Below are 115,343 nucleotides of genomic sequence, written 5' to 3'. Positions count from 1 at the left end.
TCTCAGGAAGAAGGCCTTAGAAGCGCTTCAAAGAAAATTGATGTGATGATAAAGCAGTTTGAAGAAAATTATGCTGTACGTGATAAGCAAGATGTATTAGCCATGTGCGCTTTACAATTTGCATCACAATCAGAACAAAAACAAATTGACAATTCAATTGATGGCGAAGCAACCATTGAAAGAATTAAAAAAATCAATGCGATTTTAGATCAATATCTCGACAATTAAACGTTCTTTACAAAGACTAAGATACTGCCTACATTAGTTCACATTTGGTAAACTCAACACTAACATTTTAGAATGAGCAAATCATCACTTCTAAAGCATGCCACGCTTCGGCGAGGAAACTTGAACAGTGAGTTAGCTCAAAACTTGTCATTCAGAGTTTATTCAATCTCACTAATGTAGGCTTTTTTTATATATAAATTTTAACAAACATGGACATAGTAACGATCATCATTTCAGGAATTATAGGTATTGTAGGAGGTTTTGGAATAGCCAAAATAATTGAAAAAAGCAATATTTCTAATTTAATCAAAAACGCTAAAAAAGAAGCTTCATCAATTTTAAAAGATGCTAATCTTGAAGCAGAAAACATAAAAAAAGATAAAATACTGCAAGCAAAAGAAAAATTTATTGAATTAAAATCAGAGCACGAGCAAGTTATATTGTCTCGTGATAAGAAAGTAGCTGAAATCGAAAAAAGAATTAGAGACAAAGAATCTCAAATTTCTAATGAATTATCAAAAGCTAAAAAAGTCAATGATGATTTCGAATCAAAAACTTTAGAATACAACTCTAAAATAGAAATTCTTGACAAAAGACAAACAGAGGTTGATAAACTACACAAAAGTCAATTGCAACAACTGGAAGTTATCTCTGGTTTGTCTGCTGAAGAAGCTAAAAATCAACTGGTAGAAGGTTTAAAAGCAGAAGCAAAGACCAAAGCGATGTCGCATATTCAAGATACTATTGAAGAAGCGAAATTAACAGCACAACAAGAAGCGAAGAAAATCATCATCAATACTATTCAAAGAGTTGGAACTGAAGAAGCAGTTGAAAACTGTGTTTCGGTGTTCAACATTGAATCAGATGATGTTAAAGGTAGAATTATTGGTCGTGAAGGTAGAAATATTAGAGCATTAGAAGCTGCAACTGGAGTAGAAATCATTGTAGATGATACACCTGAAGCAATTATTCTTTCTTGTTTTGACCCAGTTCGTAGAGAAATTGCACGTTTGGCACTACATAAACTAGTAACAGACGGACGTATCCACCCAGCACGTATTGAAGAGGTTGTTGCTAAAACAGCTAAACAAATTGACGATGAAATTATAGAAGTTGGTAAACGTACCGTTATCGATTTAGGAATTCATGGATTGCATCCTGAATTGATTAAAGTCGTAGGTCGTATGAAATACCGTTCTTCTTATGGACAAAATTTATTGCAACACTCCCGTGAAGTTTCTAAACTTTGTGGAATCATGGCAGCAGAATTAGGTCTTAATGTAAAATTAGCCAAGAGAGCTGGTTTATTGCACGATATAGGTAAAGTTCCAGATGCTGAAAGTGATTTACCTCACGCTTTACTAGGAATGCAATGGGCTGAAAAATATGGTGAAAAAGAGGAAGTTTGTAATGCTATTGGAGCTCACCATGATGAGATAGAGATGAAATCTTTATTATCACCGATTATTCAGGTTTGTGATGCGATTTCAGGTGCAAGACCAGGCGCAAGAAGACAAGTCTTAGATTCTTACATCCAACGTTTAAAAGACTTAGAAGAAGTAGCCTACGGATTTAGCGGTGTAAAAAATGCTTATGCTATTCAAGCTGGTAGAGAACTTCGCGTAATCGTTGAAAGCGAAAAAGTTTCTGATGACAATGCTGCTACTTTATCTTTTGAAATATCTCAAAAAATACAAACTGAAATGACTTATCCAGGTCAAGTGAAGGTAACTGTAATTAGAGAAACAAGAGCAGTTAATATTGCTAAGTAATCCCATACTAACCTTCCCCGAAGGAGACGATTCATACTTTAAAAAAAAATGATTAGCGGTAAGGCTAATCATTTTTTTTTTGCTTTACCCCCTACCCTTTGGGGAGACTGCGAGGGGATTCTTTCTGGGATGAAAAGTGTTAATTACATCTGTCAAAAATTTTCTATCAAGATGAACATAAATCTCGGTAGTCGTTATTGACTCGTGTCCAAGCATTAACTGAATGGAACGCAAATCAGCTCCATTTTCCAGCAGATGAGTAGCGAACGAATGTCGTAAAGTGTGTGGGCTTATATTTTTATTCAAATTTATTTTGACCGCTAAATCTTTAATGATTGTAAAAATCATTGCTCTAGTCAACTGTTTCCCCCTTCTATTCAAAAACAATGTATCTTCAAATCCTTTTTGAATACTAAGATGTGTTCTATTATTATTTCTATAAATTTGGATGTATTTTTGCGTCAAATCCCCAATAGGTACAAAACGTTGCTTATTTCCTTTTCCTGTAATTTTAACAAATCCCTCTTCAAAAAACAAATCTGAAATTTTTAACGCCGCTAATTCCGAAACTCGAAGCCCACAACCGTAAAGTGTTTCCAGCATAGCGCGATTACGTTCTCCTTCATTTGATGTTAAGTCAATTGCAGCGATCAGTGCATCAATTTCTTCCGTAGACAATACATCCGGCAGCTTTCGTCCTGTTTTTGGTGTTTCAATCAATTCTAAAGGATTATTGGTCCGATAATCTTCAAATATTAAATAGCTGAAAAAACTTTTTAATCCGGAAATAATTCTGGCTTGTGAACGCGGGTTTACCTGTTTTGAAACGCTATAAATAAATTGCTGCAACGTCTCTTCACCTATTTCTATAGGCGAAACAATAATTCCATTTTCATCAAGAAATTGACACAATCGGTCAATATCGAAGGTATAATTTTCGATAGTATTCTTTGACAAACCACGTTCGATTTTCAAGTACGACTGATAGCTTTTAATGTATAAATTCCAATTCATGTAGACAAAGTAAAGACTTTTTTAGACATAAAAAAACCTCCTAAATAAGCTACCGTGTGAACACAAAAATTGGATAGGATATTAAACACGAATTTCACAAATTTGCACGAATCAATTTGTGCAAATTTGTGAAATTCGTGTTTAACTTTTTAATATCAACTTAAAAATCAGTATAAATCTCCTTAATCGGTGTTATCCGTGTCCTATTTTAAATTTCTGTACAGACGTTAGCCTAAATAAGATGTTTTAAAATATTTTATAATTGAATTCAAAAATAAGAGATAAATAGTCCTAAGAATAAATTTTATTTACCCCATTTTCCACCACCAATGTAAAAACCTACATGAATACCAAGATAGGAGTTAGGTACTGTTCCTTTATTATTACCATTTATATCTTGCAAAGTAGATTCGGGAACGATATTATATTCTAAACCCATTCTAAATTTTCCCAACTCAAAACCACCTCTCACTAATACTCCCATTTTACCGCTTGCAGCTATTGCAGTATTATCTGCGCTATTTGCGGTATCAAACTCAACATTTGCTATACTATAATAGCCCAAACCACCTCCAAAATAAGGTACGAAAGATTTTTCAGATCTATTAAAGTAGTAATCATAAGTAGCAACATAAGAACCATTAGCAGAAACCTTAGCACTTGTAGTACTACCCGAATCATATACATCTCTAACTATCGCGGCAGCTCCTATTCGCAAACCCACATTCATGTTGTCTTTTATATTATATTTTGGCTCAATAGAGAACAATAATCCAGCTCCTCCATTTGATGGAACAAATCCAAAATCTAAACCAACTCTGAATCCACCTTCCTTTTGAGAATATCCATTTGTAAAAACTAAAAATGCAACTACTGCTAAAATTATTTTTTTCATTTTGATTATAATTAAAATTTAAAATTTTTACTACAAAAATAATAATAAATGTTAAAAATCAAAATCTATTAAAAAATTGTTTTACCCATAAAAAAACCTTCCGTTGTGACAGAAGGTTTAAAATAATATTTTACTTGATCGTTAGAATTTGTAACCCAAAGAAATTTGAAAAACAGAATTTTTCCACTCTGATTCTCCTGGAAACACATCTTTTTGTAATCGTGTTAAACCTAAATTATAACGAGCACCAAGCATAAATTTTTCAGCGAAATCATAATTGGCACCAAAACCCAATCCTACATCCGTAGATTCAAAATCATTCTTAACATCCTCAGATACTCCACCGGATTTTGCTTCGGCCGATACTAGAAATCCAATTTGAGGTCCAAATTCAAGACTAAAAGTATCTGCTACATAATATTTGGCCATTACCGGAATAACTATATAGTCTAATTTCAAATCCCCATCGTCACCAAAAGAGTCTAATTTAACTCCTTGAGCAGAATAAAGTAATTCAGGTTGCAGTGCGAAATTGTCACTTATCATAAATTCAGCAAAAAATCCTGCATGAAACCCTATTAAAGATTTTGAATTAACACCGTCTTGGTCAATATTAGAAATTGAAGCAATATTTAAGCCTCCTTTAATTCCAAAAGACATTTCCGATTTTTGTTGTGCATTTACATAACCAAATAGAAATATCGTAACAATTGTTAAAGTAATTTTTTTCATGATCTTTTATTTAAAATGTAGGGTCAAATGTAAAAAATTTTACTTCTAAAATATGTTATATAAAACACAAACTAGTTAATTATCAAACTATTAAGTTCAAATACACCTTTAACATTAAATAGTAAGATTTAATCATTGTTTTTTGGCACGAAAAATGTATTAACATAAAAAAACAATCCTAAAAATTGGTATTTTTACATAGTATTAATAAAAAAAATACTACTCAGGACTCTACCGAAATCTTTATTTTTGTTCTTTTTATAAATTTATAACAACAATTTGTTTAATAATAATAATGAGCAATAATTGTTCAAATACCGAGTTTTAAGTTTAAATAATTAATAAAAATTAAAATACCATTTTATGAAAAAGACAATCTTAGTTGCCATTGTACTCGTAGCCGCTTCATTTCAAATGCAGGCACAGTTAGTTAAATTTGGAATTAAAGGGGGAGTGAATTACGCGAATCAAACAGGATCTGATATCACAGTAAATAGCACTAATTACAATACTTCAGCAATCACAAGTTATCATGCCGGTTTAATTGCAGAAATAAAACTTGTAGACAGTTTCGCTATACAACCTGAATTATTATATTCTACTCAAGGAGCGACTTACAAAAATGCAGTTGAAGAATTTAGAAATGAATTAGGCTATTTATCGATTCCGGTTTTAGCAAAAATCAATCTGAATAAATTCGTCAGCCTTGAAGTAGGTCCACAAGCTTCATTTTTATTGAGCGAAAGAAACAATTTTGACGTAAAAGATGCAAACACTTTTGATTTTGCGGTAGTTGGAGGTTTAGGCCTAAATATTACTAAGAATCTTTTTATTCAAGGACGATACGGTTTAGGATTAACGGATGCTTCAAAAGATGCTGAAGTAAAAAACTCTGTTGTTCAAATTTCCGCAGGTATTAAGTTCTAAGAAATAAAATATTTATTTCTAAAACCGTTCCAATATATGGAACGGTTTTTTTATTTTTACAAAAAACACTACAATGAAAATCAGTATCATTAACGGACCAAATCTTAATCTTTTAGGGAAACGTGAACCAGAGGTATATGGAAATCAAACTTTTGAAGAGTATTTTACTACTTTACAAATAAAATTTCCAACCATTGAATTTACATATTACCAAAGCAATATAGAAGGGGAGTTAATTGATAAAATTCAGGAATTTGGTTTTTCATTTGATGGGATAATCCTTAATGCTGGCGCTTATACACATACATCTGTAGGTATTGGCGATGCCATAAAAGCCATTACCACACCGGTTGTTGAAGTTCATATCTCAAATACTTTTTCGCGTGAAAGTTTCAGACATCAATCGTATATCTCCGGAAATGCAAAAGGTGTTATTCTAGGTTTCGGATTAAAAAGTTATGAATTGGCCATACAGTCTTTTTTATAGTTTCAACAGAACAATCATGTAACATTACCTACAATTAAGCGTCTTACTAAGAAAATATTTTTTATGAAGAATGCTTACTTGTTCCTATTATTATTCTTATCTCTTTATTCCAATGCCCAAATCAAAGGAATCATCACTGACGATAAAGGAAATCCATTACCCTTTGTCAGTGTATTTGAAGAAAATACCTATAATGGTACCACCTCTAATGAGCAAGGAAACTACCAACTAAATATAAAATCAGTTGGTAAAAACAAGATAGTCTTTCAGTATTTGGGATTTAAAACCCAAAAACGAGCCATTACAGGAGGAACTTTACCTTATACTTTGGACGTAAAAATGCTAGAGGAAAGTTTCTCGCTAAACGAAGTTGTAATTAACACCAAAAATAATCTTGCTAATGCCATCATAAAAAATGCGATTGCCGGCAAAAAAGAAAATACGGAAAATACAGCTCGTTTTACAGCCGATTTTTATTCCAGAGGAATCTTCAAATTAAAAAATGCCCCTAAAAAAATATTTGGTCAAAAAATTGGCGATTTAGATGGCGCTTTAGATTCAACTGGAACAGGAATTATTTCATTGTCGGAAACATTTTCTAAAATCACTTTTGAAAAACCAAATAATTTAAAAGAAGTAGTTACCGCTTCAAAAGTAAGCGGAAATGATAAAGGTTACAGTTATAATACTGCACGTTCGTCGTTCTATGACTTTTATGAAAACAACATAAAGTTTGGTATTAATATGATTTCCCCCATTGCTGATAATGCTTTTAACTATTACAAATTTAAATTAGAAGGAACGTTTGTTGATGAAAATACCCAAATTATAAATAAAATAAAAGTAAGTCCCAAACGTGATAACGAACCGGTTTTTGAAGGCTACATTTACATAGTTGACGATTCCTGGGCTATTTACGCGGTAGATTTGGATATAAAAGGGTATCGAATGCATCAAGAGTTCATTGATGTTATGAACCTGAAACAAAATTTCAGTTACAATAAAAACAGTAGAATTTGGGCAAAAAATACGCAAAGTCTCGATTTTACTGCAGGTGCTTTTGGTATAAAATTTAATGGAAAATTCAATTATGTATATAGTAATTATGAATTTATAAATTCTTTTGCTAAAAAAACTTTTACAAATGAAATTACACGCATCGAAATAAATGCCAATAAAAAAGACAGCCTTTTCTGGAATACCAACAGACCCATTCCATTAACAATCGAAGAAAGTACGGATTATATTAGAAAAGACAGTATTTACAAGGTTAGACATTCTGAAAAATATCTAGATTCAATAGATGCAAAAGAGAATAAGTTTAAACTAATGAAATTACTCAGCGGTTATACTTATAAGAACAGTACAGACAAATACAGTCTTAGTTATGAGGGTTTATTAAACATAGGGTCACTAAGTTTTAATACCGTACAAGGTTATAATTTTGATTCTGGGTTTCGATATACCAACTGGAAAAACCAAGAATACCAAGGAAAATACACCTCAATAAGTACTAAACTAAATTACGGTTTTGCGGAAGATCGCTTGCGTATAACGGGACAATTCATTCATCGATTCAACAAAATGAATTACGCAACTTTCGATTTGACAGGCGGAAGTTCCATCAAGCAATTCAATCCGAATGCTCCCATCAGCAAAGCTATAAACACAATAAGTTCATTAGCATTCAAAAATAATTATATGAAATTGTATAATTTAGAATCTGTAGGATTAGGGTACAGTCAAGACATTGCAAATGGAGTGAACCTAGGAGGAAAAATAGAATATCAGCAACGCAAACCTTTATTTAACAATACTGATTTTTCTTATTTTAACAAGTCTGATTTATATACTTCGAATAACCCTTTAGCTCCGAATGATTTTACTAGTCCGGCTTTTGAAAAACACCATTTAACGAAAGCTAATTTACTTGCAAAAATCAATTTTGGAAACAAGTATTCTTCTCGTCCAGACGGAAAATTTAATATTAGAAATGAAAAATATCCTACCCTTTATTTAGGGTATGAAAAAGCATTTGCAGCTAATGACAAGAAATACGAGTTTGACCATTTCAACACACGATTAACCTATGATTTCACATTGGGAAATAAAGGAGTTTTAGGGTTGAATCTTAAAGCAGGAAAGTTTCTGAATGCGGATAATATTGCTTTTATAGACTACAAACATTTCAACGGAAACCAAACGCACATAGGTCAAACCGAACGTTATTTGAATGTTTTCAACTTACTGCCTTATTATTCAAACAGTACCAATGACAGCTATTTTGAAGCGCATGGCGAATACAACGACAAAGGGTATATCATGAATAAAATCCCTTTGTTGAATAAGCTAAAATCCACTTTGATTCTGGGTGCTCATGCACTTTCTACCCCAAATAACAAACCATACACGGAAGTAACTGTTGGATTGGACAATCTAGGTTTTGGAAAATTCAAACTGTTTAGAGTTGATTATGTTCGTTCTTACCAAAACGGTTATAAAGGCGATGGAGTAGTTTTTGGTCTTAAATTTTTAAATATTTTGGAGTAGTTTTTGGTTAAGTTTTAATAAAAAAAGGAGCAGATTTTAAAAATCTGCTCCTTTTTTTACGAAACACAGCCTCTATTAACTTTCCTTTCTAGGTCTACTTTAATGTTCTTCACTAGGTTCCACATGAATCAAAACGTGGCCCAATTCAGGTAATTTTTCTCTCAAAGTATCTTTTAGTTGATGAGCTAAATCATGCCCTTCTTTTACAGTAATATTTCCATTGACAATTGCGTGTAAATCAACATGATATTGCATACCAGCTTTTCTGATGAAACATTTTTCGGTATCAATAATCCCTTCCACTTGGAGCGACACTTGTCTTATCTTTTCAATGAGATCATCATACAAATGCTCGTCCATGATTTCTCCCAGGGCAGGTCTAAAAATTAAATAGGCATTGAATAGTATAAATCCAGACGCAAAAAGTGCAGCCCAATCATCAGCAGATTCGTACCCTTTGCCCATAATTAGAGCAATAGAAATTCCAATAAATGCAGCTACAGATGTTATAGCATCGCTTCTATGATGCCAAGCATCAGCTTTAAGCGAAGAACTATTGGTCTCAATACTTCTTTTAATAACCACGCGAAAAGAATACTCTTTCCATATGATTATCGCCGCAAGTACATAAAGTGTCCACGAATGTGGCAAATCATGTGGCGTTCTAATATTGCCAATACTTTCATAAGCAATGATTGTAGCTGAAGTAATTAAAAAACCTACCACCAAAAAAGTGATTAACGGTTCTGCTCGACCATGTCCATAAGGATGATTTTTATCCGCTGGTCTATTTGAATACTTAATTCCAAATAAGACCAAAAATGATGCAAAAATATCAGTCGTAGATTCGATTGCATCTGCAACGAGAGCATACGAATTTCCGAAAAAACCAGCTAAGCCCTTTATGATTGCCAAACTTATATTTCCAACGATACTAAAATAAGTGGCCTGTATTGCAGTTTGTTCGTTTGACATGATTCTTTTTAAAAATTAAAAAAAAATAAAATCGTTTAAATAAACCTAATTGAATCTATGTATTCAAAATCTATTAGGATTACTTAAACGACCTTAGTATAATAATGAGTTTATGCTCGAATAATATTGGCTCCAATAGCTCTCAATCGTTCGTCAATACGCTCGTATCCTCTATCTATTTGTTCAATATTTTGAATAGTGCTAGTTCCTTTTGCCGAAAGCGCTGCAATCAATAATGAAATTCCCGCACGAATATCTGGTGAAGACATTGTGGTTGCTTTCAATTGTGATTTGAAATCATGTCCCATAACAACCGCTCTATGCGGATCACACAACATGATTTTTGCTCCCATGTCGATTAACTTATCGACAAAGAATAATCTGCTTTCAAACATTTTTTGATGAATCAATACATCTCCTCTGGCTTGTGTGGCAACTACTAAAACGATACTCAATAAATCCGGAGTAAATCCAGGCCAAGGTGCATCTGATATAGTAAGAATAGAACCATCAATATCGGTTTTCACTTCGTAACCATCAACATGAGCAGGGATATAAATATCATCTCCTCTGCGTTCTAGCGTAATCCCTAATTTTCTGAATGTATTTGGAATAACACCAAGATTTTCCCAACTTACATTTTTAATTGTTATTTCACTTCTAGTCATGGCAGCTAATCCAATCCATGAACCAATTTCAATCATATCAGGAAGAATTCTATGCTCACAACCGCCCAAACTATCCACTCCTTCAATAGTCAATAAATTAGACCCAACACCAGTAATATTAGCTCCCATGGAGTTTAACATTTTACACAATTGTTGTAAATAAGGTTCGCATGCTGCATTATAAATTGTTGTTTTTCCTTTTGCCAAAACGGCAGCCATCACAATATTAGCTGTTCCGGTTACAGATGCTTCATCTAGCAGCATATCAGCTCCTGTCAATCCATCTGCAGCTTCAACGCCATAAAAATGATCTTCTCTATTGTAACGAAATTTCGCTCCCAGATTAATAAAACCTTCAAAATGGGTATCTAATCTTCGACGACCTATTTTATCTCCTCCAGGTTTTGGAATATATCCTCTGCCAAAACGAGCTAAAAGTGGCCCAACAATCATAATGGATCCACGAAGAGATCCACCTTCTTGCTTAAAAGCTTCGGTTTCTAAATATTGAACATTTACATCGTCGGCTTGAAAAGTATATGATCCTGATCCATTTTTCTGAATTTTTACTCCTAAATTTCCTAAAAGCGTAATCAATTTGTTGATATCAATAATATCAGGAATATTGTTGATTGTTACTTTTTCAGAAGTCAAAAGAACAGCACACAAAATTTGTAATGCTTCATTTTTAGCTCCTTGTGGTGTGATTTCTCCTTTAAGATGAATGCCACCTTCTATTTTAAAAATTCCCATTTTTTACAGTTATGAGTTATAAATTATTAGTTATGAGTTAAAAAGTTACGAGCTAAAAGTTAATGCAAAAAAAATTCATAACTTATAACTCCTAATTTAAAACTGACTTACAAAGGTTTTCTGTTTTGGTTTTTGTGTACCGGATTGGTCTTTCCAGTTTTTAAATTCTTGTTACTAAGAATTTTTGGTTGTCCAACAGGCAAAATTTTGTTTGACACCCGTTTATTTGTTCGTAATAAATCAGTAGTGTTCAATAGTTCCTCAGTACTCTGAATTAAATTCAATTTCCCATCGGATAGCTCATACAAATGTTCGAAAATAACATCATCTTTTACCGTGTCTTTGTTCCAACTCAAATAGGATTTTTTCATATGATTAGCGATAACTTTCACTAATGCATTTTTCATTTCACCATCTTCCCATTTATTGGCTACATCAATCATATATTTTATGTTGTTGCCGTAATATCTGTATTTTGGGAAATTTTGAGGATATTTTAATACATCTGGTTTTAGTTGTAACACTTCACGAGATGGTATTGGATATGGAGAATCGGCAACCAATTTAAAATCAGACATGATAAAAATTTGATCCCATAACTTGTGCTGAAAATCAGGAACATCCCGTAAATGAGGATTCAAACTTCCCATTACTTGAATAATGTATTTTGCCGCCTTGTTTCGCTCGACATCATCTTTAATTTTAGTTGCCTGATCAATTAGTTTTTGCAAATGACGTCCGTATTCTGGAATAATTAAATGCGATCGTTCCGCATTATATTCCAAATGGTGAACAACATCGTTCGAGTTTTCCTTAATATATTTTGAATTCATATTCGAATGTATATTTTTTTGATTTTGCATGACACTTAGCTCCAAAGATTAACAATCATTCGAATGTATCATCTAAAAACTATCTTGTATTTAAAGGGAAACAATACCTTTAATTATAGAAACTTCCAGGTATTTATCAACTATTTCTTGTGAGTCTTTCACAGTAACATCAACAGATATACTGGTAAATTTACCAGTCTTGGACCTTGTTGTTTTAATAACTGCACCCATACAATCAAAAGCTGATTCAACACGTTCCACGTTATCATTTTCAGTAGGCACAATAAATTTAAATAAGTACAAAGCCGGCCAAGTATTAGCTAAATCCAACTCCACTTTTAATCTATCGTAAAATTCTTCAGTCTCTTTATCCATTTTCTTTTAAAAATAAAGGCAAATATACGGTTTCAAAAGTAAATTATGAATTATGAATTATGATTTTTTGTCTAATATCATTTTAACACGAATCATTTTTTTAAATCCCAATAAGTTTAAGTAAATTTGCGCCTTATTTTTTAAAAGTGCAGAAAGAAATCATAGTTATCATTGGCGGTCCTGGAACAGGCAAAAGTACTATCATAGACGGATTAATTGCGAACGGACATTGTTGTTATCCCGAAATCTCTCGGGAAGTAACTTTGGAAGCAAAAAAACAAGGAATCGAACAATTATTTCTTGAACAACCGCTACTATTCAGCGAACTACTGCTTGAAGGAAGAAAAAAGCAATTTCAAAATGCTTCAAAAGAACCTCACGACGTTGTATTTATCGACCGGGGAATTCCAGATGTTTTGGCTTATATGCACTACATCGGCGATACCTATCCTGATTTTTTTGATGATGCCTGCAAAGAACATATCTATTCAAAAATTTTCATTCTTCCGCCTTGGGAAGACATATACATTAGCGATGGTGAACGTTATGAGAACTTCGAACAAGCTAAAATCATCTATTCTCATCTTGCTGAAACCTATCAAAATTACGGCTACGAACTCATAGAAGTGCCAAAAGATACCGTAGATAACAGAATTCTGTTTATCTTAGATGAAATTTCCAGATAATTTTTAAATTTTGGATTTTTAAATTTGGAATGTTTTCGACGAAACGAAACCCGTAATCTATGCAAGAAGCAGTAGCTATTCTTCAAAAATATTGGAAACATGATAAATTTAGGTCGCTGCAAAACGAAATTATTAATTCCGTTTTAAGTGGCCAAGATACTTTTGCTTTAATGCCAACTGGTGGCGGAAAATCAGTCTGTTTTCAGATTCCTGCGATGATGAACGACGGAATTTGCTTAGTTATTTCACCTTTGGTTGCCCTAATGAAAGACCAAGTCGCCAATTTGCAAAAGCGGGATATAAAAGCCATAGCGCTTACTGGCGGTATAAAATCGGAGGAAATGATTGACCTTTTGGACAATTGCCAATTCGGAAATTATAAATTTCTTTATTTATCACCGGAACGATTACAATCGGATTGGATATTGGAACGAATAAAAAACCTTCCTATCAACTTAATTACAATCGATGAAGCACATTGTGTTTCACAATGGGGACACGATTTTAGACCTGCTTATCTGAAGATTTCCTCGCTAAAAAAACATTTCCCAAAAGTCCCTTTTTTGGCTTTGACCGCAACAGCTACGCCAAAAGTTAAAGAAGACATCATCAACGAATTAGGATTACATGATCCTCAAGTTTTCCAAAAATCATTTGCAAGGGAAAATATCGCTTATATGGTTTTTGAAGTAGAGGACAAACTTTTCAGAATAGAACAAATACTGAAGAAAAATCCGGAACCTTCTATAATTTATGTACGAAACAGGAAATCATGTTTGGACATTTCATCCCAATTACAGTCTTTAGGATTCAAGTCCACTTACTATCACGGCGGACTTACGTCCAAAGAAAAAGATAAAAATATGCAGTTGTGGATGAACGATGAAGTACAGGTCATTGTTGCCACAAATGCATTTGGAATGGGAATTGACAAAGCCAATGTAAAAACGGTGATTCATATTCAACTGCCCGAAAATTTAGAAAATTATTACCAAGAAGCGGGACGAGCGGGAAGAAATGGTGAAAAAGCATATGCTATTTTATTAACAAGTCCTTCGGATATCTTGCAAACTGAAAATCAATTTATAAATATTCTGCCTGACAAACAGTTTTTGAATCAAATGTATGTCAAGCTCTGTAATTATTTCCAAATCGCATATGGAGAAGGAATCAATGAACAGTTCACTTTCAATTTGAATCATTTTTGTTTAAAATATGGCTTTCCTACGTTGAAAACATACAATGCTATGCAATTTCTGGACAGGCAAGGCATTGTTAGTCTATCTCAAGAATTTTCTGAAAAAATTACGCTTCAGTTTCTAATTCCGTCCAAAGAAGTAATTAGGTACATGAGTTTGAATCCTAATGACGAAGAAATAATTTTGGCAATATTGCGAACCTATCCCGGAATTTATGAGATGCAGACGGCATTTAATTTAGATTTGATTGCAAAAAAATCGAATCATGCTGTTGCAGAAATACAAGCGGTTTTAAAAAAATTAAAGGAAAAAGACATTATAGAATATCATTCGAAAAATAATGATGCCACTTTAATTTTCAACGAAGTTCGCGAAGATGAAAGAACCATTAATAGAGTTTCTAAATATTTAGAAAATCAAAACCTATTAAAAAAGGAACAACTCAAGGCTGTACTCCATTATATCAATGAGAAAAAAGTTTGCAAAAGTAAATTGATTTTGAATTATTTTGGCGAAAAAGTAACTACGGATTGTGGTATTTGTTCCTATTGTATAACAAAAAAACAACGCAAACCAGATATTAATTCGCTTTCTGCAGCAATAATAACTTTATTACAAACTGAAAATTTAAATTCCAGAGAAATACAAGATAAAACTAAAAATAAGCCGGACGATATTATCTTTGTATTGCAACATTTATTAGATAATAACACCATACTTGTAAAACCAAACAATAAATATACTTTAAGATCATAATGGAAAAATTACGAATTGTTTTCATGGGAACACCTGAATTTGCAGTTGGAATTCTGGATACCATAATCAAAAACAACTATGAAGTTGTTGGCGTTATCACAGCGGCAGACAAACCTGCCGGTCGTGGACAAAAAATAAAATACTCTGCTGTAAAAGAATATGCATTAGCAAACAACTTGGCTTTACTGCAACCTACAAATCTTAAAGACGAAACTTTTTTAGCCGAATTAAAAGCTTTGAATGCCAATTTACAAATAGTAGTTGCTTTTAGAATGTTACCAAAAGTAGTTTGGGAAATGCCTTCACTGGGGACTTTCAATCTTCACGCTTCACTCCTACCCAATTATCGCGGTGCCGCACCCATCAATTGGGCAATTATAAATGGAGAAACAAAAACTGGCGTGACCACTTTTTTCATTGACGATAAAATTGATACGGGAGCCATGATTCTAAGTTCGGAAATTGAAATTGGGGAAAGTGAAAATGCTGGAGAATTGCATGACCGATTAATGAATCTAGGAAGCAAAACCGTTATCGAAACTTTGGAAATGATTGAAAAAGGAAATGTAACGACCATTATTCAGAAAGACGATTCCGATATAAAAACCGCATACAAACTAAATAAGGAAAACTGCAAAATAGATTGGACAAAATCAGCTTCCGAAATTAATAATTTAATAAGAGGTTTGAGTCCATATCCGGCTGCCTGGTGTTTCTTTGGCGATAAAAATGAAGAGTGGAATGTGAAAATATATGAAGCAAAAATAATTTCAGAAGATCATTCCTATGACGTAGGCCATATAATTTGTACCAAAAAAGAAATGAAAGTTGCTGTAAAAAACGGATTCATCCAAGTGTTAAATTTGCAATTTCCTGGAAAAAAAAGGATGACAACTGCCGAATTACTAAACGGAATCGCTTTTACCGAAAATGCAAAAGCCTATTAACGTCAGTAAAATGGGAGTTTATCGATGATTTAAGCACTAATAATGTTGCTTTATGAACAAAAAAAATAAGTTATCAACAAAACGAACTAAAAATAGAGAAAACACTTGCAAGGAACGTATTTCCTACTAAATTTGTGTATTAACAATTTTTTTTAACCAACAATTAATAACTATTTATTATGAACAAATCAGAATTAATCGATGCTATGGCTGCTGAAGCAGGAATTACAAAAGCTGCTGCAAAATTAGCTTTAGAGTCATTTTTAGGAAATGTAGGTGGTACCTTGAAAAAAGGTGGAAGAGTATCTTTAGTAGGTTTCGGATCTTGGTCAGTTTCAGCTAGAGCTGCTAGAGACGGTAGAAATCCTCAAACAGGAAAAACTATTCAAATCGCTGCTAAAAATGTGGTGAAATTTAAAGCTGGTGCAGAATTAGAAGGAGCAGTAAACTAGTTTAAGTTTTCCAATATAATAAAACCTTCCTATGGAAGGTTTTTTTATGCACTTTATCGAGTTTATTTGGTAATTTCACAATATTATTCTTAAATTTAATATAGTAAAAGACAACGTCATGATCTCAGAAAAATTAAGAAAAGGAAATCTCCTTATAGCAGAGCCTTCCATAGTTGGCGATCTATCATTTAATAGATCCGTAATTTTATTAGCAGATCATAATAAAGAAGGATCTGTTGGTTTTATTATCAATAAGCCATTGAAATATACAATTAATGATTTAATCCCCGAAATTTACGCGAGGTTTAAAATCTATAATGGTGGTCCGGTAGAACAAGACAATCTATATTTCATACACAATATTCCAGATTTGATTCCAAACAGTATTGAAATTTCAAATGGAATCTATTGGGGCGGTGATTTTGAATCTACAAAAAAACTGATTAACAACGGTCAGGTCACTAAAGATAACATTCGCTTTTTCCTTGGTTACACAGGTTGGGATGAAAACCAACTAGAATCTGAAATGCAAGAAAATTCATGGATCATTGCTGAAAATAACTATGAAAATAAAATCATTGGTAAATCAGCCACTCATTTTTGGAAAGAACAAATAAGAGAATTAGGAGGAGAATACCTTATTTGGTCAAATGCTCCCGAAAACCCTTATTTGAATTAATTTACACTGATTGCTTCATTAAGCAATTGCAGTAATTGATTTGCTACTTTCGTAGTAAAGTTTTTCTTGCGATATTTAGTGATAGGCTGTATCCCTTTTATCACATTAGTAATAAATAATTCATCCGCTTTTTGAAGGTCAAATGGAGAAATTACCTCTTCAACGACTACTATGTAATCTATTTTTTTGGCCAATCCTAAAATCTGTTTTCTCATTACGCCGTTCAGACAACCCTCTGAAACCGGCGGGGTAATTAGTTTATTTCCAATCAGCATAAAAATATTTCCTTGTAATGCCTCAATGACATTCTTACTGTCATTCAATAGAATACAATTATCCAAGCCATTCTCACTAGCATAAATACTTCCCGTTATGTTAATGATTTTATTGGTTGTTTTTATAGAAGAGAGTAATTGCTTGGTCACGTAAAAATCTTTGTACAGATCTACTTCATATTCCTTATCTTCAATTGAATAATAGGTGTTTTCTAAAGCTACTGCATGAATCAAAAAAGAAACACTATTACTGAGCGGTAAATAATACCCTCCATCATTTCTATAAACAGTTATTCTGGCACGTGACGAATCCAATAATGAATTATTCTTTGCCAAGGATAGAATTTGCTCCTCGAAATATTCCATCGTGAAATTCATCGGTATTTCCATTCGGATCACTCGCATAGAAGACATCAGTCTAAAATAATGATCTTCTAAGAATAGAATTTTATTATCTATTATTTTAACCGTTTCGAAAACAGCATCACCATATAAGAAAGCGCGGTTTTGTGTTAATATATTAGCATCTTGTGACACTATAATTCCATTAAAATTAATCATAAAAAAAGCCCTAAATTTTGTTTAGGGCAAATATAAGTTATAAAATAGGATTATACTACACAGAACCTATTAGATGTTTAAGGTCTGAAACTTGATTTTCCCATAGTTGAGTAGCTTCGTCCACCTCATCTTTTTCAGCAAAGTCAACCACCATTAAGGAAACATCTTTAGTTAACTCATCTACCAAAATATGCAACTCAAAAAAGTATTCCGTATCCTTATTATTTTCATCGACCCATTTGAATTTTACTTTCTCACCTGATTTCTTAGAAGCAAGTCTAGCTTTTTCTTCGGAGTCATTCCAAATAAAAGTAAAAAATTCACCACGCGAATTCACATTATCAGCAAACCATTCAGACAAACCAGACGGTGTTGAAATATACTGATATAACAATTGGGGTGACGAATTTATGGGGAACTCGATTTCGTAACGTACTTTTTGATCCATGAGCTACATTTAATTTTTCTGAAATATATAGAATATAAATTCGAAAAAAAAGCGTTTTTAAAAATATTTTTTTTTCTTTGATTTATGCTTGTATGCTCTAATATTATTTTTATATTTGCACCCGCGTTCAGGGATGGTTATTCTTTGAACATTTGGCGAGGTAGCTCAGTCGGTTAGAGCGCAGGATTCATAACCCTGAGGTCACGGGTTCAAATCCCGTCCTCGCTACGAAAACAAACCCTTAAACAGCAATTGTTTAAGGGTTTTTTCATTTAAATAAATTCGTCACTCCATGACGAATTGGAGTGACGAATTTAAAAAAAAGAACGAGTTATCACGTTAATAACGTGAACAATACACCTTTCATACGTCAGGAATATTACTATTCAGCCTTTTTAAGAGTATTATGTTTTTTAAACTCAGACCCTTTTTTGAAAGAAAGGATTTATTATTTGGATAGACTTACTTGAACTTAATATTTTACATAAATAAAACAGTTTTGATAAAATTATTTCATTCAAACTAAACAAGACTATTTCCAAATCTGAATTGTATCAAGAATAATTCAATTTTACAATTAAGATTTTTACAGTTTTTTATATAATTTATCATTCAGAACTGAATCGCAATTATCTAAACGGTTGCTAAAATTTTAGTTATATTCATTTCACATAATTAAATCCATAACAATAAGTGTTTTTTCTCTAAATTGATAAAAAAAAAGTTCTTTTCACCGGATATAAGTATTTTTCACTTATTTTTGAATAATCAATTTTCACCAATACACATGATTACTAATCAATTTTCACTAAAAATAAGTGTTTTTCACGGTCGTAAAGCACCTGAAGAAGGAATACTGGTAGGTTATGGTGCCTTAATAGAGGCTTTAACTCTGGCTGTGCCATTCCCAAATCGTTTATCATTAATTAGTCCTAAAAAACGTCAATACACAACTAATCATTGGCAGGTGCTTACTTCACGTCACGAACCGGAAGACTCACTGTATAAACAATTGATATTTGCTTTAAAATACGAAGGAATAAATTTATTGTTTTTTAAAAAACTATTTGAACAACTATCAGAAGAAACAATAACTTCATTGGTACAAATAGAACCGCAAGGACAATACAGCCGTAAAGTCTGGTTCTTATACGAATGGCTTATGGGGAAGTCACTTCCAATTCCAGATTTAAATAAAGGAAATTTCGTTATCCTAATTGATGAGGATAAACAATTTGCTTTGCCTATAAGTACAAATTCCAGCCGACATCGTATAAAAAACAACTTACCTGGTACTGTTGATTTTTGTCCGCTAATATTTAAAACTCCAAAATTGAATGATTATATAGCTGATGATCTTTCCAATAAAAAAAATAGTTATTTAAACGCAATTCACAAAGACGTACTACAACGAGCATCAGCATTTTTGTTGCTAAAAGATTCCAAAGCATCTTTTACCATAGAAGGAGAAACCCCCTCTAATAATAGAGCAATTAGGTGGGGAAAAGCCATAGGTCAAGCAGGTTCAAAACCATTAGAGAAAGAAGAACTATTGCGATTACAACAAATAGTGATAGAAAATAGTCGTTTCCTAAAAATGGGTTATAGGGACGAAGGGGGCTTTGTGGGGGAACATGACCGAGTTAGTGGAGAACCAATGCCAGAACATATTTCAGCAAAATGGCAAGATATTGAAAAATTGATGGACGGATTAATTGCAACCTATAAAAACATTGAAGAAACTGGCTTTAATGCTGTTTTGGCAGCTGCAAAAATAGCTTTTGGATTTGTTTTTATTCATCCTTTTGTAGATGGCAACGGAAGAATACACCGATATATAATACATCATATTTTAACCAAAATGCAATTTGCACAACAAGGAATAATCTTCCCGGTGTCTGCTTCTATTTTAAATCATATTGACGATTATAGAATAGTATTAGAATCTTATTCACATCCATTATTGGACTTTATAGAATGGAGAACGACAGAATCTAATAATGTAGCCGTTTTGAACGAAACAATTGATTATTACCGTTATTTTGACGCAACTAAACAAGCAGAATTCTTATTTGATTGTGTTAATGATACTATTGTAAATGTAATTCCTAATGAGGTAAACTATCTACAGAAATACGATGCTATGAAAAAATATTTGGATGATATCTTTCAAATGCCAGACAAAACAGTTGCATTACTCATTCGATCTTTAGAACAAAATAATGGGATACTTTCAAAAAGAGCTCTAGAAAAAGAGTTTAATGTCCTATCTGAAATTGAGATAAAAGAAATTGAAGAAAATTATATTTCAATTTTTAATAATTAATTTTCATCACAACTCTAGCTAAAACTTGTTTTAACAAACTTTTTAGCCTTACTATTTCCACAAATAAAGGAGTGACGAAAAAGAGTGACGAAATGATCTTAAGACTAGTCAAAACAAGATTACCAATAAAACTAATATTTAATTACCAACGTTTTATATATTTAAAAAATCACAAATCTGGGATTTATAACCCTGAGGTCACGGGTGCAAATCCCGTTCTGCTACTTACAAACCCTTAAACAACAATTGTTTAAGGGTTTTTTCATTTGAAATAGTTATAACATCACTGTTCAAGAATAAGGAATTAGAGTTAAGATAAACACCCTAATGCCTTGCCCTGCGTTTCAGTATACCTCCCGCTGCTTCTTTTATGATGCTGGTAAATATAAAAGCTTTGGGATCAATGCCATGAACCATGTTTTTTAATCGCCTTAATTCCATTCTGGTGACAACGGTAAATACAATGTCAACGGGATGGCTTTGGCTAAAATTTTCTTTTAAAAATCCTCGTTCTCCTTTGTAAATAGTTATTCCTCGCCCTAGACCCATCACCAATTTTTCCTTTATTATTTCACTATTTCCTGAAATTATAGTAACCCCTGTATACTCTTCAATTCCCTCAACAACAAAATTTATGGTACGAGAGGCTGTGTAATAGGTCAATATAGAATAGAGCGCTACAGGAAGTCCGAGTTTTATGGCAGCGACTAAGAAAATAATAATGTTTATTCCAAGTATAATCTCGCTTATGGTAAAACTGATTCGTTTTACCGTGTATAAAGCCAAAACTTCGATTCCATCCAAAGCACATCCCCCTCTCATTGCCAAACCCACGCCAAGGCCCATAAATATACCTCCAAAAATAGATACAAGCAATTTATCTGAGGTAACTTGAGGATAGGGAAGAAAGTGCAAACAAAGTGCCAAGCCAATAACTGCCGCAAATGTTCGAATAGCAAACTTTTTGTTGATCTGAAAAGCCCCCAAAATGATAAGCGGAATATTAGCAAGTACAATAATATACCCAATATTCCAATGGTATAATTCGTGAAGTAACAATGATATACCAGTTATTCCTCCATCGAAGAACTGATTTGGTACCAAAAAACCTTTTAGTGCAAAACCACAAAAAAGAATACCGGTAACCGTATATAGCATATCAGAGATATCATTGTGGGAAACTATTTTTTTCATCAATACTAGTTTTTTGAATTAAAATATTCAGATTTTTATCTTTTATAGTTTGTCTTAAACTAATGGATGTTGATGTAAAAAAATGATGCTGCTGAAGGAAATTAACCTGAATCGTATTCCATTCGTTCCGAGTAAATATTTTCCCTAATTCTAAAAATTCAAGATAAAGCTTTTCTCCTATTGTAAAAAAATCATCTCTGCCCAGATAATCCAAATCGGCATCACAAATTATTTCTTCCAAATGTGTCTTAGGCTTATGTGGAATTTTTGTTGCCATAATAAGAGTACAGATTCTCTCAATGTCATCAACACTGTAACTAAATTGTGGTAAATATTCTCTCACCATTTGACATGAAATCAGCTCATGATCTTCGTTTTGTTTTAGATATCCGGCATCATGGTAAATAGCAGCGATAAGGAGTAATTTTATATCCGAGTGAGAAACACCTTCCTCTTTTGCAATAAATTGGGCACGGTCATATACATCCATAGTATGTTCAATGGTATGATAGTGAATATGCGGTGGCAAATCTTTTTTTAATTTGGCCATTATAAGTTGACATTCAGGTAGATGCTGCATGATTTTTATATCTATAGCTAATATATTACAAAAGATTTAAATAATTGTGATATGCAATTATTTTATAATGAGCAGGCCATACTTTTATTTATTTCTGAATCCTTTTGACCTATTTATTTCGTTTTCCTTCGTTTGCTCTTGCGATTGCTTTTGCCTTTTGCTCTCCTTAATACTTTTAATTAATTCAGGAGTAACAATTTTTTGATTCACATTTAAAGCTTCATTATTTATATGAAATTTTCTATTAATGATTAATGAAGTTGAATCATTCTTAGGTAATGAGGTATAATATTTGTTCAATTTTTCAATGTTTTCTCTTTGAACTGAAAAATAGGCAGTACCAATTTCTATTCTAAAAATGACTTGTTGTTCCTTCATACCAATTAAATTGATTATTTCATTATGTGTATTCACAATGAAATATTCTATATCGGGATTCCTATAGTCAGTAAAAATCTGGTATTTATCCATTTCTATTTTATCAATAGTCGCTCCAACCAATGGATGCAGAATAACTGTTATTTCCTGTGCTTTTAACTGAAATTGTATGGCAAAGAATAATAAAATCGCAACTAGTAAACCTCTTCTCATCTTTAGTTGAATTTCGTAAACGGTTTATAATATTTTTTTGCATGATGATTATCAAGCACTATGTTTCAAATGTAACACTTTAATTGTAAGAATCTTACAAATAAATGTAAATAAAAATCTATGTCAATACTTTTCTAAAATTGAATTTTTTTTATGAATTTTGGCATCTAAATTTAATTTTTAAATGAATTCAAAAACTATATTTATTCCGAAGTACTAAAGGTTCATAATTCAGATGTTGTTCTTACTGCAACAAAAAAAAACTTTGAGAATTTAACTCAAAGCCTTCTTTTAATATTAATCCAATTTTCGAGTCTATATAAAAACTAGGCAATAGAAATTTCTTTGGCCAAGTATATTTCCTGTACCGCATTTATCAGTTCCACCCCTTCACTAAAAGGTCGTTGGAACGCTTTTCGTCCCATAATCATACCTGCTCCACCAGCACGTTTGTTTATTACCGCTGTTTTTATGGCTTCCGCCAAATCGCTTTCTCCTTTTGACTCTCCTCCTGAGTTAATTAGGCTAATACGCCCAGAATAACAGTTCAGTACTTGATATCGGCATAAATCTATAGGATGATCGCTAGCTAATTGAGTATACATCGCAGGATTTGTTTTGGCAAATTTTACTGCCGTAAATCCACCATTATTTGTTGGCATTTTTTGTTTGATAATATCTGCTTGAATGGAAACGCCTAAATAATTGGCTTGTCCGGTAATATCAGCAGCCGTACTGTAATCGATTCCATCTTTGGTAAAGCCGTCATTTCTGGTGTAGCACCAAAGAATTGTCACCATTCCTAAATTATGTGCCTCTTCAAAAGCTTTTGCAATTTCGATGATTTGTCTGTCGGATTCGGCAGAGCCAAAATAAACGGTCGCCCCCACAGCAATTGCCCCCATATTCCAAGCATCTTTAACGCTACCAAACATAATTTGATCATATTTATTGGGGTAAGTCATTAATTCGTTGTGATTTAATTTGACCACAAATGGAATTTTGTGCGCATATTTTCTAGACAACATTGCTAGTCCTCCCATGGTAGAAGCCACGGCATTGCAGCCCGCTTCAATGGCTAATTTTACAATGTTTTCCGGATCAAAATAAATGGGGTTTGGAGAAAAAGAACTTCCGGCAGTATGTTCCACACCTTGATCTACGGGCAAAATTGAAAGATAACCTGTATTTGAAAGCCTTCCGTGTTGATACAGTTGCGCTAAACTTCGGATTGTTTGCCCATTGCGATTACTCTGCAAAAAATTAGCATCTACGTGTGCCGGATTAGGCAAATGAATCTGGTCTTTTAAAACTGTTTTACACACATGATTCAATAAGAACTCTTTGTCCTTACCTAATAAATTTAACAATTGGGTGATGTCTTTCATTTCAACTTTTATCTGAAGGTTTCTATATCTATTTTTTAAAAAAGTAAACGTGCTATTTAATCAATTTTATAAAATGGATAATCAGTATATCCTTTTTCATCGGCTGTGTAAAATAAATCCATGTTGAGATCCTGCGATAAAGGCCAATTGTTTTTAAATCTTTCAACAAGATCTGGATTATTAATAAATGGTCGCCCAAAAGCTACCAGGTCTGCAAGCCCACTTTCAATAACCGTTTCCGCACTTTCTTTATCGTAGCCGCCACAATGGATAATTGTGTTTTTAAAATTGTTTCGAATCAATTTTTTTATTTCCAAAGGAACAGCTGGAGCACCCATAGCGGAGTGATCTACAAGATGAATATAGGCAATATCTAATTTGTTTAACTCTTTAGACAAATAATCATAAGTAGCATCAATTTCAGGATAATGCGGCATATCACTAGCCGCTCCATAGGGAGATAAACGAATGCCTGTTTTTTCTTTTCCAATGGCATTTGCAACGGCAGCAACCACTTCAAGTACAAAACGACACCTGTTTTCGATACTTCCACCGTAATTGTCTTGACGAATATTACTGATAGGCGACAGGAATTCTTCTAAAAGATAGCCATTCGCTCCATGTAATTCTACGCCGTCAAAGCCAGCAAATAGCCCATTTTCGGCAGCGGCAACATATTCAGTTCTGGCATGGAGAATCTCTTGAACTGTCATTTCCTTTGGAGTGACAAAGTCCTGTAATCCTTTTAAATCGGTCCACATTTGTCCAGCTGCTTTTACTGCAGAGGGAGCAAGTATCTGGGTATCTTTATGCATATTAAGCGGATGACTGATTCGTCCAGAATGCATGAGTTGAACAATTATTTTTCCGCCGTTTTTATGGACACTCTTTGTCGTTTTTTTCCAACCTTCCACCTGTTTCTCACTAAAAACACCCGGAATCCTTGCATATCCAAGACCGTTGGGTGATGGAGATGTTCCTTCCGTTATTATCAATCCTGCATTTGAACGTTGTGTATAATATTCTGCCATCAGTTCGTTAGGAATATTGTCAATTGCTCTGCATCGCGTCATAGGTGCCATTACAATTCTGTTTTTCAAACTGACGGAACCCAATGTTTTTGGCGAAAATAATTCGTATGTTTTCATGTTTTTTATCTTAAATATTTAGTATAAAGATATTTAAAAATATTTTTAAAAATGCAATATCGTTTTGTTTATTAGTAGAATTCGTTGATTGAATTATCAATTTGAAATCAATAATCAAAAAAGGAAATTTTAAAAACAATTTCTAAATCTTACCTTCTTATCTATTTTTTATAGCAAATTTCGTTTTGAACATCCCAAATTATATTTTTTTATTATTTGCTTACGTTACTAAAAATTGACCTTGTTTACCACAAAGTATATGTAATTAAATTAAAAAACACCCACGTTAAAGTATTCACAAAATAATTATCATTATATATTATTAAACTTACATAATTTTATTTTTTATGCATTTCATCGATTTTTTACGTTTTTAATCTATTAAAAAAAACAAAACATTTAAATTTAAACCTGTTAAAAGAATATTTTATTTTTTGATATTAAAGAAAACACAACATTAAACAGAAGAAAATCATGAAGAAAATTACTTTAAGAAATCGAAAATTAATTATATTATTCACATTAATTTTGATGTTGCTTGTACCCAATGTTGTAATTAATGCACAAACCCTAACATCTCCTCAAGTTAATTTTTCCCAAAGAACTTCTGCTGCCACACCTGCCAAAACTATTTATAATGTCAAGGGTGATTTTACCATGGTAGGCAACACCAACTTAACTCTTGTTACTTACGGAACGAATACTGATAACGAAGGCAAGTCAATGAAATATGTTGATATTGATGGTAATTCTTCTACTTTAAATTCTTCTATGGCTACTCTTGAAATATCTAATTCAGGAGAAAATAGCGCTAACCAATCTTGTTCAACCATCCTTTATGCAGGATTATATTGGACTGGAAAATCAGATGATGCAAATGAGACGTTTTCAGTGACAAAAAACTCCGTCACGAAAAATTATGACAAAAAAGTAATTTCTATAAAGGGACCAGGCGCTGCCGCTTATACAACTATAACGGCAAAGCCTAATGGAGTTAATTCGGATATCCGATTTCCTGGAGCTTCTCAAAGCGGAATTTTTATCGGTTACCAAGAAATAACTGACTATGTAAAAACATATGGTCCTGGAGCTTATACTGTTGCCGACATCGCGTTAACAGAAGGAACGAATGCTAATCCAGGATTATCAGGAGGTTGGGTAATGGTTGTTATTTATGAAAATCCGTTAATGAAGAGCCGAGCTGTAACTGTTTTTGACGGATACGCCTTTGTAAACGGACAACTTTCAGGTGGGGGTGAATATGGAAACATTCCTGTTTCGGGATTTACCACAGTAGGGTCCGGACCGGTAAATATGAAATTGGGTGTTATGGCTGCTGAAGGAGATATTGCATTAACCGGTGATTATCTAGCCGTACAAAAACTTACCGCTGATCCCAACAAAACATATAATAATACTAATTACTTAACGTTAAATCACTCAGGAAATTCAACTAACAACTTCTTCAATTCGTCTATATTCCCAGTACCGGTTGTAGGAAAAAGCAATCCAATTTTACAAAACAATACAGGAGTTGACTTTAGTATGTTTACAATCCCAAACTCTCTAAATTCAGTGATTGCTAATAACCAAACCGCCACTACTTTTAGATTCGGATCCTCTTCTGACGTATTTACCATATTTGGATTTGCAATGTCAGTAGATGCCTATATCCCCGAGCCAAAAGGGCTAATAAGTGTAAATTCGATTAACAATGTTACAAACCCTCCTATTTTAAATGCATTACCTGGCCAAACCATTAACTATTCTCTCAATATTACAAATGAAGGAACCGAAGCCACGAATAATACCATAATCACAATTCCCATTCCAACAACCGCAATTTTCAATACAGGAGGAACTATTACTTACCACACCTTTCACGGTTTTAGCCCAGGTACAGCTCCCTATTATGATTCAGCAACAAACAAAATTATTTGGAATTTAGGTACATTACCTATCACATCTGGTCATCCAGAATATGTCTATGCCGATTTAAGCTTTACCCTCAATGTTACAAATGACTGCAGTGTTTTAATAAATGCTGGTTGCAATCCGTTGGTTTCTTTAGAAAAAGGAACAATAATTGGGACAGGTGCAATATCCGGTTCTTCATTTACAAAATATTTTTTCCAAGGATATGATAACTCCTCTTGCCATTTACCAATTGACGGATCAATAAAAGTAGCGATAAATACAAGCTCTTGCACGTCAACACTTGCAGGTGCGGATTTAACTCCTTCTTGTGGATTGGAATCAGTAAAATTAGCTGCTACAAGTGGAACAAGCGGAAGCTGGTCAATTGTTAGCGGCCCTTCTGGTGGTGGAGAAATTTTCTCCAACTCAACAAGCCCCGCATCGGAATTTTACAGTCCAAATACTGGAGTTTATACGCTCCGATGGACAATCTCAAGTAGTGGAGGATGCCCTGAGGTTACTGACGATGTGCAGATTAGCATTGGTCTTTGCAATAAATTGGATTTTGATGGAATAGATGATAACGTTAATTTCAGTAACAATTTTAATTTAAACAGTGGAGCATTTAGTATCGAAACATGGATTAAACCAGGAGCTACAAATGGAAATATTCAAACTATTTTTTCTAAGAGAAATTCGATCACTTTAATGGACGGTTATGATTTAAGGTTGGTTAATAACACGATTTCATTTAATTGGAACAATGGTAATTCTATACCGTCTACTTTTCCTGTCACTACAGGAAGATGGTATCATGTAGCCGTTACATTTGACGGAACATCTTATAAACTTTATATTGATGGCGTGATTGTTCATGCTGCTGTAACTGGATCTAATCCAACTGCAAATTCAAGTTCAAAATGTATTTTGGGCGCAATGATTCAAGGTACCACTTATCCCTATCTTCCAACTAATTATTTTACTGGCTGGATGCAAGAACTTCGAGTTTGGAATGTGGCTTTGACAGAAGCGCAAACGCATCAGATGATGAATCAAAAAATTGAAAATAATAGCACCAATGTTTTTGGATCAACTGTACCACTAACCGTTTCAGGATTAACTTGGGGAAATCTAGCTGGATATTATCAAATGATTCAACAAAGTGACCTTATCGGGGGATATTTAATAGACAAAACAGCCAACACACGCAACGGTAGATTAATTGGTATTGGTACAGCACAGCCTGAAACAGCTCCGCTACCTTACACTTCTTCAACAAATAATGCATGGGAAAACACTAGTACATGGACATATGGCAATGTATGGAGTATTCCGAATACAAAGGGCGTTGATAACTCCACTTTTGTTGATTGGAATATTGTTAAAACTGATAATAATATTACCACTATTGGCAACAAAACTGTATTAGGATTAATAGTTGGGAGTAACACCCTAGGAGCAAATAATGATAATAAGATAGAAATATCACACTATTTAAAATTAAATGGTAAAATAGATTTAGTCGGAAAATCACAATTAGTACAAACCGACGGCAGTATTCTAGATGTTTTAAGTGCTGGATCAATAGAGAGAGACCAACAAGGACAATCAAACAAATACAACTATAATTATTGGAGTTCTCCAGTGAGTCCGATAAACACAAGTGCCAACAATATTGATTATACGGTTACAAGTGTTATGAAAGACGGAAGTACTACAACCCCACAAACTATAAATTGGATTGGTGGTTATGATGGTTCCGCGAGCTCCCCTATTAGCCTAGCTAGATATTGGATTTATAAATTTGACAATTCCGCCAATGCTTATGCTAACTGGTCACAAATTGGGGAAACAGGTTTGCTTCGAGTAGGGCAAGGATTTACGTTAAAAGGAAGTGGATCGCTATCCGGTACCCAAAACTATACTTTCGTAGGAAAACCAAATAATGGAACAATTGCTTCAAATAGTGTAAGTGCTGATCAGTTGCTTTTAACCGGAAATCCCTATCCTTCGGCCATGGATGCTAATGCATTCATAAATGATAATTTAAGTTCTATGGATGGTACTTTATATTTTTGGGAACAGTATACCACTAACGACACCCATATTCTAAGAGATTATCAAGGTGGTTATGCGGAAAGAAATTTAACAGGTGGAGTTCCTTCAACCTCAGTAGGGGTCGATTTCATAAGTGGCTTAGGGTCTAGTACTCGAGGTATTCCAAATCAATTTATTCCCGTTGGACAAAGCTTTTTTGTATATGGAAATATTGGTTCAGGAGGCCCTATTACTTATAAAAATAGCCAAAGAGGATTTCATAAAGAAGATGAAGTGGGTGTCTCTAATATGATGTTTAAATCTACTGCTACGAAAGACAAAATTTGGAATAACAATAATAATGATATAATACAAAAAGACACTTACAAAAGAATTCGTTTGGGTTATAATTCCAATAATAATTATCACCGCCAAGTATTATTAGGATTCATGGATGAGAAAGCAACTTCAGAAATTGATAATGGCTATGACGGATATAATTTCGATTACTTTCCTAACGACATGTATTTTTTGAATGGTGAGGATCAATTAGTAATTCAAGGAGAAGGCTTCTTTGATAGAAACAGCTCCTATCCTATTGGTGTGAAAGCTGATACTGACGGAAAAGTAAAATTCATGCTTGATGGTTTAGAAAACTTTGACAAAAATGAAAAAATATTTATTTATGATTCGGAAAACAACACCTATAACGACATTCGAAAAAAACAATATGAAGTTTTGATTTTAAGTGGTGAGAATAATGATCGTTTTTCATTATGTTTTAAAGAAAAAATTAAAAAAGAAAAAGACACAAAAGACACAGAGGAAGACAAAGAAACGGATGATGTAAAAATGACACATCTTCAGAAAAAAAATGTTTTAGAGATCAGTAATAAATCATTAATCACAAGTGTTCAAAAAGTAACTTTATATAATATGAATGGGCAGTCAATTGCCACATGGGAAATTGAAAATCAAAATGAGCAAAATATTCAACTACCTATTTTAAATTTAAGTTCAGGTATATACATTGCCAAAGTTCAAACGTCACAAGGAGGTTTTAGCAAGAAAATAATTATCCCATAAGTATTAAAACAAACCTTTTACAAGTAAAAAACTGCCCTTAAGGCAGTTTTTTTGTTATACATATTTAGCGTAAATAAAATGTCCGAAAAAAGAAACTAATTATTCTTAAAAAAAGTATTTCATCGATAGAAAAAATACTTTAATCGAAAATAGATTTTAAAAATCTAAAATTAAATTTTAATCACCTAACTTTAAGGTAGATAAGCCCAAATCTATATTTTACATTAGAAAAATAATTTTAACGAATTAAACCATAAAATTATTAAATCCGCTTCTATTCTTTTTAATGGAAATAATGCACCTACTATAAATATTATTTTATTTATAAAATTGACTTAGTATCAACTTAGTGAATTTTATAGATCATTAATTGTTTGATTCTAAATCGTAGGTGTCATGAAAAAAAAATACTTTCTTATAATTTTATTGTTTCTAAGTAGTCTTTATTGTTTTGGGCAAGATTGCGCTGAAAGAAACGTATCGGATGATCTAATTTGTAGCGGACAAAGTGCTTCAATAATTTTGACTGGTAGTGTAAACTTGCAAGATTATCAATTAAGAATTGGCACTTCTATTATTGCAACTAAAACAGGAAATGGAGCGGATGTTACTTTTATCGTCACTCCATCTTCAACAACCACTTACAATATCATAGCGGTAGGATGTCCTTCCCCTTATATTGATACCTCAACTGTTACGGTTAATCCAATTTTAGTTCCAGCAGTCTCAATCGCAGCCAACACTGGAAGCACTATTTGTGCAGGAACTTCCGTTACCTTTACAGCAACCCCAGTTAATGGCGGTACAACTCCCTCCTATCAATGGTACGTTGGTGCAACTCCAGTTGGAACTAATAGCGCAACTTATATAACTTCTGCCTTAACAAATGGAAATCAGGTAAAAGTGGTTATGACTTCCACTTCGAATTGTCCCTCACCTCCTACCGCCACAAGCAATATATTAACGATGACTGTAAATACTTTGCTTGTTCCATCGGTTACTATCTCAGCTACACAAACAACATTTTGTATTGGAACTGCTGTCACATTTAATGTTGACAATTTAAATAATGGAGGGCTAAACCCCACCTATCAATGGCGTATAAATGGAATCCCAGTTGGAGCAAACAGCGCCTCATTTACTTCAAACGCACTTTCGAATAATGATAACATTACTTTGGACGTTACTTCTTCTGCCACATGCCCCTCACCTTCGATGGTAACTAGTAACGCTATTCAAGTAACAGTCAATCCAAATGCTGCAATCAGTTTAACGTCTGGAGTCGGCAGCAACAGTCAAACCTTATGCGCTAATTCGCTACTTTCGTCTATTACATTTACAATTAGCGGTGGAGGAACTGGAGCAGTCGTGACTGGTCTGCCCGCAGGTTTAACAGGCAGTTTTAGTGGAGGAGTAGTTATAATTAGCGGCACACCCACAACAAGTGGCTCTTTTACATACACAGTTACAACAACTGGTACCTGCGTCCAAACAACAGCAACTGGTGTAATAACGGTCAATCCTATAGCAACAATTAGTTTGACATCAGGAGCAGGTACTAATAATCAAACCAGATGTATAAACGTTCCGCTAAGTACTATTTCATTTGCGATAAGTGGTGGAGGAACTGGAGCAATTGTAACAGGACTACCTGCAGGAGTAAATGGTACTTTTAGTGGAGGAAACTTTAACATAAGTGGATTACCTACAGCAATTGGATCTTTTGGTTATACTGTGACCACTACAGGCACCTGTACGCAGACAACAGCTACAGGAACAATTACGATAAATCCAGATGCAGCCATCAGCTTGACTTCAGGAGCTAACACAAATAATCAGACCTTATGTGCCAATACTGCACTAACAAATATTAGCTATAATATAAGTGGTGGAGGAACCGGAGCTACTGTATCAGGACTCCCTGCCGGACTATCAGGAAGCTTTAGTGCAAGCACCTTCACAATTGCCGGAACTCCTACAGTTAGTGGAACTTTTCCTTATACAGTGACAACCACAGGATCTTGTGTTCAAGCAACATCAAGCGGAACACTTACAGTCAGTCCAGATGCAGCAATCGCTTTAACTTCCGCCGCAGGCACGAATAATCAAACGAGATGCATTAATACAGCAATAACTACCATCACATTTGCCGTAAGTGGTGGAGGAACTGGGGCTGGAGTAACGGGCTTACCGGCAGGTATAATAGGTGTATTTAATAGCGGTACATTTACAATAAGCGGTACACCCACAGCAAGCGGATCTTTTCCTTATACAATAACAACTACTGGGACTTGCGCCCAAAAAACAGCCACGGGAACCATTATTGTTACTCCTAATGCAGCAATCAATTTAACATCTGGAGCAGGTTCAAATGACCAAACAAAATGTATTAACGTCGCGATTACCAATATCACATTTGCAGTTAGCGGTGGAGCAACTGGTGCAACCGTTACTGGCTTACCTGCAGGACTGACAACTAATTATAGTGGGGGGATATTTACAATAAATGGTACACCCACAGCGAGTGGCTCTTTTCCCTATACGGTAACGACCGCAGGTGCTTGTGTTCAAGCAACAGCAACTGGAACAATTACAGTAAGTCCAAATGCAGCAATCGCTCTTTCCTCAGCAGGAGGCTCAAACAATCAAACCCGGTGTATTAATACCACAATCAGTACGATTACTTATGCTATCACTGGTGGGGGAACTGGAGCAACCGTAACAGGCTTACCAACCGGAGTAAATGGCAATTATAGTGGCGGAACATACACAATAAACGGAACACCTACAGTTAGTGGCTCCTTTCCTTACACGGTGACAACTACAGGAACTTGCAATCAGACCACAGCGACTGGAACGATCAATGTTAACACCGTTATAGTACCCTCTGTGACTATTACATCTACATCCACATCAATTTGTTCAACCGCTGCAGCAAGCGTTACATTTACGGCAACGCCAGTAAATGGTGGGCCAACTCCCGTATATCAGTGGAAAAATAATGGATCCGTTATAACAGGGGCTACAAGTTCAACTTATACCACTAGCTCTCTGGCTGCAGGCTCAGTGATAACTGTGTTTATGACTTCAAGTGCTACTTGCGGATCAACAGCGACAAGTAATAGTATTACTATGACAGTATATACTGCGGCTCCAACTGTGGGAAATGGAAATAATAAGGACAATAAACCTTCTGGCCCCATTGCAATCTGTCCTCCAGCCACTGGATTAGTATATAACATACCAGTTAATATGTCAGGTGGAGAAACATATGTATGGAATTTACCAACAGGGTTTTCAATAACGTCGGGCGCAGGAACTTCTCAAATAACGGTCAGTGTGGCTACAAATGCTACATTAGGAAATAATAATATTACTGTAACAGCTTATAATCCCTGTGGAAATAGTGGACCTTCAAGTAATCTAGTTGTTAATGTCAATAGCTTCAATGGAGTGACTGTGCCGTCAGCTACACAATCTGTCTGTTCAGATGGTTCAATTTCGGTTGTTGGAACCTTAACGGGAAATGCAACCTCCGGAACTTGGACTGCTCAAAATGGGACTTTTTCAAATATTGTTACTTCTACAACCAATCCGATTTTAGTAAGTGCAACTTACACTCCTGCTATAACAATTGGTAGTGACATTTTAACGATTACTACTAATACGCCTACCGGTGGTGGATGCCCCAATGTAGCTGGAACGGCTACAATTAATCTAACCGTAAACCAAAAGGTCACCATAACTTCTCAACCAGTAACAGCCCAAACCTTATGTTCGGGAAGTACAGCTACTTTTAGTGTTAGCGCAACTGGCTCCGGCTTAACCTATCAATGGAAAAAAGGAGGAACAAATTTAGGAAACATAGGCAACGTATCTGGAGCAACCTCATCAACATTAACTTTAACAAATATAACAGCAGCAGATTCGGCAGATTATACAGTAATAGTTAGTGGCGCTGCTCCCTGCTCGGCAGTTACTTCAAATATTTCGACCCTTTTGGTAAACCAAATAATTGCCATTGGGACTCAACCTGCAACAACTCAATCCGTTTGTTCGGGAACATCAGCAAGTTTGAATGTAGTAGCAACAGGAGCTGGTTTAACGTATCAATGGAGAAAAGGAACTACTAATTTATCAAATGGAGGGACCATTACAGGAGCTACTTCGGCAACTTTAACTATCAATCCAACAGTTACTGCAGACGCAGCTTCTGATTATAATGTAGTCATTACAGGAACGGCTCCATGTAACCCTTTGACTTCAAATAATGCAGCACTGGTCGTTAACCAAGTTGTCGCGATAACTGCCCAACCAGCAATAACGCAAACTTTATGTTCAGGAAGTACGGCCACCTTTAGCATAACTGCAACAGGTACTGGTTTAACTTACCAATGGAAAAAAGGGGCAACTAATCTAGTAGATAATGGTACAGTTTCTGGTGCAACTTCATCAACTTTAACTTTGACAAATATTGCCACTTCTGATGCGGCAAACTATACTGTAGTTGTCAGCGGAGCAGCTCCTTGTTCAGCAATTACTTCAGATGTATCGGCCATCTCAGTAAACCAAATAGTAGCCATTGGGACTCAACCAGCCGCAACACAAACCGTTTGTTCAGGGACATCAGCAAGTTTTAATGTAGTAGCGACAGGAACAGGTATATCGTATCAATGGAGAAAAGGAACTACTCCCCTATCAAATGGAGGTTCCATTACAGGTGCTAATTCGGCTACTTTAACGATAAATCCAACGGTTAGCGGTGATGCCGCTTCTGATTATAATGTAGTCATTACCGGAACAGCTCCTTGTAATCCTTTGACCTCAAATAATGCAGCATTGGTGATAAACCAAGCAGTCGCAATAACAAACGAACCTTCATCAACACAAACTTTATGTTCAGGTAGTACAGCCACTTTTAGCGTGATCGCAACCGGAACAGGTTTAAATTACCAATGGAAAAAAGGCACATCTAATCTAGTAGATGGAGGCACAATAACTGGTGCAACCTCATCGACATTAACGATTACAAATGTTACCATCGCTGATGCTGCAAACTATACTGTGGTGGTAAGTGGTGCGGCACCTTGCTCGGCAGTTACTTCAAATATTTCGGCCCTTTTGGTAAATCAAATTGTGGCCATTGGTACTCAACCTACAACAACACAAATCGTTTGTTCAGGAACAGCAGCAAGTCTTAATGTACTTGCCACAGGAACAGGTTTAACGTATCAATGGAGAAAAGGAACTACTAATTTAACTGATGGAGGTACTATTTCAGGTGCTACAACAGCTACATTAACTATAAATCCAATAGTTAGCGGTGATGCGGCTTCTGATTACAACGTGATAATTACGGGAACTGCACCATGCACACCATTGACTTCAAATAATGCAACAGTGGTCGTTAACCAAGCGGTCTCAATTATAACCCAACCTGCAGCAACCCAAAATTTATGTTCAGGTGGTACAGCCGCTTTAAGCGTAAATGCAACAGGTGCAGGCTTAGCATACCAATGGAGAAAAGGCAGCACTAATTTGGTAAACGGAGCCAACATAGCTGGTGCAACCTCACCTACTTTAACCCTATCTAATTTACAAACTACTGATGCTGCCAATAATTATAATGTAGTAATTACGGGAACGAGTCCTTGTACTCCGGTAACATCAAACAATTCGATTCTGATTATAAACCGACAAGTAACTATCAATACTCAGCCATCTAATGTAGGTGTTTGTGTTTCCAACCCTGCAACCTTTGGCATAGTAGCTAGCGGAGACGGATTAACTTTTCAATGGTATAAAGGAACTGTAGGTAGCGGAGTAGCCGTTGCAAATTCGGCTAATATAACTGGCGCTACAACTAATATTTTAAATTTTGCACAAGCTGCTTTAACTGATGACGGGCCTTATTATGCAATTGTTAGCGGGATCGCACCTTGCGCAGCTATTACTTCTAACCAAGTGACGTTGAATGTTGATCAATCCATTATCATAACCTCTCAGCCTATTTCAAAAACGGTTTGTGAAGACACTCCTAATGTCAGTTTCTCAGTAACTGCAAATGCTGGCGGTGACCCTTTAACTTATCAATGGAGAAAAAATGGAGGAATCATAGCAGGTGCAACAGCACCTACTTTTACGGTTTCAACTGCAACAGTGGCCACAGCTGGCAATTATGATGTGGTGATTTATGGGCCTTCAGGTTATACTTGCACGTCGATACAATCTGCAGCAGTAACATTAACAATCAATCCAAAACCAATAGGATCTGCCACGACACAAACTATATGTAGTGGTTCTGCAACAAATGTGGCGTTAAACTCAACTGTTATAGGCACAACATTTACTTGGACAGCAGCTATTCAAACTCCTCCAACGGGTGGTACGATTACTGGATTTAGCGATAGTTCGGGAAATATTATTGCCCAATCTTTAACCAATACAGGAACAGCTACAGGAACTATCCGCTATACGATTACTCCTACTGCAAACTCCTGTGTAGGAACAGCTTTTACAGTTGACGTAACAGTAGATCCCGCGCCGGTAGGTTCTACCACTGCTCAAACCATTTGCAGTGGTTCAACAACAAGTGTAGCGCTAACCTCGACTGTTACTGGCACAACGTATGCTTGGATAGCAGCCATTCAAACTGCTCCAACGGGCGGCTCGATATCTGGAGTTAGCAATGGTACTCAAAATACAATTGCGCAAACTTTAAGCAATACTGGCACAACGGCAGGAATTATTAGATATACTGTTATTCCTACTGCAAACTCTTGTTCAGGCGCAGCCTTCATCGTTGATGTTACCGTTAATCCCAATTCAACCATTGTGTTATCATCGGCTTCAGGTTCAGGCAATCCAACAAATTGTGTCAATACTGTACTCAATATTAGTTACGCTATTGGAGGTGGTGGAACTAATGCTTCCATTACGGCTGGTGCACTACCAGCTGGTGTTACCGGTTCATACAATTCCGGAACTAGAGTTTTTACAATCAGTGGTACTCCTTCTGCAGTTGGAACTTTTAGTTATACGATAACAACACAAGGACTTTGTAGTAACGCTTCTGCAAGTGGAACCATCACAGTTAATGCAGATGCAACGATCAGCCTGAACTTAGGTACTGGATCAGATAATCAAACAAAATGTATAAATTCTCCAATTATTCCAATCAAATATACCATAAGTAATGGAGGCTCCACTCCTACCATTGCATGGAATCCAGGACCGGCTAATTTTAGTGGGTCATACGATGCTGCTGCTAGCGTTTACACAATTAGTGGTTTTTCCGCGGTAGCTGGAACATTTAATTATACCATATCAACGGCCGGTAGTTGTGTTAATAGTTCATTGACTGGAAGCATAACTGTTAATCCTAATCCTATGGGCTCTGCAACTGCTCAAACAATTTGTAGTGGTTCAACAACCGATGTAATATTAAACCCAAGTACGGGAGGCACAACATTTACTTGGACCGCTGCAAGTCAAACTACCCCAACTGGTGGATCAATAAGCGGGTTTGGTAGCGGTTCAGGAGCTTCAATTGCACAGACTTTAACAAATAGCGGAACAACTGCAGGAAGTATTCGCTATACAGTTACTCCTACGGCGAACTCCTGCCCAGGATCACCCTTTATAGTTGATGTTACCGTCAACCCAAAACCAACAGGCTCTGCGATAGCTCAAACGATTTGTAGTGGTTCAGCAACTAATGTACCACTAAACTCAAATGTTAGCGGTACAACATATACCTGGACCTCAGCTATTATTTCTACGCCAAATGGTGGAACGATTACCGGATTTAGTAATAGTTCGGGAAATACAATTGCCCAATCTTTAACTAATACAGGGACAACAGCAGGAATTATTCGTTATACTGTTACTCCTACTGCAAACACTTGTACAGCAGCAGCTTTTACGGTTGACGTAACAGTGAATGCGTTGACTATAGGTGGTACAACCACTATCGCTTCAACCTCAAACTCTAGTAATGTGGGCAATGGAACCACAAGACTAACTGATTGTCATTTTTCTAATGGAGTCATTACCTTGAATGGAAAGGTAGGTACTGTCGTGCGATGGGAAACCTCTACCAATGCAGGAGGCACTTGGACTCCACAAGGTAATGCAGGAAGTTTAACCTATACTTATACTGGAATAACTGCGACCACCATCTTTAGGGCAGTAATTCAAAATAGCTCTTGTACAATTGTAAACTCTGGAATCTCTACTTTATTTATTATTCCAAATATTAAACCATCACCAGTAAGTGCAATTCCTTCTACAATATGTGAAGGAGAATCCACACTATTAACCTCTAGCAGCGGCTTTTCAAGCAGTCAAAATCTAGCTTCTGGAGGTTTATTCAATCAAGCTAACCCACCAGGTTGGCTAGTAGATGATAAAATTTTTCCTGCCAGCGGTGATAATGGTGTCAACAATGAATTTAGTGAAACAAATGGTAATGCGGGGGATGAATATGATTCTGGCGATGGGAAATTTGCTATTACAAGGGGTAATAGGACTTCAGTAATGCAGACACCAGCATTTGATCTTATTGGATTAACATCAGCAAATTTAACATTCGATCAGGCTTATAAATTAGATGATGTGAATGACTATGCTCAGGTAAAAATTTCTTTAGATGGTGGATTAACATATGCCGTAACCTTGGCCACTTTTAATGGGAACACAAGTATTAAAAATCCGTTTAAGAATTCAAATCCTGCTAACTCCATATCTCTTGATTTGAACGCTTATATGGGCTATTCGAACATTAAGATAGGATTTTTCTTTTTTGGAACAGTAAATGCCGGAGGTACTAAAATACCTAATATCGGCAGCACATGGGCTATCGACAACGTTAAAATCCCACAAGCACCGGATCCGCAGTTAACCTCCCAATGGTTAAACCAAAATACAGGAGCAATTATAAGCGTTAGCAATACAACTAATGTTACCGTTACTCCGCCTGTAACAACTACTTATGCGGTGACCTCCTTTCTTAATGGCTGCACCAGTTATGGCGATGAAGGAACAACTTTAGTAACGGTAATTGTTAATAAACGTCCAACAGCAAATATATTTCCTGACCAAACTATTTGTTATGATGGAACTGCTACATTTAGCGTTGCTTTGACAGGTGTGGCTCCTTGGACCGTAACATACAGTAACGGATCAATCACAACAACCGTAACTGGAATAATGACAAGTCCTTACAACTTTACTGTCGCTAATGTTAAAGCAAATGCTACCTACACAATTACGGCCTTAAATGATAAAAATTGTACACCATTCGCTGGAGGAATAACCGGCGCGGCAAATGTACAAGTTATTACGGGTAGAGCCGGCTGGTGGACAGGACTTGCGAGCACTGACTGGTTTGATTGCAAAAACTGGGAACAGGGATTACCATCATTTACCGTAGACGCTAACATTCTTCCAACTGCAGCCAATGGTAATAGATTGCCTGTCATTGATAAAACTTCTCCGTATGCGGGATTATACGGTGGGATTGCAAGTGCCAGAGACATGATAATAAATAGTAATGGTTCAGTTACTGTGGTTTCCACCAATAATTCTGAATTACAAATTAGTCGTGACTGGAGAAACAGCGGAACTTTCACTCCTGGAACTGGAACTGTTACCTTTAATGGCGCGACTGCTAGTCAAATACAAAACATAAATAGTAGTATAAAAAACAATGAAACGTTTTATAATTTAACCACCAATAACACTGGCGGGGCTAAAGGAATTAGCGTAATTGATGGATTTGAATTAACCGTTAAAAATCTTGTCACACTGACAAGTGGTGATTTGCGTTTAACCGGAGAAGCTCAATTAGTTCAAGAAGCAATAACAGCAAATCCTATCGCCGGTTCAGGAGTACTTTTGCGAGATCAACAAGGTCAAAGAAATAGTTTTAATTACAATTATTGGTCTTCTCCTGTGAGTTCTGGTGCTGATGCAACTCACTATTCTATCGGTGGTATTTTAAGGGATGGTACAGATATAACAAATGTTATCTCTATCTCAAATTTTAATCAAGAAATTATTGCTTTTGGAGATGGTGTGAGTTATGCAGATGGAATCTTATCAAATCCTATAAAAATAAGCAACCGCTGGATATGGTCATACAGTTCCTTAACTCCTGGTGCAAATTCAAATTTAGATAATTATAATCTATGGAAATATTTAGCTAATACCGGAACCTTAAATATCGGAGAAGGATTTACGATGAAAGGAACAGGTGGAACTGCCGCCATCACCGATTTACAAAACTATGTTTTTGCAGGCAAACCTAACTCAGGAACAATCACATTAGGATTAACTGTAGAACAAACTTATTTAGTAGGAAATCCATATCCTTCAGCACTTGATGCCAATGAATTTATAAAAGACAATTTAAAAGATTGTATAGGCTGCAGAAGAACAGATGGCAATGCTTTTAGCGGGGCACTCTATTTTTGGGATCATTTCGGTTTAACAAATAATCATTTACTTGCTGAATATCAAGGAGGTTATGCAACTTACAGCTTAATGGGAGGTGTTAAAGGTATTGCGAACGATCCGCTTACAGTAAATAATGGATCGACTGGTTCAAAAATACCTCAACAATATGTACCGGTCGCACAAGGTTTCTTTATTGACGGCTATATCGATTCAGATATTGCAACGGGAAATGGAATTCCCACTACTGTTCAAGGGGGCCCCATAATCTTTAAAAATAGCCAACGTGCATTTATGAAGGAAAGTACCGGAAACTCACTTTTTATGAAAACAAGTACAGCAACTAAAACAAAAGATTCAGATACAAGAGCAAAAATTAGATTAGGCTTTGATTCTTCAAAAGGTGCACACAGACAACTATTAGTTGGAGCAGATCCAAATACTACCAATCAATTTGATATTGGTTATGATGCGCCAATGTTTGATTTAGATGGAGATGACATGTTTTGGGAAATTAGCAATAGTCAATATGTTATTCAAGGGGTTCCAAATTTTGACGATACTCAAATAATTCCATTAGGACTTATAATTGCTAATGAAGGAAAGGTTATTGTGAAAATTGATGCTCTCGAAAATGTATCTTCCGATATTGAAATTTATTTATATGACAACCTAACTGGAACGTATCACAACATTAGAGAAAATAGTTTTACAATTGCTCTTGCCATTGGTGATTACAGCAACAGGTTCTCTCTGCGATTTACAAATAAATCACTTAAAGTTGACGATAACGCATTGACTGGAGGAATTATGGCTTACTATACAAACAATAATAAAATTTTAAACATCAAGAACAATTTTATAGACGCAACAATAAGCACCGTTTATCTTTTCAATATTTTGGGGCAATCGATTACCAATTGGAATGTGGCAGATCAAAAACAAAATAACATTCAAATTCCAATTAAAAATATGCCTGCAGGAGTTTATATTGTAAAAATCAAAACGACGAAAGGAGTGTTCAACAAAAAAATACTCATAAAGTAAAAAACTAAGTCCATTGATAAAAGCGTACACTTTGACGAAATATTAGTCATAATTTTAAAATGGATATCAGTTATTCTATTTATATTTGATGAAAGAATCTCAATAAAAATAAACAATTCTAACTTTAATAAAGATGAAAAAAATAGGACTAATTTTAGCAATGGCTTTATTCACAAGTATTGTTAGTGCTCAAGATACCAAACCGGTGGTCAAAGAAAAAGCAAAAAAAGAATCATGTTGTGTTAAAACAGATTCAAAAGCTAACAAAATGACCGCCATAGAAATCGAAAAATGCCAAGCCAAATGTAAATCGGATGGAAAAAAATGTGCTTCTAAAGCATAATCCGTTAAACCTTATGTAAGCAAAACGCCTCTAAATTTAGAGGCGTTTTTTATAATATATATCCAGTATAATTGCTTTTTTTATTTTGCTCTAACGCTCCATTCAAAATCCATTTCAGAAACTTGGATTCCTTTTTCATCGGTGCCAATAGATTTCATCCAGAAGGTTTGTCCTTCTCCAGTAGCAATCGTTTCTTGAATCGCTTTCTCAATAAGGTGCCCATCATTACACGTAAAAGTAATTCTTCCTGTAGCCTTTTTGGTAAAATTCCCTTTATTATTGGCTACCAACATCGAGATTTTCTTACCGCTTTTTTGAATTTGAAACATCACCAAAGCCCCTGTAGATAATTCTGCGGCCATGGCTTGTACCGCAAAATAAATGGAATTGAATGGGTTTTGATTAATCCAGCGATGCTTTACGGATACTACACATTTATTTTGATCTATTTCTTTTACTCTCACGCCGCATATAAATGCGGATGGTAATTTGAACAATAGAAATTTATTAAGTTTAGAAGCTGTAAGTCTCATCAGTAGTGGTTTTTTTGCTAAAATACGAAAAAATACTATGCGTACATATAAAAATATTTTGTTAAATATTTGTTAATATTTGGTACTATGCGAAACAAGATACTGTCTTTTAGACATATATTTGTATAAGAAATTACTAGGTGACCTAAATTATTAAGAACCTGGAATTTTCAATCATCACAAGAGTCTAAAAGACGAACTGGCAAATCAATCAAAATCAACAATTAAAAAAAATGGAAACAACTACCGAAAAGAACACCGCTACATTTACACATTTGAGTGCCTTAACTCAATATTTTTTCCCATTTGGAAATTATATTTTTCCAATTTTGATTTGGACTTCAAAAAAAGACAAATCGGAATTTATAGATTTTCACGGAAAACAAGTTCTTAATTTTCAATTGAGTTTGTTATTGTATTCTTTGCTTCTTATCATGGTAGCCGTTCCCATTTTTATATTTACGGTCTTCAGTAACATTCCTTTTAATGCAATTGCAAATGATAATGATTACATTATCAACAATTTTAATATAGGAGATAATATCGGAATTATTACGGTAGGTCTAGTGGCTGTTTTTCTTTTTCTTCTATTGAAAGTAGCTGAATTTTTCTTAATTATTTACGCGGCTATTAAAACATCAAATGGAGAAAAATATAAATATCCAATAACGATTCCTTTTATTAAATAATTTTAAGAATTTAAAAAATGAAAAAAATATCTAACATACTGATTTTAATAGTTCTAATTAACATAAATTCTCGTGTATGGGCTCAGGAGACAATAAAAATCGAACATAAGCCTGCTGTTCCGCTAAAAGAGTTTGTAGACAGCCAAACTGTGATTAATTTTGATTTCGTCATTGAAAACAAAACAGCCGACACCTTGAAACTAACTAAAGTCCTTTTGCGCATTTACGATAAAAACAACCAGTTGCTGAAAGAAAAATTTTTAGACAATAATGGTACAGCGCCAAGCATTAACATGATTCCTAATAAAGAATTAAACGGAGTTGGAATAATTAACATCTTTAATCCTTTTCCCGTAATTCCTAATGACATTACAGAAAAACTGGTATATACTTTTACGTTTAATAATAGCATTTCAATTGAACACACTGTAATTCCGAAAAATTATAAACAAGCAGTTGACTTTATCCTTCCTGTGAAAAATACAACTTTGGTTTATGACGGCCATGATTATAACGCGCATCATCGCAGGTTTGATTATGAATTTGCACCAATTAAGAACTTTGGGTTTTCGACAAATTTCATGCGGTATGCTTATGATTTCGTAAAAGTGGATGCTAACGGAAAAATGTTTAAGACTGATGGCCTTCAGGATAATGACTGGTTTTCATTTGGAACTGATATACTAGCTGTTGCCAATGGAACAATCGTAGCGGTAGAGAAATCAAAACTTGATAATAAACAATTTGATATGGGCGAATTAAAAAATAATCAAATGGAATTATTTGGAAATTATGTAATCATTCAACATGGAGATAAATTATTTACTGTTTACGGACACATGAAACAAAACAGTTCCACATTAAAAACAGGAGACAAAGTGAAGCAAGGCCAAAAAATTGGTGAAATTGGAACTTCCGGAAGTGCCTTTATGCCACACCTGCATTTTGAAGTACGCAACACAAGCGGAGCCAATGCCGAAGGTTTACCTTCTTATTTCTCAGATTTCAGCATACTTTTAGGAAATACTAAGCAAAATATAAAATACGGAACGGTAAATACCGGAGATATTTTTATTTCAAATACAAAAAAATAAATCATCAATCAAAAAATGAATAGTTTAATCAACACAAAAATCAAAAAAAACGAATTATGAACATTGAAAACACAAAAGCCCAGATGCGCAAAGGTGTTCTCGAGTTTTGCATCTTATCCGTATTAAAAGAAAAAGAGGCATACACATCGGAAATATTAGACACTTTGAAAAACGCAAAATTATTAGTCGTGGAAGGAACAATTTATCCGCTACTTACCCGCTTGAAAAATGACGGATTACTCAACTATCGTTGGGAAGAATCGGTATCCGGTCCCCCAAGGAAATATTATGGACTGACCGAAATAGGACAAACATTTTTAAACGAACTTAATGGCACTTGGACCGAACTCTCAGATGCTGTAAACCTAATAACAAACCAAAAATAATAGCCATGAACAAGACTGTAAATATTAACTTAGGCGGAATGTTCTTTCATATAGATGAAGATGCATACCTGAAAATGACGCGTTATTTTGACGCAATAAAACGTTCTTTATCTAAATCATCAGGACAAGAGGAAATCATTAAAGATATTGAAATGCGTGTTTCGGAATTATTGACCGAAAAACAAAAAAGCGACAAACATGTAATAGGCTTGAAAGATCTAGATGAAGTTATTGCTGTGATGGGGCAACCTGAAGATTACATTATTGAAGAAGAAAATCAAAATACTTCCACATACGGTAATGACACTCGTCAAACAAAAAAACTATATAGAGATAAAGAAAAAGGAATGATTGGTGGCGTTGCAGCCGGATTAGGTCATTATTTTGGAATCGAAACGGTGTGGATTCGTATTGCATTGATTTTGTTAGTTTGGGGATTTGGTACTGGAATTCTTGCTTACATCATCCTTTGGATTGTAGTTCCTGAAGCAGTAACCACATCTGAAAAACTGGAAATGAATGGAGAGCCAGTTACAATTTCGAACATCGAAAAAAAAGTGAGAGAAGAATTTGAAAATGTTTCTGACAAATTCAAAAATGCCGATTACGATAAATTTGGAAATCAGATAAAAACTGGAGCTGGAAAATTTGGGAGTTCTTTAGGAGATTTTATCTTGGGTGTTTTCAAAGTTTTCGCAAAATTTCTTGGTGTGATTTTAATCATAACTGGATTTACAGTACTTATTTTATTGCTAATTGGAGTTTTTACATTGGGATCTAACGCTTTTATTGACTTCCCTTGGCAGGGATTTATTGAAGCTGGAAACTTTACGGATTATCCTATTTGGGCTTTTGGATTATTGATGTTCTTTGCAGTGGGAATTCCATTCTTTTTCCTAACATTATTAGGTTTCAAATTATTAGCACCAATCATGAAATCTATTGGTAACATTGCGAAATATACGTTGCTAGCGCTTTGGTTAATATCAATTGCATTGTCGATTTCTATTGGTGTAAAACAAGCCTCCGCTTTTGCGATTGACGGGAGAGTTGTTCAGAAACAAAACATTAATTTGCAGCCAAATGACACCCTTTCCATTAAATTTAAATATAATGATTATTATGCGAAAAACCTTGATGATCGTAATGAATTTACGATAACTCAAGATTCAACAAATTTAGATGTAATCTATTCTAATCAAGTAAGTTTCAAGATAGAAAAGACGGATGAAAAAATTCCTTACATTCAAATTGAAAAAGAAGCGAAAGGAAAATCATTATTCGAAGCCAAAAAACGAGCAGAAGAAATTAAATATGGCTACAAAATAGTAGGAAACCAATTAATTTTAGATAATTATCTATTAAGCGATTTAAAGAATAAATATCGTGATCAAGAAGTAGAAATCACTTTGTTTTTACCTACAGGTACTTTATTGAAAGTGGATTCAAGTGTTCAAAATTACGATCGCTCAGATGATGATTACTTTAATTTACATTATAGTTCTGACAATTATATTTACAAAGTGGAAGATTCTAAAGTAAAATGCTTGAATTGTCCAGCAGAAGAAAATGAACACAATGATGTTGCTGAAGAAAGTGATAGTACCCAAACATCAATTATCATTAACGAAAACGGTGTTTCTGTAAATGGTGATACTATTAACGATTCAAAAAAAAGATTTAAGGAATTAAAAATAAACAAAGACGGTATCATCATTAAAACCAAATAGTCATGATAAAAATAATCACGTTAATCACCAAATTCATAATTGTAACCTTAACTGCTTTGCTATTTGCATCGTGTAACTTCAATCATTCAATCCATATAGGAGACGGAATCGATGGAAACGGAAATGTTACTACAGAAACCCGAAGTGCCAATGGAAATTTTACCAGTGTTAAAGCCAGTAATGGTCTTGATGTTGTTTTGGTACAGTCTGAAACAAAATCAATTACCGTAGAAGCTGATGAAAATTTACAGAAACATATTATAACCAAGGTCGAAAACGGGGTTTTAATTGTTGAAACAGATGAAAATATCGATGAATCTAAATCGAAAAAAATTACTGTAAAACTTCCTGAAATCAAAGAATTGCAATCCTCTAGTGGCGCTAACATAAAATCACTAAACGTTTTAAAAGGCGAGACTATCAAAATAAAAGCCAGTAGCGGAAGTGAAATTGAAGTGTCGCTGGAAGTGGATTCTATTATTTGCGAATCATCAAGCGGAAGTTCCATTAACATTAATGGAAAAGCATTAAGTCTAGAGACGGCAGCTTCCAGCGGAAGCGAGATAGATGCTGCCAAATTATTTGCAAATGATATTACGGCCCAGGCTTCAAGCGGAAGTTCTACAAACGTGCATCCAATAGTGAGCCTGAACGCAAAAGCATCAAGCGGAAGTTCGATTGATTACAATCATGTTCCAAAAAAAATCACGAAAGCAGAAAGTTCTGGCGGAAGTGTTTCTCAAGAATAGACCTATATTTTAACAGAAACAAGATAAATCATCCATCAAAAGTGGATGATTTTTTTATATTTGTACAATACTAATAAAAATCCAAATGAAAAAACACCTAGCTATATTCCTACTCGTGTTGTCTACCACTTTAACTTTGGCACAAAAGAAAGATAAATTAAAAGGTTCAAAAACGGTAACTGTCGAAAATAAAGACGTTGGTAATTTCGACGAACTAGAAATAGACGATAATATTGAAGTATATCTCGAGCGCGGTGAAAAAAATACTATAAAAATTGAAGCCGATGAAAATCTTCACGAAATTATTGCTCTTGATTTAAAAGACAATACACTCCGTATTTATACCACCAAAGAAGCTGTAGGTTATAAGAAGTTAATGGTAAGAGTAACGTATACCAAGGATTTGAATCTAATTACTTCAAAAAATGAAGCAATAATAAACGCAATAGAAGAAATTCAATTGGACGACGTTACCTTTAAAGCCTATGATTATTCGAAACTTTTTTTGAATGTCAATACTAAGAATTTTCTTTTACAGGCAGATGACAAAACCAAAATGGAACTCAATCTAAAATCAGAAAAAGCAACAATCGAATTAAGTAAAAATGCGGCTTTGAAATCTTTAATCACTACTGTTGATTTGAAAATTGATTTGTACCAAAAATCAAATGCGGCAATTGAAGGTAATGCAATTAATGCAACAGTTCGATTGGACAATAATTCAACCTTGAAGGGAAGTAAACTTTTCGTAAAAAATGCTGAAGTGACAACAGAAAGTTATTCCTCTGGTAGTTTGTTTGTAGAAACTAACGTAATTATAGATGCTTCCGGAAATTCCGAAATTCAACTTTTGGGTACTCCCAAAATAGAAATGCGACAATTTAGTGGCGAAGCCAAATTGCTCAAGAAAGCAAAATAATACAACAAAAAAAGTCCCAATTTTATGAATTGGGACTTTTTTTTACGCTATACTTTTATACTTTATTTACTCTTTAGCAGCTAAATATCTTTCCGCGTCTAATGCAGCCATACAACCTGTTCCTGCCGCAGTTATTGCTTGTCGATATACATGATCCGCAGCATCACCGGCAACAAAAACACCATCAACATTAGTTTTTGAAGATCCTGGCGTGTTAACAATGTATCCCGTTTCGTCTAATGTAATAAAAGGTACAAATATATCTGTGTTGGGTTTGTGACCAATAGCAACAAAGAAACCAGTAGCTTCGATATCGAACGTTTCACCAGTAGATTTATTTAGTGCTTTTACACCCGTAACGACTTGTTCATCTCCTAAAACTTCTACAGTATCATGATTCATCAGGATCGTAATATTTTCTGTTTTGCGAACGCGTTCTTCCATGATTTTTGAAGCTCTGAATTTTTCGCTTCGAACAAGCATTGTTACTTTTTTACATAGTTTTGACAAATAATGTGCTTCCTCACAAGCTGAATCACCTGCTCCAACAATTACTACGTCTTGATTTCTGTAGAAAAATCCATCACAAATAGCACAAGCAGAAACACCACCACCCATTTTTAAGTAATGTTGTTCAGAAGGCAAACCTAAATATTTAGCAGTAGCACCAGTAGAAATGATTACTGTTTCACAATGCAATTCTTTAGTACCATTGATCCATACCTTATGAACATCACCTGAAAAATCAACTTTGGTGGCCCAACCATCACGCACATCCGTACCAAAACGTTGCGCTTGCGCTTGTAATTGCACCATCATTTCCGGACCAGTTATTCCTTCAGGATTACCAGGCCAATTTTCCACTTCGTTAGTTGTTGTTAGTTGGCCTCCAGGCTGCATTCCTTGGTATAAAACAGGATTCATATTTGCTCTAGCGGCATATATTGCAGCAGTATAACCTGCAGGACCAGAACCTATAATAAGACATTTAATTTTTTCGATTGTATCAGACATACTATGATTTTATGATTTTAAACAGTACAAAAATAAGTGATAATTACTGGATTACAGAACCCAAATAATCAGTTTTTGTTATTCTACAATAAAAAAATCCCTTCTGTGGAGACAGAAAGGATTTTTTAGTCGGGGTGGCAGGATTCGAACCTGCGGCCTCCTGCTCCCAAAGCAGGCGCGATAACCGAGCTACGCTACACCCCGAAAGCGAGTGCAAATATACAACTATTTTTTGCTTATTCAAAGACTATTTATGAAATAAGAAATAAAAATAATTTGGTGAAAAAATAATCAAAAAAAATAACTCTCTTGAGCTTTTCCCTCGATGTAATTTATGCATCGACTCCCCTATTCTAGATTACAGTGAAAAGCTTCGCTGAGCTTCTCCAGATTTTTTCTTGACACAAAAGAGCGACCAAAGGAAGCTCCTTTTATGGCTTTATAAAAAAAGGAGAAGGTCAAGCCTCAATGCGAAGGATTGAAACGAACAGCTGGAATAGCTCCGGAAAATCGTATCTATTTATAAAAAGGTAATCTGTCAAATAGCGACTAATCAAGCTTTAACAAATGTTAACAAAATAGATTTTTAGAAACCATATTTAATTGTATTTTTACGGTTCAAAATTTAGAAAAATAAATGGGCAAAATCATTGCGATTGCTAATCAAAAAGGGGGAGTTGGGAAGACTACAACGTCTGTAAATCTTGCTGCTTCATTAGGCGTTTTAGAAAAAAAAGTACTATTAATTGACGCTGATCCTCAAGCAAATGCCAGTTCCGGTTTGGGAATTGATGTAGAATCTGTTGAGATTGGTACGTATCAAATTTTAGAACACAGTAATACCCCAAAAGAGGCCATTATAAAATGTTCGGCTCCAAATGTAGATATCATACCCTCTCATATTGATCTTGTTGCCATCGAAATCGAATTGGTTGACAAAGAGAACAGGGAATATATGCTTAAAAAAGCATTGGAAAGTGTTAAAGATGACTACGATTTTATTATAATCGATTGTGCTCCATCCTTAGGATTGCTTACATTAAATGCCTTGACGGCTGCTGATTCCGTGATTATTCCAATTCAGTGTGAATATTTTGCATTGGAAGGTTTAGGGAAATTATTGAATACCATAAAAAGTATCCAAAAAATTCATAACCCAGATTTAGACATTGAAGGATTATTATTGACGATGTTTGACTCCAGATTGCGTTTATCAAACCAAGTTGTTGAAGAGGTTCAAAAACATTTTAACGATATGGTTTTTGACACTATTATACAGCGAAATGTTAAGTTGAGCGAAGCACCAAGTTTTGGCGAAAGCATTATAAACTACGATGCTACAAGTAAAGGAGCTACAAATTATCTACATCTTGCTCAAGAAGTTATAAAGAAAAACAGTAAATAGTTTTATGGCAAAAGCAATAAAAAAACAAGCATTAGGAAGAGGATTATCAGCATTATTAAAAGATCCGGAAAACGATATAAAATCTGTAGACGATAAAAATGCAGATAAAGTTGTAGGGAATATTATTGAGCTTGAAATAGATGCTATCGAAATCAATCCGTTTCAGCCTCGAAGTAATTTCAATGAAGAATCATTGAGAGAATTAGCTACTTCTATTAAAGAATTAGGCGTTATTCAACCTATAACTGTTCGGAAATTAGACTTTAACAAATACCAGTTAATATCAGGTGAACGTCGTCTTCGCGCTTCCACTTTGGTTGGTTTGACTACTGTTCCCGCATATATTCGAATTGCAAATGACAATGAATCACTGGTTATGGCCTTGGTTGAAAACATTCAACGCCATGATTTAGATCCAATAGAAATTGCGCTTTCGTACCAGCGTTTGATTGACGAAATTCAATTGACTCAAGAACAAATGAGTGAACGAGTGGGTAAAAAACGTTCTACGATTGCCAATTACCTCAGACTTTTGAAATTAGATCCAATTATTCAAACTGGGATTCGTGATGGATTTATCAGTATGGGTCATGGTCGTGCGATAATCAATATCGAAGACCAAGATATTCAGACTGATATTTATCAAAAAATCGTAAGTCAGAATCTTTCAGTTAGAGACACAGAAACTTTGGTAAAAAACTACCAGGAAAGTTTAAAACCAAAACCTGCAGGTAAAACTAAAGCCGCCACATTTGAAATTGGCGAGACTCAAAAAAACACTTTTACCAATTATTTTGGTACAAAAGTCGATGTCAAAGTAGCGGGTAACGGAAAAGGGAAAATTACAATTCCATTTCATTCCGAAGAAGATTTCAACAGAATAATTAAACTAATAAACGAGTAGTGCATAAAATCATTTTCATAGTTCTATTCTTTTTTACTGTAGGAACTGCAACTGTTTTTGCCCAAACAAAAACTGATGCAGTTCTTGTGGCTAAAGACACTTTGAAATCAAATGAAATAGATCCTTTGACACCAGCTAAAGCGGCCTTTTACTCGGCTATATTACCAGGTTTAGGACAAGCTTACAATAAAAAATACTGGAAGATTCCTATTGTTTATGGAGCTATTGGAACCAGTTTGTATTTTTACATCGATAACAATAAAAAATACCATCAATACAGAGACGCTTACAAAAGAAGACTGGAAGGATACACGGATGATAATTTTAGTTATTTAGATAAAACCCGATTGATTGCCGGCCAGAAATTTTATCAAAGAAATCGAGATTTATCAGCTCTAGTAACCTTGGCATTTTACGCATTAAATATTGTGGATGCCAATGTGGACGCCGCCCTACTACAATTCAATGTTGATGAAAACTTATCTGTTAGACCTATTATTTATCCCAATGATGTAACATTTAAAACTAATGTTGGACTAACACTTAACTACCATTTTTAAAAAGTAAAATAGTTGCTAACTCTCTACTTTTTTTAATCACAAATAACACACAAATGAAAATTGCGCTTTTAGGATACGGTAAAATGGGTCAGGTAATCGAAAGAATTGCCACAGAAAGAGGACATGAAATCGTTTTGAAAAAAGACGAAAATAATACTTTTGAAGGTCTTTCTAATGCAGATGTCGCTATCGATTTTAGTGTTCCTTCGGCTGCAGTCAATAATATATCAAATTGTTTTCACGCAAATGTTCCAGTTGTTTCAGGAACTACGGGTTGGTTAGAACACTATGATGAAATGGTTGCACTTTGTGCAGCAAAAAACGGAGGATTTATCTCCAGTTCGAACTTTAGTCTAGGAGTCAATATTTTCTTTGAACTCAACGAATATTTGGCAAAAATAATGTCAAAATTTGATTCGTATTCAGTAGAGATGGAAGAAATTCATCATACTCAAAAACTGGATGCTCCCAGTGGAACTGCGATATCATTAGCAAAAGGCGTGATAGAAAACAGTTCATACACGAACTGGACCTTAGAAAACCCTGAAGCTAACCAGATTCATATCGACGCCAAAAGAATTGGAAATTTTCCTGGAACACATACTGTAACCTATAACTCAGCTGTAGACGCCATAGAAATAAAACACACAGCGCACAATAGAGAAGGTTTTGCACTTGGCGCTGTCATCGCAGCTGAATGGCTCGTGGGAAAACACGGCATTTTTACAATGAAAGACGTCTTAAACTTAAAATAAACACTAATTAAAAGAGCGTAAGCATATTCAAGCAATTAAAATTAAAAATCTAAAATTATGACATTATATCAATGGTTTGTCTTTTTCCTATTTGTACAAATAGTTCACTTTTTAGGGACATGGAAATTATATGAAAGTGCCGGCAGAAAACGATGGGAAGCTGCCATTCCTGTATATAATGCTATTGTTTTAATGAAAATTATCGGTCGTCCAACCTGGTGGACAGTTTTGCTTTTTATTCCTATCATAAATCTGATTATGTTTCCTATTATTTGGGTAGAGACATTAAGAAGTTTTGGGAAAAAATCTACTTTAGATAGTTTTTTAGGAATAATTACTTTTGGATTCTACATTTATTACATTAATTATACCCAAAAATTAGAGTATAACGCAGACAGAAGTTTACATCCTGAGAATAAAACAGCAGACACCGTTAGTTCTTTACTTTTTGCGGTGATAGTAGCTACTTTAGTTCACACGTATTTTATTCAACCTTACACCATCCCTACTGCTTCATTAGAAAAATCGTTGTTGATTGGTGACTTTCTTTTTGTCAGCAAAATGAATTACGGAGCTAGAGTTCCTATGACCACTGTTGCTTTACCAATGGTACATGACTCTATTCCATTAACTAAAAGAAAATCTTATTTAAACTGGCCACAATTACCTTACTTGAGATTACCTGGTTTTCAAACGATAGAAAGAACAGATATCGTAGTGTTCAATTGGCCTGTTGATACCGTTTATAAATTTTTTGACACATCAAGACGACATGCATTCAAACCTGTAGATAAAAAATCGAATTATGTTAAACGATGTGTGGGAGTTCCTGGCGATAGTTTGTCTATAAAAGATGGAATTGTTTATATCAATAATAAATTAATGGTTATGCCCGAAAGAGCAAGACCACAATATTCTTATGCCGTAGCTTTGGATAAAAAAACACCTATTGATTTTGAATATCTATTGAAAGATATGGATGTTGCTACGGATCAAGCTGGTTTTAAAAGTGAACTAAGAGATACCTTATTTTTAAATGCACTTACCGCAGCGGGAGCTGAACGATTGAAAAATGTACCCGGAATAGTATCTGTCACAAGACAAATTTCAAAAGGTATCGAAGAAGGAATATTTCCTCATATACATAAATGGAATCGTGATAATTTTGGTCCAATTTACATTCCTCAAAAAGGAAAGACAGTCGCCTTGACTGCAGAAAGCTTACCATTTTACAAAAGAATAATTACGGAGTATGAGAAGAATGACAATGGTGACAAAAATGACTTGAAAGTTACTGGTGACGAAATAAGACTGAATGGAGCAATCATTAAAAACTACACCTTCAAACAAAATTATTACTGGATGATGGGAGACAATCGCCATAATTCAGAAGACAGCCGTTATTGGGGATATGTGCCCGAGGATCACATTGTAGGAAAACCTATTTTTATCTGGATGAGCTGGGACACTAATGGTAAAGGTTTAAATAAAATTCGTTGGGACAGAGTTTTTACAACTGTTAGCGGTGAAGGACAACCACAATCTTATTTTAAATTATTCTTGTTTGGTTTAGTCGCTTTCTTTATAGGAGAATATTTCTGGAAAAAGAGAAAAGAGAAAAAAGCAAACATTTAAAATTTCTAGTATAAAGGCTAAGGTTTAAAGTTGTATTCGTAACTTTAAACCTTAAACTTTATGTATCAATCTGATTTCATGAAAACCATACTTTTCCCCACCTATTTCCCTTCGATAAGCCATTTTGCTGCTCTAGCGCAAGCGGAGATTGTAGTGTTTGAGGTAGAGGATAACTTTCAAAAACAAACCAATCGCAACAGAACGTATATCTATAGTCCAAATGGTATTCAACTATTGAATATCCCTGTGAAGCATTCCAAAGAAAGCCATCAAAAAACAAAAGATATTCAAATAGAACCTGATTTTGATTGGCAAAAACAACATTTTAAATCATTAGAAGCGGCCTACAGAAGTTCGCCCTTCTTTGAGTTTTTTGAAGATGACTTGCGTCCAATTTTCGAAAAAAAGCATACCTTTTTATTGGATTTGAATTTTCAAATTTTAGAAATAGTATCGAAATGTTTACGAATGAAACTGGATTATTCAACAACCACAGAATACTTTCACGAAGTGGATCCAAATGAGTTTAAAGACTTCAGAACCTTAGTAAATGGGAAAAAAGATTCTTCACTGTTTGAAAGCTACACCCAGGTTTTTGACGACAAACATGGGTTTATTAACAATCTTAGCGTACTTGATTTGTTATTTAATGAGGGAAAATATGCTTTAGATTATTTAAAAAAACAGGAGTTAATTATAAAATAGCTTTAAAAATTACTCTCCTTCAAATGACATTCTTGCCATCACTGGAAAATGATCCGAATTTATAAATTCAGGAAAGCTTTCAAACTTCTTAATTTTCATCCTATCATCTGCAAAAATATAATCAATTCTGGCTGGGTAATATTTAAATTTATAGGTAACACCCAAACCTTTTCCAGCTTCTTCAAAGCTATCTTGTAATTTCCCTTTTATGCTTCTGTATACATAGGAAAAAGCACTATTATTCATATCTCCACAAATTATAATAGGATATTCACAATTATTTTTATGCTCCATGAACTTCTCGGCTTGTTCCTGTTGCTGTTTGAAAGCCACACTAATTCTTTTGAACATTATTTCAGATTTATCCTGATTAATTACCTCAATATTTTCATTGATTTCACTAACATCCGGAGATATTTTCAAGGACTGTAAATGCATATTATACACTCGGATGATATCCTTTCCTTTTTTAATATCAGCAAAAATGATATCATTAGTGGTGTTGGGAAAAACAATGCTCCCTTGGTCAATAATGGGAAATTTTGAAAAAATAGCTTGACCGGTTTTGACATTATTCCCATCCGTAAAAATATATCGATGCGGATACACCTTAAAATCAATATTAGCCGAAGAAGAATATTCCTGTATACATAAAATATCAGGGTTCTTCTCATTGACAAACTCCAGAATCTCTGTGGGAACATTATCTCTATCAATCCATTTGAATACGTTAAATAGATGAACGTTATAGCTCATGACAGTGAAATCCTTGTCTAGTACAGGGAAATCAGTAGAAGAAAATTTATAAAATTTATTAATAAAGGTAATTCCAATCAAAAGTACTAGTCCCGACAAAATCATTCGTTTTTTGAATTGCAGCAGCCAATAAACAAAAAACAACCCATTCGCAATAAAAAAGAAAGGCATAAATAGCGTTAAAACAGAGAGTATTGGGAACGATTTAGGTGCCAAAAAAGGCAAAGCATAGGCTATAAATGTTAATATTATTAGCACTATATTCAAAAAAAACATTAGTTTATTGAACCACGAGAGGTTTTTCATTTATTTTTATTTATGTCTGTATTCTAAAGTTACTGCAACATTAAAATTCAAACAATATTACTTTCCTGCTTTGAATAAAAACTCTTTTTCTTCCTTAGTCAAACTATCGTAACCCGACTGACTTATTTTGTCCAAAATCTCATCGATTTGTTGCTGTGCCTTGTCTTTTGTTACGATTTTAGAGCCACTTCTTTCCATTGGCCTGCTATAATTTTTGTGCACCTTTTTGAATGGAGTTGACGAAGATTTGCTAAACAAATTTGCAAAAAAGTCAAAAATACGGGTCACTATTTTACTTAAATCAATTCCATTTTCAAGCAATTTAATAAAAATAAAACCAAATAAAGCGCCAGAGAGGTGAGAAATATGTCCGCCAGTATTTTCTAGTCTAAATTGCATTAAATCCAACAAGACAATAACAAAAGTAATATGCCATAATTTCACATTACCTATAAGCAATAATCGAACATTCATCAAAGGATGATAAGTAGTCGCAGCCACTAAAATAGCCATAATTGCTGCTGAAGCACCTACAATCGAAGCACTTGTATTTAGAAAGTAATACCCTAAAACAAAAGCAATTCCAGAAAATATAGCACTCAAGAGATACAATCCTAGAAATTGTTTAGGCGAAAAAAAAGTTAAAAATAAAGTGCTCGAAAAATTTAAAACCATCATATTAAAAAACAAATGCCAAAATCCATCATGCAAAAAAGCATAGGTTAGAAAAGTCCATGGTGCCATAATAAAATTAGATGGCTCTGACGAAAGTGCAATCCAACTAGGGAAATAGAATGCACCAACCTTAAATTGATAGAAAAAGATTAATGAAATAAGAAAACAAGACACGTTCCAATAGATTAACCGCTGGGCTATTCCACCTAATTTATACTGCAATTTCAAATCATCAATAATACTCATTACCTGTTTTTTCTATTAGGAATTATGTTTCGTAACTCTATATTTATTTTTAAGCTTAATTATGTCCTCACCTACTTTCTAAATTAATTCCAACGATTTTGATTGAATTGATTTTTCTTCCAATACCACATTATGATAAATCCAAATAATGCACCACCAACATGGGCAAAATGAGCAATTCCACCACCGCCAAAAATTGATTTTCCAGATATTCCTAAATACAAATCTACTAAAACTATACCTGGTACAAAATACTTTGCTTTAATTGGAACAGGAATAAACATTAACGCCAATTCCGCATTTGGAAACATAAAAGCAAATGCGACAATAGTTCCATAAATAGCACCAGATGCTCCAACCGCAGTACCAACATAAGCGCTAACAAAATTTAGCAAATCAGCACCATTCAAAAGAGCGATAATTTGTTGGTTATTTTTACCGTTCAAAACGGCTAAAATTTCAGCTTTAGAAAAACCTTGTGCCATCAAAGTATTTAAACCATCTTGAAAATAGTAATAATTCACTGCCGTATGCAGCAAAGCTGCTCCCAAACCACAAGAAACATAAAAAAACAAGAATTTTTTACTTCCCCAAACACTTTCCAATGCCGATCCAAACGAATATAAGGCAAACATATTAAAGAAAATATGCATCAATCCTCCATGCATAAACATGTGAGTAATAGGTTGCCAATATTGAAAACTTGGGTTTTCAGGAAAATATAATGCCAAATATTTATAAGCGATATCACCTAAAGCGAGGGTTCCAACAAAGAATAAAATATTAATAATGATTAATTGCTTAACCGTTTCTGTAACGTTTCTCATATTGCAAATTTTTTGTCTAAATCTTCCACACGCATCGTGATGAAAGTGGGTTTATGAAATGGGGAAACATTGGGTTCTTTACAGGCAAAAAGCCCATTTACCAAGTTTTCTTGTTCTTTTTCTGTAAGATGGGTTCCTGTTTTAACCGCTAAACTTTTAGCCATTGATTTAGCAATCGTATCGTTCTGACTAAAACTGCTTTCTGGAATTCCATCCTGTAAATCACTTAATAATTGTTCCAAAACAATGGATACTTCGCTCTCCGTAACATTAACGGGAATTCCTGAAATGACAACATGATCTGTATTATTTTCTTCGAAAACAAAACCTGTGTTCATTAATGAAAATTGTAATTCTGTAATAAGTTCCATTTCGATTGACGAGAAAAACAAGTTCAAAGGAAATAACAACTGCTGACTTGATGCTTGAAGAACGGTCATGTTTACTAAAAACTGTTCATATAAAACACGTTGATGTGCCCGCTGTTGATCCACAATTACCATCCCGGATTTAATAGAAGTAACAATATATTTTTTATGAATTTGATAGGTTTTGTGAACAGCATGTTCTACCTCTTCATCATTAAATAAAGAAGAAGTTACTTCTTCATTTTCAAAAGTGACATGTCCTATTTCATCACTATCTTGCTTTAAACCTACATACAAACTTTCCCAATTTGCAGTCGATTCCGGCTTTTTATAATTAGAAAAATGTTTGTTAGGCTTATCATCAGAAAACGGATTAAAATTACCATCGACTTGAATAGTTGGCGTTGCGCCCTCTAAATCTTTGTAATGGTAAGGCGTATCCAAGTTAGAATCCCGATCAAAATCCAAAACAGGCGCTACATTAAATTGCCCTAAACTATGTTTAATAGACGCTCTTAATATCGCATATAAAGCATGTTCATCGTCAAACTTAATTTCGGTTTTTGTCGGATGAATATTAATATCTATCGTATTAGGCGGAACTGTTAAATATAAAAAATAACTGGGTTGCGCACCATCTTTCAAAATCCCATCATAAGCAGCCATGACCGCATGATGTAAATAACCACTTTTAATAAACCGATCGTTGACAAAGAAAAACTGTTCTCCACGATTCTTTTTCGCAAATTCAGGTTTACTCACAAAACCTTGAATACTCACAATTTCTGTTTCTTCTTGAACTGGTACTAATTTCTCATTGGTTTTACCAGAAAAAACATTGACAATTCTTTGTCTTAATGTCGAAGGAGGTAAATTGAACATTTCGCTGCCGTTGTGATAAAACGTAAAATGTATTTTTGGGTGTGCCAAAGCCACTCGTTGAAACTCGTCAATAACATGACGGTATTCCACCGTATCTGATTTTAGAAAATTACGTCGCGCAGGAATATTAAAAAATAAATTTTTGACTGCAAATGAAGTTCCTTTTGGCAAAACCGCCACATCTTGTGATACAAACTTACTGCCTTCAATGACTATATGTGTCCCTAACTCCTCTTGGTCCTGCTTGGTTTTCATTTCCATATGCGCAATTGCTGCAATGGATGCTAGTGCTTCTCCACGAAAACCTTTGGTATGTAATGAAAATAAATCTTCTGCCTGACGGATTTTGGAAGTGGCATGACGTTCAAAACACAAACGCGCATCCGTGACTGACATCCCAAGACCGTTGTCAATAACCTGTACCAATGCCTTCCCTGCATCTTTAAGAATCAATTTTATATCTGTTGCTCTTGCATCTACGGCATTTTCAAGTAATTCTTTCACCACCGAAGCGGGTCTTTGAACAACTTCTCCAGCAGCAATTTGGTTGGCAACATGATCAGGAAGTAATTGAATGATACTCGACATTAAAAAATATTGTTTGAAGTTTAAATTCCCGAAACTTCGGGATAAAGTTTATGTACAACCAAAGTGTACAAATTTAATGAATTTCTATTGGGTTTTGTAGCGTACTTAATCATAAAAAAAACAAAAAACCTATACTATTTTAAAGGATAGTATAGGTTTATAATTATTGATTTTATCGTTTATTCCTTTAGTTCTAAAGGCGATCCTTCTTCTATTTGAATCGCTCCCGAAGACAATAAATGTTGATTATCTATTTGATGTGACAATGAAGATTGTTGACGAATATAAGCCATTTTTATGGCCGCAATAGCAGCTTCGGTACCTTTATTCCCATGAATCCCACCACTTCTATCAATGGATTGTTGCATTGTGTTATCGGTCAAGACACAAAAAATAACAGGAATATCTGTTTGAACATTCAAGTCTTTAATCCCTTGTGTTACTCCTTCACAAACAAAATCAAAATGCTTTGTTTGCCCTTGAATCACACACCCAATAGCAATTACGGCATCAACATTCTGTGTTTGCAACATTTTCTTCGAACCATATATAAGTTCAAAGCTCCCAGGAACATTCCAGCGAATGATATGCTGGGTTGGAACTTGGTTTTCCAAAAGCGCTTCGATTGCTCCTTTATAAAGACCTTCAGTTATAGAATCATTCCATTCTGAAACAACAATCCCAAAGCGAAAATCTTTCGCATTTGGGATTGAATTTTTATCGTAGTCGGATAAATTTTTATTTACGGTAGCCATATTTTTTTAGTTTTCAGTATTCAGTGTTCAGTATTCAGTTAGCACAATAAACTGCCTATTGTTACTGAGTACTGAATACTCTTTATTGTGCTAATCCTATTAAAACGTCAATTGAAGCAGCTTCTGGAGTTGCTTCATAATTATCTTTAATATCTGTAAAATATTTCAAAGCGTCTTCTTTATTTCCTAAGGCTAAAGCAGTTTTACCTGCTTTTAATAAGAAACGTGGAGTTGTAAAATCATTTTTGTTTGATTCAGCTGCTTTCACATAATTCTCTAAAGCTTCTTTTGATTTATTTTGTTGCGCATAAGCATCTCCAATCGCTCCTTTTGCCATAGCATTTAAAACAATATCTTCTGAGTTAAATTTACTCAAAAAATCAATAGCTTCAGCATATTTACCTGTATTTAAATAAGCCATACCTGCATAATAACTAGCTAAGTTTCCTGCATCAGTTCCAGAATATTCGTCTGCTATTTTAATGAACCCAAACTTACCTTCAGAACCATTTAAAGACAATTTATATAATGAATCACTTGCCACGCCGTCTGTAGCTTTTTGAAAATTTTGTTGTGCAACAAACATTTCGTTAGCAGCTTCATCTTGTTTTGGCGAAGCAATAAATTTTTGATACGCTAAATATCCTACTGTAAACAAAGCAACACCGGCAACTAATCCAATAATAACTTTTTGATTTCTAGCAACCCAGTCTTCCGTTTTTGAAGCTGTTTCGTCTAATGTTGAAAAAACACCAGCTGTTGTGCTGTCTTTTTCATCAACTTGTACTTCTTCAACTGTATCTTTAACTTCTTTTTCTTTTGGTGCTTTATATCCTCTTTTACTGTAAGTAGCCATTTATTTTTAATTTAGTGAATCGCAAAAATAAAATTTTTATTCAAACCCACATAAAAAATATGCTTTTATATTTAAAAAAAATGTAATAGGCGATTCTTTCTTTCCAAAGCCAAAATAATTTCCATAGAAAAAATGGAAAAGCCATTTTTATCGATATTTTTCAATAATTTGCACCCACTTTAAAAAACAAGTTGAAAAACATCAACGTTCTCAATATCAGCAAGCCTTAGAGATGCATTTAAAAAAGATTTCACTATTCAATTATAAGAATTTTTCAGAGGCAAATTTCGAATTTGATGCCAAAATAAATTGTTTTGTAGGTAAAAACGGCATCGGAAAGACAAATGTGCTCGATGCAATCTACCATTTAGCTTATGGAAAAAGCTATTTCAATCCATTAGCGATACAAAATATCAAGCACGGTGAAGAGTTCTTTGTAATTGATGCTGAATTTGAAAAAAACGAAAGAAACGAACAAATCGTTTGCAGTATAAAAAAAGGACAAAAAAAGATATTAAAACGCAATGGTAAAGCCTATGACAAATTTTCAGATCATATAGGTTTCATCCCTTTAGTGATTATTTCACCTGCTGATAGGGATTTGATCGTGGAAGGTAGCGAAACGAGACGAAAGTTTATGGACAGCGTTATTTCGCAATTGGATTCCCATTATTTGCAACAACTCATTCAATACCAAAAAGTGATGAGTCAACGCAATGCACTACTGAAATATTTTGCCCTAAATCATGTTTTTGAAAACGATACGCTTTCCATATATAATGAGCAGCTTACTAGTTTTGGAAAATATATTTTCGAAAAAAGAAAAGAATTTATAGACGAGTTCATCCCAATTTTCAATGTGCATCATCAGGCGATAACTGGTTCACAAGAAACGGTGCAATTAGTATATGAAAGTCATTTATTCGATAATGATTTATTGACACTTTTACAGGAAAACATCAATAAAGACCGGGCTTTACATTACACAAGCGTAGGAACTCATAAAGACGATTTATCATTTGAAATAGACAATCATCCTATCAAAAAATTTGGTTCACAAGGCCAACAAAAATCGTTTTTGATTGCTTTAAAACTAGCACAATTTGAATTTTTAAAAAAACAAAGTGGGGTAAAACCTATTTTGCTTTTCGATGACATATTCGACAAATTAGACGAAAGTCGAGTGGCTAAAATCATTGAAATGGTCAATAGCGATACTTTTGGACAGCTGTTTATTTCAGATACACACCCAGAACGAACTGAAACTATTGTAAAATCAACACATCAGAGCTATAAAATCTTCAACTTATAACTTTAATTTAAGAGTTTATACGATTCGAAAATTGAAAAATTACCTACTTTAGCCTACACAAATTTAAACCGTACTGCCAATGAAATTTCGTCCAATATTACTGCTGATTATATCATTTTTTGTTCTATCGTGTAACGGACAAACTTCCAAAAATGTAAAAACTATTGAACCTGCAGCATTTGCTGAAAAAATTGCAACAACTAACAATGCACAAATCCTTGATGTTCGAACTCCAGAAGAATATTCCTCCGGACATATTAATAATGCCGCTAACGTAAATTGGAATGGGAATGATTTCGATGTCAAAGCGACTACTTTTGATAAAACAAAACCAGTTTTTGTCTATTGTAAGAGTGGAGGAAGAAGCAAACCAGCAGTTGCAAAACTAGATGAATTGGGCTTTACTTCTATTTATGAATTACAAGGTGGAATGCTAAAATGGGATGCGGCAGGATTGTCTAAACCTAATGATAAAATTATCGGGATGAGTCCTCAGCAATATGGCGACTTAATAAACACCGATAAGAAAGTGTTGATTGATTTTTATGCAGAGTGGTGCGCTCCATGTAAAAAAATGGCTCCCTATCTTTTACAAATGCAAAAAGATTTAGCAGATAAAGTTACTATAGTCAGACTGAATGCAGACGAGAATAAAACCATGATGACCAAATTGAAAATCAGTGAACTTCCTGCTTTATTATTATATGAAAATAAGGAAGTGAAATGGAAACATTCCGGTTTTATTAGTGAAGAAGAGTTAAAAAAACAACTACAATAATTTTTAGATGCTTTCAAAAGACACGTTACAATTTCTGGATGATTTAAAAGCCAACAACAATAGAGATTGGTTTTTGGACAATAAAAAAAGATACGAAGCTTTCAAAAAAGATTATCAACAATTAGTTGGCGATTTACTTGATGCTATGAAGCCATTGGATCCCTCGCTAGAAATGCTTGAAGTCAAAAATTGTACTTTCAGAATCAATCGCGACATTCGGTTTTCAAAGGACAAAACTCCTTATAAATCGCATCTGGGCGTTTGGCTTTCTTCGGGAGCAAAAGGCGTCAATCGCTCAGGTTATTATCTTCATTTAGAAAAAGGAGCCAGTTTTATTGCTGGTGGATTATATTGTCCCGAAGCAGAAGATTTGAAAAAAATGCGCAAAGAAATTGCCTATTTCCACGATGATTTAGAAGCAATTCTCGACGAGAAAAATTTCAAAAAAGAGTTTAAAGATTTTGATCGAAATGAAAAAAATACATTAAAAAACCCACCGCGAGGATACGAAAAAGAACATCCAGCTATTGAATTTCTCAAACTGAAAAGTTTTGAATCCTCTCAAAGAATTGATATTTCGGAAATAACAAAAAAAGATTTTGTCGCAGTAATGAGTAAAAAACTCATTGCGTTAAAACCGCTAAATGATTTTATCAATAGGGCGCTAACTTCTGATGAATAATTTATACCGATGACAAAAAAGAAAATACTTTTTCTAGGGGAATCCTACAGAGCGGATGCCATCACATGGATGAATGGTCTGAAAGAATTTGGCGATTTTGAAATTATCACTTGGGAATTAAAAATGCCAAATAATTGTATTCATAACCGAATTTTAAGGGTTTTCGAAATTGAATTAGCTTATTTTAAAATAAAGAAGGTTATCAAATTGCATCAACCAGATATGGTAATTGCCGAAAGAACCACCAGTTATGGATTTCTTGCTGCCTTATCCGGAGTTAAACCTGTCGCAATAGCGCAACAAGGCAGAACCGATTTGTGGCCTGAAAATTCCATTTCATTACCATTAAAAAGGCTTATTCAACATTATGCCTTTCAAAAAGCAGATTTGATCCACGCTTGGGGCCCCGCAATGACAATTTCGATGCGGAAAGCCAATGTAGATATGAATAAAGTTTTGGTATTACCAAAAGGAATAGATTTGGCAAAATTCGAAAATAAAAATAATTCTGATCCCGAAAAAATTTGCGCCATTGTAACCCGCTCTTTATTGCCGGAATACCGTCATGAGATTATTCTAAAGTCTTTTGCTATTTTAAAAGAAAAAGGGATAGATTTCCTACTCACTATTATTGGAGATGGAACTCAACTTCAATACTTAAAAGAATTAGCAAAAAAATTAAATATAGAAGAGAAAGTCCATTTCACGGGAAGAATTCCAAATACAGAATTACCAAAATTATTACAACAATCTAATATTTATATCAGCATGCCAATAACAGAAGGAGTTTCAGCCTCTTTATTTGAAGCAATGGCCTGCAATTGTTATCCAGTTGTAACCGATATAATAGGAAATCAAAGTTGGATTACCCACCGAGAAAACGGTCAATTGATTCCCGTTGATGATTTCAAAATACTCGCTGAAGAATTAGTATGGTCATTTGAAAATAGTGAACATAGAAATAAAGCTGTTCTGAAAAACAGGAAATTTGTGGAAGAAAATGCCAATTACAATACAAACATGAAAATTATTGCTGATAAATACCACCAATTAATCAACACAAACAGCCCCAAGTAACTATGTGTGGAATTAATGGAATCTTGCATTTACAATCACAAAAAAAAGTGGACGAACGCATTCTGATAAAGATGCGTGATTCGTTAGAGCATCGCGGACCGGATGACAAAGGATTATTTATTGAAAACAATATTGGACTAGGACACCGAAGACTTTCAATTCTTGATGTTTCCACTGCCGGACACCAACCTTTTCTTTCCGATGATGGCAGATACGCACTCGTTTATAATGGTGAAATCTATAACTTTAAGGACTTCTATCCCGAATTAAAAAGTAACGGATTTGATATCAGAACCACTTCGGATACTGAAGTTTTGTTGAAATTATTTCAATTACATGGTTTAAAAATGCTCAACCGTCTTAACGGAATGTTTGCCTTTGCAATCTGGGATAAATTAGAAAAAAAGCTTATTGTTGTAAGGGATCGAATGGGTGTTAAACCTTTGTATTATTCGTTTTACAATGAAACTTTCTATTTTGCATCGGAGCAAAAAGCACTATTTACAGCCGGAGTGCCTCTCAAGATGGCACAAGACGGATTAGAAGAATATATCTTTAATCGATTTGTTGCCGGCGAAAATACTTTATACGAAAACGTAAAAAAAGTATTGCCTGGACATATAAAGACCATTCACGAAGGAGGAAAAGTTACGACTGAAAAATGGTGGAATCTAAAAAAGGAAATACAGAATCAGCCTGAAATAAAAAATCCAGTTGAATGGTTTCGTGAAACATTTGATGATTCCATAAAATTAAGAATGGTAAGTGACGTTCCTGTTGGTGTTTTATTAAGCGGCGGACTGGATTCTTCTTCTATTTTGGCTTCATTATATCATCAAAATTACAAAGACATTCAAACTTTTAATATTGGTTTTAAAGAAAAGGAACATAACGAATCACACTTAGCCAAAATGATGGCTGAGAAATTTGATTATGGTTTTCACACGATGCAATTAGAAGATAAAAATCTCTACGATAAATTGTTAAGCGCCACTTATTTTCAGGATGAACCTATTATGCATTTGAGCGAACCACATCTTTTAGCTGTTTCACAAATGGCAAAACCATCAGTTAAAGTGTTACTTTCCGGTGAAGGTGCTGATGAATTAATGGGTGGCTATGTGAGATATAAAGCTTTACAATATCCATCATTGTTGAATTCAATTGCAACAATTGGTAACCTGGACCTATTTACAAATAAGCCTCGTTATGAAAAGTTATCGCGTTATGCGCAAATCAGTAAAAAATCAGAACTGGTGATGTTTAATGGCTCTAATATTTATCCAAAAGATATTGAGGAAATTTATGGAATTAACACACTTCCAAAAAATGAATACAGAAAACAAATTTACAAAGAAGCAAAATCTTTATACCCGGATAATTTAAGAAGACAAGCGCTGTATTTTGATCAACATACTTACTTATGTTCCCTGCTGGACAGAAATGACCGCTGCACAATGGGTGCATCCATTGAATGCCGAGAACCATTTTTAGATCCAAGATTAGTCATTGGCTTGGGCTCATTAGAGGACAAATGGTTATTTGCGGGCAAGAAATGGAAATTCATTCTGAAATCAGCTATGAAAGAACGTTTACCAGATGAAATTCTAAAATTTAGAAAAGTAGGTCTAAGCGCTCCTTGGGGTGATTATATTACAAATAGCCCTGCCTTTAAGGAAGAATTAGAATCTTTTTCGAAAAGTGAGCTGTTTCAAAATCCCTATTTTGAAAATATAAATATTAAAAAACTGGTTCAGAATTTACAAAAAGGGGACGTTACTATGACTCCTTATATTATCCCGCTCTTCATGATGCATATCTGGATGAAATCTTACGCAAATAAATTTTAATCCTTACTTTTGAATTTAGGATTCACAAAAGCTAACTCTTTCATGGAAATACAATATAATTTCTCTTTAAAAAAATACAATACATTTGGCATTCAAGCCAAAGCAAAACAGTTCGTCGCCGTTCATTCTACTGACGAATTGAAACATATTTTAGAAGAAAACAAAGCACAGAAAAAATTTATTTTAGGAGGCGGAAGCAACATGCTTTTGACACAGGACATTGACGCACTGGTTATTCATATCGATTTGAAAGGAAAAAAAATCATCAAAGAAAATGATGATTTTGTCTGGGTCGAAAGTCAAGCTGGAGAAAACTGGCATGAATTGGTTCTTTGGACAATCGACCAAAATTTTGGCGGAATGGAAAACATGTCGTTAATTCCCGGAAATGTGGGTACCACTCCCGTTCAAAACATCGGTGCTTATGGTACTGAAATCAAAGATACTTTTATTTCCTGCGAAGCAATGAATATAGAAACTCAAGAACTTAAAACCTTCGTGAAAGACGATTGTCATTTTGGCTACAGGGAAAGTGTGTTCAAAAACGAGGCGAAAAATCAATATGTAATAACGGCCGTTGTTTTTAAATTGACGAAACGGAATCATAAAATCAATATTTCGTACGGTGACATTACGGCTGAATTGGCAAAAAACCACATTACCAATCCAAGTTTAAAGGACGTGAGCAATGCGGTAATAGCTATTCGTCAAAGCAAATTACCCGATCCAGCAGTACTGGGAAACAGCGGTAGTTTCTTTAAAAACCCAATCCTCTTAAAATCTGATTTCGAAAAAATTCATCAACAATTTCCAGACATGAAATATTATGATGTTTCCCCAACGGAAGTAAAAGTTCCCGCTGGCTGGTTGATCGAACAAGCCGGTTTCAAAGGAAAACGTTTTGGTGATGCCGGAATACATAAAAATCAAGCACTAGTTTTAGTCAATTACGGCAATGCAACGGGACAGGAAATTTTGAATGTTTCGAAGAATATTCAGGAGACTATTTTTAAGACTTTTGGGATTCATATTGAAGCCGAAGTAAATGTGATATAGGTTTCAGTATTCAGTATTCAATCGTAATGTTCAGCTGCAGTAAAAGCCGGAATATAGATTGCAGATTTGAGAGTGTGCGTACCAAAATAGTATTTTAAAATTCGTTAATCCAAAATCACAAATCACCATGTACATCCCAGATATTTACAAAAACGAAAATCAAGAAGACATAACTGCTTTCTTGAAACAAAATAGTTTTGGCATTCTAATCAATCAGACAAATGGAAAATTGTGGGCGACCCATATTCCATTAGAACTGGAAACGAATAAAGAAGGTAAAACAATTTTAGAAGGACATATATCTAAAGAAAATCCGCAATGGCAAGGTTTCACGGAAAACGACCAAATATTAGCCGTTTTTTCGGGACCCCATTCTTACATCTCCCCTTCGTGGTACGATCACGAAAATGTACCAACATGGAATTATATCGCCGTTCATGTTTACGGAAGAATAAAAATTATTGAAGGCGATGCAGTAATCGAATCGTTGAAAAAACTAGTCGATAAATACGAACAGAATTCGGAAAACCCTGTTCGCATAGAAAATTTATCCCAGAAAACGATGATGCAAAGTCGCGGAATTGTCGCTTTTGAAATCGAAATTGACGAGATTCAAGCCACAAAAAAAATGTCTCAGAATCGTGATGATAAAAACTATCAAAATATCATTTCTGAGTTGGAAAAAACCAACATAAATCAATCTATCGCTGTCGCAAATGAAATGAAGAAATGTCCCCGATAAATTCTTTCAAAATTCACAGTTTATGATTAAAAATTCATAATTGTATTCATACCTTTGCGCTCTCCCGAAATTTCGGGACTAAAAACTCATTAAACTCAGATGCTTATTATTATTCTTTACTTTTTTATTTTTATTGTTGCCGTTCAGATTTTGTATTACTTGGTTATTTTTGGAAAATTTTCTTTCGCAAAAGCGCAAAAGATAACACCCAAAAGAATTCCGATATCGGTTATTGTTTGCGCCAAAAACGAAGAAGAAAATGTAACGAATTTTATTCCGTTACTGGCTGAACAAAATTATCCTGATTTTGAAATCGTCTTGATTGACGATGCGTCAAGCGACGAAACATTGACACTTTTTGAAGGCTTTGAAAAACAATATCCTAATGTGCGTTTGGTAAAAGTGCAAAACAACGAAGCCTTTTGGGGCAACAAAAAATACGCATTAACTTTAGGAATTAAAGCGGCAAAAAAAGAATATTTATTATTCACTGATGCCGATTGTTATCCCACATCAAAAGAATGGATCACAGCGATGAGCTCTCAATTTACGATGCAAAAAACAATAGTTTTGGGTTATGGTAAATATGAAAAAGTAGCAAATTCTTTTTTGAATAAAATAATTCGTTTTGAAACTTTGCTCACCGCCATTCAATATTTTTCTTGGGCAAAAATAGGTCATCCATATATGGGCGTGGGTAGGAATCTAGCCTATAAAAAGGAAGAATTTTTTAGCGCAAATGGTTTTATTGAACACATGCAAGTTCGTTCCGGTGATGATGATTTGTTCATTAATCAAGTCGCAAATGCGAGAAACACAGCCGTTTCCTATACACCAGAAAGTTTCACTTATTCTAAACCAAAAACGACATACAAAGACTGGATTATACAAAAAAGAAGACATATTGCTACGGCAAACTATTACAAGAAATTCGATAAATTTCAATTAGGCGTTTTCTATTGTTCGCAACTACTTTTTATTTTACTTACGATACTATTACTGGCCTTTCAGTTTCAATGGATAATAGTACTAAGCTTATTTGGTTTACGTTATTTAGTATCTTGGATTGTTATTGGATTTTCGGCCGGGAAATTAAAAGAAAAAGATGTGGTATATTGGTATCCAATAATCGAATTAGTACTTATAGTCACGCAAATTAATATCTTTATAACAAATACATTCTCAAAACCGGTACATTGGAAATAAACAAACAAATAGAAAAAGCGAAACAAGGTGACCAAGTTGCCTTCACTTTTCTATTGGATTATTATTGGAATGAAGTGTATGGTTTCATGCTTAAACGCACTGAAAATGAAACCAATGCCGAAGATATTACTATCGAGACGTTTTCCAAAGCATTTGACAAAATAGCCACTTATAATTCGGAATTTCAGTTTAATACTTGGCTTATTGCTATTGCAAAAAACGTTCACATCGATTTATTGCGAAAAAAGAAATCGAGTCTTTTTGTCGAAATTACAGATGAACAAGACCAACAAGCCTACAATATTGCTGATACGACTCCATCGGCAGAAGATGAATTGATCACAGAGCAAAACCTTTCACAGTTACTACAATTCATCAAAGAATTGAAACCGCATTATCAGGAAGTAATTCAACTCCGTTATTTTCAGGAAATGAGTTATCAGGAAATCGCCAATAAAATTGACGAACCTTTGAGTAATGTGAAGATCAAGCTGCTACGCGCCAAGAAATTACTGGCAGAAATTATTCAGAATAAAAGATAGTTTAATCGGTTAACCGTTATTTGGTTAATCGTTTACTTGCCTGTCTGAATATTCAGATGTTCGTTTAAAGACATTCAACCTTTAAATAATTAAACGATTAATTGTTTAAACAAAAAAACTTTCGCACTTTATATACTAAAATTCCTGTTATTTACGTTGTTAAATAAAACACCCGTTGCTTATGATTTAAATGCTACTTAACCATTAAATCCATAAACCATGTCAAAATTAAGCATCTACGAAACCAGCTGGTTAAACCTTGTTTTCGAGCACAGAAACAAAGAATATGGAGCGTATAAATTACGTCAGGAAAGCACTAAAACATCCCTATTTGCACTTTTTATGGGACTATTATTATTAGCGTCCGCATTGAGTATTCCACTTGTTATTAATCATTTTTATCCAGACAACAGAATCACAATTCCTATTCCCGAATTTATGACACCGATTGAAATAATCGAAGTAGCACCAAATGAAATTAAGAAAATAGACAAGCCGGTTCTTCCTGAAGTAAAAACACCAAATACAGCAATACCAATTGAAAGCAATCAACTTGTAGATCCCATTATTGTTCAAGCGTCACAAGCTAGTCCAGAAATTATAAAAAATACACAAAACACAAGTACAGCAAGCGCAATTACCGATGGTACAGCAGTCGTGGGAATAAATCCAACCTCTGCTGCTAGAACGGGAACAGAAAATGCAAGTGCTGGCGATCCGGGAGATACTATCGTGGCCACTGTTGCGCTTGACAAACTTCCAGAATTTCCAGGAGGCATCAATAAATTTTACTCGTATGTTGGAAATAATTTTGAAAAACCAGAAATCGAAGGCGTAAACGTCATTCGTGTTTATGTATCGTTTGTCATTGAAAAAGATGGTGCCATGTCGGATATTCAGGTGAAAAACGATCCAGGTTACGGTTTAGGTAAAGAAGCCATCCGGGTATTGAAATCGTTGCGAACAAAATGGTCTCCGGGAATGGTTGGTTCAAAAGCGGTCCGAACTGCCTACAACTTGCCGATTACGGTACAGATGAATTAATTGGATTTTGTAAATATCCTGAAAACTTCAAAATTCAAAATTCTTTGTTCTTTACTCAAAAATTAAAATAAGGTCGAATATTCAACTTGGACTTTTGAATTTTGAACTTGAAATTTAAAAACATTCTTTCTGTTTGTAAAGGATAAAGAACAAAATTTATTTAAAAAATCAAAAGCTTCATTTAATTTTGAACCTTTTTTTGAATATCACATCTAACTTTTTTAAATTTTATCTATATACAACAAAAAGTACTAATCTAGCCCTGATAGAGCCGATATCCTCGTAGTCCCGAAGCTTCGGGACGAAGAGATAAAGGCGAAAGCAGGACAACTATTTCTTAAAATATTCCAAAATTCTGCTCCTAATGCTTTAATAGCTCTTGCTTCAAATAAACATATAAACGAATCCACAAATAGACTACATTCATTATCTTTGCGCTTTGAAAATTGATATATGGAAACTGTTTTAGAAAATACTTTACCGATAGGAAAACCGAAATGGTTGAAGGTAAAACTCCCAATTGGCCAAAAATATACAGAGCTTCGTGGCTTAGTTGATAAATATAGTCTTAATACGATTTGTACCTCGGGAAGTTGTCCAAATATGGGCGAATGCTGGGGAGAAGGAACGGCAACGTTTATGATTTTAGGAAATGTGTGTACGCGTTCGTGTGGTTTTTGTGGTGTAAAAACCGGAAGGCCTGAAACCGTAGACTGGGATGAGCCAGAAAAAGTGGCGCGTTCTATAAAAATCATGAATATTAAACATGCTGTAGTTACAAGCGTAGATAGAGATGATTTGAAAGATGGCGGTTCCATTATTTGGATTGAAACCGTTAAAGCTATTCGTAGAATGAATCCCAACACTACTTTGGAAACTTTGATTCCTGATTTTCAAGGTATCGAAAGAAATATTGATCGAATTATAGAAGCCAATCCCGAAGTAGTTTCGCATAATGTAGAAACCGTTCGCAGGCTGACTCGTGAAGTACGTATTCAGGCAAAATATGACCGAAGTTTAGAAGTTTTGAGATACTTGAAAGAGAAAGGTATTCGCAGAACCAAATCTGGAATCATGCTTGGTCTTGGCGAAAAAGAAGAGGAAGTTTTTCAAACGATGAGAGATTTGCGTGAAGCTAATGTTGATATTGTAACGATAGGTCAATACTTGCAACCCAGTAAAAAACATTTGCCTGTAAAAGAATTTATAACGCCAGATCAATTTGCGATATATGAAAAATTTGGACTGGAATTGGGTTTTCGTCATGTAGAAAGCGGCCCATTAGTTCGCTCTTCTTACAAAGCGCAAAAACACATATTATAGTCGAATGTCTTAAAGTCAGAAAGTCGAAAGGCTTAACATCTTGACTTTAGGACTTTAGGACTTTAAGACTTTAAGACTTATGATTAGAATTGCCATTAATGGTTTTGGAAGAATTGGAAGAAATTTATTTCGCCTGCTTTTAAACCATCCCGATATTGAAGTAATTGCCATAAATGATATTGCTGACACCAAAACAATGGCCCATTTAGTGAAATATGACAGTATTCACGGGGTTTTGCCTCATGCGGTAACTGTCGATGAAAAAGGATTTATTATAGATGGAAACCATTTTTTGTTTTTTCATGAAAAAAAGATTTCAAACTTGGATTGGAAAAGTTTAGACATTGATTACGTAGTGGAATCAACCGGTAAGTACAAGACTTTTGATGATCTAAATGCTCATATTCTAGCTGGTGCAAAAAAAGTCATTCTTTCCGCACCTTCTGAAGTAGACTCTATAAAAACTGTTGTTCTGGGTGTGAATGAAAATAGTCTTGACGGCACTGAAACCATTGTTTCTAATGCAAGTTGTACTACAAATAATGCCGCACCAATGATGAAAGTTATTGATGAACTTTGCGGTATTGAACAAGCATATATCACTACCATTCATTCTTACACGACTGACCAGAGCTTACATGACCAACCGCACAAGGATTTGCGTAGGGCTCGTGGTGCTAGTCAGTCTATAGTTCCTACAACAACTGGAGCGGCTAAAGCATTAACAAAAATTTTTCCTACATTGCAGGGGAAAATAGGTGGTTGTGGTATTAGAGTTCCCGTTCCAGATGGTTCTTTGACGGATATAACGTTCAATGTAAAACGAGCGGTTACTATAGAAGAAATAAATGCCGCTTTCAAGGTTGCGGCACAAACTAATTTAAAAGGAATTCTCGATTACACAGAAGATCCAATCGTTTCCGTGGATATTATTGGTAATAGAAATTCTTGTTTGTTTGACGCACAACTGACCTCCGTTATTGATAAAATGGTAAAAGTAGTTGGCTGGTATGATAATGAAATAGGATATTCATCCAGAATAATTGATTTAATTCTTTTGGTAGAAAGTAAAAATAAAAAATAAAACAATTCAGTTATACATGAAGCAATTGTTCGTTTTTATCTTTTTTTGCAGTTCATTTCTGTATTCTCAAACTAATGAGAAAACAGATAGTCTTACGTATTACAAAAATTTGACCACTTCAAATATCAAATCCGATAAATACCAACAGGCCATATTTTATACACAAAAAGCTATAAATTATGCTAAATTAAGTCGGGATGTCCAAGCGCAAGCTGATCAAACGTTTAAATTAGCAAAACTATATTTTGAATTAAAAAAATATAACGACGCTATAAAATCATTTCAAAAAAGCATTTCATTCTACAAAAAATTAGAACCAAGTTCGAATTATGCATACGCGACTTATTATCTAGGCTTGAGTTATATTGAAAAAAGAAATTTTAAGGACGCCGAAATTTATTTTAATAATACCAAATCAATAATTAATAATTTAAAAAGCTCTGATTCTGCCCAAATAAACAACCTGCTGTATCTGCAGAAAGGGATTATAAGTAAATCAAAAGGGAATTATGATTTAGCTTCGGCAATATTCAAAACCATAATTGCAAAACCGTATAATGGACCAATACTGGATACCAGAACTGAAGCTTTGTACCAAATAGGAACGGTTGAAGCTTCCAAAAAAAGATATAATTTAGCTTTAAATTATCTCAATAAACCATTAGAAAATAATGCTAGGAATAACAATTCTGACCAAAAATCGAATATTTTACTCGCATTGAGTTCTGTTTACGAAAAAATGTTAGATAAAAACAACGCCTATTCGTATTTGAAACAACATCTTAATTTGAAAGAGAGCATCTCAATTTTAAATAACGAAAGACTTGGCATTGATGATTACAATGAATTTAAAGAGTCCGAACGGTTAAAAGAAATTGTACAAATTGGCAATCAAAATAAGCAGCAGCAAAGAGCGAATAAATTCTCTAAATTAATTAGTATCCTCGCCATTGCCCTAATCTCTATTTTGTCTTTATTGAGTTTATCATTATATAAAAACAATATCATTAGAACACAATCCAATCTAATGCTAAAAGAAAAAAATAAAGAATTAGAAATTGCCAAGGACAAAGCAGAAAAAGCCTCCAATGCAAGATCTGAATTTTTATCCACGGTAAGCCATGAACTTCGTACACCACTCAATGCTATAAATGGAATCGCTCATTTATTATTGGAAGAAAAGCCAAAGAGGTCTCAAATGAAATATCTGACTTCATTAAAATTTTCAGGCGATTACTTGACAAAATTTATAAATGAAATCTTAGAAATAAACAAAATCGATTCCAATAAAATTGAAATTGAATATATCAATTTTAATCTTAAACAATTATTAGAAGACATACAGAACTCTTTAAAAGAAATAGCCGCAGTAGGAAACAACAAATTCAACCTTGAAATTGATCATTCAATTCCTGATTATTTGATTGGTGATCCCACAAAACTATCACAGATAATCCTGAATTTGATTAACAATGCGCTAAAATTCACTAAAAATGGTACTGTAAATGTAATTACTAAACTAAAATCATTAGAGGATGACCATGCAACTATATATTTTGAAGTAATTGATACAGGGATTGGAATTCCTGAAGACAAATTAAAAAGTGTTTTTGATAGTTTTTCGCAAGGCTCGATAGAGGTAAATCGAAAATACGGAGGAACTGGTTTAGGTTTAACAATCGTAAAGAAACTAATTAAAACTCTTGGCGGTCATATACGCCTGAAAAGTATTGTGGGAGAAGGATCTTCTTTTTCCTTTGAATTAGAATTTAAAAAAGGCTCTGAATTATTGAAAGTAGAAGAAAAACGTAAAACATATGATGATTCTATTTTAGCGAATAAAAAAATACTTTTGGTGGAGGACAATAAAATTAACCAAATGATTTCAGCAAAAATGCTCGAAAACAAAGGAATAATTTGTTACATAATTGACAACGGTGAAGAGGCGATTGAAACAGCTAAAAACAATAAATTTGACTTAATTCTAATGGATGTTCATTTACCGGGCATAAACGGTACTATAGCAACTGAACGAATTAGAAAATTTGATCAAAAAACACCAATAATCGCCCTAACTGCAATATCATTGGATGAAAATCGTGACATGTTATTATCCTTTGGAATGAATGATGTTATCACAAAACCATTCATTCCTGAAGAATTTTACAGCGTAATTGCAAATTATGTTTAGTGCAATCTAATATTTTACAATCAATTCTTTAATTAGGCTTCGAACCATTGGTTCTGCTTTTTTCGCGGCTTCCAGTACTTCATCATGTGAAATAGAATCTATATTTTCTTCATTTCCCATATCCGTAATAACAGAAATCCCGAATGTCTCAATATCCATGTGACGTGCGACAATTACTTCTGGAACTGTTGACATTCCTACACAGTCTGCACCAAGAATTTTTACCATTCTATATTCCGCTAAGGTTTCAAATGTTGGTCCTTGAAGTCCTAAATACACGCCATCGAAAACTTCAATGTTTAAATCAAGCGCTATTTCTTTTGCCTTAGTAATCATCTTTCTCGAATAGGGTTCGCTCATATTTACAAAACGAGGTCCAAAACGCTCGTCATTTTTTCCTCGTAATGGATGTTCAGGCGTCATATTGATATGATCCTTTATAAGAACAATTGAACCTACTTTATAATTTGGATTTACACCACCGGATGCATTAGAAACAACTAACTTATCTATGCCTAAAAATTTCATTACTCGAACCGGGAAAGTAACTTCAGTCATGGAATATCCTTCATAAAAATGAAATCTTCCTTGCATTGCAACTACTTTCTTTTTCCCAATGGTTCCAAAAACTAAAGCTCCTTTGTGACCTAAAACAGTCGATACAGGGAAATTTGGAATTTCATTGTAAGGCAAGGTATATTCTACTTTCATTTCATCTGTAAAACTCCCTAATCCTGAACCTAAAATCACACCATACTCTGGGGTAAAATCAATTCTTTCTTTAATATAACTAACGGTTTCTTGTACTTGTTCCCACATAATTTGTAATGGTTTTATCAAAATTTTCTCCCGAAGTTTCGGGACCGGAAATAAAAGAGCTTTGTATCGGTAAATAGAAAAGTTGTTCGCTTGGCAAACTTCCTTTTAATCGCACATAATCTTTCTCGGTAGTAATAATGATGTTGTTTTGAGCTAAATTTTTAATTTCTAAAATATCTTTATCGGTAAAATTATGATGGTCTGGAAAAGACAAACAGACATCATTGGTATCTTGCAAATAGGCGAAAAATGGCTCGGGCTTGGCGATTCCCGCCACTAGCAATTTAGAAGCACCTTGTATTTCATTTACGTTTATCTTCCGGTTTTCCCCATAAATAAAATTGTCATAGGCTATAAAAGTAAAGTATAATTCTTGGTATACTGAAAGTTTTAATTTGTTTCTAATATCATTCTGTTTTTCCGGCGGCAGATTAAAAGGACATTTGGTCACAATAATCACGTTGGCTCTTTTTGCTCCGGTTTTGCTCTCTCGCAAATTTCCGGTTGGTAAAATAAAATCATCAGAATACAAATCCCCATAAGAAGTGAGTAAAATATAGAAACCCGCTTTTACGTTCCGATGTTGAAAAGCATCATCTAGCAAAATAACTTCTGGTTTAATCTTTTGCGAAAGCAATTGCTCTATTCCATTTTTTCTATTGGCATCAACGGCAACTTGGATGGCTGGGAATTTTTTATAAAACTGAAAAGGTTCGTCACCAAGAATACTTACATTAGTTGTTTCATCAGCCAAAATAAATCCCTTAGATTGTCTTTTATACCCTCTGCTTAATGTGGCTACTTTATATTTATCCGAAAATAACCGAATTAAATATTCAATTTGCGGTGTTTTTCCTGTACCGCCAACACTCAGATTTCCAACAGCGATAATGGGTAAATCAAAAGCATACGATTTCAAAACACCTTTATCGAAAAGAAAATTCCGGATACTCGTTATCACGCCATACAAAATGGAAAATGGAAACAGTATTTTTCGCAGTAAATTCATTGTACGAAAGTAGAATATTTTATTTTAAAGTTGATTTGTTTATTCGTTAATTTGTTTATTAGAAAATCCAGAATTAAACAATCAAAAATCTGATATTATGAAATCAGTGATTACGAATACCAAAAAAACTAAACGATGAGTAAAATCAAAGAAATAATTTCTGTACTCGAAGAAATGGCGCCACTCGCCTACGCCGAAGATTTTGATAATGTAGGTTTATTAGTTGGCGATCAAGAGTCAGAAACAACAGGTGTTTTAGTTTGTCATGATGCTTTAGAAAATATAATTGAGGAAGCAATCGATAAAAAATGCAATTTGGTGGTTTGTTTTCATCCCATATTATTTTCCGGATTAAAAAAAATAACAGGCAAGAATTATGTGGAGCGAGCAGTAATTAAGGCAATAAAAAATGACATTGCCATATATGCCGTTCACACCGCTTTGGACAATCATCAGGATGGCGTTAATAAAATTTTCTGTGATGCACTGGGTTTAATAAACACAAAAGTGCTGATTCCGAAGCAAAATTTCATTCGGAAATTAGTGACTTATACCATTCCCGAAAATGCAGAACAGGTTCGCAATGCCCTCTTCGATGCCGGAGCAGGAAATATAGGAAATTATGAAGATTGCAGTTTCAATTCAAAAGGAATTGGAACTTATATGGGAAATGAGCACAGCAATCCTCAAATGGGCGAACGATTTGAGTTTGTGCAAGGCGATGAGATCAAAATCGAAGTGACTTTCGAAAAACATTTGGAAAACAAAATTCTAAAGGCGCTTTTTAAAAGTCATGCATACGAGGAAGTCGCTTATGAAATTTATGAGCTACAAAACAAACATCAAAATATTGGTTTAGGAATGATTGGCGAATTGAAAAATCCAATGAACGAAAAAGATTTTCTACTTTTTGTAAAAGAGAAAATGCAGTCTGATGGTATTCGTCATTCCAACTTTATAGGAAAAGAAGTAAAAAAAATAGCAGTACTTGGCGGAGCTGGAAGTTTTGCCATAAAAAATGCTATTCAGGCTGGAGCCGATGTGTTTTTAACGGCGGATTTAAAGTATCATCAGTTTTATGAGGCCGAAAATCAACTTTTATTGGCAGATATTGGACATTTTGAAAGCGAACGCTATACAAAAAATTATATTGTTGACTATCTTCGGAAAAAAAACCTTAATTTTGCAGTTATTTTATCAGAAGAAAATTCAAATCCAGTTAAGTACTTATAGAATATGGCGAATACGAAAGAATTAAGTGTTGAGGACAAGTTAAGAGCAATTTACGATTTACAATTAATTGACTCTAGAATTGACGAAATTAGAAACGTTAGAGGTGAACTTCCTCTAGAAGTGGAAGATTTAGAAGATGAAGTTGCCGGTTTAAGCACGCGTTCAGAAAAATTGAAAAGTGAACTCGAAGTTATCGAAGATCTAATCAAAGCAAAAAAGAATGCAATTGATGAGCACAAAGAGGCGATCAAAAAATACACAAAACAGCAAGAAAGCGTTCGTAACAACAGAGAATTTAATTCGTTGACTAAAGAGATTGAATTTCAAGAATTAGAAATTCAATTGTCTGAAAAACAAATTAAAGAAATGAAAGCTTCAATCGAACATAAGAAAGAAGTAATTTCTCAGTCAAAAGAAAGATTAGAAACTAAATCTAATCACTTGAAACATAAAAAGTCAGAATTAGACGCAATCATGTCTGAAACTGCTAAAGAAGAAGCTTTTTTAACTGAAAAATCAGGGGAATATCAAGCTTTAATCGAAGAAAGATTATTAAAAGCGTACACTAGAATCAGAACAAGTGTTCGCAATGGTTTAGCTGTTGTTTCTATTGAAAGAGGTGCATCTGCAGGATCATTCTTTACAATTCCACCGCAGACACAAGTAGAAATTGCTTCAAGAAAGAAAATCATCACTGATGAACATTCAGGAAGAATATTAGTCGACAGTGTATTGGCTGACGAAGAAAAAGAAAAAATGGAAAAATTATTTTCTAAGTTTTAATTCTATTTAAGTCCCGATTCACATCGGGACTTTTTTATTATGAAAAAAAAATTATATTTCGTTTACACTAAATCTATTGGATTATATATAAACTTTTTGAGTTTTGTATTTCCTGAAAAAGCTACGAAATTAGCTTACGCTCTTTTTAGCGAACCCAGAGAAGGAAGATTAACAAAAAACAATCTCCCTAAAATCCTTCAGGAAGCTCAAACCGAAACTTTTCAATACGACGAACATTATTTCCAAACCTATACTTGGAAAGGGAATGACACTATTATCCTTTTGGTTCATGGTTGGGAAAGTAATGCTTCACGCTGGGAAAATATACTACCCTATTTACAAAAATCCGGGAGCACCATAATTGCCATCGATGGACCTGCACATGGTTTATCAAGTGGAAAAGAATTTAATATTCCGCAATATGCCAAGTTTATAGACATTGCTGTGCAAAGATTTAATCCAAAATACTTAATCGGACATTCTTTAGGCGGCAAAACTTGTTTGTACTACCAAGCAAAATTCCAAAACAACAATATTGAAAAAATGGTGATTTTAGGATCTCCAAGCGATTTTAAAATTATACTCTATAATTACATTTCGATGTTGAGTTTAAATTCTAGAATTTCAAAAGGTTTAGAAGATCACTACTTAAAAGAATTCAAACTTAAATTAGAACATTTTTCAGGAAAATTTTTTGCTTCCAAAATAAAAACCAAAGGTTTAATCGCTCATGATACAGATGATACAGTTGTTTTATTTGAAGAAGGCAAAAAAATTGCAGGCGCTTGGGAAAATGCAGTTTTTATAGAAACAAAAGGGTTGGGGCATAGCCTGCATGATGATGAATTATACAAGAAAGTCTACCACTTTTTATTTGAAACAGAATAACTACAATATTACAGTTGTAAAATATTTTACTGCTTTCTTAATTTTTCAAATAAACAAATACTCACATAAACGATTAAACAATTTAGTATTACTTTTGCACTATGGAAGAAAATCTAAAACGCCTCAACAAATTCATTGGAGAAACAGGATATTGCTCCCGTCGCGAAGCCGATAAACTAATCGACGAAGGACGCGTGACTATAAATGGAGTTGTACCTGAGTTAGGAACAAAAGTTTCCCCTAGTGACGAAGTGCGTATTGATGGTAAATTGATTCGTGAGAAAAACGAAAAACCCGTTTACCTGGCTTTTTATAAACCTGTAGGAATCGAATGTACCACGAACTTAGATGTTCGCAATAATATTGTGGATTACATCAATTATCCCAAACGTATTTTCCCTATTGGCCGATTGGACAAAGCTAGTGAAGGATTGATTTTTATGACTAATGACGGTGATATCGTTAATAAAATATTACGTGCGAGAAACAATCACGAAAAAGAATATACGGTAACGGTAAACAAACCTATAACGGACCGTTTTATTGAACGAATGGGAAATGGTGTTCCAATTTTAGACACTGTTACCCGAAAATGTAAAGTAGAGCAAATAAGCAAGGATATCTTTAAGATTGTGCTAACACAAGGTTTAAATCGTCAAATTCGTAGAATGTCTGAGTATTTAGGCTACGAAGTTATAGCTCTTAAACGCATCCGAATCATCAACATCTCGCTTGATGTTCCTATGGGAAGATACCGAGATTTGACTGATGCAGAAATTAAAGAATTAAACGAATTGATTGAACCTTCCAGCAAAACCGAAGAAGCGAGTCTACCAAAAGCGGAACCTACAAAAAGAAGAACGGAATTCATTAAAAGAGATGACCCGAGATTTAAAAAAAGAGGGGATTATTAGCTTAAAGAAAAACTGTAGTACTTAAAAGCAAAGCACGAATTTCACTAATTTACACTAATTAATTTGTGCAAATTAGTGAAATTCGTGCTTGAATATTAACCCTAATTATTTTCTATTTCTAAATTGATTTTACTGGATTTTTCGTCGTTTGGCTTTAACGATTTGGTTATCTACTAAAATTGCTTCATAAATTTGCTGCTTCAATATTGGAACATCAATTTCTTTAACAGAATTGAAAATTAGCTTTGAAGCAAATTTTGTAGTTTCAAAAGTTTCATCTAAAAACGAAGCGCCTTTGCAAAAACCAATCGACACTCCTTTTTCAACTTTGCCCCAAGGAATGGAAGCCGGCCAAATATAACAAATTCGGGAATGGCGGTAATAAAAAGGAACATTGTAAGCCAATTTCTCTTTACAATCTGGCATACATTCGAGAATAATTTTACGCAGAAAAAGAACAATTTCCAATTCTTCTTCCGGTAAATTATCCAGAAATTCATTTACACTTTCAAACTGTATTCCTTGTGGATTTCCCATAATTAAAAAAAGCCTATTCTAGACGAATAGGCTTTGTATTTTTATTATTTTTCTAATTTTAAAATTTTCATTTCTCTTGCCAAAAGCGTGTTTTTCAGCAGCATTGCGATGGTCATAGGCCCTACTCCTCCCGGGACTGGTGTTATGAAACTTGCTTTCTTACTTACATTTTCAAAATCTACGTCACCTGTAATCACATATCCTTTTTCATTTGTTTCGTCAGCAACTCTTGTAATACCCACATCGATTACTACGACACCGTCTTTTACCATTTCTGCTTTTAGGTAATTCGGCACCCCTAAAGCGGTTATGATAATATCTGCTTGGGTTGTTATTTGAGCAATATTTTTAGTATAACTATGCGTCAAGGTTACTGTTGAGTTTCCAGGAAACCCTTTTCTACCCATCAAAATACTCATTGGTCTTCCCACAATATGACTACGTCCTATCACAACAGTATGTTTTCCTTTGGTTTCCACTCCATATCTTTCTAACAACTCTAGAATTCCAAAAGGAGTAGCAGGAATAAAAGTACTCATATCTAAAGCCATTTTTCCAAAATTCTCAGGATGAAAACCATCAACGTCTTTACTTGGATCAACTGCCATCAATACTTTTTGCTCATCAATTTGGTCGGGAAGTGGCAACTGAACTATAAATCCATCAATATTAGGATCCTCGTTCAATTCTTTTATTTTTTTTAGCAATTCGGTTTCCGATGTGGTGCTCGGCATTTTCACTAAAGTCGATTCAAAACCAACTCGTTCACATGCTTTCACTTTACTTCCCACGTAAGTTAAACTCGCTCCATCGTTACCTACAATAACTGCTGCTAAGTGAGGTACTTTCTCCCCATTATTTTTCATTTTTTGCACTTCGGCAGCGATCTCGCCTTTAATATCCTCTGCTGTTTTTTTTCCGTCTAGTAGTTGCATTTTAATTTAGTTTAAAGTTTTAAAGTCGAAAGTCTTAAAGTCATTACAACCTTAAGACTTTCGACTTTTGACTCATTTTATCTCATTCCTGGCATACCGCCTTGCATTCCGCCCATCATCTTCATGAGGTTTTTCCCTCCTGGTCCTTGCATCATTTTCATCATCTTACTCATTTGCTCAAACTGTTTCATCAATTGATTAACTTGTTCTATTTTGGTTCCGGAACCTTTTGATATTCTGGCTTTTCTTTTAACATCAATAATTGCCGGTTTACTTCTCTCAGCAGGAGTCATCGAGTGAATGATAGCTTCAATATGTTTGAAAGCATCATCTTCAATTTCAACATCTTTCATTGCTTTTGACGCACCTGGTATCATTCCAACCAAATCCTTCATATTACCCATTTTCTTTACTTGCTGAATTTGAGATAAGAAATCATCAAAACCGAATTCGTTTTTGGCAATTTTCTTTTGGATTTTTCTGGCTTCTTCTTCGTCAAATTGCTCTTGTGCTCTCTCTACCAAAGACACAACATCTCCCATTCCAAGGATACGTTCTGCCATACGAATAGGATAAAATACATCTATCGCATCCATTTTTTCGCCGGTACCAACAAATTTAATTGGTTTGTTAACTACTGATTTAATTGAAATAGCAGCTCCTCCACGAGTGTCACCATCTAATTTCGTTAAGATAACACCATCAAAATTCAATATGTCGTTGAAAGCTTTAGCAGTATTTACCGCATCTTGACCTGTCATTGCATCAACAACAAATAAGGTTTCTTGTGGCTGAATTGCTTTATGAACGCGTTCGATTTCGTCCATCATCTCCGTATCAACTGCCAAACGACCCGCTGTATCGACTATCACAACGTTGAACCCGTTTGCTTTCGCATGTTTGATTGCATTTTGAGCAATTTCAACAGGATTCTTATTTTCTGGCTCTGAATAAACCTCAACACCTATCGAATCTCCAACAACATATAATTGCTGAATTGCCGCAGGACGATAGATATCACAAGCTACCAAAAGTGGTTTTTTATTCTTTTTCGTTTGAAGATAATTCGCTAGTTTACCAGAAAATGTTGTTTTCCCAGATCCTTGCAAACCCGCCATTAAAATAACGGTTGGGTTTCCAGATAGATTGATTCCGGCAACATCACCACCCATTAATTCCGTAAGCTCATCTTTGACTAACTTTACTAATAATTGTCCTGGCTGAAGTGTAGTTAACACGTCTTGTCCAATTGCTTTTTCTTTTACTTTAGTAGTAAAATCTTTAGCAATTTTAAAGTTGACATCGGCATCAAGTAATGCGCGACGAACTTCTTTCAAAGTTTCGGCAACATTTACCTCTGTAATTTTTCCGTGACCTTTTAATATATGGAAGGCTTTATCTAACTTATCGCTTAAATTATCGAACATAATTTTATTTCTCTTTAATTAAGGTGCAAATTTAAGCATTTGATTTTGAAGTTTAAATACTATTATAAATAAAAAGAGGCTGTCTTCTTCAGACAGCCTCTTTTATGAATAAAATAAAAATATTTTTTAATTAATCCTTGTCATCTAAATCTGCTTCATTTTCAAGTAAATCTTTTATCAAATCCCCAATATCATTGTGACTATCATCACTGGCAGTACTAATTTCGATAACTCCATCTCCATCGGTATCTAACAATAGGCCTTGGTTTGCCAAAGTAGTTAATCTCGCCATTAAAGTATCAAGATGTATTTTAATGTTCAAAGATATATCATTACCATTGATCGTGAAATCTTTGTTGTGGTCTTCAAAATCCAATTCATGTTCCACATCCTTGTCGCTCCAGATAATAAATGGTTTCCCATTAATAGTTCCTTTAATCAAATAAGTCTTACCATTCATTTCACCAACTAATGTTGATTTTTCGAACTTAAATTCGATTTCCTCATATCTTGCATTCGGAACATTTACAGAAGTAATAAAAGGACTTAAGGTTAAGTTAGGATCAAGCAAATCCAATAAAAAAGGTCCATGAAGTTTAACGTCATCATGCTTTGGATCCATACTGTACATCGCATCTTCCATATCGGTTTCAAATTTGATCTTCCCAATATTAATTTTAAAGTCGGTTATAACTACTGTAGAAGTTGCTGTAGTTCGTGCTGTTAAAGAGGTCTTACCTGTTGAGGAAACTGCGGAAGCCTTTAATGTTACATTACCTCCCGAAGTGGAATCATTTGTACAAGAACTTATTACAAGTGCAAGTAATGCTAAAATTGAAATTTTTTTCATAATGGTATTTTTAAATTGTTAATTAATTCATAACGCAAAAGGCATGCCATTATTACATTCTTTCTGGTACACTGATCCCTAATAGTCGAAACGAAGCGGCAATCGTATCTGCTACTTTTTTAGAAAGTTGTACTCTGAATATTTTTTCATTCGCCACATCCGAACCTAAAATAGGTACTGCTTGATAAAATGAATTATATTCTCGCACTAAATCATAGGTATAATTTGCCAGTAGTGCAGGACTGTGATTTTGAGCCGCATTTTGTATCACTTCAGGAAATAACTCGAGCTGTTTCAACAATTCTTTTTCCTTTTCATGAAGGGTCACTATTTCTGATTTATTAGAAAAATCAAAATTAGCTTTACGAATTATCGATTGAATTCTGGCATAAGTATATTGTATAAACGGTCCTGTATTTCCAGCAAAATCAACTGATTCTTCTGGATTAAACAGAATTCGTTTTTTAGGATCCACTTTCAAAATGTAATATTTCAAAGCGCCAAGACCTATCGTATTGTATAATTTAGCTTTTTCTTCAGCAGAATAAGTGTCCAATTTCCCTAAATCTTCAGCAATTTTTTGAGCTGTATCTGTCATTTCCTGCATCAAATCATCAGCATCGACAACGGTTCCTTCACGGCTTTTCATTTTTCCCGAAGGTAAATCTACCATTCCGTATGATAAATGAAATAGGTTTTTAGACCACTCAAAACCTAATTTCTTCAAAATTAAAAATAATACTTTGAAGTGATAATCTTGTTCGTTACCCACCGTGTAAACCATTCCGCCAACATCTGGATAATCTTTCACACGTTGTATCGCTGTTCCAATATCCTGAGTCATATATACTGCTGTACCATCGGAACGAAGCACAATTTTTCGATCTAAACCTTCATCGGTCAAATCAATCCAAACAGAACCATCAGGATCTTTTTCGAATACTCCCTTTTCTAAACCAATCTGAACCACATCTTTACCTAGTAAATACGTATTGCTTTCGTAATAAAAACAATCAAAATCAACTCCCAGATTTTTATAGGTAATGGCAAAACCATCATAAACCCATTGGTTCATAGTTTTCCAAAGCGAAATTACTGCTTCATCACCAGCTTCCCATTTCAATAACATTTCTTGGGCTTCCAGAATGATTGGCGCTTGTTTTTTGGCCTCTTCTTCTGTTTTACCTGCGCTCATCAATTGAGCAATCTCTGTTTTATACGCTTTATCAAAAGCTACATAATAATTACCAACTAATTTATCTCCTTTTAAACCTGTTGATTCCGGAGTTTGTCCGTTTCCAAATTTCTGCCAAGCCAACATCGACTTACAAATATGAATTCCCCTATCGTTTATGATTTGGGTTTTATATACTTTTTTACCTGAAGCTTTGATAATTTCGGCAACAGAATATCCTAATAGATTATTACGAACGTGACCTAAATGCAAAGGTTTATTAGTGTTTGGCGAAGAATATTCTACCATTACCGCTTTTTCATCGGGAGATGGAATAACGAAACCGTATTTGGCATCGTCTTTTATTTCATTAAAGAAAGTTAAATAATATTCGTCGGAAATTACAATATTTAAAAATCCTGAAACCACATTAAAACGGCTCACTTCGGCTAAGTTTTCAACTAAATAATTTCCTATTTTATTTCCTAATTCTACGGGATTACTTTTGATGACTTTTAACAATGGGAAAATTACCATCGTGATATCTCCCTCAAATTCCTTACGAGTGGTTTGAAATTCGACTTTGTCTAAAGTTACACTGAATAATTCGTTAACAGCTTTTTTTATATTTGGAATAAGTACTTCTTGCAGATTCATTTTACAATTTATTGAGGTCGCAAAGATAGTATTTAATTAGAATTTTTTTATTTATAAAATACATTAGAATATGAAGAAAAAACACATTTTTTTTATAATTTTAATAATTTAAAAAAAGAATAAAAAGCGTATAATTAACTAAAATAAAAATCATCCTCAATCACTGTCTAATAAATAATTATTTAGCTTACATAACGTTATATATACAAGTTTAACAGTAAAAAATTCATTTAGATGAAAAAAACATTGATTTTATTGCTATTGTTTTTTACTGTGAAAAATTATTCTCAATCAGTAACTATCAACACGACCACTTATTCAGCCGATCAATTGGTAAACCAAGTACTAATAAATTCTCCTTGCGTTTCAGGAACTAATGTTAATTCAAAAACAGGATCTTCCTTTGGTTCATCCAATAGCATAGGATATTTTGAAAATATCAATCCTAATTTCCCATTTAAAAATGGCGTAGTATTGACCTCAGGCGATGTCAATAAAGTGCCAGGTCCTAACACTACTATATTAAGTGATGGAAATGCTGCATGGACCGGCGATGCTGACTTAGAGGCTAATTTACTATCGCAATCTGGCATTACTATAAATTCCATAAATGCGAGTTTCATAGAATTTGATTTTAAACCAAAAACACCAAATTTTGATTTCTCGTTCTTATTCGCTTCAGAAGAATATGGCACCTCCCAATGTAATTTCTCGGATGCATTTGCTTTTCTTTTAAAGGACGTGACTACTGGTGGTCCCAATATAAATTTAGCCGTAATTCCAAATACAAATACACCAATTTCGGTTCAAACAATCAGAAATAGTACCTACAATTCGAATTGTCCCTCTGCAAATCCTAGTTTTTTCGGAAGTTTCAACGGAGGTGGTTTTGGCCCGGCAATAAATTTTAATGGACAAACCATACCTATGCTAGCTTCGGCATCAGGATTAGATATTACGCACACTTATAGAATAAAATTAGTTATAGCTGATGGCAGCAACAATACAGGATATGATTCTGCTATATTTTTAAATGCGAATACTTTTAATATTGGTCAGGATATACTTGGTCTTGATTATACTTTAGCAAACAATAAAGCAATTTGTCCCGGAAGTCCATTACCTATATTATCAGCGAATGGATTAAGCCCAAGTACAACCTTTACATGGAAACTGGAAGGCGTTGATTTTTCTCCAGCTCAAACTGGACAAACTTTAGATTTGAATTCAATTCTTCCGTTAATAAGTTCCGGAATTCACAATTACAGTGTGAGTTATACTGAACCTGGTTGTATCGAAGTCACAGATGAAATAAGTGTTGGAATTTACCCTGCCTTAGGAGTTATTTCTTCTGTACCAAATATTTATGCCTGCGATACCGGAGCTGCCAATTATGATTTTGATCTAACAAAAAATACGAGCATTATACGAGCAGGTAACAACCAAGCAACAACTCCTGCAGGAATTTTAGATGATTTACCCGCTGGAACAACTATTACTTATCATCTTTCCAATGCTGATGCTGTTGGCGATATCGCTGCTATTTCAAGTCCGCACACCATAACAAGTTCTGCAAACGGAAAAATAATTTATGTCCGAATTGAAAACTCCATTTTACCATGTTATGAAATACGATCCTTTCAATTGCAAATTGTTCCTAGCCCAAAAATTTCGAGTATTCCAAATGATATTACTCTTTGTGCCAGAAACACAACAGATTTTCCTCCACAAGCGAATTTTGACCTAACTACCCCAAAAAATTCAATCCTAGGTCTACAAAACCAAACCTATAATATTTTGTCTTTTCATTCTACTTTAAATGGAGCAAACACCAACACCGATATTATCACACCGAATGCAAGCAATATTCTCATAACCTCAAATAGTACTTTGTGGGTTAGACTGCAAAATATTTCGAATCCCGCTTGCTACGTCACTACTAGCTTTAAATTGATTGTAACTCCAATCCCAGAAGTTGACATTTTAAATGATGTAGTGGTATGCAGTTCCTATATCCTGCCTGTTTTAACAAAAACCGGGGCACAATATTGGACAGGATCGAATGGAACTGGGACACCGCTTTTCGCGGGGAACAACATCACTACTCCATCAACAATATATGTTTTCAATCAATCTGGAAGTTGTTCCAATCAGGATTCTTTTACCGTTACTATATCAGATTTGAATGCAATATCACCTACATCCGGATCTTATTGTTCGGAATATAGATTACCTGCTTTAGCTTACGCCAAATATTTTAAGCAATCAGGAGGCACAAATACTATTGGTAATACCCAATTAGCTGCGGGATCAGTAATAAATACCGCTGGTTTAAATACCATTTATGTTTGGTTTGAAGATACCACTGTAACGCCATCTTGTACTCAAGAAAAATCATTTACAGCCACAATTATTCCATTTACACTATTACCCGAATATGTAAACCAATTCGGATGTAATTCTTACACACTGCCGGTTGATCCAAACGGAGGCATCTACTACTCAGGACCAAATAAAGGTTTACCGATAATTCCCCCAGGAACTATTATTACAGTTACAACGCCAATCTACGTTTTCAAAGAAACCGCTACAACACCGACAAATTGCTTTTCCGAAAAAACATTTACCGTATTTATAGGCATTAATAGCGTTACACCACCAATAGATGTAAATTCTTGTTCTGCGTATATTTTGCCAGAATTAATAGTTGGTGAATACAGAACTGCCACTTCCGGAGGAGGATCGCTCGTAACGGCGGGAACTTCAATTAATGCGACAACTACTCTTTGGTACTACGTGCCAGGACAAAATTGCACTGACAATTTGCAATTTACTATTACGGTAAACATACCTCCGTTGCCATTTATACCAGACACGGCACCACAATGTGATGTTTATTTTTTACCAACAGTTGCGCATTCGGGAAATTATTTCACAGGTCCATTGGGAACAGGGATAATGCTAACGGTAGGATTCCCAATAACCTCAACCCAAAAAGTATATTTTTATGACAAAGCCGCAACAGGGCCTTGTTATGTTGAAGAAGAGTTTCTTGTTACTGTTAATTCATCTCCATTAATTGATGCCAGACCTGTGGAAGTAATACAATGTGGACAAGGATATATTCTTGATGATTTAATTAATGGAGAATATTATCAATTTCCTGGAGGTCCTTCACCTACAAACCCGATATTACCACCAGGTACCATAATTTCAAATTCCAAAACGATATATGTTTATGCATTAGCTTCCGCACCAAATACCTGTTTTTCAGAATATAGCATATCTGTTTTAGTTACCTTAGTTAATCCCATTCCAGATCAATATGCCTGTAATTCTTATTCGCTGCCTAAGATTGTTGGACTTGGTGATTATTACACAAACACTGGCGGTCCTCATGGTAGCGGCGTGAAATTAATTCCTCCATACAGTCCAATAAATACCACAACCACTTTGTATGTTTATGCGGAAGACAATACTAGAAATACCTGTTTTGATGAAGATGATTTTATAGTTACAATTTACAAAAGTCCCGTGATAAGTCCAATAGCTCCTGTAACCAGATGTGAATCATACGCTCTACCGCCATTGGTTGTTCCAATAAACAGATACTTTACCCAATCTGGAGGGCCGGGTAATACCAATACAGAAAAATTTCCAGGCGATTTAATTACTGCTTCAACAACAATTTACGCGTATGCTGAAGTTGGAACTGCAACAACTACAATTTGTCCTGATGAAAAACCTATGGTAATTACTATCATTTCAAAACCAAAACCAATACTTACCGTCCCTGCTATTTGCCATGATTTTGAAACTGGAGCAATCACAGATTCTCATATTATAAGTGGATTTAGCGCACCTAGATATTCGTTTGAATGGAAAAAAGAAGATGGTACTTTAGTAGGTTCCTCTTCTGATTTTTCAACGAACCAACCTGGAAACTATACTTTAATTGTAACCGATTTATCGATATTCGGTTGCCCTTCAGAACCTATTACTTTTACTGTTATTGAATCTGCACCACCTGCTTCAATCTCATTTACTACTGAGGGTTGGTTTTCAGATAATCAAACAATTACTGTAAATGCAGTACCAAGTTTGGGCGACGGAACTAATTTTCTCTATTCATTCGACGGAAATTCTCCTCAAAAAAGTAACATATTTACAAATGTGAGTTCAGGAGTGCATGAAATAAGTGTTAGCGATGCTAACGGCTGCGGATCAACAATACCAATATTGGCTAAATTAGTATTTGCTCCAAAATTTTTTACACCAAACGGTGATGGCTACAACGATACATGGAACGTGACAGAACTGCCAAATCAAGACAATCCTAAATTATTTATTTTTGATCGTTACGGAAAATTCTTAATACAACTTTTCCCAAATGGTCCAGGTTGGGATGGAACATTTAATGGTTACGCATTACCGGCCGATGATTACTGGTTTTCTATATCTTATTCAGAAAATGAGGTTTTAAAAGAGTATCAATCTCATTTTTCATTGAAAAGATAGGCTTTACACTATTCCTGCTTCAAGACTTTCCTAATCGAAAGTCTTTTTTTTTATAAAAAAAAATAAAAAATAATGTAACAAAATTGGGCATTCATAGTCTATTAGGTAACTTTTAAATATTTCTTTTTAAAAAAAATATATATTTTGCATAAAACAGTACTATGTAATGCATATATTTAAAATAAATACATACCTTTGCATCATCATCAATCAAATTTTTAATCAAAAAAATCAATCATGAATCTTAAATTAATTTTAGTCTGCATATTCGGAACAGTGATTTCGATGCAAGCACAAAATTCGGTCAAACCGACACTTCTTGAAAATTCAGGAAGTATTTCTGGTAAAGTCATCGATAAAAAAAGCAATGAACCAATCGCCTATGTCAACATTGTGGTAAAAGAAGAAAACAAAGTACTTACAGGAGTTATAACTTCTGATAAGGGAATGTTTCTAATAAAAAATTTGCCATTAAAAAACTATACTTTAGAAATTCAGTTTATTGGCTACAAAACAGTTACTAAATCAATTTCATTATCCCCTGAAGTTAAAAACGTTAACCTGAATACCATATCTCTCGAAGAAGATGCTATAGAGCTTAAAGGAGTAGAAATCGTAAATGAAAAATCGACTATCGAACAAAAAATAGATCGGAAAATTATTAATGTGGGTAAAGATTTAATTTCTGCCGGAGCAACTGCCGCCGAAATCATGAATAATATTCCATCAGTAAGTATTGATCCACAAACGAATGCCATTTCTCTTCGTGGGAATTCAAACGTGAGAATATTAATTGACGGAAAGCCAACGACCATCGAAGCATCACAAATATTGCAACAAATTCCTTCCAGTTCCATTAAACAAATTGAATTAATAACAAACCCTTCGGCTAAATACAATCCAGAGGGAATGAGTGGCATCATCAATATTGTACTGAATAAAAATAGTAAAATTGGATTTAACGGAAGTGTAAATAATGGAGTAACTTTTGGTAAAACTCCAAAATTAAACTCGTCTTTAGACATGAATTATCGCACCGGAAAATTCAATCTATATGGAAACTACGGGCTGAATACCGGAAAACAATCCAATCGTGGATTTTTAAAAACAACTGAGCCTGGCCAAGAAGATTTTCAAAAATTTAGTTTCGTAAATAATAATACCTCGCATTTAGCGAAAGTAGGTTTTGACTTTTATTTAAATGAAAAAAATACCATCTCTTTTTATACCAACCAAAATATGTATAACGGAACTGGAAATTCAGTAGTGTCTGTCGATTTTGTAAATCCCGCAAAATCAGATATTACGCAACTATTTGACAATAAAAATAATAATTACACCCAAACTTACAATTTAGATTATAAAAAGACATTCAAAAAAGAAGGTCATAATCTGGAACTTGAAGTAAATTATAGCAAAGACAATAACAAGGAAAATGCTGTTTTCAATACGCCAGCTACAAATTACATCACCAATAAAGGAAACAACTCCTTAATTAATTTAGATTATACGAATCCTTTATCAGAAACCGCCAAACTGGAATTAGGATTAGAAAGCAGAATTGAAAACACCCGCAATAATTTCCTAAAAGACAATTCTTATAATTCAGAATTTGCTTATGACAGGAATATTTATTCAGCTTATGCAACCGTATCAAAACAATGGGGAAAATGGAGTGCTCAAGCGGGAACCCGATTTGAAAAATACAATGCAAAAGCCTTATTTAAAAAGGTAAATGAGAACGATGCAACTTTCAACGACGATTTGTTTACGCTGTATCCTTCAGGATTCATCAATTATAACCAAAGTGATAAAAACACCTTCAATTTTAGTGTTTCAAGACGTGTTGACAGACCAAGTATTGACCAAGTAAACCCAATACGCGAATGGAGTACGCCTCAAATTGATTCTGAGGGAAATCCTAACCTTTTTCCACAGTTTACCAATTCATACGAGTTGAATTACACTAGAAAAACAAAAATAGGTTCGATAACTTCAGGAGTATTTTACAGAAGAATAAATGACGAGATTACCCGAACATTATTTGAAAATCCCAATAATTCCTCTAAATTAATTTTGTCATACGCTAACCTCAACGACAACAATGCTTATGGTTTTGAAATTTCAGGAAATCTAGATTTTAAAAAATGGTGGAGTGCTAACATTAGTTTTGATGCCTACAACAAAAAGACTAAAGGAATTGTTGCCAATGAATTTGTAGAGGTAGATGTAACTACGTTCAACACTCGTATCAGCAACACCTTTAAACCTTCCAAAAATTTACGCCTTCAATTATCAGGAATGTATAGAGGCCGCGATTTAGGATTACAATTTGAAAGAAAACCTATGTGGAAAATCGATATGGGATCCAGCTACACTGTTCTTAAAGGAAGCGGAACCATAACTGTCCGATTCAGTGATATTTTCAATACGATGAACTTCGCTTTTGAAGGGAGCAAACCAAAAAGACAGCAAGGACAATTCAACTGGGAAAGTCAAACCGCTTACGTAGGATTCAATTACCGTTTTGGAAGCGGAAAAAATAAAGCCATACAAAGAAAACAACGTGACAAAAATGAAACCCAAGGTAGTGGTGGGCTTCTATAAATTATTTTAAATAATTTGTTACAAAAAAACCCGGAGTTTGCCAACTTCGGGTTTTTTGATTAAAAATAAGAATGAAAACGGTAGAAGTTAGACTACCATTTTATGATTGCACTTCCCCAGGTAAATCCGCTACCAAAGGCTGCCAAAACCACCGTGTCACCTGCTTTAATTTTTCCCTGCTCCCAAGCTTCAGTCAAAGCAATAGGAATCGAAGCTGCGGTAGTGTTTCCGTATTTTTGAATATTATTATACACTTGGTCATCTGTCAATCCAAATTTCTTCTGAATAAACTGAGAAATTCTTAAATTCGCTTGATGTGGAATCAACATATCAATATCTGAAACCTCCAAATTATTGGCTTGTAAACCTTCATTTATCACTTCGCTAAAACGAACCACAGCATTTTTAAATACAAATTGTCCGTTCATATAAGGGAAATAACTTTCATCGTTTGGATCATTATCAGCAAGGATATCAGTAACCCAACGGTCACCCATTCCTGGTGCTTTTACAATCAATTCCTCTGCATGCTGTCCTTCTGAATGTAAATGAGTAGATAAAATTCCTTTAGTCAAATCTTCTTCTCTGCTCAAAACGGCTGCTCCCGCTCCATCACCAAAAATCACCGAAACTCCTCTACCACGAGAAGTCATATCTAATCCTGTTGAATGCACTTCAGAACCAATAATCAGCACATTTTTATACATTCCCGTTTTAATATATTGATCTGCCACAGACAAAGCATATATAAAACCCGAACATTGATTCCTAACATCTAAAGCACCTACGGTTCTCAAACCTAAATCACGTTGTACCAAAACTCCTGGCCCAGGAAAATAATAATCAGGACTTAAAGTGGCAAAAACCACAAAATCAATATCCTCTTTGGCAACTCCTGATCGCTCAATCGCAATTTCAGCTGCTTTTACTCCCATTGAAGTCGTCGTATCTTCTCCTCTTATGATGTGTCTTCGCTCTTGAATCCCTGTTCTTTCTTGAATCCACTCGTCATTAGTGTCAATAATTTTCGACAAATCGTCGTTGGTAACAACATTTGATGGGACGTAAAATCCTAATCCCGCTATTTTTGAATGGTACATACTATTGTTATTTCATTAAAATAAGACTGCAAATTTAACTATACTTTAAAATATAGACTCACAAAGTACCGCTTTTTTAACAAATTATCAATTATATATTTTTTCAGGAGCTGTTTCCTGCTGTACGCTATATCTTTTCCTGTTCAGTCTCGTCCCAAAAGACGCGACGGGACAGGAAAAGGATGCCGCTTCCATCAGGGCTATGCCGTTAAAGAAACATTATTTTAAATTGTAACAAATTTCAATTATTTTAGACAAATTAAATAATTGCATTACTATTAATCGATAATATTTCAAACTATGAAATTAAAAGTTACCTTGTTATTGTTTCTTGGCCTTGGCTTAACCGCCTTTGCGCAAGAAAATTTGAGCTACCAAAAACCATCTAAATCCATTTTAGATTTAGCCGATTACGAAAGAGCTCCTTCGGTGTCAATGGATACCAAAAAAGAATACATGCTTTTGAGTTATAGAAATACCTATAAAACTTTAGATGATTTAAATCAAGAAGAATTACGATTAGGCGGTTTGCGCATTAATCCGGTAACAAATATTTCGAGCACGGTTACCTATATCACAAACATCAAATTACGAAAAATAAAAGACACCAAAGAAATACAAGTTGCTGGCTTGCCTTCCAATCCTCGAATTAGTAATATTTCGTGGTCGCCAAATGACAAGAAAATTGCATTTTCTCATTCGACAAGTACAGGTGTGGAACTTTGGATCTTGGATGTCGCTTCCGCAAAAGCAAAAAAATTGACCGAAGCTAACGTAAATGCCAATCTTGGAAATCCGTTCACTTGGTTCAACGACAACGAAACTATTTTGGTGAAAATGCTTCCAAAAAATAGAGCAGCATTACTGGATGCCAAAAAAGATTTGCCAACAGGTCCGATAATTTCAAATGCAATAGGTTCAAAATCGCAAAACAGAACCTACCCGGATATGTTGAAAAACAAAAATGATGAAATCAATTTTGAAAACATCATTACTTCTGAATTGTATAAAGTGCAGCTAAACGGAACAGCAACTTTATTCAAAACCGCCAATATGTATGCCGGAGAAAGTTTCTCACCAGATGGTAATTATTTGATGCTGACCACCATTCAAAAACCATTTTCTTATATTGTTCCTTTGAGTCGTTTTCCATTAAAATCAGTTGTTTATGATACAAATGGCGCTGAAATAAAAACAGTAAATGAAGTACCGCTTAACGAAATTATGCCAAAAGGTTTTATGGCAGTTCGCAAAGGAAAAAGAGAAATGAGTTGGAGAAATGACAAGCCAGCTACCTTATCGTATGTTGTAGCCTTGGACGAAGGAGACCAAGCGAACAAAGTTGATTTTAGAGATGAAGTTTTTCTTTGGAACGCTCCTTTTGATGGCGTTGCAACTTCTTTGGTAAAAACACCACAACGCTACAGTGGCGTAATTTGGGGAAATGATAACGTAGCCATTGTTTCTGATGAATGGTATGACACTCGAAATACCAAAGCGTATTTGATAAATCCATCCGACTTAAACAAAAAACCAATAACAATTTCCGATAGAAATTCACAAGATATTTATTCAGACCCTGGGAATTTTGAAACCAAAAAAAACCAATATAATAAATACGTATTGGCTATAGAAAATGATAATGCCTATCGAATAGGCGATGGATTTACGAAAGACGGCCAATTCCCTTTTATTGATGAATTCAATCTAAAAACGTTACAACCAAAACGTCTCTATACCTCAACTTATAAAGATAAAAAAGAAGATTTATTGGAGATTGAAGATTTCAAAAAAGGAGAGATTTTAGTTCAAATCCAAAGTAAAAATGATTATCCAAATTATTACTTTAGAAACATAAAACAAAAAAACAGTCTGACTCCAATAACCACTTTCAAAAATCCCTTTGAAAGCATCAAAAATGTGAGTAAAGAAGTAATCAAATACAAGCGTAAAGATGGTGTTGAATTATCAGGAACTTTGTATTTGCCGGAAGGTTATGATAAAGTAAAAAAAGAAAAATTACCACTTTTGATCTGGGCTTATCCAGCAGAATACAAAGACAAAAAATCAGCGGGACAAAGCAATCAAAACCCAAATGAATTCACTTTCCCTTATTACGGATCATTTGTGTATTGGGTGACTAAAGGATATGTAGTTCTTGACGATGCTTCGTTCCAAATAATCGGGGAAGGAACAACAGAACCAAATGACAATTTTATGTCACAATTAGTCGATAATGCCGAAGCAGCAATAAATGCAGTGGATGCACTTGGGTATATCAACAAGAAAAAAGTTGCTATTGGAGGTCATTCTTATGGCGCATTTATGGTAGCTAATTTATTGACTCATTCTAAACTTTTTGCTTGCGGAATTGCCAGAAGTGGTGCTTACAACAGAACCTTAACTCCTTTTGGATTCCAAAGCGAGCAGCGCAACTACTGGGAGACTCCAGAGGTTTACAACACCATGTCGCCTTTTATGAATGCTGACAAAATGAAAACACCAATGCTGTTAGTTCACGGTGAAGCCGATAATAATCCTGGAACGTTTACCTTGCAAACAGAACGTTATTTTCAAGCTTTGAAAGGACTGGGCGCTCCTGCAAGAATGGTAATTTTACCAAAAGAAGCACATAGTTATGTAGCAAAAGAAAACATCTTGCATTTGCTTTGGGAACAAGACCAATTTTTAGAAAAGTATTTGAAAAATGGTGAAGAAACAAAAACGCCTAAAAATTTATAAATCAAGAACGTTTTCTATGCTGTGATTCACAATTTCAAAACGAGATACTATAAAACAAGAAACCCCAAAACTTTATCAGTTTTGGGGTTTCCTTTTTTATGCGAGCATCAATGTGACTTCCTGATTTAGTTCTAATTCCGAATCATGTTCGAAGAAAATGGCTCGTCGTTCAAAAGCAGCTTTAATCAAATAATGGCTTCCTTTAAAATAAGACTGTTTAACAATTGCTTTCATGATTCCGTTATCGACCACTTTCAATTGATGTGGATATAACAAAAGCGCCGCATCTTCTTCGGTTTCAAGTACGATCAATTGTGATAATTTCAACTCATTTACTTCCCCAAAAAGGGAGGCTGCATACTTGTTGGGAGGATTTTCATATAAACCTTTCGATGAATCTTTTGCAATCACATTTCCATTTTTCATCACAATGGTTTCATCGGAGAAAGACAAGGCATCGGTGCTGTCATGCGTGGCTATGATACAAGTGACTCCCTTATCTTTTAAATAACGAAATAAATTCCGACGCAAGGAATTTTTCCTAAAAGTATCAATTTGACTAAACGGTTCATCCAGCAAAATTATTTCTGGTTCTACTGCCAATACTCTGGCCAAGGCTACTCTTTGTTGTTGTCCGCCACTAAGGTATTTGGCTTTTACTTTTGCAAATTCGGTCATTTCGACCATTTCCAAAAGTTCTTGAACACGCGCCTGTTTTTTATCCCTATCAACATTCGACAAAAACTTACCTACATTTTCTTCAACGGTTATATACGGCATCAAGTCAAAATCCTGAGCCAAATATTTGATATAATCTTCTCCCGGAATCAAATTGCGTTTGGGACCGAGAATTGGTTTTTTATTATATAGAATTTCCCCTTTGTCTAAATCATACAAACCATATAGGAGTTTTAGCAAGGTACTTTTACCGCAACCGCTTTCGCCAATAACCGCAATATTTTGACCTTTGGTAATCGTAAAACTAACATTCTCGATAACTGGTTTATCAATATAGGTGAAGGAAATATCTTTTATTTCAAGCATTTTCTTTATTTAAGAGTGCAAATTTACAACGTAAAAATTAAAAAATAAGGCAAAAAAAAAGCCGTTTCTTGACGAAACAGCTTTTTTTTAATGTATATTTTACCTTAGTTTTTCACTTCAGCATTGGCGTCTTTAATCATTTTTTCGTTTGCAGTAATTGCAAATTCAACACGACGGTTTTGACTTCTTCCTGCTTCATTATCATTTGATGCAATTGGATCAGCGATTCCTAAACCAGTAACAGCAAATCTACTTGTTGACAAACCTTTACCTGCTAAATAACTTTTAACTGATGCTGCTCTTTGTCCAGAAAGTTTTAAATTATAACTAGCTGTACCAGTATTATCAGTATATCCGTAAATAGTAATATTTGTATCAGGATATTCTTTAAAAACAGGAACCAATTTATCTAAATTAGCTTGAGCCGCTGCAGTTAAAGACGATTTGTTAGTATTGAAACGCACTGCATTTTCATTCAAAACTAATTTAATTCCTTCTCCTACACGAACTACCTCAGCTCCTGGAAGTGCTGCATCAATTTCTCTTGCTTGCTTGTCCATTTTGTTACCAATAACTCCACCGGCAACTCCACCAACAACACCACCTAAAACAGCTCCAAGGGCACCATTACCACCTTTTCCAATGTTATTCCCAAGAATACCACCAAGTACTGCTCCACCTACTGCTCCTATTCCTGCACCTCTTTGTGCTTTATTCGTGTTTTTTAATGATTCACAACTAGTGAACATTGAACCCATAATCATTATTGTTGCCATTGCAACTATTGAAATCTTTTTCATATCTATATTTTTTATTTATTAACTCTTTGAAATTGGTACACTACATCAGTCATTTTTCCTCCTACATCGATTTTATCAATCAACTGAAAAGAACCGTCTGATTGGTTTGCAACTCTAAGGATGTAACCTTCTCTAACTTTTTTGGCTTTTATACCAGCATCAAGAACTTTCAAAATAAATTGACCATCTTTATTAACAAACCAAGTGATTGGTGAGCTAAATGAAGTACAACCTGCTTTTGACAATGTCACATTTCCTTTATTGTTATTGGAAACAAACTTCCACATACTTCCTTCAAAACATCCTGAATCAGCGATTTGAAATGAATTAACTTTAATATATTCAGAACCTGGATACGTTACAGAACTAATTGTCCAGTTTCCTTTCATTGCAACCTGAGCTTTAGTATCTGTATTTGTACTTGTCACTGATGTTGACTTACATGCAAACATCAAAACTGCTAATGTGCATAATAAAATAACTTTTTTCATCTTTTAAAATATTTGTATTAATATTAGAACAAAGATACGAATCATGTAAAACAAAATACTTTCAAAATTATTTAATTATGTATCAAAATTAACAGTTACGCCAATTTGTCACCTCCATTATAATTGGTATTCTATTTGAAAGAATCGTACTCATTAACTTAAATCTTATCAACTATGACAACAGGTAAAATTAATGTTTCGGTAGAAAACATCTTTCCCTTAATCAAGAAATTCTTATACAGCGATCACGAAATTTTCTTACGTGAATTGATTTCAAACGGAACTGACGCAACATTAAAATTAAAACATCTTACAAGCATTGGCGAAGCCAAAGTAGAATACGGTAATCCTATTATCGAAATCAAAATTGACAAAGAAGGTAAGAAATTACATATTATCGATCAAGGTTTAGGAATGACTGCCGATGAAGTGGAAAAATACATCAACCAAGTTGCGTTCTCTGGTGCCGAAGAATTTTTGGACAAATACAAAGACTCAGCTAAAGATTCTGGAATTATTGGTCATTTTGGTCTTGGTTTCTATTCTGCTTTTATGGTTGCCGAAAAAGTGGAGATTATCACCAAGTCTTACAAAGACGAACCTGCTGCACATTGGACCTGTGATGGAAGCCCTGAGTTTACACTTGAGCCGGCGGATAAAACCACTCGTGGAACAGAAATTATTTTGCATATTGCCGAAGATTCTTTAGAGTTTTTAGAAGATTCTAAAATCAACGGTCTCTTAAATAAGTACAATAAGTTCATGCCTATTCCAATTAAATTTGGAACAAAAACAGAAAAAATTGAGCAAAAGAAAGGGGAAGAAGTTGCTGCAGAAGATGTAGACAAAGCGTTTACAGAAGTTGAAGTAGACAATATCATCAATAATCCAAATCCAGCTTGGACTAAACAACCAACGGAATTATCGGATGAAGATTATAAAAATTTCTACCACGAATTGTACCCAATGCAATTTGAAGAACCTTTATTTCACATTCATTTAAATGTAGATTATCCGTTTAACTTAACCGGTATTTTATATTTCCCAAAATTAGGTTCTGATTTACAAATTCAGAAAGATAAAATTCAATTGTACCAAAACCAAGTCTATGTTACTGATAACGTAGAAGGAATTGTACCTGAATTTTTAACGATGTTGAAAGGAGTTATCGATTCACCGGATATTCCGTTGAACGTTTCTCGTTCTGGATTGCAAGCGGATGCAGCGGTTAAGAAAATTTCGAATTATATCACGCGTAAAGTTGCCGATAAACTAAAATCTTTATTCAACGAAAACCGCGAGGATTTTGAGAAAAAATGGAACGATATCAAAATCGTTTTAGAATACGGAATGCTTTCTGAAGATAAATTCTATGAGAAATCAAGTGCTTTTGTTTTATATCCTACAGTAGATAATAAATATTACACACTGGAAGAACTAAAAGAAAAACTGGCTGCAAATCAAACGGACAAAGACGGAAAACTGGTTGTTTTATATGCTGGAAATAAAGAAACTCAACACTCTTATATCGAAATTGCAAAAGATAAAGGATATGAAGTTTTACTATTGGATTCTCCAATTATCTCGCACCTAATTCAAAAATTAGAGTCAGATAATAAAGACTTAACTTTTGTACGTGTCGATTCAGATCATATTGATAATTTAATCAAGAAAGACGAAGTTGCGATTTCTAAATTATCCGAAGAAGAACAAACCAGTTTGAAAACTGTTTTAGAAAACTTTGTTCCAAAACAAACCTATAGCGTACAACTGGAAGCTATGGATAGCCAAGCGGCGCCGTTTATCATCACGCAACCAGAATTCATGCGTAGAATGAAAGAAATGAGCCAGTCTGGTGGTGGCGGAATGTTTGGAATGGGCAATATGCCGGAAATGTACAATTTAGTGGTGAATACAAATTCTCCATTGGCAGCAACCATACTGAATACAGAAGACAAGTCAAATCAAGAACACTTGGTAAAACAGGCGTTAGACTTGGCTAAATTGTCGCAAAACCTATTAAAAGGGGAAGCTTTAACTACTTTCGTAAAAAGAAGTTTTGAAATGATTAAATAAGCAGAGAACCAATTTTATGAAGTAAAATGGTGTGAATCGCTTATTCCGAACTTGCTTCGGAATATCCAATATACTAAAAGCTGTCCAACCTTGGGCAGCTTTTTTTATGGAGCAGAATGATTGGTTTTCATAAGATGTTTTGTCCTGCTTTCCTCTATATCTTTTATCCCGAAAAAAATCAGGATAAAAGGATGCCTCCCGAAGCTTCGGGACAATCTGGGCTAATTATTCCGTTTTTATTTTTATAAGATCATTTCCAGCCATTACTATTTGTAAGAATTTTTTAATATATTTGAAAAACAAATAAAGCGAAACAAAACTTCGCCAATCTACCCAGAATTGGGTGTATATACGAAGTTTTATTTCGCCTATATACTAGTTGGCGGTCATTGTATCGCAGACTGGAGAATCTAACGCGATTTTTAGGACACAAATGAAAAATAAAAACAACCTTACAACTATGTTTACAACAAATAACACACAATCTAATTACTATTCGACAATATTAAACTTTGTCTTAACTCTTTCATTTTTTTTATTTTATTTTCAAGCAAATGCACAAAAAAAACTGCCATTACCTCAAAATGCAAAGCTGAAAACCATTAAGTTTAATGAATTTAATTATGCTGTTAAAGGTTATGTTGCAAATGAAAATTTTGTTGAAGGACAAGAAATAACATTTATGGGAACTGAAGAAAAAGAAATTGATGTGCCTATATTAGGAGGTGTAAACTCAAACACTTTAACAGATACCATAATCAGTGGTATTTATTTTATCAAAGATGATATTTCATATTTGGAAGGAAAAAAAGAAGAAATAAGAGAGTATCGAAATGTAAATAGGACAAAAAAAAGAATAGTTACAAAAGGATTATTCAAGGTAAGCAATAGTATTTTTAAAAATGTATCTGATTATGACCAATTAAACGATAGGGTTTCAATTAAAGATGAAAGAAGTGTTTTATCTGTGAGTCCTCTTACCAATGATAAATTTCGGACAGAAGTTGGAAAAAATTTAAATAAATTACCTATTACTTTTTTAACTGCTACTAATTTAGAAATTGAAATTGCAGACGTTTACTCTTATCAGGGATACTTAGAAACAAATAGATCTCTCATATCTATCAATGTTCAAAAACAAGGTGATATTTACAATTTGAAAATTGATTTTAGAGATAGAACTTTAGAAACAATTATAAATTATGAAACTCTTAAAAAAAATAATTTATTAGATTTTAATTTTGATAGTTTTTCATATTTGGAAAAAATAATTGAAAATTCAGAAAATGGAAAATTAACATACAAAAACGGAAATATATTTACAGGTAAAGTTTATTATTCTGAATATATGTATAACCCGAATGAAGGAGAATATAAGTTTGCAAATGGTGATATGGTTTTTGGTCAAGTAAGGTTTGATTTTGATAAAGCGGACTTAGCAGGTTACTATAATCTTGGATTAAATAAAGATAGTAAAACCATATTTGTTGATGGAAATGTGGTTTATGGTGATTGGGCTGAAAATTATGAAAAAATATTACCAAAGGATGATTGGAATGAAGTTCTTAAAAACAGTAAAACATTAACAGAAATACGTGATAAATTTGAAAGCAATGAAAAATACCAAAATATTGTTGCTGAACAAAAAAGAAAACAAGAAGATGTTAAGATTGCTAAAATAGAAAATCTAATTGCGAAGCAAGAATATAAAAATTCTTTAATAAAAAAATATGGACCCAATTGGGGAAATCTCATTTTTGAGAAAGTGTTCACGTTAGGAATGACCAAAGAAATGGTTTTGGAGTTTACTTATGGACAAGCATATAAAATAAGTGAAGCAACACGTGATGGAAAACATTTAGAAATATGGGAATTTGACCCTAAAAAGTTTGCACAAGAAATAGCAAAAAAAGAAGGAGCAATGGCATTGAACTTACTTTCAATGTACGAAGATTTAGGAATGATTGATATTAAATCTAAATTTCCCAACCTAATATTTACAAACAATAAATTATCAGCTATTTTACAACAATAACTATATACAAAAATGAAAAACGCTATCCAAACAATTATTCAAGAGCAAATTCCTAAAGGATGCATTTTTGATGCACATACAATTATTGAGTATTTAATTCAAAATCAAAGCGATATTTATTTATTATCGTATAAAAATGATTGGACGACTGAATTTTACCATAGTATAATCAGCAAAGAAATAGCTCATTTTGAAGATACAATTCTTGAAAGAGTTGGACAAAGCTGGTCTTTGAATATTCATAAGAATTTTTCAACTAATGTCTGTTGGACTAAATTATAAAGAAGTGATAATTAAATTAATGATATTATTGATACCGCAGAAATAGGCGAAATAAATATAGACTTCGTTTAAACGGGAATTACTGAAAACCGAAAAATGAATGATAAAAAAAACAACGAACCGCCAATCGAGTAGACGGCTCCGCCCCTAATGGAACGGAGTGCGCCTCTCACACCACCGAGCGTACGGGTCACGTACTCGGCGGTTCGCAAAGAGATGGATTAAGTTGAATGTAAACATCTGTCAATGAGTGATATCCTTTTTGTTTTAAGCGTTTCAAGGTTATGGTAGTCCCCAAGATTGGACTCTGGGCAATCGCCCAACCGCCTTTTCGAGTTCGACTCCATGCATAGGCGTGGTCTTGGTCAATTCCTAATCGAATGAGGTTTTTCCTTCTCCTCTCAGGTTTCTTCCAGTCGTGCCAAATGCAGTACCGAAGTCGGTTGCGAAGCCAGCCATCTATATCCCGTAATTTCCCCATGATACTTGTTCCTCGAAAATAGGTTAACCATCCTCGTTGAATTTCGTTTATCTTGGCAATACGGTCCTCTAGCTTGACTGGTGCGGTTTTTCGGCTAATGCTTTTGAGCTTTTCTTTGAGTTTCTTCCACGGTTTTTCTGCCACTACCAACTGATAGTCGTTCTTGCTTCCTTTCTTGTAAGTTGGCACAAATCCGAATCCCAAAATAGTGAAGTGAACGGGACGTTTTATCCCGCTTTTCTCCTCGTTGATGGTCAGTTTGAGCTTCGTTTTCAAGAATTTAACAAGTGCGTGTGCTGTCGCTTTTGCTCGAATGTGGCTCGTGCAATAAATACTAAAATCATCGGCATAACGTACAAATTTGTATTTGCGTCTTGTAATTTCTTTGTCCAATTCATGGAGCAGAATATTCGACAATAACGGACTGAGTGGACTTCCTTGCGGAACTCCCTTTCGTCTCTTTTGTAGTTTTCCTTTGATTTGTATTGGCGCACGTAACCATTTTCGAATGAGTCGCATGGTGGTTTTGCATTTCACTTTTCGATAGACCAAATTAAGCAATAAACAATGGTCTACTTCGTCAAAGAAGTTCTTTAGGTCGATGTCCACAATGTGGTTCAACCCTTGATGGATGTAGTCCCGTGATTGTCCAACGGCTTGTCGGGCATTCTTGTTGGGACGAAATCCAAAACTATTGCTACTAAACTCAGTTTCGAATAATGGTGCTATAACCTGCGATACGGCTTGCTGCAACACTCGGTCGGTGGTGGTAGGAACTCCCAAAAGACGGACTTTGCCGTTCCCCTTAGGAATCTCCACGCCCAAAATGGGTTGTGAATAGTAGTTTCCGTTTGCAATATCGTCAAGCAATTGGGGTTTTCGATTAGGAAAACGCTCTTTGAGCTGGCTGACTTTTACGCCATCAACTCCCGCACTGCCTCGATTGAAAACAACGTGTTCCAAGGCTTTTTGAAGATTGTAAGGATGTACTACTCGTGCAATCATTTTGTTGTTTTAATCTGTTAACCTGTTCTTGTTTCTCAGGGCTATCCGCCGCGGCGGATTCCGTTGAAAATTAAGAACCTCTTTGCGTTCTGTCCTTCCTTGATTGTGAGACCTATGCAGTTTCTATTTGCAACTCGTTGCCACAAGTACTATGACGTCTGCTGACTTCTTGACCTAACCAACTCGTGGTTGTCAAGACCTCCCCCGGTAAGAGCTTCTTCCTTCCGTCTATTCCCGCTGCATCTACATCTAATAGGTTTTTGTAAACTTCGGACTTTACGTTGCTGTGGACGCTTATCCCCTACTAAATGCCTCTTATGCAATTTCTGTTCGTCGGTACAGACTTTTGCCGTTTCGCTGCCTTCAGTGCATAACTCACGATAAACCACCTTGCGACGTACTAATGATTCGGGTTTTCAATCCGCTCATAAGGGACTTACACCCTCTGGAAAAATATCAGACTGTAGGATTTGTTTTCTAATTCAAAATGTGTAATTTCGAATCGAGAACAAACGATTTACAATCTGCTTCCTGCTCATGCAGGGCACACACAGCGGTTTCAAGAAATGGCGAGAAATGTGGTAAATTCACGTTTTTCTTTCGCAAGAAAAATTATCTTAGTGGAAAATATGCGGTTACGAAGTTCGCCGCTTCTTGAAGCCGCGAAACGTTATAGGAAACCCTTGAGCTACACAGAACTTTGAAAAAAACCTAGAAATTAGAAAAGTTAATATTCAATAAAGAATAAAGTTATACATTTGCGATATGGTTTTTAACTTCAAAATATTATTCTTTACTCTAATTTCTTGCTGTTATCTCAACACAGTATTTGAATTTTCAGACAATGAAGAAAACCTAAATTTTGAAAAAGAAACACATTCTTATATTTCTCAAAATACTTTAAAGCTAGATATATCCGAAACTACAACTCAAAAAAAAGTTGCTGTTGTTGAATCTGATTTTCTTGCTAAAATTATTTTTTATCCTGTTGTTTTTTCTGAAAAAACTTCAAAAAACTATCAAAATAAATTCTCTCAACCTCCACAAAGACGTTATATTCTTTACGCTTCGTTATTAATTTGATTTAATTATTTAAGTACTCTTTTATTGCATAATCTTATGCGACAAAGTGCTCTATTTATATAATTAAAAATCAACTAAAATGCTAAATATAACTTTTCTAGACCTATCCGCTTCAACAGGATTGGTCGCAACAATAGTGCTAACTTTTAATTTTCTATTAGGAATGATGATTAGTACCACTTACAAAAAACATAAGTATTGGAAATCATTACCGCAACGAATCAAACAAATTAATGTTTATAATTTACACAATTGGACAGCTTATTTCGCCTTACTTTTAGTCTTATTGCATCCATTATTTTTATTGTTTGACAAAACGGCAAAGTTCAAATTAATTGACATTTTTTTTCCAATAAACGCACCCACACAAAAAGTATTTGTGGCATTAGGAACACTTTCTATGTTTGCATTGATAATAGTTATTGTTACCACACAAAAAGTAATAAGAGATAAAATGAGTTTCCGAGCTTGGAAAAACATACATCTTATATCTTACGCAACAGCAATGCTTTTTGTGGTTCACGGAATAGTAATGGATCCGTTATTAAAAAACCGCCCAATTGATATTTTTGATGCCGAAAAAGTAGTTTCAGAACTTTGTCTAATTATTTTAATCGTGGCAAGCTATCTTCGATATAAATTTCATAACAAAACAAAAATTGTATAATGAAATATCTATTTCTATTTCTATTTTGTGCAATCAATACGGTTGCACAAAATGACAGTACAAGCAATTTCAGCTACAATCAAGATGCAGGTTTTCAATATAAAAAAAATGATTTTCAATGGACTACGTGGGCATTTGCCGAAAGATTATTTTCTCCAAATCAATCCCCGATCGCGCCGATATACCACATTCGTTAGCGCGGTTTTGCAAACAGTGCCTACAAAGTTGAGCAAACAATACAAATAACACAAAAAATGTCTACAAAGTACAAAGCCACAACAACCGAAGATGCTTATTTTAGTCCTTTAAGAAATTATGCTGCATTAGAAAATGAATTAGAGGTGGTTTTTTTAGATTTATTTTAGTCGCCAATTGAAATGGGCACAGTTTGCAAAACTGCGCTAGCGATTGTCTGTAAAATAAGAGCGATCGGATTAATCAACACAATCCACAGCCTGCTAGTGAAAACTGGCGGGCTTTTTTTATGTTATTTCATTTCCATTTTCATAAATAGATTCATCTAAAATTTTGTAGGTTTTAAGATATTTAATCGCCTCAATTTCAGCATTTATAATTTCTAAATTATCAGAATAGCGATTCATCTCATAATGATCGAGTACTCCTTTTTGCTCTAGCCTTTTGATATGAAATTTTGCTTTTTGTCTAAACTTCGACAATTCCATCTCTACAGTAACTAATTTTTCCTTGGAAATTTTCAACCTTCCATTTTTGTAATGCGACAAGTTATAAATTTCAAGCAATTCCATTTCTTCGACTTGTTGTATTAAGATTTTCAAATTGAAAGGGTTTTCAACTAATGGCAAAATAACCCTGATCGATCTAACAATTCTTTTAACCACTGTTGGATCTTCTTTTCCCCATTGAAAAATCTGATCATAGCAAAAGTCAATAAATTCTTCAAAATTAAATTCATTTACTTGCATTTTTTTTAATCCCAAAGTCCTTGAATCCGTAGAAGGAAATTCTCTTACTGCTAATTCTTTTGCTATTTCCCCTATGTGGTCTATACAATTCAAACAGGTAGTGGGATCATTGACCGCAGGAGAAATGGCTTTTATGGCAATGTCTACCAATTTTCTGACACCAAAATTCACATCTTGTGTATGGCTCCTAAAAAGCTCAACTTTAAAAGTATTTCTGACAATCGCTCCAACTTCCTTCTTCAAACTAATAATCTGATTCTGTTTGAGTTCCTCATTAAAAACTAATACCATAAGCGCAGTGGTATCTTTCATAATGAATTCTCCTATTATCGGTTTTTGATAAGCATTTTCAAAAAATAATCCCACATCAGAATTAATGATATATTCCGTTACTTTTTCCAGTTTTTTGTAATTCACACTATCCAGATAACCCGTTTCAAATGGACTTACAATTTGTATTTTGAATTTATCAGGGTTTATTTTCGAACGTTTGTAAAGCAAATTTTTTCCGAAAATCCAATTTTCCTGATACAACACATTGATTTCCTGAATCATTTCACATTTTATTCGATTCGTTATACTGGAAACATTCATGTTTATACTTAAATAGGTAATCATATTTGGATAAGACCATGTCAAACAATAAAAAGCGAGAAGAGAGCCCACAGAAAGTGTTAAAAGAAAAGGTGTTTGGTGAAAGATTACAGACGCTAATTGCGGTAGAACACACAAGGAAATCGTACCAATAAACAATCCGATAAATTTTTGCATCTTAATATCATTTGACAAAAAATGTCTTAAAATTCTAGGTGAGAATTGAGAAGATGCCAATTGCATAACCACAAAAATTACGGAAAAAGTTGTTAATGAAATCCCAATAAGAATAGAAATTAAAACATTGGAAACAGAAATTAGCCGACTGTAAATTTGAACTTCGTTCATTCTAAAATTTAATCCAAAATTAATATTATAATCAACTGTCAAGAGAATAGTACCAATCATAAGGGCGTAAATTCCACTCATAAACGTTCCTAGATCTTTTACTTGATAATTAAATATATCCTTAATTTGTTGTGTGCGTTTTTGTGTCATGGTCTAATTTTCAAATAGTAAATTTACCACAAATCTGTCTATAATTTGAATATTGATTACTAATGAATATTTTCGTTTGCACTAGCAGCGCTAATTTTGATAAAGAAGACTACAAATTCTATTGATTTCATCCTTTAATAAAAGTTTTCGGATTAGGATTCTCCTATTCACAAGATGTTATTTACCCTCTGGCGCTCGTTTGCAACGCAGGTAATTAAACCAAAGCAACGTATAAAAAGGGTTATATTTTTTTTCTAGAATATTTTACTCTAGAATATCTTAACGCTACAAAAACAACAAAATAAATGAGTCACGTTGTAAACGCTTTCTTTACTACTTCAAAATAAGTAGGTACTCGTTGAAAAAGAACACCAGTGAAAGGAGAAAAAAATGATCGTTTAAAAGAAGGAAGATTATGTTATTTTATTTTATACAACAAAAAACCTGCAAGTGATTCCGAAGTATCGGAACTTGCAGGTTTTTTTTGCTTTAGACAATAATCAAAATTCAGCCTAATAAATAATACCAATTTGAAATGTGAAATAGTCCAAAAAAGTGTGGTATAATGCCGTTGCTATATGAAAATAGTACAATGAAATTGGACTATATTGAATATGCAAACGGTTTAAAACTGTTACTCCAATATTATTTATTCCCGTCCGTTAGTGTTTTCATAAAAGCGACAATATCTTTTTCTTCTTGATCCGTTAAACCTAAATTTCCAAGTTCATCGTGATTGACCGTTTCCGGAATTTCAGCTGCTGGAAAAGACTCTACATCCCTCTTATTATAAAAATGCATAACTTCCTCTAGCGTATTATAAAAACCATTATGAAAATAAGGCGCTGAAATAGCAACATTCCGTAAGGTAGGTACTTTGAATTTTCCGTTATGACTGGCATCATTTACGGTTTTTCCTAATCCTAAATCGATGGCATTTTTCCCATCAGGATTAAATTGTACAGGCAGATTGTAAAAAGGATTATTTGGGTTTTTGGGAACCCCAATATTATCATACGTAAAATCAGTAAACAATACTTTTCCACTGGCTTCATCGGGATCTATAATGTGGCAGGCGGCACAGTTTCCTTTTTTCTCATTTTTAAAAAGTTCCATTCCTCTGGCTTCTTGCATCGTCAGCGTTGCTTGACCTTTTAGATAATAATCAAATTTTGATGTAAAAGGGTTTAACTCCGATGACTTTTCAAAGGCAGCAATTGCATCGGCTATATTGTTAACTATTTTATCCGTATTCGTTTCAGCACCATAAACGGATAAATACAAATTATAATAGGCTGCATTTTGCAATTTAGTAACCAACATCGCCGGATTAGTTATATTCATCTCTAAAGGATTCATAAACGGCTTCTTAGCCTGCTCTTGCAAAGTATGTACGCGACCATCCAGAAAGAATCCTCCAAAATAAGTATCTTCCGTTGCATCATATTGCAGTGTTGAGGAATACATAGAATAGGCAATACTAGAGGAATTTCTATTTCCAAAAAGACCATTAACTGCGCCTTCTGAAACAATATTATGATTCAAATCGCTAAATCCGGTTTGAGGATTATGGCAGGTAGCGCAAGATTGTCCAATTGGGTTAGAAAGATTTTGGTCAAAAAACATCTTTTTTCCCAAGGCAACTTTATCAATTGGAGTAATAAAACTATAATCCCTTTCGTTTTCGCACGAGACTAAAACTGCCATTAAAACGATAATTCTTAGGACAAAACCTATTTTTGTTATTACTATATTTTTCATGAATTTTAATCTAATTAATTGAAATGGGCACTAAATCCTAAATAAAAACTTCTCCCAGTTGCAGGAATAATTCCAGGTCCAGGATATTCATCTGTTCTTCTTGTAAAATAGGCTTTATCAGCAATATTATTTACACCAAACTTAACTAGGAAATTATTGATCTTGTAGTTTCCGCTAAAATCCAATACAGTATACGAAGGAAGATATCCAGCAATGGGATCGTCACTTTTTGCGGCATTTGAGGCATCACCAAAAGCATCACCAACATAATTCACTTGAAAAGTAGAAGACAATCTTTTGCTGTTATAAATGATTCCAACTCTGTTAATGTTTTTGGCAGCAGCCTCCACTCGTTTTCCATTAAACTCCCCTGATTTATATTTCGCATCTATATAAGAATACGAATTAAAAATACTCAATCCATATTTTGAATCTTCATTCAAGTATTTTAAAACATTAAACTCAATGTAGCTTTCCACTCCTTTGTGCACACTGTTGGCAATGTTAGTTCGTACCGTATAATCTTCATTTGTCGTTGGATCAGTTCTTAAAACAACACCAATTCTGTCGTTATAAGCCATATAAAATCCGCTAACATCAAAATTTAAATAGTTTTTGATGGTTCCTTTGTATCCAAAATCAGAATTGTATCCCTTTGCGTCTTTCAAATTTGGGTCCACGAAAGAAGAAATGCCAAGAGGCTCTAATTCAGCATAACTAATTGGTCGGTAAGATTGACTGATATTAGCGTAAATAGAGGTGTTTCTTGTGGGTTTATATTCGGCACCAGTACCAAACAAAGCGAAATACCTATTTCTGCTTTGGTCTGTATTTAACTTGTCGTTTTCTTCAATTTTATATCCCAAAGCCGTCGTATTTAAATACTCAAAACGCAGCCCTGGGGTTATCGTAAATTTGTCATTAATTCTAAAGATATTCTCCACAAAAGGAGCAATATTAGTGGTAGTAAAATCAAAATTATAACCCCAATCTCCATTGATTGACAAATCGAAATCTGAATTTGTAGTACCCTCACCACCGCCTAATCTTTTGAACCAAGCATAACTGTGTCTTAAACCTCCGGCAACAGTTGACATTTGATTTCCTAACCCATAAACTTGAGAAACACGCAATTCTGTGGTCACGTTATTCATATTTTCTATCCCAACTTCTCGCGGTACATATTGATTAGTAGCTGGATCAATAGTGTCATCAGCTTCTGGACCCCCATCTTCATTTCTCCAAACCAAAGATCGGTTGCTAAAGAGGTACGATGTTTTTAAACTAATTTTAGTGTTTTCAGACGGAGTATAATTGGCGAAAGCCGTTACAATATTCCAAGGGGTTTTTAGCCAGTTTCTTGTGCGCGTAGATTGTTGCGGATCGTTTTGAAACTGTTCGTCAGTAAGTCCGCCCGGCATTTTTAACTTATTTCGAAGTATAGAATATTCTACTCCAAATTTCAATTTATCAGAAGCATTGTATTGCATTTTACCAAAACCCGAGAACTGCCATTGATCACTGTTTGGTCTGTAACCATCTAATTTTCTGTATTGAATATAACTGTAATAACTCCATTTTTTATAGTTTCCACCAACAGAGTTGAACGAATTATACAAGCCAAAGCTACCTATGGTTTGTGAAGTTTTAAATTCGAAAGGTTTATTAAGTGGTGCATCATCCAAGACATAATTTACCATACCGCCAAATTGCGAGCCAAATTGTAAAGATGCAGCGCCGCGAATCATTTCTATTCTTGTAACAGATTCCATTGAAGGTAAATAATACGCTTCATTATATCCGTAAGTATCGGCACTTACATTATATCCATTTTGACGTGTATTCATCTCAATACTTTGTATTGGATTTAATCCGCGTGTTGCAATTCCATTGGCAGTAAATCCGCTGCTTTCCGTTTCTACGATGTTCAATCCTGGAATTCTACCTAATATTTGACGGGTATTGTTTATCGCTTTGTTAGCGTCCAAACTGTCAATGACAATTACCTCTGTTTTTTTTCCAGCGTATATTATTCCATCTTTCTCGTCCAAAAAATGGCCAATTCCATTTAACGTTTTATAACCTTTTATAATCACTTCATCAAGGTTTTTTATACTGTCTTTTGGCGCTATCTGTGCAATTCCAATTGACGATACTAGAAGCATGATAAGGAGCAAAATATTCTTCATTTTTATTTAGATTGATTAAACGGTGGCAAAAATAAAAAACTATTCTTATTTAAACTAATTTTAAATAGAGTTATTTTAACGAAATTTTATCAAAAAATAAGAACTTTGAAAACACAGAGATTATCCCATCAAAAAACCGAAAAATAGATACAAATGACTTTACACATCGAAACCCCTGCCCTGCTTTTCTCCGCCACTTCTTTAATATTATTGGCCTACACCAACCGGTTTTTGACTGTCGCCACTATCGTTAGAGGATTGAAAAAAACATACAAAGAGAAAGAAAACAAAATGATTTTGTTGGAAATAAAAAATCTGAACCTGCGATTAACCCTTATCCGCTATATGCAAATGGCGGGTGTGTTGAGTTTATTTTTATCGGTATTTACAATGTTATTATTATTTTTAGAGCAACAAGTGGGTGGAATTTATCTTTTTGGATTGAGCTTGCTTTGTTTACTTATTTCGTTGGGATTATCGTTTTGGGAAATTAATATTTCAGTCGATGCATTACGATTGCATTTAAGTGATCTGATTCAGAAATAATGTTTTAAAATCAATAGCGTCCTAAACGATTAAAAAAGAATGGCTAGTTTTTAACTCAAAGTTTACCTTTGAGGTGACCAAAAAACAAAAGCCATTCTCGATGACA

The 115,343-nt window shown here is 34.3% G+C and carries 89 protein-coding genes and 2 tRNA genes (1 of these 91 running past the window's edge); 53 read left to right on the top strand and 38 right to left on the bottom strand.

Annotation, left to right across the window (positions count from 1 at the left end; all coding sequences use genetic code 11):
- A protein-coding gene (locus IWX84_RS07770; RefSeq protein ID WP_196850174.1) for a cell division protein ZapA crosses the window boundary here: on the top strand, positions 1–228 show its 3' portion. The gene continues 66 nt to the left of window position 1, outside the view; the window shows 228 of its 294 coding nt (coding positions 67–294); its start codon lies beyond the left edge, outside the window; its stop codon occupies positions 226–228.
- A gap of 209 nt (positions 229–437) precedes the next feature.
- Positions 438–2,000, top strand: a complete 1,563-nt coding sequence (gene rny, locus IWX84_RS07765; RefSeq protein ID WP_196850173.1) for a ribonuclease Y — start codon at positions 438–440, stop codon at positions 1,998–2,000.
- Between the two features lie 84 nt (positions 2,001–2,084).
- Here rny and xerD read toward each other — a convergent pair whose 3' ends face one another.
- The 3 genes from xerD to IWX84_RS07750 form a co-directional block, all read right to left on the bottom strand.
- On the bottom strand, positions 2,085–3,014 hold the full coding sequence (gene xerD, locus IWX84_RS07760) for a site-specific tyrosine recombinase XerD (protein ID WP_196850172.1): 930 nt from the start codon (positions 3,012–3,014) through the stop codon (positions 2,085–2,087).
- A 304-nt stretch (positions 3,015–3,318) separates the two neighbouring features.
- A complete protein-coding gene (locus IWX84_RS07755) occupies positions 3,319–3,909 on the bottom strand; it encodes an outer membrane beta-barrel protein (RefSeq protein WP_196850171.1) in 591 nt (196 codons plus the stop codon).
- A gap of 141 nt (positions 3,910–4,050) precedes the next feature.
- A complete protein-coding gene (locus tag IWX84_RS07750) occupies positions 4,051–4,641 on the bottom strand; it encodes a porin family protein (RefSeq protein WP_196850170.1) in 591 nt (196 codons plus the stop codon).
- A gap of 363 nt (positions 4,642–5,004) precedes the next feature.
- On the opposite strand from IWX84_RS07750, the gene IWX84_RS07745 reads away from it, so the two are divergent.
- From IWX84_RS07745 to IWX84_RS07735, 3 genes are all read left to right on the top strand, one after another.
- Positions 5,005–5,568: a porin family protein gene (locus tag IWX84_RS07745; RefSeq protein ID WP_196850169.1), complete on the top strand. Its 564-nt coding sequence runs from the start codon at positions 5,005–5,007 to the stop codon at positions 5,566–5,568.
- Between the two features lie 73 nt (positions 5,569–5,641).
- The gene (aroQ, locus tag IWX84_RS07740) at positions 5,642–6,055 is read left to right on the top strand and encodes a type II 3-dehydroquinate dehydratase (protein WP_196850168.1); all 414 of its coding nucleotides are present in this window, start codon (positions 5,642–5,644) and stop codon (positions 6,053–6,055) included.
- 63 nt (positions 6,056–6,118) lie between these two features.
- Positions 6,119–8,605 carry a DUF5686 and carboxypeptidase regulatory-like domain-containing protein gene (locus IWX84_RS07735; RefSeq protein WP_196850167.1) on the top strand — a complete coding sequence of 829 codons (2,487 nt, stop codon included), beginning with the start codon at positions 6,119–6,121 and terminating at the stop codon, positions 8,603–8,605.
- A 99-nt stretch (positions 8,606–8,704) separates the two neighbouring features.
- Here the strand turns inward: IWX84_RS07735 and IWX84_RS07730 are convergent, their stop codons facing one another.
- The 4 genes from IWX84_RS07730 to IWX84_RS07715 all read right to left on the bottom strand — a co-directional run bounded on the left by IWX84_RS07730 (position 8,705) and on the right by IWX84_RS07715 (position 12,209).
- Positions 8,705–9,580 carry a cation diffusion facilitator family transporter gene (locus IWX84_RS07730; RefSeq protein ID WP_196850166.1) on the bottom strand — a complete coding sequence of 292 codons (876 nt, stop codon included), beginning with the start codon at positions 9,578–9,580 and terminating at the stop codon, positions 8,705–8,707.
- A gap of 110 nt (positions 9,581–9,690) precedes the next feature.
- A complete protein-coding gene (gene murA, locus IWX84_RS07725; protein ID WP_196850165.1) occupies positions 9,691–11,001 on the bottom strand; it encodes a UDP-N-acetylglucosamine 1-carboxyvinyltransferase in 1,311 nt (436 codons plus the stop codon).
- 107 nt (positions 11,002–11,108) lie between these two features.
- Complete coding sequence (locus IWX84_RS07720; RefSeq protein WP_196850164.1) at positions 11,109–11,834, bottom strand: DUF4290 domain-containing protein; 726 nt, start codon at positions 11,832–11,834, stop codon at positions 11,109–11,111.
- Between the two features lie 90 nt (positions 11,835–11,924).
- Positions 11,925–12,209, bottom strand: a complete 285-nt coding sequence (locus IWX84_RS07715; protein ID WP_196850163.1) for a DUF493 family protein — start codon at positions 12,207–12,209, stop codon at positions 11,925–11,927.
- Between the two features lie 146 nt (positions 12,210–12,355).
- Here IWX84_RS07715 and IWX84_RS07710 point away from each other — a divergent pair, with 146 nt between their 5' ends.
- The 5 genes from IWX84_RS07710 to IWX84_RS07690 all read left to right on the top strand — a co-directional run bounded on the left by IWX84_RS07710 (position 12,356) and on the right by IWX84_RS07690 (position 16,928).
- Complete coding sequence (locus IWX84_RS07710) at positions 12,356–12,895, top strand: AAA family ATPase (protein ID WP_196850162.1); 540 nt, start codon at positions 12,356–12,358, stop codon at positions 12,893–12,895.
- Between the two features lie 59 nt (positions 12,896–12,954).
- Complete coding sequence (locus IWX84_RS07705; RefSeq protein ID WP_196850161.1) at positions 12,955–14,850, top strand: ATP-dependent DNA helicase RecQ; 1,896 nt, start codon at positions 12,955–12,957, stop codon at positions 14,848–14,850.
- Entirely contained in the window at positions 14,850–15,797 is a 948-nt protein-coding gene (gene fmt, locus IWX84_RS07700) for a methionyl-tRNA formyltransferase (protein ID WP_196850160.1), read from the top strand. Before IWX84_RS07705 ends, fmt begins: the two co-directional genes overlap by 1 nt.
- A 179-nt stretch (positions 15,798–15,976) precedes the next feature.
- Entirely contained in the window at positions 15,977–16,249 is a 273-nt protein-coding gene (locus tag IWX84_RS07695; RefSeq protein ID WP_073210174.1) for an HU family DNA-binding protein, read from the top strand.
- Positions 16,250–16,367: 118 nt separating this feature from the next.
- Complete coding sequence (locus IWX84_RS07690; RefSeq protein WP_196850159.1) at positions 16,368–16,928, top strand: YqgE/AlgH family protein; 561 nt, start codon at positions 16,368–16,370, stop codon at positions 16,926–16,928.
- Here the strand turns inward: IWX84_RS07690 and IWX84_RS07685 are convergent.
- Together IWX84_RS07685 and IWX84_RS07680 are read right to left on the bottom strand one after the other, a co-directional pair.
- Positions 16,925–17,764, bottom strand: coding sequence for an aminotransferase class IV (locus IWX84_RS07685; protein WP_196850158.1), 840 nt, complete (start codon positions 17,762–17,764; stop codon positions 16,925–16,927). The genes IWX84_RS07690 and IWX84_RS07685 overlap by 4 nt on opposite strands.
- Before the next feature lie 55 nt (positions 17,765–17,819).
- Positions 17,820–18,212, bottom strand: a complete 393-nt coding sequence (locus IWX84_RS07680) for an START-like domain-containing protein (protein WP_196850157.1) — start codon at positions 18,210–18,212, stop codon at positions 17,820–17,822.
- Positions 18,213–18,366: 154 nt separating this feature from the next.
- Here IWX84_RS07680 and IWX84_RS07675 point away from each other — a divergent pair.
- Together IWX84_RS07675 and IWX84_RS07670 are read left to right on the top strand one after the other, a co-directional pair.
- Positions 18,367–18,440 (top strand) — tRNA-Met (locus IWX84_RS07675).
- Positions 18,441–18,999: 559 nt separating this feature from the next.
- Positions 19,000–20,538, top strand: a complete 1,539-nt coding sequence (locus tag IWX84_RS07670; protein WP_196850156.1) for a Fic family protein — start codon at positions 19,000–19,002, stop codon at positions 20,536–20,538.
- 324 nt (positions 20,539–20,862) lie between these two features.
- Here IWX84_RS07670 and IWX84_RS07665 read toward each other — a convergent pair whose 3' ends face one another.
- The 5 genes from IWX84_RS07665 to IWX84_RS07645 form a co-directional block, all read right to left on the bottom strand.
- Complete coding sequence (locus IWX84_RS07665) at positions 20,863–21,732, bottom strand: YitT family protein (protein WP_196850155.1); 870 nt, start codon at positions 21,730–21,732, stop codon at positions 20,863–20,865.
- A complete protein-coding gene (locus IWX84_RS07660; protein ID WP_196850154.1) occupies positions 21,707–22,312 on the bottom strand; it encodes an HD domain-containing protein in 606 nt (201 codons plus the stop codon). The genes IWX84_RS07665 and IWX84_RS07660 overlap by 26 nt, the downstream gene beginning before the upstream one ends.
- Positions 22,313–22,396: 84 nt before the next feature.
- Positions 22,397–22,903 carry a hypothetical protein gene (locus tag IWX84_RS07655; protein ID WP_196850153.1) on the bottom strand — a complete coding sequence of 169 codons (507 nt, stop codon included), beginning with the start codon at positions 22,901–22,903 and terminating at the stop codon, positions 22,397–22,399.
- Between the two features lie 326 nt (positions 22,904–23,229).
- Positions 23,230–24,291 (bottom strand): class I fructose-bisphosphate aldolase, encoded by a 1,062-nt coding sequence (locus IWX84_RS07650; RefSeq protein ID WP_196850152.1) that lies wholly within the window; start codon positions 24,289–24,291, stop codon positions 23,230–23,232.
- A gap of 56 nt (positions 24,292–24,347) precedes the next feature.
- Entirely contained in the window at positions 24,348–25,439 is a 1,092-nt protein-coding gene (locus IWX84_RS07645) for an alkene reductase (protein ID WP_196850151.1), read from the bottom strand.
- A gap of 474 nt (positions 25,440–25,913) precedes the next feature.
- Between IWX84_RS07645 and IWX84_RS07640 the strand changes: the two genes are divergently transcribed.
- The 3 genes from IWX84_RS07640 to IWX84_RS07630 all read left to right on the top strand — a co-directional run bounded on the left by IWX84_RS07640 (position 25,914) and on the right by IWX84_RS07630 (position 42,324).
- On the top strand, positions 25,914–30,479 hold the full coding sequence (locus IWX84_RS07640) for a LamG-like jellyroll fold domain-containing protein (RefSeq protein ID WP_196850150.1): 4,566 nt from the start codon (positions 25,914–25,916) through the stop codon (positions 30,477–30,479).
- A 396-nt stretch (positions 30,480–30,875) separates the two neighbouring features.
- The gene (locus tag IWX84_RS07635; protein WP_196850149.1) at positions 30,876–41,981 is read left to right on the top strand and encodes a PKD-like domain-containing protein; all 11,106 of its coding nucleotides are present in this window, start codon (positions 30,876–30,878) and stop codon (positions 41,979–41,981) included.
- A gap of 133 nt (positions 41,982–42,114) precedes the next feature.
- Positions 42,115–42,324: a hypothetical protein gene (locus IWX84_RS07630; RefSeq protein WP_196850148.1), complete on the top strand. Its 210-nt coding sequence runs from the start codon at positions 42,115–42,117 to the stop codon at positions 42,322–42,324.
- 80 nt (positions 42,325–42,404) lie between these two features.
- Here the strand turns inward: IWX84_RS07630 and IWX84_RS07625 are convergent, their stop codons facing one another.
- Complete coding sequence (locus tag IWX84_RS07625; protein WP_196850147.1) at positions 42,405–42,857, bottom strand: DUF4442 domain-containing protein; 453 nt, start codon at positions 42,855–42,857, stop codon at positions 42,405–42,407.
- 233 nt (positions 42,858–43,090) lie between these two features.
- On the opposite strand from IWX84_RS07625, the gene IWX84_RS07620 reads away from it, so the two are divergent.
- The 6 genes from IWX84_RS07620 to IWX84_RS07595 all read left to right on the top strand — a co-directional run bounded on the left by IWX84_RS07620 (position 43,091) and on the right by IWX84_RS07595 (position 48,424).
- Complete coding sequence (locus IWX84_RS07620; RefSeq protein WP_196850146.1) at positions 43,091–43,546, top strand: DUF4870 domain-containing protein; 456 nt, start codon at positions 43,091–43,093, stop codon at positions 43,544–43,546.
- Positions 43,547–43,563: 17 nt separating this feature from the next.
- Positions 43,564–44,640, top strand: a complete 1,077-nt coding sequence (locus tag IWX84_RS07615) for a M23 family metallopeptidase (protein ID WP_196850145.1) — start codon at positions 43,564–43,566, stop codon at positions 44,638–44,640.
- Positions 44,641–44,696: 56 nt separating this feature from the next.
- A complete protein-coding gene (locus IWX84_RS07610; protein WP_196850144.1) occupies positions 44,697–45,026 on the top strand; it encodes a PadR family transcriptional regulator in 330 nt (109 codons plus the stop codon).
- A 5-nt stretch (positions 45,027–45,031) separates the two neighbouring features.
- Positions 45,032–46,756 (top strand): PspC domain-containing protein, encoded by a 1,725-nt coding sequence (locus IWX84_RS07605; protein ID WP_196850143.1) that lies wholly within the window; start codon positions 45,032–45,034, stop codon positions 46,754–46,756.
- A gap of 2 nt (positions 46,757–46,758) precedes the next feature.
- Positions 46,759–47,505, top strand: coding sequence for a head GIN domain-containing protein (locus IWX84_RS07600; RefSeq protein WP_196850142.1), 747 nt, complete (start codon positions 46,759–46,761; stop codon positions 47,503–47,505).
- Between the two features lie 85 nt (positions 47,506–47,590).
- Complete coding sequence (locus tag IWX84_RS07595; RefSeq protein ID WP_196850141.1) at positions 47,591–48,424, top strand: GIN domain-containing protein; 834 nt, start codon at positions 47,591–47,593, stop codon at positions 48,422–48,424.
- A 66-nt stretch (positions 48,425–48,490) separates the two neighbouring features.
- Here the strand turns inward: IWX84_RS07595 and trxB are convergent, their stop codons facing one another.
- Both trxB and IWX84_RS07585 read right to left on the bottom strand, forming a co-directional pair.
- Positions 48,491–49,438 carry a thioredoxin-disulfide reductase gene (trxB, locus tag IWX84_RS07590; RefSeq protein ID WP_196850140.1) on the bottom strand — a complete coding sequence of 316 codons (948 nt, stop codon included), beginning with the start codon at positions 49,436–49,438 and terminating at the stop codon, positions 48,491–48,493.
- 129 nt (positions 49,439–49,567) lie between these two features.
- Positions 49,568–49,642: transfer RNA gene (locus IWX84_RS07585), tRNA-Pro, on the bottom strand.
- A gap of 433 nt (positions 49,643–50,075) precedes the next feature.
- On the opposite strand from IWX84_RS07585, the gene IWX84_RS07580 reads away from it, so the two are divergent.
- From IWX84_RS07580 to IWX84_RS07555, 6 genes are all read left to right on the top strand, one after another.
- Entirely contained in the window at positions 50,076–50,843 is a 768-nt protein-coding gene (locus IWX84_RS07580; RefSeq protein WP_196850139.1) for a ParA family protein, read from the top strand.
- Positions 50,844–50,847: 4 nt separating this feature from the next.
- The gene (locus IWX84_RS07575) at positions 50,848–51,747 is read left to right on the top strand and encodes a ParB/RepB/Spo0J family partition protein (protein ID WP_196850138.1); all 900 of its coding nucleotides are present in this window, start codon (positions 50,848–50,850) and stop codon (positions 51,745–51,747) included.
- A complete protein-coding gene (locus tag IWX84_RS07570) occupies positions 51,747–52,307 on the top strand; it encodes a DUF5683 domain-containing protein (protein ID WP_196850137.1) in 561 nt (186 codons plus the stop codon). Before IWX84_RS07575 ends, IWX84_RS07570 begins: the two co-directional genes overlap by 1 nt.
- 53 nt (positions 52,308–52,360) lie before the next feature.
- A complete protein-coding gene (gene dapB / locus IWX84_RS07565; RefSeq protein WP_196850136.1) occupies positions 52,361–53,062 on the top strand; it encodes a 4-hydroxy-tetrahydrodipicolinate reductase in 702 nt (233 codons plus the stop codon).
- 57 nt (positions 53,063–53,119) lie between these two features.
- Positions 53,120–54,697 (top strand): signal peptidase I, encoded by a 1,578-nt coding sequence (gene lepB, locus IWX84_RS07560; protein WP_196850135.1) that lies wholly within the window; start codon positions 53,120–53,122, stop codon positions 54,695–54,697.
- Between the two features lie 78 nt (positions 54,698–54,775).
- Entirely contained in the window at positions 54,776–55,402 is a 627-nt protein-coding gene (locus IWX84_RS07555; RefSeq protein WP_196850134.1) for a WbqC family protein, read from the top strand.
- A gap of 9 nt (positions 55,403–55,411) precedes the next feature.
- Here the strand turns inward: IWX84_RS07555 and IWX84_RS07550 are convergent, their stop codons facing one another.
- The 6 genes from IWX84_RS07550 to IWX84_RS07525 all read right to left on the bottom strand — a co-directional run bounded on the left by IWX84_RS07550 (position 55,412) and on the right by IWX84_RS07525 (position 61,661).
- On the bottom strand, positions 55,412–56,464 hold the full coding sequence (locus IWX84_RS07550; protein ID WP_196850133.1) for an endonuclease/exonuclease/phosphatase family protein: 1,053 nt from the start codon (positions 56,462–56,464) through the stop codon (positions 55,412–55,414).
- A 57-nt stretch (positions 56,465–56,521) separates the two neighbouring features.
- Entirely contained in the window at positions 56,522–57,385 is an 864-nt protein-coding gene (locus tag IWX84_RS07545) for a rhomboid family intramembrane serine protease (protein ID WP_196850132.1), read from the bottom strand.
- A gap of 83 nt (positions 57,386–57,468) precedes the next feature.
- Positions 57,469–58,212, bottom strand: a complete 744-nt coding sequence (locus IWX84_RS07540; protein WP_196850131.1) for a rhomboid family intramembrane serine protease — start codon at positions 58,210–58,212, stop codon at positions 57,469–57,471.
- Positions 58,209–60,050 (bottom strand): DNA mismatch repair endonuclease MutL, encoded by a 1,842-nt coding sequence (gene mutL / locus IWX84_RS07535; protein WP_196850130.1) that lies wholly within the window; start codon positions 60,048–60,050, stop codon positions 58,209–58,211. The genes IWX84_RS07540 and mutL overlap by 4 nt, the downstream gene beginning before the upstream one ends.
- Before the next feature lie 179 nt (positions 60,051–60,229).
- Entirely contained in the window at positions 60,230–60,805 is a 576-nt protein-coding gene (ribH, locus tag IWX84_RS07530; protein WP_196850129.1) for a 6,7-dimethyl-8-ribityllumazine synthase, read from the bottom strand.
- A gap of 82 nt (positions 60,806–60,887) precedes the next feature.
- The gene (locus IWX84_RS07525; RefSeq protein WP_196850128.1) at positions 60,888–61,661 is read right to left on the bottom strand and encodes a tetratricopeptide repeat protein; all 774 of its coding nucleotides are present in this window, start codon (positions 61,659–61,661) and stop codon (positions 60,888–60,890) included.
- Positions 61,662–61,893: 232 nt separating this feature from the next.
- On the opposite strand from IWX84_RS07525, the gene recF reads away from it, so the two are divergent.
- The 13 genes from recF to IWX84_RS07460 all read left to right on the top strand — a co-directional run bounded on the left by recF (position 61,894) and on the right by IWX84_RS07460 (position 76,548).
- Entirely contained in the window at positions 61,894–62,973 is a 1,080-nt protein-coding gene (gene recF, locus IWX84_RS07520) for a DNA replication/repair protein RecF (RefSeq protein WP_196850127.1), read from the top strand.
- 79 nt (positions 62,974–63,052) lie between these two features.
- Positions 63,053–63,751, top strand: coding sequence for a thioredoxin domain-containing protein (locus IWX84_RS07515; RefSeq protein ID WP_196850126.1), 699 nt, complete (start codon positions 63,053–63,055; stop codon positions 63,749–63,751).
- A 7-nt stretch (positions 63,752–63,758) separates the two neighbouring features.
- Positions 63,759–64,433 (top strand): DUF2461 domain-containing protein, encoded by a 675-nt coding sequence (locus tag IWX84_RS07510; protein WP_196850125.1) that lies wholly within the window; start codon positions 63,759–63,761, stop codon positions 64,431–64,433.
- Between the two features lie 9 nt (positions 64,434–64,442).
- The gene (locus IWX84_RS07505) at positions 64,443–65,510 is read left to right on the top strand and encodes a glycosyltransferase (protein ID WP_196850124.1); all 1,068 of its coding nucleotides are present in this window, start codon (positions 64,443–64,445) and stop codon (positions 65,508–65,510) included.
- A gap of 2 nt (positions 65,511–65,512) precedes the next feature.
- Positions 65,513–67,360 carry an asparagine synthase (glutamine-hydrolyzing) gene (asnB, locus tag IWX84_RS07500; protein WP_196850123.1) on the top strand — a complete coding sequence of 616 codons (1,848 nt, stop codon included), beginning with the start codon at positions 65,513–65,515 and terminating at the stop codon, positions 67,358–67,360.
- 42 nt (positions 67,361–67,402) lie between these two features.
- Entirely contained in the window at positions 67,403–68,416 is a 1,014-nt protein-coding gene (gene murB / locus IWX84_RS07495; protein WP_196850122.1) for a UDP-N-acetylmuramate dehydrogenase, read from the top strand.
- A gap of 127 nt (positions 68,417–68,543) precedes the next feature.
- The gene (locus IWX84_RS07490) at positions 68,544–69,158 is read left to right on the top strand and encodes an FMN-binding negative transcriptional regulator (protein ID WP_196850121.1); all 615 of its coding nucleotides are present in this window, start codon (positions 68,544–68,546) and stop codon (positions 69,156–69,158) included.
- 99 nt (positions 69,159–69,257) lie between these two features.
- Positions 69,258–70,364, top strand: a complete 1,107-nt coding sequence (locus tag IWX84_RS07485; protein WP_196850120.1) for a glycosyltransferase — start codon at positions 69,258–69,260, stop codon at positions 70,362–70,364.
- On the top strand, positions 70,355–70,906 hold the full coding sequence (locus tag IWX84_RS07480) for an RNA polymerase sigma factor (protein WP_121341089.1): 552 nt from the start codon (positions 70,355–70,357) through the stop codon (positions 70,904–70,906). The genes IWX84_RS07485 and IWX84_RS07480 overlap by 10 nt, the downstream gene beginning before the upstream one ends.
- A 219-nt stretch (positions 70,907–71,125) precedes the next feature.
- Entirely contained in the window at positions 71,126–71,950 is an 825-nt protein-coding gene (locus IWX84_RS07475; protein WP_196850119.1) for an energy transducer TonB, read from the top strand.
- A 453-nt stretch (positions 71,951–72,403) separates the two neighbouring features.
- Positions 72,404–73,273 (top strand): lipoyl synthase, encoded by an 870-nt coding sequence (lipA, locus tag IWX84_RS07470; protein WP_196850118.1) that lies wholly within the window; start codon positions 72,404–72,406, stop codon positions 73,271–73,273.
- 79 nt (positions 73,274–73,352) lie between these two features.
- A complete protein-coding gene (gap, locus tag IWX84_RS07465) occupies positions 73,353–74,357 on the top strand; it encodes a type I glyceraldehyde-3-phosphate dehydrogenase (RefSeq protein ID WP_196850117.1) in 1,005 nt (334 codons plus the stop codon).
- 16 nt (positions 74,358–74,373) lie between these two features.
- Positions 74,374–76,548, top strand: a complete 2,175-nt coding sequence (locus IWX84_RS07460; protein ID WP_196850116.1) for an ATP-binding protein — start codon at positions 74,374–74,376, stop codon at positions 76,546–76,548.
- 6 nt (positions 76,549–76,554) lie between these two features.
- Here IWX84_RS07460 and IWX84_RS07455 read toward each other — a convergent pair whose 3' ends face one another.
- Positions 76,555–77,367, bottom strand: a complete 813-nt coding sequence (locus IWX84_RS07455; protein ID WP_196850115.1) for a purine-nucleoside phosphorylase — start codon at positions 77,365–77,367, stop codon at positions 76,555–76,557.
- Positions 77,339–78,376 (bottom strand): tetraacyldisaccharide 4'-kinase, encoded by a 1,038-nt coding sequence (gene lpxK, locus IWX84_RS07450; RefSeq protein ID WP_196850114.1) that lies wholly within the window; start codon positions 78,374–78,376, stop codon positions 77,339–77,341. The genes IWX84_RS07455 and lpxK overlap by 29 nt, the downstream gene beginning before the upstream one ends.
- Before the next feature lie 135 nt (positions 78,377–78,511).
- Here lpxK and IWX84_RS07445 point away from each other — a divergent pair, with 135 nt between their 5' ends.
- From IWX84_RS07445 to rluF, 4 genes are all read left to right on the top strand, one after another.
- Positions 78,512–79,609 carry a Nif3-like dinuclear metal center hexameric protein gene (locus tag IWX84_RS07445; protein ID WP_196850113.1) on the top strand — a complete coding sequence of 366 codons (1,098 nt, stop codon included), beginning with the start codon at positions 78,512–78,514 and terminating at the stop codon, positions 79,607–79,609.
- Between the two features lie 3 nt (positions 79,610–79,612).
- Positions 79,613–80,392, top strand: coding sequence for a zinc ribbon domain-containing protein (locus IWX84_RS07440; protein ID WP_196850112.1), 780 nt, complete (start codon positions 79,613–79,615; stop codon positions 80,390–80,392).
- A 39-nt stretch (positions 80,393–80,431) separates the two neighbouring features.
- The gene (locus IWX84_RS07435) at positions 80,432–81,280 is read left to right on the top strand and encodes an alpha/beta hydrolase (RefSeq protein ID WP_196850111.1); all 849 of its coding nucleotides are present in this window, start codon (positions 80,432–80,434) and stop codon (positions 81,278–81,280) included.
- 101 nt (positions 81,281–81,381) lie between these two features.
- Entirely contained in the window at positions 81,382–82,194 is an 813-nt protein-coding gene (gene rluF / locus IWX84_RS07430; protein WP_196850110.1) for a 23S rRNA pseudouridine(2604) synthase RluF, read from the top strand.
- A 129-nt stretch (positions 82,195–82,323) separates the two neighbouring features.
- Here rluF and IWX84_RS07425 read toward each other — a convergent pair whose 3' ends face one another.
- The 5 genes from IWX84_RS07425 to argS form a co-directional block, all read right to left on the bottom strand.
- Positions 82,324–82,731, bottom strand: coding sequence for a DUF1801 domain-containing protein (locus IWX84_RS07425; RefSeq protein ID WP_196850109.1), 408 nt, complete (start codon positions 82,729–82,731; stop codon positions 82,324–82,326).
- A 44-nt stretch (positions 82,732–82,775) separates the two neighbouring features.
- A complete protein-coding gene (locus IWX84_RS07420) occupies positions 82,776–83,666 on the bottom strand; it encodes a bifunctional 5,10-methylenetetrahydrofolate dehydrogenase/5,10-methenyltetrahydrofolate cyclohydrolase (protein ID WP_196850108.1) in 891 nt (296 codons plus the stop codon).
- A gap of 77 nt (positions 83,667–83,743) precedes the next feature.
- A complete protein-coding gene (gene ffh / locus IWX84_RS07415; RefSeq protein ID WP_196850107.1) occupies positions 83,744–85,093 on the bottom strand; it encodes a signal recognition particle protein in 1,350 nt (449 codons plus the stop codon).
- 130 nt (positions 85,094–85,223) lie between these two features.
- A complete protein-coding gene (locus IWX84_RS07410) occupies positions 85,224–85,943 on the bottom strand; it encodes a hypothetical protein (RefSeq protein WP_231385441.1) in 720 nt (239 codons plus the stop codon).
- A gap of 52 nt (positions 85,944–85,995) precedes the next feature.
- The gene (gene argS, locus IWX84_RS07405) at positions 85,996–87,774 is read right to left on the bottom strand and encodes an arginine--tRNA ligase (protein WP_196850106.1); all 1,779 of its coding nucleotides are present in this window, start codon (positions 87,772–87,774) and stop codon (positions 85,996–85,998) included.
- Between the two features lie 234 nt (positions 87,775–88,008).
- Here argS and IWX84_RS07400 point away from each other — a divergent pair, with 234 nt between their 5' ends.
- Both IWX84_RS07400 and IWX84_RS07395 read left to right on the top strand, forming a co-directional pair.
- The gene (locus IWX84_RS07400; protein ID WP_196850105.1) at positions 88,009–92,292 is read left to right on the top strand and encodes a T9SS type B sorting domain-containing protein; all 4,284 of its coding nucleotides are present in this window, start codon (positions 88,009–88,011) and stop codon (positions 92,290–92,292) included.
- A gap of 237 nt (positions 92,293–92,529) precedes the next feature.
- Entirely contained in the window at positions 92,530–94,899 is a 2,370-nt protein-coding gene (locus tag IWX84_RS07395) for a TonB-dependent receptor domain-containing protein (RefSeq protein ID WP_196850104.1), read from the top strand.
- A gap of 92 nt (positions 94,900–94,991) precedes the next feature.
- Here IWX84_RS07395 and IWX84_RS07390 read toward each other — a convergent pair whose 3' ends face one another.
- Positions 94,992–95,999 (bottom strand): 3-oxoacyl-ACP synthase III family protein, encoded by a 1,008-nt coding sequence (locus IWX84_RS07390; RefSeq protein WP_196850103.1) that lies wholly within the window; start codon positions 95,997–95,999, stop codon positions 94,992–94,994.
- Between the two features lie 300 nt (positions 96,000–96,299).
- Here IWX84_RS07390 and IWX84_RS07385 point away from each other — a divergent pair, with 300 nt between their 5' ends.
- Positions 96,300–98,741: an alpha/beta hydrolase family protein gene (locus IWX84_RS07385; RefSeq protein WP_196850102.1), complete on the top strand. Its 2,442-nt coding sequence runs from the start codon at positions 96,300–96,302 to the stop codon at positions 98,739–98,741.
- A gap of 96 nt (positions 98,742–98,837) precedes the next feature.
- Here IWX84_RS07385 and IWX84_RS07380 read toward each other — a convergent pair whose 3' ends face one another.
- From IWX84_RS07380 to IWX84_RS07370, 3 genes are all read right to left on the bottom strand, one after another.
- Positions 98,838–99,785 carry an ABC transporter ATP-binding protein gene (locus IWX84_RS07380; protein ID WP_196850101.1) on the bottom strand — a complete coding sequence of 316 codons (948 nt, stop codon included), beginning with the start codon at positions 99,783–99,785 and terminating at the stop codon, positions 98,838–98,840.
- A 104-nt stretch (positions 99,786–99,889) separates the two neighbouring features.
- Entirely contained in the window at positions 99,890–100,585 is a 696-nt protein-coding gene (locus IWX84_RS07375; protein WP_196850100.1) for an OmpA family protein, read from the bottom strand.
- An 11-nt stretch (positions 100,586–100,596) separates the two neighbouring features.
- Entirely contained in the window at positions 100,597–101,076 is a 480-nt protein-coding gene (locus IWX84_RS07370) for a lipocalin family protein (RefSeq protein ID WP_196850099.1), read from the bottom strand.
- Positions 101,077–101,250: 174 nt separating this feature from the next.
- Here IWX84_RS07370 and htpG point away from each other — a divergent pair, with 174 nt between their 5' ends.
- The 3 genes from htpG to IWX84_RS07355 all read left to right on the top strand — a co-directional run bounded on the left by htpG (position 101,251) and on the right by IWX84_RS07355 (position 105,469).
- Positions 101,251–103,152 (top strand): molecular chaperone HtpG, encoded by a 1,902-nt coding sequence (gene htpG, locus IWX84_RS07365; protein WP_196850098.1) that lies wholly within the window; start codon positions 101,251–101,253, stop codon positions 103,150–103,152.
- 433 nt (positions 103,153–103,585) lie between these two features.
- Positions 103,586–105,187: a hypothetical protein gene (locus tag IWX84_RS07360; protein ID WP_196850097.1), complete on the top strand. Its 1,602-nt coding sequence runs from the start codon at positions 103,586–103,588 to the stop codon at positions 105,185–105,187.
- A 12-nt stretch (positions 105,188–105,199) separates the two neighbouring features.
- Positions 105,200–105,469, top strand: a complete 270-nt coding sequence (locus IWX84_RS07355; RefSeq protein WP_196850096.1) for a hypothetical protein — start codon at positions 105,200–105,202, stop codon at positions 105,467–105,469.
- A gap of 190 nt (positions 105,470–105,659) precedes the next feature.
- Here IWX84_RS07355 and ltrA read toward each other — a convergent pair whose 3' ends face one another.
- Positions 105,660–106,955: a group II intron reverse transcriptase/maturase gene (ltrA, locus tag IWX84_RS07350; protein ID WP_196850095.1), complete on the bottom strand. Its 1,296-nt coding sequence runs from the start codon at positions 106,953–106,955 to the stop codon at positions 105,660–105,662.
- Between the two features lie 1,162 nt (positions 106,956–108,117).
- On the opposite strand from ltrA, the gene IWX84_RS07345 reads away from it, so the two are divergent.
- On the top strand, positions 108,118–108,705 hold the full coding sequence (locus IWX84_RS07345; protein ID WP_196850094.1) for a ferric reductase-like transmembrane domain-containing protein: 588 nt from the start codon (positions 108,118–108,120) through the stop codon (positions 108,703–108,705).
- Positions 108,705–108,902 carry a hypothetical protein gene (locus tag IWX84_RS07340; RefSeq protein ID WP_196850093.1) on the top strand — a complete coding sequence of 66 codons (198 nt, stop codon included), beginning with the start codon at positions 108,705–108,707 and terminating at the stop codon, positions 108,900–108,902. Before IWX84_RS07345 ends, IWX84_RS07340 begins: the two co-directional genes overlap by 1 nt.
- A 285-nt stretch (positions 108,903–109,187) precedes the next feature.
- Here the strand turns inward: IWX84_RS07340 and IWX84_RS07335 are convergent, their stop codons facing one another.
- The 3 genes from IWX84_RS07335 to IWX84_RS07325 all read right to left on the bottom strand — a co-directional run bounded on the left by IWX84_RS07335 (position 109,188) and on the right by IWX84_RS07325 (position 114,691).
- On the bottom strand, positions 109,188–110,741 hold the full coding sequence (locus tag IWX84_RS07335; protein ID WP_196850092.1) for a DUF2254 family protein: 1,554 nt from the start codon (positions 110,739–110,741) through the stop codon (positions 109,188–109,190).
- Between the two features lie 645 nt (positions 110,742–111,386).
- A complete protein-coding gene (locus IWX84_RS07330; protein ID WP_196850091.1) occupies positions 111,387–112,502 on the bottom strand; it encodes a cytochrome-c peroxidase in 1,116 nt (371 codons plus the stop codon).
- A 14-nt stretch (positions 112,503–112,516) separates the two neighbouring features.
- On the bottom strand, positions 112,517–114,691 hold the full coding sequence (locus IWX84_RS07325; protein ID WP_196850090.1) for a TonB-dependent receptor family protein: 2,175 nt from the start codon (positions 114,689–114,691) through the stop codon (positions 112,517–112,519).
- 153 nt (positions 114,692–114,844) lie between these two features.
- On the opposite strand from IWX84_RS07325, the gene IWX84_RS07320 reads away from it, so the two are divergent.
- Positions 114,845–115,237 carry a DUF2721 domain-containing protein gene (locus tag IWX84_RS07320; protein ID WP_196850089.1) on the top strand — a complete coding sequence of 131 codons (393 nt, stop codon included), beginning with the start codon at positions 114,845–114,847 and terminating at the stop codon, positions 115,235–115,237.
- Positions 115,238–115,343 lie beyond the last annotated feature (106 nt).

The organism is Flavobacterium sp. CG_9.10, from assembly GCF_015752245.1.
In the GTDB taxonomy this organism is placed as follows: domain Bacteria; phylum Bacteroidota; class Bacteroidia; order Flavobacteriales; family Flavobacteriaceae; genus Flavobacterium.
Note: the sequence above shows the minus strand (reverse complement) of the source record. Positions and strands in the feature narration are given on the sequence as shown.

Excerpts from the sequence above, each read along its gene's own strand:
- IWX84_RS07685 (WP_196850158.1), bottom strand. The coding sequence starts at position 17,764 with ATGATTAATTTTAATGGAATTATAGTGTCACAAGATGCTAATATATTA.
- IWX84_RS07320 (WP_196850089.1), top strand. The coding sequence starts at position 114,845 with ATGACTTTACACATCGAAACCCCTGCCCTGCTTTTCTCCGCCACTTCT.
- IWX84_RS07650 (WP_196850152.1), bottom strand. The coding sequence starts at position 24,291 with ATGAAAGACATCACCCAATTGTTAAATTTATTAGGTAAGGACAAAGAG.
- ffh (WP_196850107.1), bottom strand. The coding sequence starts at position 85,093 with ATGTTCGATAATTTAAGCGATAAGTTAGATAAAGCCTTCCATATATTA.
- murB (WP_196850122.1), top strand. The coding sequence starts at position 67,403 with ATGGAAATACAATATAATTTCTCTTTAAAAAAATACAATACATTTGGC.
- IWX84_RS07580 (WP_196850139.1), top strand. The coding sequence starts at position 50,076 with ATGGGCAAAATCATTGCGATTGCTAATCAAAAAGGGGGAGTTGGGAAG.
- IWX84_RS07655 (WP_196850153.1), bottom strand. The coding sequence starts at position 22,903 with ATGAGAAGAGGTTTACTAGTTGCGATTTTATTATTCTTTGCCATACAA.
- IWX84_RS07425 (WP_196850109.1), bottom strand. The coding sequence starts at position 82,731 with ATGGGAAATCCACAAGGAATACAGTTTGAAAGTGTAAATGAATTTCTG.
- IWX84_RS07720 (WP_196850164.1), bottom strand. The coding sequence starts at position 11,834 with ATGAATTCAAAATATATTAAGGAAAACTCGAACGATGTTGTTCACCAT.
- trxB (WP_196850140.1), bottom strand. The coding sequence starts at position 49,438 with ATGTCTGATACAATCGAAAAAATTAAATGTCTTATTATAGGTTCTGGT.
- IWX84_RS07410 (WP_231385441.1), bottom strand. The coding sequence starts at position 85,943 with ATGAAAAAAATTTCAATTTTAGCATTACTTGCACTTGTAATAAGTTCT.
- IWX84_RS07510 (WP_196850125.1), top strand. The coding sequence starts at position 63,759 with ATGCTTTCAAAAGACACGTTACAATTTCTGGATGATTTAAAAGCCAAC.
- dapB (WP_196850136.1), top strand. The coding sequence starts at position 52,361 with ATGAAAATTGCGCTTTTAGGATACGGTAAAATGGGTCAGGTAATCGAA.
- recF (WP_196850127.1), top strand. The coding sequence starts at position 61,894 with ATGCATTTAAAAAAGATTTCACTATTCAATTATAAGAATTTTTCAGAG.
- asnB (WP_196850123.1), top strand. The coding sequence starts at position 65,513 with ATGTGTGGAATTAATGGAATCTTGCATTTACAATCACAAAAAAAAGTG.
- IWX84_RS07400 (WP_196850105.1), top strand. The coding sequence starts at position 88,009 with ATGAAAAAAACATTGATTTTATTGCTATTGTTTTTTACTGTGAAAAAT.
- IWX84_RS07330 (WP_196850091.1), bottom strand. The coding sequence starts at position 112,502 with ATGAAAAATATAGTAATAACAAAAATAGGTTTTGTCCTAAGAATTATC.
- IWX84_RS07360 (WP_196850097.1), top strand. The coding sequence starts at position 103,586 with ATGAAAAATAAAAACAACCTTACAACTATGTTTACAACAAATAACACA.
- IWX84_RS07455 (WP_196850115.1), bottom strand. The coding sequence starts at position 77,367 with ATGTGGGAACAAGTACAAGAAACCGTTAGTTATATTAAAGAAAGAATT.
- IWX84_RS07630 (WP_196850148.1), top strand. The coding sequence starts at position 42,115 with ATGAAAAAAATAGGACTAATTTTAGCAATGGCTTTATTCACAAGTATT.
- IWX84_RS07640 (WP_196850150.1), top strand. The coding sequence starts at position 25,914 with ATGAAGAAAATTACTTTAAGAAATCGAAAATTAATTATATTATTCACA.
- IWX84_RS07525 (WP_196850128.1), bottom strand. The coding sequence starts at position 61,661 with ATGGCTACTTACAGTAAAAGAGGATATAAAGCACCAAAAGAAAAAGAA.
- IWX84_RS07620 (WP_196850146.1), top strand. The coding sequence starts at position 43,091 with ATGGAAACAACTACCGAAAAGAACACCGCTACATTTACACATTTGAGT.
- IWX84_RS07370 (WP_196850099.1), bottom strand. The coding sequence starts at position 101,076 with ATGAAAAAAGTTATTTTATTATGCACATTAGCAGTTTTGATGTTTGCA.
- IWX84_RS07575 (WP_196850138.1), top strand. The coding sequence starts at position 50,848 with ATGGCAAAAGCAATAAAAAAACAAGCATTAGGAAGAGGATTATCAGCA.
- IWX84_RS07695 (WP_073210174.1), top strand. The coding sequence starts at position 15,977 with ATGAACAAATCAGAATTAATCGATGCTATGGCTGCTGAAGCAGGAATT.
- IWX84_RS07375 (WP_196850100.1), bottom strand. The coding sequence starts at position 100,585 with ATGAAAAAGATTTCAATAGTTGCAATGGCAACAATAATGATTATGGGT.
- IWX84_RS07395 (WP_196850104.1), top strand. The coding sequence starts at position 92,530 with ATGAATCTTAAATTAATTTTAGTCTGCATATTCGGAACAGTGATTTCG.
- IWX84_RS07445 (WP_196850113.1), top strand. The coding sequence starts at position 78,512 with ATGAGTAAAATCAAAGAAATAATTTCTGTACTCGAAGAAATGGCGCCA.
- fmt (WP_196850160.1), top strand. The coding sequence starts at position 14,850 with ATGGAAAAATTACGAATTGTTTTCATGGGAACACCTGAATTTGCAGTT.
- ribH (WP_196850129.1), bottom strand. The coding sequence starts at position 60,805 with ATGGCTACCGTAAATAAAAATTTATCCGACTACGATAAAAATTCAATC.
- IWX84_RS07730 (WP_196850166.1), bottom strand. The coding sequence starts at position 9,580 with ATGTCAAACGAACAAACTGCAATACAGGCCACTTATTTTAGTATCGTT.
- IWX84_RS07610 (WP_196850144.1), top strand. The coding sequence starts at position 44,697 with ATGAACATTGAAAACACAAAAGCCCAGATGCGCAAAGGTGTTCTCGAG.
- mutL (WP_196850130.1), bottom strand. The coding sequence starts at position 60,050 with ATGTCGAGTATCATTCAATTACTTCCTGATCATGTTGCCAACCAAATT.
- IWX84_RS07745 (WP_196850169.1), top strand. The coding sequence starts at position 5,005 with ATGAAAAAGACAATCTTAGTTGCCATTGTACTCGTAGCCGCTTCATTT.
- IWX84_RS07660 (WP_196850154.1), bottom strand. The coding sequence starts at position 22,312 with ATGCAGCATCTACCTGAATGTCAACTTATAATGGCCAAATTAAAAAAA.
- IWX84_RS07665 (WP_196850155.1), bottom strand. The coding sequence starts at position 21,732 with ATGAAAAAAATAGTTTCCCACAATGATATCTCTGATATGCTATATACG.
- IWX84_RS07325 (WP_196850090.1), bottom strand. The coding sequence starts at position 114,691 with ATGAAGAATATTTTGCTCCTTATCATGCTTCTAGTATCGTCAATTGGA.
- murA (WP_196850165.1), bottom strand. The coding sequence starts at position 11,001 with ATGGGAATTTTTAAAATAGAAGGTGGCATTCATCTTAAAGGAGAAATC.
- IWX84_RS07755 (WP_196850171.1), bottom strand. The coding sequence starts at position 3,909 with ATGAAAAAAATAATTTTAGCAGTAGTTGCATTTTTAGTTTTTACAAAT.
- IWX84_RS07750 (WP_196850170.1), bottom strand. The coding sequence starts at position 4,641 with ATGAAAAAAATTACTTTAACAATTGTTACGATATTTCTATTTGGTTAT.
- IWX84_RS07440 (WP_196850112.1), top strand. The coding sequence starts at position 79,613 with ATGGCGAATACGAAAGAATTAAGTGTTGAGGACAAGTTAAGAGCAATT.
- IWX84_RS07670 (WP_196850156.1), top strand. The coding sequence starts at position 19,000 with ATGATTACTAATCAATTTTCACTAAAAATAAGTGTTTTTCACGGTCGT.
- IWX84_RS07505 (WP_196850124.1), top strand. The coding sequence starts at position 64,443 with ATGACAAAAAAGAAAATACTTTTTCTAGGGGAATCCTACAGAGCGGAT.
- argS (WP_196850106.1), bottom strand. The coding sequence starts at position 87,774 with ATGAATCTGCAAGAAGTACTTATTCCAAATATAAAAAAAGCTGTTAAC.
- IWX84_RS07460 (WP_196850116.1), top strand. The coding sequence starts at position 74,374 with ATGAAGCAATTGTTCGTTTTTATCTTTTTTTGCAGTTCATTTCTGTAT.
- IWX84_RS07475 (WP_196850119.1), top strand. The coding sequence starts at position 71,126 with ATGTCAAAATTAAGCATCTACGAAACCAGCTGGTTAAACCTTGTTTTC.
- rluF (WP_196850110.1), top strand. The coding sequence starts at position 81,382 with ATGGAAGAAAATCTAAAACGCCTCAACAAATTCATTGGAGAAACAGGA.
- IWX84_RS07385 (WP_196850102.1), top strand. The coding sequence starts at position 96,300 with ATGAAATTAAAAGTTACCTTGTTATTGTTTCTTGGCCTTGGCTTAACC.
- IWX84_RS07490 (WP_196850121.1), top strand. The coding sequence starts at position 68,544 with ATGTACATCCCAGATATTTACAAAAACGAAAATCAAGAAGACATAACT.
- IWX84_RS07600 (WP_196850142.1), top strand. The coding sequence starts at position 46,759 with ATGATAAAAATAATCACGTTAATCACCAAATTCATAATTGTAACCTTA.
- htpG (WP_196850098.1), top strand. The coding sequence starts at position 101,251 with ATGACAACAGGTAAAATTAATGTTTCGGTAGAAAACATCTTTCCCTTA.
- gap (WP_196850117.1), top strand. The coding sequence starts at position 73,353 with ATGATTAGAATTGCCATTAATGGTTTTGGAAGAATTGGAAGAAATTTA.
- IWX84_RS07735 (WP_196850167.1), top strand. The coding sequence starts at position 6,119 with ATGAAGAATGCTTACTTGTTCCTATTATTATTCTTATCTCTTTATTCC.
- IWX84_RS07635 (WP_196850149.1), top strand. The coding sequence starts at position 30,876 with ATGAAAAAAAAATACTTTCTTATAATTTTATTGTTTCTAAGTAGTCTT.
- IWX84_RS07435 (WP_196850111.1), top strand. The coding sequence starts at position 80,432 with ATGAAAAAAAAATTATATTTCGTTTACACTAAATCTATTGGATTATAT.
- IWX84_RS07515 (WP_196850126.1), top strand. The coding sequence starts at position 63,053 with ATGAAATTTCGTCCAATATTACTGCTGATTATATCATTTTTTGTTCTA.
- IWX84_RS07715 (WP_196850163.1), bottom strand. The coding sequence starts at position 12,209 with ATGGATAAAGAGACTGAAGAATTTTACGATAGATTAAAAGTGGAGTTG.
- rny (WP_196850173.1), top strand. The coding sequence starts at position 438 with ATGGACATAGTAACGATCATCATTTCAGGAATTATAGGTATTGTAGGA.
- lepB (WP_196850135.1), top strand. The coding sequence starts at position 53,120 with ATGACATTATATCAATGGTTTGTCTTTTTCCTATTTGTACAAATAGTT.
- IWX84_RS07355 (WP_196850096.1), top strand. The coding sequence starts at position 105,200 with ATGAAAAACGCTATCCAAACAATTATTCAAGAGCAAATTCCTAAAGGA.
- IWX84_RS07340 (WP_196850093.1), top strand. The coding sequence starts at position 108,705 with ATGAAATATCTATTTCTATTTCTATTTTGTGCAATCAATACGGTTGCA.
- IWX84_RS07390 (WP_196850103.1), bottom strand. The coding sequence starts at position 95,999 with ATGTACCATTCAAAAATAGCGGGATTAGGATTTTACGTCCCATCAAAT.
- IWX84_RS07545 (WP_196850132.1), bottom strand. The coding sequence starts at position 57,385 with ATGAGTATTATTGATGATTTGAAATTGCAGTATAAATTAGGTGGAATA.
- ltrA (WP_196850095.1), bottom strand. The coding sequence starts at position 106,955 with ATGATTGCACGAGTAGTACATCCTTACAATCTTCAAAAAGCCTTGGAA.
- IWX84_RS07485 (WP_196850120.1), top strand. The coding sequence starts at position 69,258 with ATGCTTATTATTATTCTTTACTTTTTTATTTTTATTGTTGCCGTTCAG.
- IWX84_RS07555 (WP_196850134.1), top strand. The coding sequence starts at position 54,776 with ATGAAAACCATACTTTTCCCCACCTATTTCCCTTCGATAAGCCATTTT.
- aroQ (WP_196850168.1), top strand. The coding sequence starts at position 5,642 with ATGAAAATCAGTATCATTAACGGACCAAATCTTAATCTTTTAGGGAAA.
- IWX84_RS07420 (WP_196850108.1), bottom strand. The coding sequence starts at position 83,666 with ATGCAACTACTAGACGGAAAAAAAACAGCAGAGGATATTAAAGGCGAG.
- IWX84_RS07550 (WP_196850133.1), bottom strand. The coding sequence starts at position 56,464 with ATGAAAAACCTCTCGTGGTTCAATAAACTAATGTTTTTTTTGAATATA.
- IWX84_RS07705 (WP_196850161.1), top strand. The coding sequence starts at position 12,955 with ATGCAAGAAGCAGTAGCTATTCTTCAAAAATATTGGAAACATGATAAA.
- xerD (WP_196850172.1), bottom strand. The coding sequence starts at position 3,014 with ATGAATTGGAATTTATACATTAAAAGCTATCAGTCGTACTTGAAAATC.
- IWX84_RS07380 (WP_196850101.1), bottom strand. The coding sequence starts at position 99,785 with ATGCTTGAAATAAAAGATATTTCCTTCACCTATATTGATAAACCAGTT.
- IWX84_RS07335 (WP_196850092.1), bottom strand. The coding sequence starts at position 110,741 with ATGACACAAAAACGCACACAACAAATTAAGGATATATTTAATTATCAA.
- IWX84_RS07680 (WP_196850157.1), bottom strand. The coding sequence starts at position 18,212 with ATGGATCAAAAAGTACGTTACGAAATCGAGTTCCCCATAAATTCGTCA.
- IWX84_RS07540 (WP_196850131.1), bottom strand. The coding sequence starts at position 58,212 with ATGAGAAACGTTACAGAAACGGTTAAGCAATTAATCATTATTAATATT.
- IWX84_RS07595 (WP_196850141.1), top strand. The coding sequence starts at position 47,591 with ATGAAAAAACACCTAGCTATATTCCTACTCGTGTTGTCTACCACTTTA.
- IWX84_RS07345 (WP_196850094.1), top strand. The coding sequence starts at position 108,118 with ATGCTAAATATAACTTTTCTAGACCTATCCGCTTCAACAGGATTGGTC.
- IWX84_RS07690 (WP_196850159.1), top strand. The coding sequence starts at position 16,368 with ATGATCTCAGAAAAATTAAGAAAAGGAAATCTCCTTATAGCAGAGCCT.
- IWX84_RS07605 (WP_196850143.1), top strand. The coding sequence starts at position 45,032 with ATGAACAAGACTGTAAATATTAACTTAGGCGGAATGTTCTTTCATATA.
- lpxK (WP_196850114.1), bottom strand. The coding sequence starts at position 78,376 with ATGAATTTACTGCGAAAAATACTGTTTCCATTTTCCATTTTGTATGGC.
- IWX84_RS07645 (WP_196850151.1), bottom strand. The coding sequence starts at position 25,439 with ATGAAAACATACGAATTATTTTCGCCAAAAACATTGGGTTCCGTCAGT.
- lipA (WP_196850118.1), top strand. The coding sequence starts at position 72,404 with ATGGAAACTGTTTTAGAAAATACTTTACCGATAGGAAAACCGAAATGG.
- IWX84_RS07625 (WP_196850147.1), bottom strand. The coding sequence starts at position 42,857 with ATGAGACTTACAGCTTCTAAACTTAATAAATTTCTATTGTTCAAATTA.
- IWX84_RS07615 (WP_196850145.1), top strand. The coding sequence starts at position 43,564 with ATGAAAAAAATATCTAACATACTGATTTTAATAGTTCTAATTAACATA.